Below are 115,343 nucleotides of genomic sequence, written 5' to 3' on the forward strand. Positions count from 1 at the left end.
GCCAACCTCATGGCCTACGCCGAGCAGCGCCACGGCTTCCCGGACTGCTCGGCGTTCCTGCTGGTCAAGGTCTCCACCGGCATCGGCGCCGGCGTGGTGGTGGACGGCGAGATGTACCGGGGGTTCGACGGTGCGGCCGGTGACATCGGCCACATACGGCTCAGCGACCATCCCCGGGCGCTCTGCCGCTGCGGCTCCTACGGCTGCCTGGCCGCCGTGGCCAGCGGCCGGGCCATCGCCGAGCAGCTGACGGCGGCCGGCATCCCGACGACCTCGGGCTCCGGCGTCCGCGACCAGCTCACCATCGGCCAGCCGGACGCGGTGCGCCTGGCGCGCGAGGCGGGCCGCCTGGTCGGCGGCGTGCTGGCGACGGTGGTCACCCTGCTCAACCCGGGCGTGCTGATGGTCGCCGGGGACCTGGCGGGCCCCTCGTTCCTCACCGGGGTGCGGGAACTCCTCTACCAGCGGGCGATGCCCAGGACGACGGCCTATCTCCAGGTGGTCACCTCCCGGCTCGGCGAGCGCGCCGGCCTGACGGGCGCGGCGGCCATGGTCGTCGAGTCCCTCTATGCGCCGGACCGCGCGGACCAGCGGCTCAACGAACTCGACTGAGCGCGGGGTTGGTTGGGGATCTTGTCCCTGTTTGCTGGCGATTGCGCGGCCTGTGCGCGTGATGCCCGCCACGTCTGATGACTCAGACGCTCAGATGAGCGGAAAACGGGGTAACCTCCCGCTGTCAGGGCAGACACCCACCCGCGCCGCGTCTCCCGCGCGGCACGGGAACGTCGTGGCCCGCCGCCACATCTCAACCCTCACCGGCGGCGGGCTGGGACGGACGACGGGCCACGTTCCCCCGTGCTTCTTCTGCTGTCTGGTCTCGGTCGGTCAGTAGGCGCTGTCGACGTTTTCCATGGAGCCGTAGCGGTCGGCGGCGTAGTTGCAGGCGGCGGTGATGTTGGCGACGGGGTCGTAGATGTTCTTACTGGTGCCGTCGACGTGGTACTGCTCGAAGGTGGGGTCGATGACCTGGAGGAGTCCCTTGGAGGGGATGTCCTGTTCGGCGTTGGTGTCCCAGAGGTTGATGGTCAGGGGGTCGCCGGCGGACTCGCGCATCAGGTTGCGGTGGATGGAGTCGTAGGTGCCGGGGATGCCCTCCTTCTCCATGATCTTGAGGGCTTCCTTGATCCAGCCGTCGATCTGTTCGCTGGAGGCGGGTTCGGGCTTGGGCTGCTCGTTCTGCGGGATGACGACCAGCGAGCCGTCCTGGTGGTACTTCTCGCCCCGGCCGGTGTCGGCGTCGAAGCCGTCCGCGTGGCCGTCGATGACGCCCTCGGCGGGCTTGCCGTCCTCCGCGGCCTGGTTCTCGTCCTCGGGCTGGGTCTTCTCGGCGGGCTTGCCGCCCTCCTCGGCGTCGCCATCCCGCTCAGCGTCGGCGTCGGCGCCGTTGTCGGCGTTGTCGTCGGCGTTCTCGTCGTTGGTGTCGTTGTCAGCCGTGGTGGGCTTGCCGAGGAGGCCGTCGGGGCCGTGGGGGGTGTAGGCGGCGGGGGCGGTGGTCTGGTCGGCGGTGGCGGTGGTGATGCCGGCCTGGGTGGTGTCGTCGGCGGTGGCGGTGGTGGCGAAGGGGAGCGTCAGGGCCGTGGCGCCGACGGTCACGATGCCGGCCATCACGACCGGACGGGTCATGGTCCGGAAGGTGCCGTGGGTGCTGGCGGTCATGAAGGCGTCCTCTTTCGTGAAAGGGGGCGGGGGTGCGGGTCGCTGGTGGGCGGCCGACACCCAACATGCACCGCCGACCACCCCCATGGCAAAGCCCTGACCTGCGAAAACACCCCCACACCCCGGGACCTTCGACCCACCCCACACCCCGCCACGACACCACCCCCACACCCCCCGCCCGTCCACGACCCGGCCTCGTAGAGGACCAACGACCTGTGCCGGCCCTCACACCCGAAGGACCCCCAACCCACCCCACAGCCACCCAACCACCACGCGGCGTCGCGTTCTCAGCTATCTCTCAGCTGACTCTCCGGGTTCTCCCACCTCCATGGCGTTCCCTTCTCCCCATGGCAACGATGGATTCACCCCGCGCTCTGCACGCGTTCAACCGGTACGAGCTGAAGTACCTGGTGCCGGCCGCCGGGGTCGAGGAGATCCGCCGCGAGGTCGCCGCCCGGATGCGGCCCGATGGCAACGGCGGCCCCGGTGTCAACGGCGGGCCCGGCGGCTACGGCGTGTGGAGCCTCTACTACGACACGACCGGCCTCCGCTTCTACTGGGAGAAGATCGAGGGCCTGCGGTTCCGGCGCAAGCTGCGCATCCGCCGCTACGGCGAGCTGGGCCCCGCCCCCGACGACGCCCAGGTCTCGGTGGAGATCAAACAGCGGGTGAACCGCGTCACCCAGAAGCGGCGGGTGCTGCTGCCCTACCGCCTGGCCAGGGACCTCTGCGACGGGCGGCGGCGGATCGCCCACCCCGAGGCCGACCAGCCGTTCGTCGACGAGGTGCTGGAGCTGGTCCAGCGCCTCGACCTGCGGCCGACCGCCATCACCGGCTACCGCCGCGAGCCCTTCGTGGGCGTCGACTCGGACCTGGGGCTGCGGGTCACCTTCGACCATCGGGTGCGGGGCCGCGACCGGGACCTCGACCTGCGGGCCGAGGCCGAGAACCGCGCCATCATCAGCCCGCACCTGGTGGTGATGGAGGTCAAGGCCAACGAGCGGGTGCCCTACTGGATCACCGACCTCGCCGCCCGCCACGGGCTCCAGGTGCGGCGGATCTCCAAGTACTGCCAGAGCGTCGAGGCGTTCGGCCGGGCCCCGCGCTCCGTCTTCCACGTGCCGGAGACCGACGACGCGGCCCCCGGGTCCCCGGCCGTCGAACGACAGCCCGCCTGAGCCCCGGCAACCCTCCCACCCCCGGGCAACCCTCCCACCCCTTCTTCTCGCTGACAGGAACACCCATGGAACTCGACTTCGGGATCACCGACCTGTCCGGCACGTTCAGCGTCCTGGACGTGACGGTCGCCCTCTCCCTCGCCCTGGTGACCAGCCTGGTCGTCGCCTGGACCTACCGGGCCACCCACCGCAACATCTCCTACAGCCAGTCCTACGTCCACACGCTGATCATCCTCGGGATGCTGATCGCGTTGATCATGCTGGTGGTCGGCTCCAACATCGCGCGTGCCTTCGCGCTGGTCGGCGCCCTCTCCGTGGTGCGCTTCCGCAACGCGATCAAGGAGACCAGGGACGTCGGCTTCATCTTCCTGGTGATGGCGCTCGGCATGGCCTGCGGCACCCGCTTCTACGCGCTGGCCGGGATCGCCACCGTGCTGATCTGCCTGGTGATCCTGCTGCTGCACCGGTTCAACTGGTTCGCGCTCCAGGTGCAGCGGCAGCTGGTCAAGGTGCAGGTGCCGGCGGACGGTTACGACCACGGCCCGGCCGTCGAGGACGTGCTGCTGCGCCACACCGACGAGCACGAGCTGATCAGCACCGAGTCGGTGCGCGGCGGGGCGCTGCTGGAGCTGGCCTACACGGCGCGGCTGAAGAGCGGCGTCACGCCGGGCCAACTGGTCGGCGCCCTGCGGGAGTCGACCGCAGGACAGAAGGCGGCGGTGCTGACCGGCTACGACCAGACGGACCTGTGATGGGCCGGCGGCGTTCCCCCTCCGGCGCGGCCCCGGGCCGCCGCCGGCTCCGGCACCGGCTGCCGATGCGGCTGCGGCGGCACTGGCGGGTGCTCGCCGCCCTGGGCGCGGCGGTGCTGGTGCTGACGCTGGCGCTGGGCGGGCTGCGGATTCGGCCCTATGTCAGCTCGGAGCTGGTCGCGGCGGAGACGGTCACCCAGAACATCGAGGGCGAGGGCGACCTCTTCGACGGCGGGGAACACAGCATCGAGGTCACCTTCAACGAGGACGAGTATGCCGACATGCTGCGCGTCTTTCGGGAGGAGGGCGAGAAGCAGTACATCAGGGCCGATGTGGTGATCGACGGCACCGTGGTGAACGACGTGGCGCTCCGGCTCAAGGGCAACTCCACGCTGATGGGCCTCCGTTCGGACCAGGCGGCCGGCGGTGGAGCCGACGGCGGCGCCGGTGAGGACGCCGCTCCCGAGGGCCGGGGCGGCGGGATCGGCGGCGTGGCGCTCTCCGACGAGGAGCCGGAAAAGCTGCCCTGGCTGATCAGCTTCGATGAGTTCCAGAGCGGTCGCGCCTACCAGGGCCACACCGAGATCGCGTTGCGCCCGGGAACGACCACCTCTGCGACGGCGCTCAACGAGGCGCTGGCCCTGGCGCTGACGGCGGAGGACGGGCAGGTCACCCAGGACTTCGCGTTCGCCTCGGTCGCCGTCAACGGCGGCGAGGCCGCGCCCCGGCTGCTGCTGGAGTCCCCGGACGAGCCCTGGGCGGCGGAGTTGGGCGACGGCGTGCTCTACAAGGCGCGCGCCGGCGGCTCGTTCGACTACCTCGGGGACGACCCGACCGCCTACGAGGAGTCGTTCCGCCAGGTCAACGCGGCCGGCGGCCAGGACCTGACGCCGGTGACCCGGCTGCTGCGGTTCGTCGATGAGGCGGACGACGAGGAGTTCGCGGCACGGCTCGACGCGTACCTCGACGTGGAGTCCTTCGCCCGCTATCTCGCGACCCAGGCGTTGCTCTCCAACGGTGACGGGATGGACGGTCCCGGCAACAACTACTACCTGTGGTACGACACGGAGGCGGAGCGGTTCACCGTGCTCTCCTGGGACCTCAACCTCGCCTTCGGCGGCATGGGGGGCGCCGGCTTGGGCGGCGGCGCGGGTGGTGGCCCGGGTGGCGGCGCGGGCGGCGAGCGGCCCGAAGACGGCGAGCTGCCGGAGGGCGGGCAGGCGCCCGAGGACGGCGAACGGCCCGAACTCCCGGACGGCGGCGCCCCGTTCCCCGAAGGGCAGCTCCCCGAGGGGCAGGCTCCCGAAGTCGAGGTTCCCGAAGGGGAGGTCCCGGACGGCGGGCGTTCGTCCCTCGGCAGCGGCGCGTTGAAGGAGCGGTTCCTGGCCGACGACGCGTTCCTGGAGCTGTACGAGCGGGCCTACGCCGAGCTGTACCAGGAGCTGATCGCCGACGGCACCGCGACGGACCTCCTGGACTCGGTCGTGGCACGGGCCGAGGACGCCGGCGACTCGGACGCGGCCGAGGCGGGGGAGCAACTCGCCGAACGCCTCGACGCCGTGACGGCCGAGGCGCCGGAGGACACCGGCCTCAGCCCAGGGGCAGCACCACGGTGAACACCGCGCCGCGCCCCGGCGTCGAGTCGACCGACAGCGTCCCCTCGTGCGCCTCGACGAACCGGGCGCTGATGGCCAGCCCGAGCCCCGCCCCGCCGCCGCCCGTTCCCGCCCCGCCGCCGCCCGTTCCTGGGGCGGCGGCGCCCGTTCCTGGGGCGGCCCGGGCGGGGCCGGCCCGGTAGAACCGGTCGAAGAGCCGGGGCAGTTCCTCGCGCGGGATGCCCCTGCCCTCGTCCCGCACTGTGATCACGGCGACCTCGGAGACCCCGGCCGGCAGCGTTCCGACCGCGCCGGGGCCCCGGGGCGGCGGGCGGTCGGCGCGGGTGACCGCCACCCGCACGGGGGTGCCGGGCGGGGTGTGGAGGAGCGCGTTGCCGACCAGGTTGTCCAGCACCTGGCGCAGCCGCTCCGCGTCGGCGACGGCGAACACCGGCTCGGCGACGTGGAGTTCGATCGGGCGGTCGGGGGAGCGGACCCGGGCGGCCGCCACCACCCGTTCGGCGATCTCCCCCAACTCCACGTCGGACGGCGCCAGATGTGGCGTCTCGTCGAAGCGGGACAGGATCAGCAGGCTGTCCACCATGGCGCCCATCCGCTGCGCCTCCTCCTCGATCAGCGACATCCAGCGCTCGGTCCGCGCGTCCGCCGCGACCACGCCCCGCTCCCGGCCCTGCCGGTGGAGCGCGGCGAACCCGGCGATCGACGACAGGGGCGTGCGCAGCTCGTGCGAGGCGTCGGCGACGAAGCGGCGGGTGGTCTCGGCGGAGCGGTCCCGCTCGTGGAGCGCCCGGGCGAGTTCGCCGAGCATCGTGTTGAGCGCGGCGCCCAGCCGGCCGGTCTCCGTCGCCGGGTCCTGGGCCGGCACCCGGCGTTCCCAGTCGCCGCCGGCGATGGCCTGGGCCGTCCGTTCGATCTCCCGCAGCGGGCGCAGCTGGAGCCGCACCGTGGCGACCGCGCCGGCGCCGATGGCCAGCAGCAGCGTCAGCCCGACCACCGTCTCGATGATCACCAGCCGGTCCAGGGTGTTCTCCACGTCGCTCAGCGACTGGGCCACCACGCGCAACCCGCCGTCGCCGCTCTCCGAGGTCAACACCCGCCAGGAGCCGTCCCCTTCGGTGCTCGGCGCGGTGAACGGGCGGCCCACCAACGACCGCAGCTCGGCGGGGTCGCGGTCGGCGAGGTCGGGCAGCGCGTCGTCCGAGGTGGTCCTGCCGACCACGCGGCGCACCTCGCCGTCCGCGTCGAGTTCGAAGGTCCGCAGGTCGGTGGGGAACGGCGGGGGCGACTCCTCGCCCGGCGGCGGGGGCATGTCCTCGCCCTCGGTGCGCCAGAGGCGGACCAGCCGGTCGTCCACCTCCTCGATCAGCGAACGGCGCAGCAGCACGGTGCCGGCCGTGCCGAAGGCCAGCAGGCACAGGGAGGTCAGGCAGAGCAGGGTGGCGGTCAGCCGGGCGCCGAGGCTGCGCGGCCAGGGGCGGAACCGGCGCGGCCTCGCACCGGGAGGGGTGCTCACCGTCGTTCCTCCTCGGCCAGCCGCAGGCTGTAGCCGACGCCCCGCACGGTCTGGATCAGCGTCGGGCCCGCCGCGTCGACCTTGCGGCGCAGATAGCTCACATAGGTCTCCACGATCCGGGTGTCGTCGGCCTGGCCGCTCCACACCCGGTCCAGGATCTGCGCCTTGCTCACCACCCGGCCGGCGTTGAGCAGCAGATAGCGCAGCAGGGCGAACTCCGTGGGCGACAGCCGCACCGGCCGGCCGGCGCGCCGCACCTGGTGCGCGTCCTCGTCCAGCTCCAGGTCGGCGTAGCGCAGCGGCTCGCTCCGCGCCGTCCCGTCGCCGGCCTGGCCGGCCCGGCCCGAGCGGCTTGAGCGGCGCAGGATGGCGCGCAGCCGGAAGACGACCTCCTCCAGGCTGAACGGCTTGGTCACATAGTCGTCGGCGCCGGCCCTGAACCCGGCCAGCCGGTCCTGCACGGTGTCGCGCGCGGTGAGGAACAGCACGGGCAGCTCCGGCACGACGCCGCGCAGGTCGCCCACCAGCTCAAGGCCGCTGCGGCCGGGCAGCGTCACATCCACCACCGCGATGTCCGGCGTGAACGCGTCGGCGGCCACCAGCGCCGCCGACGCCTCGGGCGCGCCCCGGGTGGCGAAGCCGCTCAACTCCAGCGAGGCGGTGAGGAGTTCGAGGATGTTGGGCTCGTCCTCGACGATCAGAACCCGGGCCGGCTCGCCGGTCGTCGCGTGTTGCCGCATGGACCGATCCTGGCGCACCGCGCGCGGCGACGCACGCACCGCAGGGACCGGGGGCGGTTCATCCGCCGGGGCGCGGGCTCGGGCACACGCCGCACGCACACGTGGGCGCTGCCGGCCCGGTGTGTCACCGGGCACCGGGCCGGCAGCGGGTCTCTGCGGGAATTCCCGTCACGGGGAATCCGGTTGTGGTTCGTAACGTCGAAGCGGTCGAGTAATTCCCTTCCCGGGCGGGGAAGTTCTCACCCGGATGGGCGGAGGAATGCGGAAGCCGGCCGTTATCTGCTACCAGCGGTACCAGCGACCTCGGCGGCCGCCTGCCGTGGCCGGGCGGATCAGGAATCCGAGCACCCAGATCACCAGCACGACGACGGCGATCCACCACAGTGCCTTGACCACGAATCCCAGACCGAACAGCAGCAGGGCCAGAAGCAGAATGAGCAATACCATGCCCATGGTTACCAACCTCCTGAGCTTCGTATGCCCCACCCGCCCCGGGGCACTCCCCCGAATTTCCGAGAAGTTCGGAGGAGCCCCCGGCGCCGGCCCGTTCAGCCCCTGACTCGGGCCCTGACTCAGCCCTTGACGCAGACGACCTGCCGCAGCTGGGCCACGACCTCCACCAGGTCGCCCTGCCGTTCGATGACCTGCTCGATCGGCTTGTACGCGGCGGGAATCTCGTCGACCACCCCGGAGTCCTTGCGGCACTCCACGCCCCGCGTCTGCTCGACGAGGTCCTCGGCGGTGAACCGCCGCTTCGCCGCCGCCCGGCTCATCCGCCGCCCGGCGCCGTGCGACGCGGACTGGAACGAGTCCGCGTTCCCCAGGCCGCGGACGATGTAGGAACGGGTGCCCATGGAGCCAGGTACGATCCCGTACTCCCCGGCCCCCGCGCGGATCGCGCCCTTGCGGGTGACCAGCAGGTCCATACCGTCGTACCGCTCCTCCGCCACATAGTTGTGGTGGCAGGAGATCTCCCGCTCGAACCGGGGCCCGGCCTTGCGGAACTCCTTCCGCACCACGTCCTTCAGCAGCGCCATCATCAGGGCCCTGTTGTGCCGCGCGTACTCCTGCGCCCAGAACAGGTCGTGCCGGTAGGCCGCCATCTGCGGGGTGTCGGCGACGAACACCGCCAGGTCGCGGTCGATCAGCCCCTTGTTGTGCGGGAGGCCCTGCGCGACGCCGATGTGGTGGTCGGCCAGCTCCTTGCCGATGTTCCGCGAGCCGGAGTGCAGCATCAACCAGACCGCGCCCTCGGTGTCGAGGCAGACCTCGACGAAGTGGTTGCCCGAGCCCAGCGAGCCCAACTGCCGCCCCGCGCGGTCCCTTCGGAACGACACGGCGTCGGCCACCCCGTCGAAGCGCGACCAGAAGTCGTCCCAGGCCGCGCGGGTTCCCGCGCCGAAATCGTGCAGCCGCGTGGGGTCGACCGGCTCGTCGTGCATCCCGCGCCCTACGGGGATCGCCTGCTCGATCCGCGAACGCAGCCGCGACAGGTCGCCCGGCAGGTCGTTGGCGGTGAGCGAGGTGCGCACCGCCGACATGCCGCAGCCGATGTCCACGCCGACCGCCGCCGGGCAGACCGCGCCCTCCATGGCGATCACCGAGCCGACGGTGGCCCCCTTGCCGTAGTGCACGTCCGGCATCACGGCCAGCCCGCGCACCCAGGGCAGGGTGGTGACATTGCGCAGCTGCCGCATCGCGCTGTCCTCGACCTCCGCCGGGTCCGCCCACATGCGGATCGGTACCCGGACACCGGACAGTTCCGTGTACGCCATGGCTCCCCCTTGTTCCCTACGGTCAACCGCCGTGCGTCAACGGTCAGTTGACGGGCGGTCGCGACGCTCGTCGGCCGCTCGGTCACCAATGGTGACGCCTGGGCCCGGGCCACGCACAACCAGTTTTCCGGGGCGCGGGGCGGGAGGGGGCGCGCGGGGGGAGGTCACGCGTGCTTCCCCCGAAAGGATGAAGGAGGAACGTTCGGCTGCCACCCGTGGCAAGAGGAAGGCACAATGCAACGTCGATTCACGGGACGCCACGCTCCCCAGACCCACCGCATACATGCGCGCTCCGCCTTCTCCTCCCTGCTCCTCGAAAAACTTCTCCCTCCCACTCCTCGCAAAGGTGATATCCCGGATGCCTGACCTCGAAATTCCCCCGCTCGACCTGGAACGCGGCGTCCGGATGAGCTGGTCGGAGTACCAGGCGGACTTCGCTGAGGTCGATGCGCGCGTGCGCGGCCATGACTCCTGGAAGTTGGAGCGCGCACAACACTTCGAGGAATCCACCAGCTCCCGCCAGGCGTTGAAGGACGGCGACTGGGAAAGGGCGCTGAGCCTGCTGGACGAGGGCCGCGGGAAACTCGCCCAGTACGCGGAGGAGGACCGGCGGAAGGGTTCCTTCTTCCATCGGGTGCGCATCGTCGAGGAACCCCTGACGCCCTATCTGCAATGGGAGTTGCATTCGCTGCGCATCTCCGTCGAGTACGGCGAACGTGTGCGTGTGGTGCCGGGCGCCCTGGTGCGGCAGTGGGAGGCGGCCGGGCCGCTGCCGGAGGTGGTGGTGCTCGGCGGGTTGGCGCTCTACCGGGTGAACTACACGCCCGAGGGCGTGCCGGCGGGCGGCGTCCGGCTCGACGATCCCGAACTGGTCGCGGCCTGGGAGGCGTTCATCGCCACGCTGTATGAGCGCGGCGAGGATCTGGCGGACTATTTCGACCGGGCGGTGGCGCCCCTGCCGCCGCCCGCGCTGCCCGGGGGGCGGGACCATCAACCGGCCTGAGGACACCCAACCGGCCGAGCCCGGTGCGAACGCCCGCCCCGGCGAGAACGCCCGCCCCGGCGAGCCCGTCGCCGCGTCCGAGGCGCTGCACCGGTTTCTGGGCGCCCTCGGGGTGCGGCCCGAGGGCGTGCCGGCCGACCAGGACGCCGCCGCCGCGCTCTACCGCTCGTTGCTGGCCGACCGGCGGATGCTGATCCTGCTGGACAACGCGGCCACCGTCGCCCAGGTGCGGCCGCTGCTGCCCGGGACGGCGAGCTGCCTGACGTTGATCACCAGCCGAAGTCGCCTGCCCGGCCTGGCGATTCGGGACGGCGCCCGGCGGATCACGCTGGGCACCCTGCCCGAGGAGGAGGCCGTGGCGCTGCTGCGCGCGGTGACCGCCGAACACCGGCCGGGGGACACGCCGGAGGAGCTGGCGGAGTTGGCGCGGCTGTGCGCCGGGCTGCCGTTGGCGCTGCGGATCGCGGCCGAGCGCGCGGTCGGCCGACCGCACCTGGCGCTGCGGGAGTTGATCGCCGAGCTGCGGGACCAGTCCGCGCTCTGGGAGGCGTTGAGCACCGGGGACGACGAGGAGGCGGAGGCGGTGCGGACCGTCTTCGCCTGGTCCTACCGGGCGCTGCCGGAGGCGGCGGCGCGGCTGTTCCGGCTGCTGGGGCTGCACCCGGGCGCGGACGTCGGGCTGGGTGCGGCGGCGGCGCTGGCCGGGCTGGCCAGGGCGCGCACCCGCCAGCTGCTCGATGTGCTGGTCGGCGCCCACCTGTTGGAGCAGACGGCGCCCGACCGTTACGCCTTCCACGACCTGTTGCGCGCCTACGCCAGCGACCAGGCCCGGCGCGAGGAGCCGGCGGAGGGGCAACGGGCGGCGCTGCGCCGGCTGGTGGACTGGTATCTGGGCCTGGCCGTCGCCGCCGCCCGGTGGCTGAGCCCGACGGAGGAGTGGGCCGCGCCCGAGCCGGCGGAGGCGGCCGTGGCGACGGCCCTCGCCGAGAGCGGCTTCGCCGACTACGACGCGGCGACGGACTTCGTGGAGCGCGAGTTCCCGAACCTGGTCGCCACCGTTCCGCTCACCGCCCGCCTCGAACGGCCGGACCTGGGCTGGCGGTTGGCGGCCGTGCTCTGGGACGCCCAGCCGCCGTCGACCGGCACCCTGCTGTGGCCGCCGGCCGGCCGGGCCGGCCTCGAACTGGCCCGGGCCGCGCGGGCCAGGGACGGGCAGGCGATGCTGCTGACCGACCTCGGGATGGCGCACGTCGGGCAGAACGAGCTGGCCGAGGCCGTCGCCCGCTACCGGGAGGCGCTGGCGCTGTGGCGGGACCTCGGGGACCGCGCCGGCATCGCGGACGTGCAGAGCCTGTTGGGCCTGGTGCACCTGCGGCGCCGCGAGCTTCGCGAGGCGGCGGCCAGCTTCGACGAGGCGCACGCCGTCTTCCGCGCGGTGGGTCCGCCGCACCGGGCGGCCACGGTGCTCGCCAACGTCGCCACCGTCCGACTGCGGGCGGGCGAGCTGCCGGCGGCGCGCGAGGCGGCCGAGCGCGCCCTGCGCGAGCACCGCGCGCTGGGCGACCGCCGGGGCGAGGGCAACGCGTTGCACGTGTTGAGCGAGGCGCTGCGCGAGCAGGGCGAGACGGCGGCGGCGCTGGACGCCGCGCGGTGGGCGGTGGGGATCGCGCTCGACCTGCGCGACCTGCGGCCTGAGGGCTACTGGCTGTTGACGCTCGGCGCGGCCCAACTGGCCGCCGGCGAGCCGGCGGAGGCCCTGGTCTCCTACCAGCGGTCGGCGGCGCTGCACCGGCGGTACGGTGACCGGGGCCGGGAGGCGTTGGCCTGGCAGGGCGCGGGTGAGGTGTACCGGCGGCTGGGCGACGGGTGGCACGCGGCGCTGGCGCTCGCCGCGCTGGCCGACGCGCTGGCCGGAACGGACGCGGCGGCGGCCCGGGAGCGGCGCGCGGAGGCGCTGCGGCTGATGGGCGAAGCGCACGACGCCCGCGCCCAGGCCCTCCGGGAGCGCCTGCGCCGCCCCGGCGGATGAACCGCCGGAGGCGGACAGCTCGGCAACGTCCCCGCACACGCGGGGAGCAGCCACAGGCGAGACGGGGGACGTTTTATGGGCGGGGAACATCCCCGCACGCGCGGGGAGCAGTCTTGGAGATTCCCTCGTGCCTCTCGTGCCTCGGGAACATCCCCGCACGCGCGGGGAGCAGCTCCGGTGCCGAGGTGCGCGGCGGGCGCACCCGGGAACATCCCCGCACGCGCGGGGAGCAGCCTGTCTCCTGGCCTCGGCCCACGCTGATCCTGGGAACATCCCCGCACGCGCGGGGAGCAGCGGTGGCTCACCATCGCCGCCGGCCTGAAGGAGGGAACATCCCCGCACGCGCGGGGAGCAGGTGGGCGCAGGACGTCCGCACTGCGGCGGCAGAGGGAACATCCCCGCACGCGCGGGGAGCAGTCCAGCGGCGCGTAGCTCTCGCTGGTGCGCTCGGGAACATCCCCGCACGCGCGGGGAGCAGGGTTGGGCTGCCGACGGCGCGGGCGACCCAACGGGAACATCCCCGCACGCGCGGGGAGCAGACTGTGCCCCGCCGCCGCCCCGGCGCGGGGCCGGGAACATCCCCGCACGCGCGGGGAGCAGAACCCGCCGGAGAAGATCCACAGCCTTAGGGCGGGAACATCCCCGCACGCGCGGGGAGCAGGGCGCGGGCGTTCCGCACATGGCGGCCCGTGGCGGGAACATCCCCGCACGCGCGGGGAGCAGACGATCGGGTGGAGCTGCTGACGCCGGATGCTGGGAACATCCCCGCACGCGCGGGGAGCAGCGAACTCGACGCTGGGACGTTGCGGCGTCACCGGGGAACATCCCCGCACGCGCGGGGAGCAGCCCCGCCGCGTACGTCATCCGGTACGTCAACCAGGGAACATCCCCGCACGCGCGGGGAGCAGGCAGCGGAGATGCGTCCACGGAGCCAGACCTGAGGAACATCCCCGCACGCGCGGGGAGCAGAAGACCGTGGGGCGGCACTCGTTGTACCGCTCGGGAACATCCCCGCACGCGCGGGGAGCAGAGTTCGTGACCTGCGGGTTTATCGGCGGGCGGACCGGATTTTACTTACTTTACCTTGAACCCCCATAAGGGGTAGACCGGGTGTTTCTCCGCCATACCTCGTCAAACCTCTCACCTCCCGAAGCGGCGGCGTTTAGCGGCCTTGCTCCACCCCTGCCGGGGCGGTTGTGGCCCAGCTTGAGGTGTGCCGGGCGTATCCGGTGACCGCTCCGGGCGGTGGATGAGGGTCAGGCCCTCGTGGTCCTTTGGGTGCCACGCGTGGTCGTGGGTTCTGAAGCTGAAGCCCTGCTCGTTGTCGGCCTGGTACGCAAGGAGCGCCCTGCCCTTGCCCGAGTAGGTGCGCACTTCCTCCCAGAGGATGTCCCGAATGCGCGCGTTGGGCGCGCCCAGGAAGACGCCGGGGGAGATCTCCAGCAACCAGCGGGTGAGGAAACCACGTAGCCCGGCAGGGCAGTTCGCGAGGATGATGACCGTCACCAGATCGGTCCGTCCGCGTCGATCATGGCGTTTCCGTGGTTTCGGCCGGCTGGGACAGCCGATCCGTCGTCCGTCTGGAGGCGCACCTCGTCTCGTTCGGCATCCGAACCGGCGTCGTCGTACCGCAGCAGCGTCTGGATGTCGGAGACGCAACGGTCCAGCAGTCCGGTCCTGTTGATGCGCTCGCGCAGCGCTCGCCGGGTGCGCGAGGCCACGTCCTCGTCCCCCTCGGCGGCGGCGTCGAAGGCGGCCGGGATGCCCACCTCGGTCTTGTAGAGATCGGCGATGTCGTAGACGAACGAACGCTCGTGGCCGGAGTGGACGAAGCCCAACGCCGGCGAACACCCCAACGCCGCGACCACAGCATGGGCGACCCCGTACATGCACTGGGCGGCTGCTGTGATGCCCTGGTTCGGGGCGTCGGCGGCGAGGAAGTCGTCGGGCCGGTACTCCCGGCGGCGCCAGGGCACGCCGGTTCGGGCGGACTCCCGGCGGTAGCAATCCCGGACCCGGCGTCCCTCCATGCTCAACAGGTCCTGTCTGCTGCGCCCTGAGGTGTCCTCGCCGGGAAAGCGCATCCGGTACATCTCGCGGGCGACCTCCAGGCGGGTGCGGCGGTTGGACCAAGCCGTGGCCTGGGCTTCGGCGAGCCCGGACGAGCGGGACAGTCCGCGACCGCCCGCGTAGAAGCGCACCCCGTGCTCACCGACCCAGACCACTCCGGCCCCGCTCTCGCCCAGGACGGACATGGCCTGGTGGGTGACCCGGGTGCCGGGGCCCAACAGCAGCACGCCGATCGTGGCGGACGGGATGTGGGTGACCCCGTCCGCGTCGGTCGCGGTGATCGCGTTGTCGTCGCGGTGAACGGTGCAGCGCTCCAGGTAGAGGAACGACATCCGGTCGCCGATCCGGCCCAGTTCGCGGGGTGTCGATGCGCCCCGACGGCTGACGGTGCTCATCCGCGTTCCACCGGTGCCAGGGTGATCAGGCCGCAGCCGTACGCCTTGGCCTTGCCGAGCCCGTGCGTGAGCGTCCTGCGAAACTTCGCGAGGTCGGTGATCCGCAGCCGGCCGTCGAAGGTGACGCGGGTAAAGCGTACTTCCGTCCCGCGTTGGCGCTCGTCGGACCGGTGGAACCGGAGGGGCTGGTGGTCGCGAACGATCAACTCCAGCCCGTCGTCGTGCTCGTTGGCCCGGCGTTCCGGCGGGCGTCGAACGATGTCGAAGCCGGCGCGTTCCCGCTGCTTCATGAGCCATCCCGTCTGGTGACGCGCGGTGCGATGGGCCGTGCGCTTCGTCGGGATGTCCGCGCTGTCCTCGGGGCGACGGATGTGGTGCACGGGATTCGCGGTGAGGCGGAAGCCCCAGATGTCGCCCTCCCGCAGGTCATTCAGGAACTCCCCGTAGAGGAACGTTGACCAGCCGGGTGCCTCCAGGGTCGGCCAGCCGGCCTGTTCCTTCAGATGGGTCAGGTCGGGGCGTTCCGGGCTGACGATGTACAGCTTGGTGTCGGCCGGATGCTCGCTGTCCACGCGCCAAAGGACGCGGGGCCCCTGCCCGTCCCGGGGCTGGGGGTCAGGGAAGGCCATGTTCACGGCGCCGTGCATCTGGTGTGGTGAGGCGAGGAGCCGGCGGGCCCCGGGACGCCCGGTGTTGAGGCGGAAACGGGTCAGGTACATCAGTCGTTCCTCGGCGAGGCGGAGCCGGGGGCCAGCGGGGTGAGCCCGGCCACGGGGTCGTGGTGCGGCGAGCGCGACGGCGTGGGGTCGGCGGGTGTTGGAACGAGTTCGGTGCGCACTCCGCGCGGACCGTATCTGCGGTGGCGCGGATCGAAGCTCAGCGGTATGTCACGGACCGAGTGGTCGGGGGTCTCACCCGCCGGGCAGTCCACCCACAGGTCAAGTTCCTCGCGCGGCTCCGAACCGGCGTCCCACCGGGCGGTGTTCGCCAGCCGATCCCTGTACCACTGCGCGGCCTGCCAGGGAGCTTCGCGCAGGGCGTCCTCCAACGCGGCGTCCACCGGCGGGCCCATGGCGATCGGGCGGGACGGCGGGCAGGACCGCCGCCCGAGGAAGGGCAGGAAACCCGGCTCCTCCAGGGCGGACTGCAGCGAGAGCAGCAGCTCCCGGTCGCCCTCGACGCCCGCCACGAACACCGCGTCCGACAGGTAGAAGCGGACCGAAACCGGCATCGCCTTGCCGGAGTCGGCGTGGTGCGCGGTGTGGAAGTCCCGCACGCGGGTCCCCGGTTGGTCGACCCGCACGCCGAAGCGCAGGGCGACCAGGTCGGAGATGTCGGCCGTGCGGGGGCGGCTTTGCGCCGCCGCGAGCAGGCCGATGACGCCGCTCTTCGTCGGTGCCCTCTCCGTGCCGCGCCGGGCGAACCGCGAGGAGGAGCCCCATGCCTGGAGTGGACCGGCGAGCCGCAGCAGCAGCACGCTCATGCGTTCGCTCCGAGTCGCCCCGCCACGTGGTTGCTGACCTCGGCCACCAGGTCGGCGAGGCCCACCTCCGTCACGTCGGTCAACTCGGCCAGCGCCTGGGTTTCGGCCCCGACGCGCAGCAGCCAGGCGGGCTCGTCCCTGGGCAGGCCGTAGGCGCCCTCGACGCTGCGGATGTGGTCCGCCAGCCGCACGCAACTCTCCTTCAGATAGCCCCCGTCCGGAGTGGCCGGCACCGGCTGCTCGAACGCCCCGACAAAGCTGATCGGCCGCCGCCCGCGCACCTTGACGAGCACGGCGGCCGGCAGGGTCTGGTGACCGAAGGAGTTGATCTTGCCGCTCGGCAGGGAGGTGACGAACGCCTCGACGAAGGCGGCGGCGGCACGGGCGGCGGGAGGGCCGTCGTCGCCGCTCAGCTCGCCGCCCAGGTTGCGGTGCAGGGCGTCCACATCGACGGCCGCATAGCGGTAGAGCGTGGCGGAGTTGAAGTCGATGGTGCCGATCATCCCGGCGCCGCTCTCCCTCTTGTCGCCCTCCTCCTTCTCGCCCCTCTTCTTGTTGAGGTCATCGATCGCCGTGTAGTAGTCGGACTCCACTTCCGCGCCGTGCACGCTGAGCGCGTGGGCGACCTGGGTGGCGGCGTCCACATTGAGGTCGGCGGAGTCGGCGACCATCCGGCCGAAGAGCGCGATGTCCACCGAGTGCCGCGTGTTGACCGCCTGCCGGGCCCTGGCCTTGTTCTCCCTGGTCTTGAGGAACCGCTTGAGTGCGTCCAGGTCGCCGTCCGGCGCCCCTTCGAGCGCTAGTTCCGCGAGCGCGTCGAGCTGCCGGCGGCTCAGGAACACCAGATAGGACGACTCGGGCGGAGCCTGCTCCTCTTCGGGCTCCGCGTCCTCCTTCTTCGCCTTCCGCTTGGGCACAGCGAGCGTGAGGCCGGTGGCCGTTTGCAGCGTCTCGGTGGCCAGCGCGACAGCTGCCTCGCGGTTGAGCGTGGCGGCGCGGTCCGCGATGCGCTCGGCCAGGGCTTCGGCGACCTTCCTGGTGCGCACCCCCAACTCCGAGGCGGGCAGCAGTTCTTCGAAGGCTTCGCGGGTGGCGCGCTTCCATGCCTGGCTGGACACCCGCGCCCGGCGCACGCCCCCGTAGGTCGCCGACTTCGGGGTGCCGGTGTCGTCCCGATTGAGGTTGCTGGGCGGCACGGTCTGAAGGATGTGAATGTCGATGATGGTGCGGGCCATGATGCGATCTGTCCGTTTCGTTCTGAAGAGGTGGATGGGCGGTGGCGGCTGCCGGCGACTACCCGCTGATGTCGAGGGGGACTTCGGGCTCGACCTCGGCCGCCTCGGCCCGCTGTCGTCCCTCACTGCGGTACGCGTGGTGGAACTCCCTGCCCCACCAGCGGCACACCTCCGCCCGCTGGTGCGGGTACTGCCAGCGCCACAGCTGATGGGCCAGCCGCCCGTAGTCGAGGGGAACGCGCTCGGCGCGCATCAGCAGCACCAGATCCCTGAGCCGGACGGTCAACGACTCGAACGACGTGGCGGTACCGACGCGCACAAAGCGCTTACGCACCGGGTCGCTCAGCCTCTCCTCGGCGGAAGCGTCCGGTCCGCCACGCGAACGGCCCAACTCCCGCACCGCACGTCCGAGGGTCCAGGACGCTTGGTGCATCGCGTCGTCCCGGATGGACTGCTGGTGCAACGCCCACAGCGTGACCGCGAGATGGACGGCCTCCTCCTCCCGTGCCCACTCCTTCTCGTCGCTGAGCAGCCTCCGACCGGCGCTCTCTCGATCAGGCGCGCCGGCGAGGCGGAGGTCCGCCAGCAGCGGGTTCAGCGCTGCGGCCTTCTCGGCCGCCGTGATGCCCTCCGCGATGGCGCCGGCCTCCGGGTCGGGGTCCAGAGGGGTCGCCTCGGACCCCTCCGGCTCCGGGGACGAGCCGACGAGGTCCTTTTCGCGCAGTTCGGCCAGCTGCTCCAGGGCACCACAGCCCCAAAGGGCTGGCGAGGAGTGGACCGAATGGCCAACACCGCGCCGAAGCCGGGCCAGCGTCGCGACGGCGCTGGGGTCATCGTTCCGGTAGCGGCCCTGAAGGGGCAGGATATAGCGGACCGTTGCCAACGTCGGTCGGCTGGCGCGGCGTTCGGGCGGCCGCGCCACGTTCGGGGCGGGGGAGGGAGCCGTCATCTGAGAGACCTCTTCTCGTCTCCGTTGTCATGTGGTGGTCGAAGGGGGTGGCCAACGCTCGGCCCTCAGCCTTGCTCGTCACCCCGAGGAAGGGCCTGGGTCAGTCGCCGACGGAAGTGCACCTCGGCCCAGGCGGCGTTCACCCAGATCCGGCCGACGCCCGGCACATCGGCCTCCCGGCCCTCCAGCGCCGCGCGTCCGGTCGAGTTCAGCGACTCGCGGGCCAGCCGCTGGAGTTGGGCTCGCGCCGTGCCCCGCCACCGCTGTCGGTAGTCGGTCAGATCCATTGCCTCGCCCAGGCCCGCGAGCCAGCGCCGGTAGGGGCCGTCCAGGGCGCCGAAACCACGGTCGCGAGCGGACTCCTCGGCGGGCACCGGATCGGAGCCCGCCGCCCGCGCCAGGTTCGCCGCCAGGTGCCCGAGGGCCCGAACCGCCCGATCCGCCTCGGCCACCGCGTCGATGGCCTGTCCGCTGTAGGCCCTGTCCGCTTGGTGCAGCACGAGCACCGGCAGCACCAGATGGTCGTCCACGACCTCGTCGATCACCGACTGCTGCGTCCCGTACACCGCGCCCACCGTCCGCACGCGGAACACCCCCTTGCTGCTCACCTCGCCGTTGGTGGTCAGCAGGGACAGCCACTTCACGATCCCCGACGGCAGGCGTTCGTCCGGCTCGCCCTTCTGCCCGGTGGTGGCGACGCCCTCGACGGAGGGCAACATGCTCTCCAGGCCACGCCACGCCGCCCGGTCTGGATCGTGCTGGCGCGGCATATAGACCAACGGGCGCCGCTGCTTCTTCTCCTGGGGCCTGCTGCGACGCCACCCGGTCATGGGCTCCAGGGTCCAGGGAGCCTCCACCTTCAGCGGGTCGCCGTAGCCCAGGACAACACCCGTCACCGCGTCGCCCTCCCAGTGCAGCCGCACCCGCCGGGACTGCCAGGTGTACAGGTCGCGCAACCCGCCGGGACGGCGGGGCCCGCCGGACGGCCCCGTGAACTCCCCGGGACCGTAAGGAGGATGGCGCCAGGCCGGCAGGTCCTCGCCCGCATGGCCGACCGGCTTGACGATGTCCTCGTCGAGGGCGATCAGGTTGAGCAGCAGCGTCTGGCGGAGCGTGGCCCCCTCCGCCACCACCCCGCCGAGACCGCCCACCGAGCCGACGCCCAGCGGGTAGACCTTCCCCGCCTTCGCCCGCTCGTCGCCCCGCATCCCGGACTTGATGCCTGACACGTCGAAGGCGTGGGCGTGCACCAGCCAGCGCGCCGCCTCCGCGAAGGTCAGCCGCTCCACCCCGGGCTGTCGCATCGAGAAGAATGGCTCGCCGGCGGGCACGTCGGCCACGATCCGGTTGAGCGAGGACACCTCGCCCTTGGCCGTCTCCAGCCCCGCGACCTGGAAGAAGGGCCGCTCGGGATGGAGCAGGTCGAAGGCTTCCCGGTGCTCGTCGAGATACCCGGGCACGGCGGCGAACGGGTCCCGCGCCTGCCACAGCTCTTCCCAGTCCTCCACCGTGGCCGGGCCGTTCAGCGCGTCGTAGAGGATCGCGAGCAGCAGCCGCAGCAGCGCGATGTCCTGGGTGGCCAGCTCTCCCACCAACCGGCGTGCCTCATCGGCGCGCGCGAACACCTCGCGCAGCGACACCTCCCGCACCAGGCCGTCCTGGCCCAGTACTGGCAACCAGGGCTCGCTGGTGAGGTCGAAGGTCTCCGGTCCGTCCTCGTCCACGCCGCTCACCCCGCTCCGCGCCTCGACACCGGGCCCTTCGACACCGGGCTCCTCGACCGCGCTCCCATCGCGGCCCCCCACCTGCGCACGTTCTCTCTCCCTCACCTCGTGCCTCGCCCCCTCTCCCGAACGGGCGGCGGCAGCTGGGGCGTTCGCCGGCAGAACCCGCAAACCGTCCCGCTCGCTGTACCGCAGGAGGAACCCTGCCAGACGGGTCTGACAATCCTCGTCCAGAACGAGAATCAGCTCCCCGGCCAGCCACGGACACTCCTTCACCTGCCAGGCGGGAACGACGAACCGCTCCAGCTCCTCGATGGTGCGGTCGATCACCCAGGGTTGGGTGAACTGCCACGGCAGGGTGAGCGCACTCGCCGCCACCGCCTCCGCCGCCCGTCGGTCCGGGGGAAAGTCGCGCGGCAACTCCAGTCCCCCGCGCCCCGGGTCCAACCAGGGAACGGTGGTCAGCCGACCGTCCCCGCGGCGCTGGACGACCAGCACCTCCAGGCTCTCCTCGCTGTCTCTGACCTGCGCGCGGCCCCTCGGGGTGTCGTCCGCGTCCCCCACGCCCGCGTCCAGCCAGCCGAACACCGGCCGCCCCGCCCGCCGCACCGGCCCCAGCAGAAACGCCTCGGCCCGCTCCCGTTTCTGGCTCAACAGCCTGTCGTGCCGTTCCCTGGCCGAACGCACCGACTCCTCCCATCCGGCCGGGATCTCGAACGAATCGGCATAGGCGGCCTGCACCAACGGGCTGATGTCGTCAGGCAGTCGGATCGGCTCGCCATCGAGATGGGGCGTGAGCGCGGCGAGCGAACGCAGCAGTGGATACAGCTGGTACACACCGACCGAGCCACTGATCGGCGTGGGTGGGGTCGCACGCCAGTTGCTGACCCCCGTCACGAGACAACGGGGGCGCGCGAGCCGGGTCGGGCGCTGGCGCGGGTGTCGATGCAACCGTCCCATGCGCTGCAACATCAGGTCGACCGGGGCGAGATCTGTCACCAGCAGGTCGAAGTCCACATCAAGGGACTGCTCGACGACCTGGCTAGCGACCACGATGTGCGGTCCCGCCGGCCGTTCCCCGTCCCGCCCGAACATTTTTCGCAACCGCGCGTCCCTGCTGGCCCGGTCCGCCGCGAGGAACCGCGAGTGCGCGACGGTCACCGCCTCGTCGCCGAACTCGGCCGTCAGGGCGTCGGCGGCCTCCAGTACGCGATCCACCGTGTTTCGCACCACGAGCGCGCAGCCGCCCTGGTCCAGCTCGCGCCTCAACCTTCCGACGAGTGCCGGCAGGTCGTCGTCCAGACGTTCCAGGGATACCGCGACCTCCCGCCCGGCGGCGGCCGGCGGCTCGGCGACCACCGCCGTGGTCCCGGGCGCGACGGCGGTGAGCAGCGGATAGGAATCCCCCGAACCGGCATCCGTCGTCGCCGTGTTGACGGTCCTGGCATAGGCGGCTGCCAGTTCCTGCCGCCGGTTGGCCGGCAACGTCGCGGAGAGCAGCACCACGGGTACCCGGTAGGCGGCGAGCCACTCCAGGACGCGATCCAGATACCTGTTCATATAGGCGTCGTAGGCGTGCACCTCGTCGATCACCACGACCTTGCCGGCGACCGCGAGATGCCGCAGCGCGAGATGCCGACTCTTCAGGCCGGCGAACAGCACCTGGTCGATGGTGCCGACGGCGAACGACGCGAGCAGGGACTTCTTGCGCCCCCGCAACCACTGGTGTGCGTGCAGCCCGGCGGGTTCCCGCCGCACATCCCCGCGCACCCCGACCCGTTGACTCTCGCCGTCCAACTCGACCGCACGAACAGCCCCTTGGCGGCCGTCGCGCAGCATCCCCGCCCACAGCTCGTTCAACGCCGCCTTGCCATGGGCCAGTACGAGGGAACGCGGCCCGTCCTGCGGCAACCGCTCCAGCCAGTCGATGAGTCGGGGGAACATCGCGTCGCTGGTGGCCCTGGTCGGCAGTGCCACCAGCAGACCCCCGGCCCCCGTGCGGGCCGCCAACACCTCTGCCGCAGCGAAAGCCGCCTCGGTCTTGCCCTCGCCCATCGGCGCCTCGATCACCAGCAGGCCCGGCTCTGCCATCTCCCGCGCCAGCCGCACGGCCTCCGCCTGAACCGGCCTGATCCGCGAGCCGCCGGGCAGATCGAACCGCTCCGCGAACAGCGTGGCCGCCGGCAGCCTCGGCTCCTCGGGCGTCCAGGGCCCCGGCAGGTCAAGTCCCTCCCAGGCCGCCCTCAACCGCCGCGCCTCCCCAACGGGCCCCGCCGGCTGCCAGGACCGCGGATCATAGGGAAACAGCTCCGCCGAGCTGGCGATCCAGTCGGAGACAATCACGATCGCGGTCAGGACCACCTGCGCCGGCTGCGGAAGCCGCACGGCCCGCCAGCCCGCGAAGCGCTCGCCGACATCGGCCAGTTGGGCACACGCCTCGATCAACTCGTACTGAACGGCCCGCCATCGCTGCTCGGCCGCGCCCTCGTGCCGCAGGAGACGCGGCCTGAGTTGCAGCGCGTGTATCTGCTGGTGCTCCGGCGGCGTTCCGTGGTGTCCGCCCGCGACGACGGCGAACTGCCCCGACGCGCGGGGGCCCCAGCCGTGGCGCTCCTGGAACCACTCCTGGAGCAGCAGTTGGCCGGCGAGCCCGTGCGGAGCGAGCCGGCGGTCCGCGCCGTACCGGCGCGCGGTCTCCATGTCGAGACCGGCGTCGCGCATCGTGTTCGCCAGGCTGTCCACCTGACAGGCGAAGGCCGGGGTGGCCTTCCCGACGTCGTGGGACGCGGCGAGGAAGACCACCAACCGCCGTGCGTCGTCCTCGCCTTGGGGCAACGCCTCGGCCACGAGCCGCCGCACGTTGTGCGGCACCCAGGCGTCCCACAGCTTCCCGGCCACGGCCCCGCTGTCCGCCATGTGCCGCCACAGCGGCAACCAGTCGTCCGTCGCCCGGTCATGCTTCGCCCAGACGACCCGGGCGGCGGGGGAGAGGGGGGGAAACGAGTGTATGGACATCGTGGTTCGTCCTGGGATCAGTGACAGCCCGGCGCGTACGCGCCGGGCCGCACCAGATTAGTGGGCGGCGCAGGGACGACGCGCCGCCACAGTCAGGCGAGCCTCAGCCGCCGCCAGGGCCGGATCACCGCCACGACAACGACCACGACCCACCCCAGGCGCTCGAGGGCGGACGCCGCCGCCGCGCATGCCGTGGCGGCCACGATGACGGCGTAGCGCGCCGACGGTGGGGGTTGCGACGGCCCCGAGGACTGCGGTTCTGGGGGTGACGTGGGCATGTAAACCTCCTGGGGCGGGACGGGGATAGCCGATCGCGAGCGGCGCGGCCTGAGTCAGGTGCGCGGCTGGGGAACTCGATCCGGGGAACATGCTGACACACGATCAACTGCCATGCAAAAAAGCTAGTTGAGAGATCGCTATAACAAACGGTGCTCCACTATTGGCTGTTGTCCAATATCAGGAGGATCCCCGCTGTTGGCTACACGTCATACCGAGTTCTCGGGGTAGCGAGAAGCGGAGCCCATCCCCACGGACGTGGGGAACATGTGACATAAGGGGCACCACTGGGGACATCCCCGCGCGCGGGGAGCAGAAGGCCCGGCCGGGGTCGAGATCTAGGTAGCCGGGAACATCCCCGCACGCGCGGGGAGCAGAGTTCGTGACCTGCGGGTTTATTGGCGGGCGGAGCGGATTTTACTCACTTTACCTCGCACGCCTGCCACCACCACCTCACCGACGGTCGTGTGGTCAACCCCGCCCGGGCGGGGCTCAGTTGTACTGCCACTCGTCCCGGCCGTAGTCGATGATCACCGGCTCCATCAGGGTGTTGGCGCGGATGTCGGTGGGGCGTTGGCGGTCCGGGGGGAAGACGGCGGAGGCGGCGAGGACTTCGGGGGAGAGGTAGCGCAACGGGGGGACGGCCGGGGAGAGTTCCAGCGGTGGGGGCGTGTCGCCCGGGGAGGCCAGGACATAGCCCCAGTTGCCGAAGCTCGGCACGTCCACCTGGTAGGGCGTGGTCGCCAGGCCGGCCTCGGCGATGCTGGTCTGGATGGACCAGAAGCTGTTGGGCGCGAAGAACGGCGACCCGCTCTGGACGACGACCCGGGCGTCGGGCGCGAGGACGCGGGTGAGCATGGAGTAGAACTCCACCGAGTACAGCTTCGCCGTCGCCGTGTCCTCCGGGTCGGGGAAGTCGATCAGCACCGCGTCCCACGAACCCTCGGCGTCGCGCAGCCAGTTGAACGCGTCGTCGTGGACGACCTGCACGCGCGGGTCGTCGAACGCGCCGCCGTTCAGCTCGCGCAGCGGCCCGAAGCCGGTGCCGAGGTCGGTCATCGCCGGGTCCATCTCCACGAGGGTGACGTCCTCGACGTCCGGGTAGCGCAGGATCTCCCGCAGCGCCAGCCCGTCGCCGCCACCCAGCACCAGCACCCGCCGGTGCGTCCCGGCGAGCGCCGGGTGGGTCAGGGCCTCGTGGTAGCGGTACTCGTCGACGGACGAGAACTGGAGGTCCCCGTTGAGGAAGAGCCGCAGGTCGCGGCCGCCGGTGAAGGCGAACGAGCGGGTGACCACGATCTCCTGGTACGGCGTCCGCTCGGCCAGCAGGATCGGGTCCCGGTAGAGCCGCTGCCGCGCGGTCACCTCGATGTCCTCGGCGAAGACATACGCCCCGCCGAGCAGCGCCAGGATCACCGCCATCGTGGCGAGCAGCCCGGCGCGGACGAAGCGCCGCGTCTGGCGGCGGAAGATCCACAGCACCACGGCCATGCCGACGGTCGCGTTGACGGCCCCGACCACCAGCGCGCCCCTGAGCTGGCCGAACGTCGGCAGCAGCAGCAACGGGAAGCACAGCCCGCCGACCAGCGCGCCCAGGTAGTCGACGGCGAACATGTCGGCGACCGCGCCGCCCGCCTCCTGGCGGCGGATGCGCTGGAGCATCGTCATCAGCAGCGGGATCTCCGCGCCGATCAGCACGCCGACGACGAACGCCACCACCGTCATCGCCTCGGTGTAGATCCCGACCCAGGCGAACAGCACATAGAGCAGCAGCACCGAGAGGCCGCCGACCAGCGCCAACAGCCCCTCGACCAGGGCGAAGGCGCCGACGGCGCGGGCCCGCAGCGGCTTGGCCGCCAGCGAGCCCACGCCCATGGCGAAGACCATCACGGACAGCACGAGTGAGGTCTGGAAGACGGTGTTCCCGATGAGGTAGCCGCCGAGGGCGACCAGGGCCAGTTCGTAGACCAGGCCGCAGGCGGCACAGAGGAAGACCGTGAGGAGCAGCAGGAACCGCGCCAGCCGAGGGCGCGGGATCACGAGAGCGCCGCGCCGACCATCAGTGCGGTGCCGAGGTAGGTGGCGCCGTGCACCCAGGCGGCCGGGTGGGCCTGCCCGTCCCGGTCCTCGAACGCGACCGCGCCCATCGGCCCCGGAGCCAGCCAGCCGATCAGCACGAACACCAGGATCATCAGGACGACGCCGGCGAGGCCGTAGACGCCGGTGCTGACCAGGCCCCAGCCGAGCCCCTCCTCGGACTCGCTGGTGCCGACCGCCCGCATCACCACCCAGCCGACGCCCAGCATCTGGCTGCCGAGGACGATCGCGGCGCCCCGGTTGCGTTCCTTCCACACGACGCGGTCCAGCCGCCCCGGCGTGACGAGGTCGAGGGCGAGGAACGCCACGGCCATCACGGCGAAGCCGACGAGGCCATAGAGGAGAGCCTCGCCGGCGGACTCGAATATGTCCCCCATGGTCTACCTTCCTTCTCTGGGTTCTCTGGGTTCTCTGGGTTGTGCGAGTTGTCTAGGTTCGAATGCGTTGAACCGGGTGAACGGGGTGACGCGGCGGGTCACTTGCCGGAACCGGGGCCGCCGCCACGGAAGTTGTCGCTCTGCGAGGACGACCACCGGTGCCCGACGTGGTTGTGCCAGCGCTGGACGCCCCTGCGGTAGTCCTCTATCTCGATCCGGCTGCCCTGGGGCGAGTTGGGGCTGATGGCGACGATGTCGTCGTCGTACTTCAGGAAGATCTGGTCCTCGCTCGTGATCCGGTCCTCGGCCGACGACTGGTCGTCGATCTCGTCGGCCACGAGGCTCGGCCTGTCCTGCGCGTCGAGATAGACGTTGGAGCCGCTGCCGCGCTGGTAGGTGTCGGCGATCCAGCCGCGCGGCGCGTCGTCCGAGCCGCCGCCGGAGCAGCCGGTCAGCAGGGTGACGGCGGCGGCGAGCGCCAGCGCCGTCGCGCGGCGGAAGGGATGGCGGGACCTCACGGGACCTCCAGGCGGGTTGTGGTCTCCACGATCTGTCCGGCCTGCGGGTAGACGTGCCAGGTCAGCCAGGTGATCACCGGCCCGGAGCGCCGGACGAGCAGCGCCGTCAGGGCGTCGGGCGAGCCGGGGAAGACGCCGTGGAGCGCGGCCGGCTCGCCCGCGAGGCGGTGACGCAGGGCGGCGGCGCGTTCGGTCAGTTCGTCGGGTGCGCAGCGTCGGACGGTGGAGTCGAAGGCGTACTCCCAGCCGTCGATGCGGCGGCGCACGGTGTGCGGCGGGCCCTCGCCCGGCTCTGCCGGCAGGCAGGCCAGGGTCTCGCTGACCGGCCCGGCCAGCACCTGGTGCGAGGCGCCCAGCAGGCGCAACTGGACGGTGACGCCGCCCAGTTCGGTCTCGGTCACGGCCAGCGCCCGGCGACGCGGGCCGGCCAGCGTGAAGCGCAGCTGGTCGGCGCTGGTGTCGCGGTAGGGCGTGGCCAGGCGTATGCCTCCGGTCACGCCCCGCCCCCAGGATGACCCTCCGGGCCGCTCCCCGGGTAGATCGTGAGGGTGCCGCGCGGCACCCGTTCGCCGAGGGAGACCTCCCAGCGGCCCCGGCCCTGCGCGCCGAGGAACCGTTCGAAGGCGAGGCCACGGCCGCCGGGCCCGTCGAAGTCGGCGTACTCGACGCGGCCGGTCGCGCCGAGCCCCGTGGTGCCCTCGGAGCGGTAGTTCGCCGTGCCGTGCTCGGAGCGGTGGTAGGTGATCCCGTCCACCGTCAACGTCTTCTGGTTCGGGAGGAGTTCGGCCTCGCCCCGGTACTCGGACCAGAGCATCACCTCAAGGTCCGGGTCCTCCTCGACGGAGATCCAGCGGTGGCCGCTCTCGGCGTCCGCGCCGCCGTCGTCGACGTTCATCGGGTCGACGAAGTGCTCCGACCAGCTGAAGCCGCCCTCGGTCAGCCGCAGCGAGCCGCGCACGAAGAGGCGCTCGCCGAGGTACTCGACCATGTCGCCGGCCTTCAACGTCCTGGGGTCGCCCCCGGTCTCGCCGTCGGCGGCGAACGGGTCGCGGGGCGCCCGGGGCGCGGTGGCCCGGGGTTTGGCGCGGGAGCGCGCCACGAAGGCGGCCACGACCGCCGCGAGCGCGACGAGTCCGACGAAGGCCAGTACCAAGCCCATGACTTCTTCCCCCGTTGTGCGAATCCGGGCGCTCCCTAGGGGCGCTCGGCGCAGAGTATGGCACGAGAACGGAGCAGTATCGCACGGCGGGGCGCGGCCGTGTCCAATCCGTGCCTCGACGGCGGGACGGGGGTGGAACTCCGGGCCGGGCGGCGCGGGTTGGCCGGCCCTCAGGCCCGTGGGGCCGGCCGCCGCTCGGGGAGTCGTCGACGGGTCGGGTGCGAAGAAGGGGACTTCCGCCCGACACGGCCAACGACTGGTCAGCGGCGCTGGTCAGGCGCCGACTCCCCCCGACCCGAGCGGGGCCGGATGGCCAAGAGTGACGGCAGGACGCGTGGAGGACCAGCCGCTTCGACGTAGGCTAAAACCGCCGGGTAGTCACGAACCGCCGTGCGCCCGGGCCGCGTTGGCCACCAGCCGGCGGTCCCGGGGAGCGCGGCCTGGCGCCACGGGAGGCTTGGCCGATGCGGCTGAGGGTGCGTTTCACGGGGGACGATCTGGGGCGGGTCAGGTTGGCCGCGCAGGCCGATCCGGTGTGGGAGACGGTGCTGAGCGTGCACCGGCTGCGGGACGGCCAGGGGGAGGTCGTCCACGGGCCCTGGCGGCGGTCGTTGCGCGCCTCGCGCGCGCTGCCGGAGAGCCTGCGCACGCTGATCCCGCGCCGGGGCTACTTCCCCGACTTCCTCAACCCGGCGGAGTCCGCCTGGGGTTGGCGGGCGGCGCTGGAGGCGGTGCGGGCCACGCCCCGGCGGCGGCTGGCCGCCGAGCTGGGGCGGCTCCCCGAAGGCCCGGGCCGCGCGAGGTGGTTACGCGGGCTGGCCGACGGCGAGCCAGCCGCGTTGGAACGGCTCACCGACGACCTGGAGCGCTACCACCGCGTCGCGGTCGGCGGGCACCCGGTGTGGTCGGCGGTGCGCACCGCCGTGGACGCCGATCTGGCGGCGCGGGCCCGGCAGTTGACGCTCGGCGGGGTGGACGCGCTGCTGTCCGGGCTGCGCCCGGCGCTGCGCTGGGACCCGCCGGTGCTGGAGGCGGACTACCCGGTGGACCGCGAGGTGGAGCTGGGCGGGCGGGGGCTGCTGCTGATTCCGTCGTACTTCTGCTGGCGGGCGCCGGTGATGCTGGCGGACGCGGCGCTGCCGCCGGTGCTGGTCTATCCGGTGGCGCACGGCCCGGTGGTCTCCGCCGACCGGGCGGCGCTGGGCCGGCTGCTCGGCACGACGCGGGCCCGGGTGCTGGCCTGCGCGGCGGAGAACGGGGCGACGACGGGGGAGTTGGCCCGGCGGGTCGGGATCTCGTTGGGCTCGGCGTCCCAACACGCGCGGGTGCTGCGGGAGTCGGGGCTGGTGCACTCGGTGCGCCGGGGCAACGAGGTGCTGCACACGCTCACCCCGGCCGGCCGCACCCTGCTGCCGGCGCCCCAGGCCCCGGCGGCCCCGACCACGCCGTCCGGCGGCCGGGGCGACCGGTCGCGGTGAGACCCGCGACGCCCCGAGCGGCGGGCCGGGATCAGGCGTCCCTGGCGCGCAGCACCGCGTACCCGGCGGTCAGCCCGGCCGCCGCCCATCCCGCCAGGGTCAGCACGGCGACCGGCCAGGTGTAGGGCTCCGCCGGGTGCGTCACCAGCACGGTCAGGGCCTCGTTCGGGAGGTGGTCGGCCAGGCCGTTGATCGCCTCGTTGTCGAACAGGGGCAGCACGGCGGACAGCACCTGGAGGATCGCCAGCGTCGAGACGATCGTGGCGGCCGCGTTGCGCAGCGCGGTGCCCAGCCCGAGGACCAGCAGGGAGAGCAGGGCCATGCCCAGCGCCGCTCCCGTGGCCGCGTTCCGGAACTCCGCCCCCGTGAAGGTGCCGAACTCCTCCGCCGACAGCTCCGCGACCGGGGTGCCGAGGACGACGAACACGGCCCCGGCCACGGCCGAGACGCCGGCGACGGTCAGCGCCTTCGCGGCGAGCAGCCGGCCCCGCACGGGGACGCTCTGGAGGCTGGTGACGATGGAGCCCGTGGCGTACTCGCCGCAGATCGCCAGCGCGGCGATCACCACGACGGCGACCTGCGAGACCAGCAGCGTCTGCGCCGCGATCTCCGGTGCCGGCGTGGCCGTGTCATGGCCGTTGCGGCCGCTGGCCAGCGCCGAGGCGCCCAGGAGCCAGCTGCCGCCGAGGCTGACGAGCACCGCGCAGCCAAGAATCCATCGCGTGCTGCGGACGCTCGCCAGCTTGGTCCACTCGAAGGCCGTCGCGCCGGCCCACGCGGCCCACGCGGCCCACGCGGCGCGCGCGGCGCGCGACGGCGGCGATGTCGTGGAGGGCGCGCGGGTGGTGGAGAGGTGCGTCATCGTTCTTCCGATCAGGAGTGGGGGTGGTGCGCCATGACCGGCGCACCCTGCGCGCCCTGTGCGTCGGCGCGGAATTCGACGGAATCGGCGGTGAGCCGCCGATAGACGTCCTCAAGTGATTCGCCGGAGAAGGTGAGTTCGTCGAGCTGGATCTCGTTCTCGCGGGCGATCGCGCCGATTTCCTCGATGCGTTCTCCGGTCACCCGCAACCGGTCTCCGACCGCGTCCACCGAAAGCCCGGCCTCGCTCAGCACGCGGCTCAACAGCGCGGGCGACGGGGTGCGCAACTCGGCGCGTCGGCTCACATTGAGCAGTTCGGTCAACGGCCGGTCCGCGAGGAGGCGGCCCCGGCTGAGAATCACGAGATGGTCGGCCGTTGCGGCCATTTCGCTCAGCAGATGGCTGGAGACGAACACCGTGCGCCCCTCGGCGGCCAGGGACCGCATCAGGGTGCGAATCCAGGTGACGCCCTCCGGGTCCAGCCCGTTGACCGGCTCGTCGAGGATCAGCACGGGCGGATCGCCCAGCAGCGCGGTCGCGATGCCAAGGCGTTGCCGCATCCCCAGGGAGAAGGTGCCGATGCGCGCGCCGGCGACCTCCGACAGGCCGACGGCGGCGAGCACCTCGCCGACCCGGCGGCGGCCCATTCCGTTGCTTCGGGCCATGCCCAGCAGATGCGACCTGGCGGGCTGGCCTGGATGCCCGGCGCGCGCCTCCAGCAGGGCGCCCACCGTGCGCAGCTGACAACGGAGTTGGTGGTAGGGACGTCCGTCGATCAGCGCGGCGCCCGAGGTCGCGCGGTCGAGGCCGAGCAGTATCCGCATGGTGGTGGATTTCCCCGCCCCGTTGGGTCCGAGAAAGCCGGTCACCCGCCCCGGCCCGATCTCCGTGGAAAGGCCGTCCACGGCCCGTTTGGCGCCATAGGTCTTGGTGACGGAGTCAAAGGTGATCACGGGATTCCTCCGGTGTCGGGGAGAACCACCGTAGGAATCGGCCGAGGCGGCCGGCACCGGCGAAGGTGCGGAATGCGTTCCGACGAACGTCAGGTCTGTTCGCGGGTCAGTCCGGCCTGGTAGCCGATCAGGGCGGCCTGCACCCGGTTGTTGACGCCGAGGGTCTGGAGAATTCCGCTGACATAGCCCTTGACGGTGCCCTCGGTGAGATGGAGGGCGGCCGCGATCTCCACGTTGGAGCGGCCCTGGCTCAGCAGCCTGAGGACGTCGGTCTCGCGGGCGCTGAGCGCGGCGACGCGCGGGTCGTGCCGGTGCGCGGAGATGTCGCGCAACGAGTCGACGAGGTGGTGCGCCACGCGCGGCGCGATCACCGCGCCCCCGTCGGTGACGGCGTCCACGCCGGCGATGAGTTCGGCCGGCGCCGTGGCCTTGAGGAGAAAGCCGTTGGCCCCGGCGGCGAGGCACCGGTGCAGGTTCTCGCCGGTGCCGAACGTCGTCAGGACGAGAACGCGGACGTCCGCGCCGATCCGCCGGATCTCCTCGGTGACGGCGATCCCGTCGCCGCGCGGCATCTCGATGTCGAGCAGCAGCACGTCGATCTGGTGGAGCCGGACGAGTTCGATCGCCTCGTGCCCGTCGCTCGCCTCGGCGACGACCTCGATGTGCGGTGCCGATGCGAGGATGGCGCGCACCCCGGCCCGCACCAGGGGTTCGTCGTCGGCGACGGCGACGCGGGTGGGCCGCGCGGTCATGGGACGAGCGCCTTGCGGACCAACGTGCCGTCGGCGAAGCACAGTTGCATGTAGTCGTCTCCGATGTCGAACCAGGTGTCGGCGGCGCGGTAGTACTCGCACGCGGCGCCGGCCGGCGCCGGGCGCGGCGTGAAGGTCGGCGGCAGCTCGTCGAGATGCGAGGGCGGCAGCAGGGGCCGCGTCTCGTCCCCGGTCATGCCGACCTCCAACTCCCCGAACTCCTCGGAGGACAGCCCGACCTGCTCCACCGTGACCGCGTTCACCGCCAGCAGCACCCCGAGTGCCACGCCCACGGCGGCCAGTGGAAAGACGGCGGACCGCCAACGCCGCCGCCCGTCACGCGGCGACGAACCCCCGCCCGCCGACCCGGGCGCGCCGCCCGGTAGCGGCACGGTCACCACGACGTCGAACGCGCCCGCCTCCCGCGTCACGGCGACCTCGCCACCGAGCGCGCGGGCCCGATCCCGGAGGCCGGACAGGCCGGACCCGGAGCCGGGAACTCCCGCGCGGCGGGCGGAGGTTCCGTTGCGCGCGTGGAGGGTGACCTCCCGCCCCGAGGCGCGGATGTCCAGCGTCAGCACCTGGTCCGGGGCGTGCTTCGCGGCGTTCGCCAGGAGTTCCTGCGTCATGCGGTACACCGCGCGGCGCAGCGCGACCGGCCAGCCGGCCGGGTCCACCGCGAGGTGCGCCTCGACGCGCGCCCCGCTGTCCCGGTGCCGCGCCACCAGGGCGGTCAGCGCGTCGGGGGCGGTCTCGCCGACCGCCGGATCGTCCTCGCGGAGCACCCGCAGAATGCCGTGCAGCGCGTCCACGGCGTCGACGGCCGCCGCGCGGGTGCGGGCGAACTGCTCGCGCTGCTCCGCCGTGTTGTGCGGATTCACCTCGCCGGCGCCCGCCGTGAGCGCGAGCACGCTCAGCTCGTAGCCCAGCGCGTCGTGCATGTCGGCGGCCAGCCGGGCGCGTTCCTCGTGGCGCACGGCCGTGGCGACCAGGCGTTGCTCGTGTTCGAGTTGTGCGGCGCGCGCCCAGCCGGCGTCGCGGAGGTCCGCGCGCAGCCGGGCGTCGGAACCGATCCACCAGGGAAGCACCATGGTCGCGACCAGCGTCAGAAACGCCACGATCGGATCGTTGGCGGTCGCGTCCAGCAGCCATCCCGCCGTCAGCGCGGCGGTCGCGCCGGCCGCGAGCAGCGGCGCCGCCCGGCCCGCCGGGCGGGCACGCCCGCTGAGGTAGGCGGCGAGGGGCGCGGCCACATACGGCCAGAGGCCCTGCCCGGTCGCCACCGCGAGGAGCACGGCGGCGGTGACGCAGGCGAGCCCGACGGGCGGCCGCCTCCGCCATCCGAGCCCGGCGGCGAGGGCCGCCGCCGTGCCGAGCGTCGCCAGCGGAGTGGCCGCGATCCGCTCGCCGGCGATCGCCAGGGGCACCACGAGCGTCGCGCCGAGGGCGACGGGCGTGCTGACGCGGCGATCGAAGAGGTCCACGGCGGTCATCCTCGCAGGCCCGGCCGGCGCGGACACCTGACGAAAGTCAGGCGGCCGGGCCGGCCGCACGCTCGGCGGCGTCGAGCGCGGGCATCAGCGGGGCCAGCGCGGCGCGGAGTTGGTCGGGCAGCGAGCCGGAGGGCACGACGAGTCCCCCGGCGCTCTCCCCGTTCCCGGCCGGGCTCAGCCAGCCCTCCAGCGCGATGCGCACCGCCGCCGCCACGCTCGCCGCGAGCACGCGGGCGGTGCCCGCCTCGGCGTCCCCCAGGCGTTCGGCGATCGCCGCCGTCAACGGGGGTTCGATGCCGGCGGTGGCGTCGAGGAACGCGTCGCGCAGCGTGGCGCGGGTGGTGATCAGGAGCAGCGCCTCGCGTTCCCGCTCGCCGGGGTTCGTGTACTGCTCGACCACCGCGTCGACGACCGCCTCGGCCAGCGGCACCCCGGCGGTCCCGGCCGCGACCGCCGCCGCGATCCGCGCCTCCCGGTCCCCGGTCACGGCGGAGACGATCGCCTGCTCGCGGCTGGCGAAGTAGTTGTTGTAGGTGCGCGGCGCGACCCCGGCCGCCCTGGCGATGTCCTCCACGCGCACCCGGTCGGGCCCGCGCTCCACGGCCAGGCGCAGCGCCGCCTCCCGCAGCGCCTCCCGCGTGGCCCGCTTCTTACGCTCCCGCAGCCCCGGTGGTGGTGTCGTCACGGCGTCAGCGTGCCACACGAGGCTGCGCGCCCGCAAAGTTACATCTGGCCCAAACTTGCGTGCGCGCATTTTTCCTGTCAGTCTCGGCTCGCCAGCGACCGCGACCGACAGACGAGGACGGCACCATGCGCGCCAGGGGAATGACCTACGACACCGGATTCGTCGTGCACGGCCGGACATCCCGCGAGGACCTCGACCCGGCCGTGGTGCGGCGCGAACTCGCCATCATCCGGGACGACCTGCACTGCGACGCGGTCCAGATCATCGGCGGCGACCCGGACCGGATGGAACGGGCCGCCGGCGCCGCCGTCGAACTCGGCCTGGAGGTCTGGTTCTCGCCGTACCCGCTGGAGCTGGACCCGCCGCGAATCCTCGCGCTGCTGGCCGACTGTGCCGAGCGGGCCGAACGGCTCCGGCGGCGGGGGGCCACCGTCGTGTTCGTCACCGGCGTGGAGCTGAGCGTGATGAACCACGGGTTCCTGCCCGGCGACAGCCCCGAGGAGCGGGTCGGGCGGCTGATGGGCCAACCCGAGCGGCGGGCCGACGCGCTGCGCGAACTCGGCGCCCGCGTCAACGCGTTCCTCGGCGAGGCCGTCGCCACCGTCCGCGCGCGCTTCCGGGGCAGGATCACCTATGCGGCCATCCAGTTCGAGCAGGTCGACTGGACCCCCTTCGACTTCGTGACGTTCGAGCTGATCCGCTCCGCCGAGGTCGCCGACCGGTTCCGCGAGGCGGTGCGCACCCTGGCCCGGGGCCCGAAGCCGCTGGCCATCACCGGGTTCGGCACCGCCGCCTACCGGGGCGCCGGCGATCGGGGCGGGCGGGTGCTGGAGGTGGTCGAGTACGACCCCGAGACCCGGGTCCCCGTGCGGCTGAACGGCGTCTACGAGCGCGACGAGGCCGGGCAGGCCGCGTATCTGGACGAACTGCTGGAGATCTTCGAAACCGAGGGCGTGGACAGCGCGTTCGTCTACCTGTTCGCCCTGCCCGGCTACCCGCACCGCCCGGACGGCGACCCCAGGGACGACCTGGACCGGGCCGGTCTTGGCATCGTCAAGCTCCTCGAAGGCCGCCGGGGAACGACCTACCCCGACCTGGCCTGGGAACCCAAGGCCGCCTTCACCGCCGTCGCGCGGCGCTACGCGAGGTGACGGGCGACCCCCGGCCCCCCAGCCAGTCTCCTGCGGTCCTGCGTTGCGCCCGCACCCGGCCGGTCGTGCGCCACGCGGGCCAGGCGTCGTAGCCCGCGCCCGAGCCTCAACCACACTGCGAGGTCTCGTCGTTCACCCGCCGCACCGGTCACCGGCCCGCACCCGCCACCCCGCAGGGGTGCACCGGCTCCGCCCCCGGGTGCCAGGGCCCAAGGGTCAACCCGCCCCGGGCAGGGGATAGTGGATGCCCGTCAGCTCCTCCGACGCCCGCCACAGCCGCAGCGCCACCGCGTCGTTGAGGGTCCAGGGCGCGCGGGGCGTGCGCCCCGGGCGGCCGCGCAGCGCGCCGGGCCCGGTGAACGAGTCCGGCGCGACGCCCGGCGCCGTCGCCGCGTAGAGCGTCGGCATCGCGCCGGCCTCCGGCCGGGCGGCCAGCAGCCGGTTGCCCAGCCGGGCGACGCGCTCCTTGACGGCGTTCCGCTCCAGCCTGGCCGCCTGGAGCTGGAGCCCGGTGTCGGCGTAGCCGGGGTGAACGGCGGCGGCCAGCAGGTCGGTGCCGGCGGCGCGGCGCGCCAGTTCGTGGGTGAAGAGCAGGTTCGCCGTCTTGGAACGCCCGTAGGCCAGCCAACGCCGGTAGCAGCGCTCGGCGTTGAGGTCGTTGATGTCGACGTTGCCGATGAGGTGCAGCAGGCTGGAGACGGTGACCACCCGTGCGCCGCCGGCGTTGCGCAGCGCCCCGCACAGCAGCCCGGTGAGGGCGAAGTGGCCCAGGTGGTTGACGCCGAACTGGCTCTCGAAGCCGTCCGCCGTGGTGGACCGGGGCACGGCCATCAACCCCGCGTTGTTGACCAGCAGATGGAGCGGCGCCTCGCCCCAGTCGCCGGCGAACGCGCGGACCGAGGCGAGGTCGCCGAGGTCGAGGAGGCGCAGCTCGGCGCGCGCCTCCGGCACCTCCTCCAGCAGCCGGGTCAGCGCGGACTGGCCGCGCCGCTGGCTGCGGCAGGCGAGCACCACCCGGGCGCCGCGCCGGGCCAGTTCACGGGCGGTGACATAGCCGAGCCCGCCGTTGGCGCCGGTGACCACCGAGGTGCGGCCCTTGAGATCGGGGATGTCCCGTGCGGTCCAACGCATGGCCCCAAGGGTAGGCCGCGCCCCGGTGGCGTGCGAGCGTTCGTCACTCCTCGTGACGCCCGGGGCGGGTGGGCCCCCGGGGACGCCCGACCGGCCGGCTCACCGCCCCGGCGCCGGCGCCGGCGCCGGCTCGACAGTGACCGGGCACCTCATCCGACGGTCGTGGCCGAGTCGGCGCTCCGGCCCGGTGAGGGTCAGCGGCAGGGCGTGCCGCAGGTCCCCGACCGAGGCGCCGAGCCGCAGCTCCAGCGCGCCCGGCTCCACGATCCGCCGCCCCGGCGCCACGGTGTAGCCGGCGAGGTCGGCGGGGAAGGTGAGCCCGACCCGCGCCGAAGCGCCGGCGGCCAGCGGGACCCTGGCGTAGCCGACGAGCCGGTTCACGGGCCGGGCGGTCCTGGCCACCGGGTCGTGGAGGTAGAGCTGCACCACCTCGGTGCCGTCCCGTTCCCCGGTGTTGGTGACGGTCACCGACACCGTCACCTCGCCGTCCGTGCTCGCGGTCTCGGCGGAGAGCGCGGCGTCGTTCCAGGCGAACGTGGTGTAGCCGAGGCCGTGGCCGAACGGGAAGAGCGGCGTCGGGTCGATGTTGCTGGCCTCGCCGGCCTGGCCGAGCGGCGGCGCCAGGTAACTCCACGGCTGCCCACCGGCGTTCCTCGGCACCCCGACCGGCAGCCGCCCGGCCGGGTTGATCCGTCCGGACAGCACGCCCGCGACGGCGCCCGCGCCCTCCTCGCCGGGGAAGAACGCCTGCACGGCGCCGGCGAGCCGGTCCGCCCAGCGGCCCAGCGCATAGGGCCGGCCGGTCAGCGACACCAGCACCACCGGCACCCCGGTGGCGAGCAGCTCGTCGAGGAACGCCCCCTGCTCGTCGGGGAGTTCGAGGTCGGCGGCGTCGCAGCCCTCGCCCGAGGTGCCGCGCCCGAAGAGCCCGGAGCGGTCCCCGACCACGGCGACGCACACGTCCGCGCCGGCCGCCTCGGCGGGCGTCGCGGCGCGGGTGACGCGCCCGCCCGGCAGCTCGGCGGCCAGCGCCTCGAAGAGGGTGGGCACCTCGACGCCCAGCGGCAACTCCGGGTGGCTGACGCCGACATGGCGCGGAAAGGTGTAGCAGCCCAGCAGCGGCGCCACGTCGTCGGCCAGCGGGCCGGCGACCGCGATCCGCGCCGCGCCGGCCAGCGGCAGCGCGCCGTCCCGGTTGGCGAGCAACACCACCGACTCCTCGGCGAGTTGGCGGGCGACGGCGCGCATCGCCGGCGGGTCGAGGTCGACCCGCCCGCCGTCGCTGAGCGCGGCCGGCTCGGGGCTGTAGTCGGCGTCGAGCAGGCCGAGTTCGGCCTTCTGGGCCAGCACCCGCAGCACCGAGCGGTCCACCAGCTCCTCGGGGACCTCGCCGGACCGCACCCGTTCCGCCAGCGGCGGGCCGTAGCAGCGTTGCGCGGGCAGTTCGACGTCCACGCCGGCGGCCAGCGCGACGGCCGCCGCCTCGCCCGGCGAGCCGGCGACGCCGTGGTTGACCTCAAGGAAGGAGATCCCGAAGTAGTCCGAGACCACCGTCCCCTCGAACCCCCAGTCCTCGCGCAGGAGTCGGATCAGCAGGTCGGCGTCGGCGGTGGCCGGCACGCCGTCCACATCGTTGTAGGCGGCCATCACGGAACGGGCCCCGCCCTCGCGCAGCGCCATCTCGAACGGCGGCAGCAGCACGTCGGCCAGCTCGCGCGGCCCCAGCGAGACCGGGGCATGGTTGCGGGCGGCCTGGGAGGCGGAGTAGCCGACGAAGTGCTTGAGGGTGGCCACGATCCCGGCCGACTCCAGGCCCCGCACATAGGCGGTGGCCACCGTCGCCACCAGGTACGGGTCCTCGCCGACGGTCTCCTCGGTGCGGCCCCAACGCGGGTCGCGGGTGACGTCGAGCACCGGGGACAGCCCCTGGTGGATGCCGACCGAACGCATCGAGTCGCCGATCAACCGGGCCGCGCGCTCGACCAGTTCGGGGTGGAAGGTGGCGCCCCAGGCCAGCGGCGTGGGGAAGATCGTCGCCTGCCAGGCGGTGAACCCGGTCAGGCACTCCTCGTGCGCCAGCGCCGGAATCCCGAACCGCCCGGCCGCCACGATCCGCCGCTGGTCCTCGGCCAGCAGCTTCGCCTTCTCGGTCGGGTCCACCGGCAGCGTGCCGAACGGGCGGGTCAGCTGGCCCAGGCCGTGGGGCAGCAGCTCGGCGAGGTCGGGCTGGCCGTTGTTGATCTGGTGCTGGAGCGGCGCGACCTCGGCGTCGTCCTCGCCGCCCACGTCGGAGCCGGGCCAGATGCTGACCAGCTGGGCCAGCTTCTCCTCCAGCGTCAGCTCGGCCAGCAGCGCCTCGGCCCGGGCGAGCGGGGTGCGGGTGGCGTCCTGCCAGGGCTGGTCCATGGAACTCCTCGTCTCGGTGTCCGGGTCGGGGCGTGCCCCCGGCGTCGCGCTCACTTGCCGCCCACCCCCATCAGTCCGTTGATCAGCTGGCGGCGCGCGAACAGGTAGGCCGTGAAGATCGGCACGATGGACAGCACCACGGCGGCCAGCAGCGCCGGGATGTCCACCCGGAACTCGCCCACGAAGTCGTAGAGTCCGAGCGTCAGCACCCGGGTCTCGCGGGACTGGGTGAGGATCAGCGGGAAGAGGAAGCCGTTCCACGCGCTGAGCGCCGAGAAGACGCCCGCCGTGGAGATGCCGGCCCGGGACATCGGGATGACCAGCTGGAAGAGGACCCGCACGGACCTGGCGCCGTCCAGCGCCATCGACTCGTACAGCTCCTCGGAGATGTCCCGCATGGTGCCCACCAGGATCAGCACGCTCACCGGCAGCGAGAACGCGGCGGTGGGCAGGATGATCGCCAACAGCGTGTCGTAGAGCGACAGTTCGGTGATGATCAGGTAGATCGGGATGATCACCGCCTGGGAGGGGATCGCCAGGCCCAGCAGGAAGAGCTGGAACGCCCGCTGGCTCAGCCGCGACCTGGTGCGCACGATGCTGTAGCTGACGGTCACCGCCAGGGTGAGCACCAGCGCCGAGCAGGAGGCCGTGACGATCAGGGTGTTGAGCAGATAGCGCGGGAAGTCGCCCTCCAGCACCTGCCGGTAGCTGTCGAACGAGATCGAGTCGGGTAGCGACAGCGGCCCGTTGTCCAGGTACTCCTGGCGGCTCTGGAGCGTCGAGGCCACCAGGATGTACAGCGGCACGATCACGATGACCAGCCAGACGAACGCCCCGATCCCGGCCGGGTAGTTGGCCCTCGGCAGCCGGAACGGGCGCCGGCCGCGCGCGGGTGGCGCGGGCGGGGCGTCCTTCGCCGGCGTGGGGCGGAGATCCGTTTCGGTGCTCACATGCCCTCCCGGGTGCTGCGCATCCTGTTGAACCCGGTCAGCCGCACCAGCAGCAGCGAGGTGCCGGTGGCGACGATCACCAGGGCGGCGGCCACGGCGCTGGCGTAGCCCAGGTCGAACGCGCGGAAGCCGGTCTCGTACATCAGGTAGGGAACGATCGCGGTGGCGTCGCCCGGGCCGCCGCGCGTGAGGATCAGCACGACGTCGAAGTAGGTCAGCGCGCCCACCACCATCAGCACCGTGGAGGTGACGATGGTGTTCCGCAGCTGCGGCAGCGTGACATGGAAGAACTGCCGCACCGTGCCGGCCCCGTCGATGGACGCGGCGTCGTAGAGCGACTGCGGGATCTGCCGGGCGCCGCCCTGGTAGATCAGCATGTGGAACGGGGCGAACTGCCAGCCGGAGACGAAGAGGATCGCCGCGAACGCGCCGGTGCTGGAGCCCAGCAGGTCGGCGTTGTCCAGGTCGAACCAGTCGGCGAAGTCGGCGGCCAGGCCCAGGTTGGGGTCGAAGATGGTGCGCCACAGCAGGGCGAGCGCCACCGAGGAGGCCAGCAGCGGCAGGAAGAAGATGGCCGAGAGCACCGCCCGGTTGCGCTGCCGGCCCGCCGCCCAGACGCCGAGCAGCAGCACGACGGGCGTCTGCGTCAGCCAGCTCAGCGCGGTCAGCAGCAGGCTCAGCCAGATGGCGTTGCGCATCCCGTCGTCGTTCCAGAGCCGGGACCAGTTGTCCAGGCCGGTCCAGCTCGGGTCGCTCAGGCCGTCCCAGTCGGTGAAGGACAGATAGCCGACGATCCCCATCGGGGCGGCGGCGAACAGGAAGAAGAAGAGCACGGCCGGAAGCGCCCAGGCGATGCCTGGGCGCCCGGCGCGCGGGGAGCGAATCGTCTCGCGCTTCACGGATGTGGTCCTAGAGGTTCTGCATCGCTTCGACGAACTGCTCGGCGCTGAGCTGGCCGCTGAACAGCTTCTCGATGTTGTCGATCATCGGCGTCGACTGGTCGGCGGGCAGCGCCTGGTCCCAGGAGAGGGTGAAGCTGGGCGCGTTCCGCACCATCTCGTACTGGAAGCGGGCGTACTCGGGCGTGGGCGCCTCGTCCAGCAGGCTCTCGGCGTCGGCCGTGGTGGGGATGTCGCCGTTGGCGATCAGCGCGCTCGCGTAGTCCTCGGAGGCGTGCAGCTTGAGGAACTCGACGGCGGCGTCCAGCTTGTCGCCCTCGACGTTGGCGTTGACCGACCAGTAGTTGGTCGGGTTGCCGACCAGCGCGGCCGGGTCGCCGGTGCCGCCCTCGATGGCGGGGAAGGTGGCCCAGGCCAGGTCGCTCTCGGCGAACTCCGGCTGGTTGGACAGCTGGTTGGCGAACTCCCAGCTGCCCATGAGGTGCATCGCGGCCTCGCCCTGGGCGAAGAACGTCGAGGCGCCGTCGGTGGTGTAGCTGACGGAGCGGAAGTTGTTGCCGAAGGCGCCGGCCTCCACCAGGTCGGTGGCGTTCTGCGCGGCAGCGAGGACGGCGGGGTCGCCCCAGGCGGCGGAGTCGCCGTTCCTGATCCGGTCGAAGATCTCCGCGCCGCCCTGGCGGTCCAACAGGTACTCCAGCCACATCAGTTCGGTCCACGGGTCGGCGCCGGCCAGCACCGCCGGGGTGATGTCCCGCTCCACGAACGTGTCCACCAGCGAGAACAGGTCGTCGAGCGAGGCGGGCGGCTCGACCCCGGCCTCGTCGAAGAGCGTCTGGTTGTAGAAGAGGATCACCGGCTGCACGCCGCGCATCGGCACGCCGTAGTGGCGGCCGTCGATGGCGCCGGCGTCCAGGATCGACGGGATGAACGCGTCGCCGAACTCCGGGTCGTCGGCGAGGGTGTCGGTGAGGTCGATCAGCATGTCCTCCTCGACGAAGTCGGCGATGCTGCCGCCGCCCCAGTTGAAGAAGATGTCCGGCGCGTTGGGCGATCCCATCGCGGTGCGCATCCGGTCCTGGTAGTTCTCGCCGGGTATCTGCGTGAGGTTGACCTGGATGTCGGAGGTCTCGTTGAACCGCTCGACGAAGTCCTCCTGGATCGTGGTGGAGCCGTCCTGGTAGACCCAGACCTCCAGGCTGTCCGAGCTGCCGCCGGGGCCGTCGCTGCCGCAGGCCGCGAGCGTGGTCGCGGCGACCGTGCAGGCGGCCGACACCGCCAGGACCCGAAGTCGTGGTCTCAGGTTGGGGCTTCGCATCGCACACCTTCCGGAAAATCGCCGATAATTATCGGTGGATGGCGATGCAAGTTACGGGGGTGCTGCCGTTCCGTCAACGGTGCGGACAAACTTCCCCGATGGATTCGGTCAATCGCCGCCGGAACGAGACCTGCGCGGCGGGCGGGGGCGCGTGCGGGTGCGCTCAGCGCGCGGGCGGGTGCGGGTGCGCGCCGGGCGCGGGTGCGTGCGCGCCGGCGCCTTCAGCGGGCGGGCGCGCTCAGCGCGCGGGCGGGGGAGCGGTGGAGGACCGCACCACCAACTCGGTCGCCAACTCCAGGCGCGGCGTGTCGATCTCCTCGCCCCGCGCCTGCCGCAGCACCGTGCGCGCCGCCACCTTGCCCATCTCGGCCAGCGGCTGGCGGACCGTGGTCAACGGCGGCGCGGACCACCGCATTTCCGGAAGATCGTCGAAACCCACGACGCTCACCTCCTGCGGAACGCGCAGCCCGCGCCGCCGCAGCGCCTCCATCGCGCCCATCGCCATCTGGTCGCTCGCGGCGAAGAGCGCCGTCGGCGGGTCCGCCAGCTCCATCAGCCGCTCGCAGCCGGTGAACCCGGACTCGTGGTAGAAGTCGCCCGGCACCGTCAGCTCCTCGTCCACCGGCAGCCCCGCGCCCTCAAGCGCCGCGCGGTAGCCGTCCAACCGGGCGCGGCTGCACAGCAGTCGGGGCGGCCCGGCGATGAAGCCGATCCGCCGGTGGCCCAGCGACAGCAGGTGCTCGGTGGCGGCCAGCCCGCCGGCCCAGTTGGTGGCGCCGACGGTCGGCGCGTCCAGCGGCGGGGCGCCGGCCGGGTCCACGACCACGATCGGCACGCCCAGCCGGTGCAACTCCTTGTGCAGCAGCGGCTCCAGCACGCTGGTCACCATGATCACGCCGTCCGATGCCCGCGCCCGCAGGTTGGTCATCCACTGCCGGGCCGCGCCGGCCCGGTCGTGGATCGCGGAGACCACGGTCCCGACGCCCGAGGCGTGCGCGACCTCCTCGACGCCCCGGATGATCTCCACGGCCCAGGGGCTGTCGAGGTCGTTGAAGACGAGGTCGACCAAAGCGGCCCGGTCGCCGGGCGCGTGGGTGCGCCGCCGGTAGCCGTACTGGCGCAGCAGCTCCTCGACCCGGGCCCGGGTCTCGGGGGCCACGTCGGAACGCCCGTTGACCACGCGCGATACCGTGGGCACGGAGACCCCGGCCTCCCGGGCGATGGCCGTGATGGTGACTTTGCGTTCCGCTGCCATGGGGTACCTCTTCGTTGGTTCTGGTGCTCCGGAAGTTTTTCAACATTATTCCGGAAGGGTTGACGCTCCCCCAAGTGCCCCTTAGAAACGGAGCCGTCAGCCTGCGGGGGCGTGACAACGAAAGGGGCATCGCTATGTCTCCCCTGGTGCGCAGAGCCGCGATCGCCGTTACCGCCGGAGCCTTGCTCTCCGGGGTGGCGTTCGTCAACGCACAGGCCCAGGAAACCACGGGCGCCGCTCCGGCCGCCGAGGCCGAGGCCGTTCCCGACGCCGGGACCGAGGCCGCGACGCTGCAAGAGGCCGCGTCGGCGACCGGCCGCTTCATGGGCACCGCCATCGCGGACGGCCGCCTCAACGACCCCACCTACACCAACATCGCCTCGACGGAGTTCTCCAGCGTCACCGCCGAGAACGTCATGAAGTGGGAGTCCATCCAGCCCAACCGCGACCAGTACAACTTCGCGGGCGCCGACCGGCTGATGGAGTTCGCAGCCGCCAACGGCCAGCAGGTCTGGGGCCACACCCTGGTCTGGCACAGCCAGCTGCCGGGCTGGGTGTCCAACGGCGGCTTCGGAGCGGAGGAGCTGGACGCGATCGTCCAGGACCACATTGGCACTGTCGTCGGCGAGTACGCCGGCGAGATCGCCTACTGGGACGTGGTCAACGAGGTGTTCAACGACGACGGCTCGCTGCGGCAGTCCGTCTTCCTCAACACGCTGGGCGAGGAGTACATCGCCGACGCGTTCCGCTACGCGGAGGCGGCCGACCCCTCGGCCAAGCTGTGCATCAACGACTACAACACCGAGCACACCAACGCCAAGAGCGACGCCATGTACGAGCTGGTCTCGGGCCTGCTCGACCAGGGCGTGCCGATCGACTGCGTCGGGTTCCAGATGCACCTCATCCTGGACCAGTACTCGGCCTCGGACATCCAGTCCAACCTCCAGCGCTTCGCCGACCTCGGCCTTGAGGTCGTCGTCACGGAGTTGGACGTGCGGATGGACCTCCCGGCCGACCAGGCGAAGCTGGAGGCGCAGGCCACCCAGTACGCCGACGTGGTCGGCGCCTGCGTGGCGGTGGACGGCTGCACCGGCGTGACCATCTGGGGCTTCGGCGACGCGGACTCCTGGGTCCCCGGTACGTTCCCCGGGCAGGGCGCGGCGCTGCCGTGGGACGACAACTACCAGCCCAAGCCGGCCTACAACGGCATCCTGGAGGGCTTCGGGGCGACGGCCGACTAGAGCCAGGGCGCGCGCCCGCACCCCGACCCCGTGACCCCGGCGGCATCCCCCATGTGCCGTCGGGGTCACGGGCGTTCAGCCCAGGCGGGAGGGCGGCCGGCCGGGTCGGCGGCGGGGTCGGCGGCGGTGGCGCGCGGCGCGGGCGGCGTCGACGGCCAGCCCGCCGAGGATGACGAGCGAGGAGAGGAGCAGCAGCCCGCCGAGTGCCATCAGCAGGAGGGCGTTCATCTCGTGGTCGTCCCGCTGGCGGGCTACCGCGTCCTGGGGCGTGGAGCCGTCGAGCGCGATGCACTCGGAGACGCGCGGGTCGCAGGAGTTCGGCTCGAACTCGTCCATCAGGTTGATGCCCGTGCTCACCAGCCAGAGCCCGAGGCCGAGGAGGACGGCGGCCAGCAGAATGGCCAGCGGCTGGCCGCGTCCTCGCGTGTGTGCCATGGCGCCGCGCCCCTCTCCCCGGCCGGCTCCCCGGCCGCCGCCGCCACGTTAGCGGCCGGCGGGGGGGGCGTCGCCGTGTTTCACCGGAACGGGGCTCGGTTGGGAGGGGTGAACGGGGTGGGGTGGGTGCGGGGTGGGCGCCGGGGCCCTGGGGGCCCCGGGCGTGCCCGGGCGCTCCCGGGCCTTCGGGTGCGGGCCGGTGGCCGGTGCGGGGCAGCCCGACTGGTCGTTTCGTTGGTTGACGAGACTCTGCGGTGTGGTTGGGGTTCTGGCGCGGGCCACGACGCCGGGCCTAGATGGCGCACGATCGGCCGGGTGCGGGCGTAACGAATGCCGGCAGGAGGCTGGCTGGGAGGGGGGGCGCGGCTTCCGGGAGGTGGAGTTCGTTGCCGAACGGGGGTCAGCTCTGGCGGTGCGTGCCCTCCGGGCGCGGGGACCGCGCCTTGTTCGGGGGCCGGCCGGCGGCTGGGGGCGTGCGTAGCGCGCACCGGCTTCGCCGGCCTGCCCCGGCATGTCGCCCGTCTCGGACGTGGCCGATCGTCGGGCGACTGAAAGGGACGGTGCGGCTTGTGTGTGAAGCGGGCCGTGTGCGGGGTGTCCGGTTAACGACCACGCTGCCGCGCGAACATAGTCTGCCGTCGTGGTAGTCCGCGCGCCGTCGACTTCCGAGGGCGGGCGCGCCGGGGGGTGGGGGACCTTTTTTCTAGGTGCCCGTTTGGAAGTGAACGGATCGTTCAACGACCGGGGCCCGGCCCGCTCTTGCCCGGTCGTCGTCACTCCCGGAGCACACGCCTATGGTGCTACCTCCTGCTGGTGGGGGTGTCCTTGCGGACCTGCGAGGTTCGACAGGGGGGCGCGCTGCCCCTACTCTGCCTGGACATGACAGTCCAACGCGTGCTTTCCGTCCTGGAGCGGCTTCGCGACACCGGGCTGCGGGAGTCCGTCCTCGCGCCCCGCGTCGGGCCGCCGACCGTGGACGAACTCCGGGACCTCACCGACTTCTCCGGCCCCGCCCCGAGTCGTTGAACGATCTGTTCACTTCCAGACGGGCACCTACAGAAAGAGACCCCCACCCCCGGCGCGCCCGCCTTCGGGAGTCGACGGCGCGCTGACTACCAAGACGGCAGACTATGTTCGCGCGGCAGCGTGGTCGTTGACCAAACGCCCCGTCCTGCCGGCGGAGTGGAGTGGCGAGGGCCGTCCCTTTCAGTCGCCCGACGATCGGTCACGTTCGAGACGGGCGACATGCCGGGGCAGGCCGGCGAAGCCGGTGCGCGCTACGCACGCCCCCAGCCGCCAACCGGCCCCCGAACAAGCCGCAGTCCCTGCGCCCGGAGGGCACGCACCGCCATTCCCGACTACCCCTGGCGGCAACGAACTCCACCTCCCGGAAGCCGCGCCCCCCCTCCCAGCCAGCCTCCTGCCGGCATTCGTTACGCTCGCACCCGGCCGAACGTGCGCCATCTAGGCCCGGCGTCGTGGTCCGCGCCAGAACCCCAACCCCCACCCAACGAGCCTCGTCGAGGGACGGCGACCAGTCGGGCTGCCCCGCACCGGCCACCGGCCCGCAGACAAACCCCGCACCCACAAGAGAGACCCCTAGAGTCCGCCAGGTGGGGTCCGGTCGACGGCCCTGACAGTCGCCGTCGACCGAACCCCGGGCCGGTCCGCCGTTCGGCGTGTGCCGCGCGGTGGTGACCGGTCCCTGGGGGTTCCCCGCACGACCCGAGGGGTCGCCCCTCGCCCCCGGACCAAGCCAACCAGCCTGCGGCGGCCGGCACTTGGCGCTGCGCGCCAGGCATGGGGCGCTCCGCGCCAATCTCCCGTTCAGCGCCGCCGCCGGCGGCGGCCGGGGGCCGCGCGGCGCACGGCGGAACGGACCCGGGCGACGACCTCGGAGGGGCCGAGTTCGCCGCGCAGGCTCAGCAGATAGCCCGTGGGGTGCCCGGCGAGGGCCTGCCTGCGCTGGTCGAGCGCGCTGCTGGCCGCCCCGACGAGGCAGCCGGCAGCCACCCCGGCGCCGGTGAGGACGGACGGCACGCGCGCGACCTCGGCCAGCACCCCGAGGGCCGCCGGCGGCGCGAGCGTCTGGAGCGTCAACACGGCCCGCGCCGGCTGGAGGCCGAGCCGGCCGATCTCGTTCTCCATCCGCTCGATCGGCCCCGTGATCTCGCGTTCCACCCGGTTCCGCAGCTTGGCGGCCCGCACCTCCGGGTCGGGCAGTGCGCTGATCTCGACGAGATCGGGGGCCAGTTCGTCGAGGAACGCGCGGAAGTCCAGCAGTTCGGGCAGCAGCCTCCGCCGCGCCTCGATGATCCGGTCCACCGGCACCTCGGCCAGGTCCCTCGGCAGCACGGTCCGCAGCGCGAGCAGCGCGAACACCTGCCCGGCGTCGGCCCCGTCCCCGTCGTCATCCCCGTCCCCGTCGGCGAGGAGCAAGTCCGCCAGGGTCTCGACCGTCCAGCCCGAGGTGACGGCACACATCAACGGCTGGTCGGTGAGCGGGGTCATCGCGTTCTCCCGGGCGACCACGTCCGCGAGCACCGCCAGATAGACGCGGCCCAGGTCCCGGTGCATCGCCAGGTCGCTCACGTCGAGCACCCGGCTGTCCGAGGCGCGGCGCCACTGGTAGCTCCGGGCGAACAGCAGCCCGGCGTCCGCGAGTCGGCGGGCCAGCCGGTAGGACATCTTCGCCGGGTGCACCTTCGCCAACCGGGGGTCCAGCGGCTGGAGTTCGTCATACACCTCGCCCCGTGCCGGCTGGTGCCGCACCGGGGCCAGCGCCTCGATCCCGTAGCGGGGGAGCAGTGCGTCCCGGTGCCGGTCGAGGAAGTCGTAGAACAGCGCGTCGACCTGGTCCTCGGTGCCCGTCAGCCGGTGCTCGAAGTAGACGGGATCGACGCGGCGCAGCACGTCCTCGTCCACCCAGGGTTCCCGGCGTCCGGCGCCCCAGCCGGGGCGCACGTCCACGATGAAGTCGGCCTCCTCGCGCAGCCGTCGCACGGTGTCGGACTCGCGCAGGCCGTAGTAGCCACGGGGGTGGATGCGGCCGAGCTGCGGCCAGTGCAGCGCGGCCGCCTTCACCCAGGCGTCGTCGGGCAGGTTGACATGGGGAAAGTAGAGGGCGGTGTCGCTCACGGGCATCACCCTGCCGCGTCGACACCGCCCGGGGAAGGCCCCGCCCGGGGAAGGCCCCGCCCCGGGAAGACCCCCGAGGCGCCAACCGTCGGCCCGCCGCCCTCGCTTCCCGCTCAGCCCTTGTCGCTCGGCGGGTCCCCGAGGTCGGGAACGGGCAGCCGTTCCCCGCCGCGCAGCGCCGAGGCGTGGGCGACGACGCCCGGCAGGGTGTACCGGGCCGCGACCCACGCGTTGACCGTGGGCAGCGTGCCCGCGTTCACGGCCGTGACGAAGTCGTCGACCAGGAAGTGGTGGCTGCCCTCGTGCCCGTTCGGCTGGTGCGCGAACTCCTTCGGCAGCCGCGAGCGGTCGTGCACCGGCGCGGTGCCGGAGACGAACGCGTCCCGCAGCGCCGGGTCGACATGTGCGAGCGACGGGTCGTCGGCGGCCAACGACGGTGCGGGGCGCAGCAGTTCGCTGATGTCCGTCACGCCCTCCTTGTCCTGCCAGACGCTGAACGTGGCCAGTTGCTCGAAGCTGCCCTCGGTGCCGAAGAAGCGGAACCTGGACTCCCTGATGTGCGAGGGGTAGCCCACCCGGCGGAACTCGTTGATGCGGAACGAGCCCCCGCCGGCCACCTCGAAGAGCGCGGTGGCGTTGGAGATGTCGTTGCCGAACTGGCTGACCTCGCGGTCGAAGACGCCGTCGCCGCGCTCGTCGCGGACCCCGAGCGCGGAGACGCTGACCGCGTGCGTTCCCCACGCGCCGAGCACCCCGCCGACGGAGTGCGTCGGGTAGAGCAGCGGCGGATAGCTGGCGGTGGCCTTCCAGTTGTCGCCGCCGCTGTACTGGTAGGCGGCGTAGAAGCCGAGGTCCATGTCGTGGACGTAGTCGCCCTCGGCGTAGAAGAGGCGGCCGAAGGCGTTCTCGGCGACGCGGTTCCTGGCGTAGACGGTGGCCGGGTTGTAGTGGCTGGTCTCGCCCATCATGTAGGTCAGGCCGGTCTCCCTGACCGCCTCGACGATGGCGCGTATCTCCTCCTCGGAGACGGCCATCGGCACCGCCGAGTAGACGTGCTTGCCGGCGCGCAGCGCGGCCACGGCCAGCGGCCCGTGGGTCCAGCGCTGGGTGAACAGGGCGACGGCGTCGATCCGTTCGTCGGCGAGCATCGCCTCGAACGACGGCACGGTGCCGGCCAGGCCCTGCTCGGCGACGAGGGCCTCGGCCCGTTCCGGCAGCAGGTCGGTCGCGTAGACGGCGCCGACGCCTGGGTGGAGGTGGAACAGCTTGCTGAACGCGCCGGCGAACTGGCCGGCGCCGACGATGCCGACGGAGAAGCCGCCCGGGCGGGCCGGGGGCGTCGAGGGTGCCGTGGGCTGGGGGAGGGGCATGTGCGGGTTCCTCACTCGGCTCCGGGAAGGGGTCGGCGGGCGCCGGCCCAACTCCCTCAGGAACCATCGCGGACAAACGCTTTCCAACAGGTCACGACCCTAGGCAGGTTGCCGGCCGGCGGTCAAAGGGTTGACCGCGATTGACGGCGATCACCTTGGGTGAACGGTCGCACCACCCGCCGTGGGGCCCGTTCCGGCCCGGGCGCCCGGGCCGTGGGCGCGCTCCCACATTGGACATCGTTTACTATCCGGAACTCGCCTGCGCGCCCTGGCATCCCGGTAGATGAGCGGATAGCGTCGCGCAAGTCGCCATCCCCGTACGGATCTTGCACGGATCTTCGCCAGAGCCGGTCACGACTCCCCAGGTACTGACTTTGGTTGATCGCTCAGCGTCATCGCCCAGAGTTGCCGAGCCGGCCGAGGCGGACATCCGCGTCCACCCCCCTCATGCCGTTGGAGCCGCAATGCCACGACGCCGATGGACCGGGCCCCTGCTGCTCGCCGTCTCCCTGACCGTGCTCACCCCGATCGCCGTCACCGCCACCGCCTCCGCCTCCGACGACGGCGGCGCGCCCCCGGCCGCCGAGGCCGCCCGCTCCGCCGGCGCCGCCGCCGGGGACGTCGAGGCCGCCGCCGTTCCGCTGGAGAACCTGACCGCCGACACCACCCAGGTCGCCGCCGGGCTGCGCCGCCCGACGGCGCTGGTCGCGCCGGACGACGGCAGCGGCCGGCTGTTCATCACCGAGAAGCCGGGCACCGTCCGCGCCTACCACCCGGACACCGGCCTGGAGGCCACCCCGCTGCTGGACATCGGCGACCAGGTGGACTTCAGCGCCAACGAGCGCGGCCTGCTGGGCATCGCGGCGCCGCCGGACTTCGCCGACAGCCAGGAGCTGTACCTGGCGTACACCGCCGCCGAGGACGGCGCGGTGACGCTGGCCCGCTACGGGCTGAACGACGACAGCCTGGAGGTGCTGCTCAGCCAGGAGCACCCCGAGTACGACAACCACAACGGCGGTCAGCTCGCCTTCGGCCCCGACGGCTACCTCTACCTGTCGATCGGCGACGGCGGCGGCTCGGGCGACCCGTTCGACACCGGGCAGCGGGTCGACACCCTGCTCGGCAAGATCCTCCGCGTGGACGTCAACTCGGCCTGCGGTGACCTCAACTACTGCGTGCCGGAGGACAACCCGTTCGTCGGCGTCGAGGGCGCGCGCGAGGAGATCTGGGCGTTCGGGCTGCGCAACCCGTGGAAGTTCTCCTTCGACCCGGCCGACGGCTCGCTGTGGATCGGCGACGTCGGGCAGGGCGTGATGGAGGAGGTCAACCACCTGCCGGCCGGCGAGGGCGGCGCCAACTTCGGCTGGTCCTGCCGCGAGGGCGACGACGAGTTCGACCCCGCGCAGTGCGACCCGAATTCCGAGCTGACCGAGCCGATCTTCACCTACCCGCTGACCGGCGGCAACTGCGCCGTGATCGGCGGACAGGTCTACCGGGGCCAGGAGTTCGCCGACCTGGCCGGCGGCACCTATGTGGCCGTCGACTACTGCTCCTCGCGGGTCTTCGGCATCCGGCCCGACGGCAACGGTGGCTACGACACCGCCGAGATCGGCAACGTGGGCCAGAACAGCACCCAGATCACCGCGATCGGCACCACGGTGGAGGGCGAGTTCTACGCCGTCAACGACCTGCCGGGCGGCCTGCACCGGATCACCTTCGAGGAGACCGCGCCGGCCAGCACCTGCCAGGTCGCCGTGACGACCGAGTCCTGGAACAACGGCTACAACGCGGAGATCACCCTCACCAACACCGGCGAGGAGCCGGTCGAGGGCTGGGAGTTGGCGTTCACCCTGGCCGAGGGCCAGCGGTTCGTCTCCGGCTGGGGCGGGGTCTTCTCCGCCACCGGTGACACGGTGGTGGCCCGCAACGACGAGCACAACGCGACCATCGGGGCCGGCGAGAGCCTGACCCTCGGGGTGGTCGCCCGCCACAGCGGCGACGCCACGGCGCCGACGGCGTTCACCCTCAACGAGGGCGCTTGCGCCCTGGGTTGACGCTCCCCCGGTGACACGCGGACGCCCGCCGGCCCGGAGGCCGGCGGGCGTTCGGCGTTGTGGGGGCTTGTGTGTGGGTGGGGGCCGGGCTTCCGCGCGGGGGTGTCCGTCAGGAGGGCAGTTCCCCCCGCCGCACGGCGGCGACGAACGACGCCCAGCCGGCCAACGGGAAGTCGAGGGCCGGCACGTCGGACTGCTTGCTGTCCCGGACCGGAACAACGCCGGCCGACGCGAAGGTCCGCGAAAACTCCACGCACTCGCCTCCCGTGCCCTGGCTGTACGACGACTTGACCCACTCGGCAGCGGCGAAACGGTCGAGAGTGTTCATGACTGCGGCTCCTTAGAGAGCGAAGTGATCAGGGCCAGCGATGCGTCCAGGGGCAAGGCGTTGGCCCGCAGGCGATCATAGTTATCCCGCCCCCAGGCAACGGTCCGCGCCGAGTCGTAGAGCCTGCCTCCACGGGGATCGTCGGAGTACAACACGCTGGGCCTATTGTCGAACATGAGCACGGTGTAGGGCATCAGATAGGGCGCTGCCGCGCCCGCCGAGAAGGGCAGCACCTGGATGTCGATCCTGGGTGAGGAGGCGGCCGCCGCCAGTCGCGCGAGCTGTTCGACCATGACATCGGCTCCACCGACGACGGTACGGAGACACGCCTCGTGGAGGATGACCCAGAGATCCGGAGGCGCCGGCCGTTCGAAGATGGCCTGCCGACTCAGCCGGGCGGCGGTCTTCCCGTCAATGAACGCCTCCTCGTCCCGGTGGAGCGCCGCCGAGTAGACGGCGCGGGCATAGTTCTCCGTCTGGAGGAGGCCGGTCACCAGCGTCGCCGAGAAGTTCAGAATCCGGGATGCCTTCCCCTCCAGATCGAGGTACGGCAGAAACCACGAGGGATGGTCCCCCTCGTCGATGCTCCGCAACTCGTCCACGAAGAGGCCGTTGGTGCCGAACGCGAGGTCGCACCCCTGGGCGAACTTCTGGCTGGGAAGGAGCTTGCCTCCCTCGACCATGCTCACATACCCGACCGAGTATCCCGTCGCCGTGGCGAGGTGACGTTGTGTGAGGTTGCGTCCGAGGCGGACGCGCCTGACCTTCTCGCCATAACGCCGCAGCGGGTTGGTCGGTTGGTCGTCCTCGGGCTGACTGAACTCGGAGGCCCCCGAAGGCCCACGCCCCATCCTGACCTGCCCCTTCGTGATCCGGAGCCGCGACATCGCAGGTAGCGGTGTTAAGAGCACCGATTGAACACCCCACAGCATAGGCGGCGTTGGGATACATCTGTAACCGACTCAGTACCCCTCGCAGCCAATGCGGGGCGGCGGGCGACGAGGTCCGATGTTTCTTCTCTGGTTCAAGGAGGCCGTCACATGATCATGTACCTTCGCCGCGACGAGATCGATCTGGCGTACGACGAGGACGACCCACTGGGTGTCGTCGCGGAGTTGGAGAAGGCCCTTCGTCGCCATGGACTCAAGCTGCCGAGCCTCGGCCTGGATCAGGACTACCTGGACGCCACCGACGGGCGGTCCGTGCTCGTCGAGTTGGGCGCCTGTCGAGGTGACGTTGTTCGGCGGATCACGGACATCCTCAACGGGGCACCCGTGGAGCGGCAGGTTCCCCCGGAGCCCGTGACGGTGGGGTAGCTCTCCGGCCTGCCCGTGTGGCCTGAACGACCGACGCCCGCCGGCCCGGAGGCCGGCGGGCGTTCGGCCTCGTGGGGTGCGGGTGGTGTCGCGTGTGTCCGGTTTGTCTGCGGGCCGGTGGCCGGTGCGGGGCAGCCCGACTGATCGTTTGGTTCGTTGACGAGACTCTGGGGTGGGGTTGGGGCTCTGGCGCGGGCTACGACGCTGGGCCTAGATGGCGCACGATCGGCCGGGTGCGGGCGTAACGAATGCCGGCAGGAGGCTGGCTGGGAGGGGGGGGCGCGGCTTCCGGGAGGTGGGGTTTGTTGCCGCCAAGGGTGGTCGGGAATGGCGGTGCGTGCCCTCCGGGCGCAGGGACTGCGGCTTGTTCGGGGGTCGTTTGGTGGGTGGGGGCGTGCGTGGCGCGCACCGGCTTCGCCGGCCTGCCCCGGCATGTCGCCCGTCTCGGATGTGACCGATCGTCGGGCGGCTGAAAGGGGGACGGCCCGTCGCCTCACCCCTGCTGGCAGGACGGGGCGCCGGTCAACGACCACGCTGCCGCGCGAACATCGCCTGCCGGTCGGGTAGTCCGCACCTTGTCGACTTCCGGGCAGGGGGGTGGGGGTCTCTTTCTGTAGGTGCCCGTCTAGAGTTGAACGATCTGTTCACTTCCAAACGGGCACCTATAAAAAAGGTCCCCCACCCCCCGCGCGCCCGCCCTCGGAAGTCGACGGCCCGCGGACTACCAATACGACAGACTATGTTCGCGCGGCAGCGTGGTCATGAACCGAACACCCCACCCACCGCCCGCCGACCAGAACAACCGCAACCGTCCCCACGAGACGCCCGACGATCCGTCACGTCCGAGACGGGCGACATGCCGGGGCAGGCCGGCGAAGCCGGTGCGCGCCACGCACGCCCCCAGCGGCCAAACGGCCCCCGAACAAGCCGCAGTCCCTGCGCCCGTGGGGCACGGTCGCCATCACCCACCACTCCCGACGGCAACGAACCCCACCTCCCGGAAGCCCCGCCCCCCTCCCAGCCAGCCTCCTGCCAGCATTCGTTACGCCCGCATCCGGCCGATCGTGCGCCATCTAGGCCCGGCGTCGTGGTCCGCGCCAGAACCTTCCACCCCCGTGGGCGCGTCTCGTCGACCAACAGAACGACCAGTCGGGCTGCCCCGCACCGGCCACCGACCCGCAGACAAACCCCGCACCCACCACCCCACCCGCACCCCCACGAGGCCATGGGTAACAAGAAGTTCACGCACGCCTCTTGTGCTGAGCCCCCGGTGACAGTGCAATGTCACCCACTACATTGCACTGTCCACCCGGGCGCCCTCTTCTCGGCGGCGTCGGAGACGGCGGGATCGTCATGAGCAAGTTCCCTTTTCCGCAGGCCGGTTCGGCCGGTTCGGCCGGTTCGGCGTCCGGCCCGGCGTCCGGTGCGGCCGCCGTGCGGGTGGGTGGGCCGGTGGGACGGACGTTGGGGAGTGGGCAGGTGCGGCTGGTCGGCGGGCTGTTGGGCCGCTGGCAGCGGCGCAACGCCGACGCGACCTTGCCGCACGCGCTCGCCGAGTTGACCCGAGCCGGCAACCTGGCGAACTTCCGGCGGCTGACCGCCGACAACCCGGGCCGCTACCGGGGCCGTTACCCGTTCCTCGACACCGACGTCTACAAGACCCTGGAGGGCCTGGTCTCCGAGCTGGCCCGGGGCGCGGCCGGGCCAGAGGCGGAGGCGTTCTGGGCGGAGAGCGTCGCGCTGATCGAGGCGGCGCAGGCGCCGGACGGCTATCTGGGCACCTACTTCCAGGGCCGGGACGCCGCGAAGTCGCCCTGGAGCGACCTGGCCTGGGGCCACGAGCTGTACAACCTCGGCCACCTGATCCAGGCCGCGGTGGCCGCCGCCCGGCAACTCGGCGACGGGCGGCTGCTGGCCGTGGCCCGCCGCTTCGCCGACCTGGCCGTGGAACGCTACGGCCCGGCGGGCGAGCCGCTGTACTGCGGCCACCCCGAGGTGGAGATGGCGCTGGTCGAGCTGTACCGGGAGACCGGCGAGCCGGCCTATCTGACGCAGGCGCGGCTCTTCGTCGCCCGGCGCGGCGCCGGCCGGCTGACGCACGGCATCTTCCCGCCGTCCTACTTCCAGGACGAGGTGCCGCTGCGCGACCTCCCGTCCGTCACCGGCCACGCCGTGCGGATGGTCTATCTGGCGGCCGGCGCCACCGACCTGGTCCTGGAGGGGGAAGCCGAGGCGCCGGTGCCGCTGGCCCAACTGGAGCGGCTCTGGGACGACATGGTCGCCGCCAAGCTGTATCTGACGGGCGGCCTGGGCAGCCGGCACGCGGACGAGGCGATCGGCGACCGCCACGAGCTGCCCGCCGAGCGGGCCTACGCCGAGACCTGCGCCGCTATCGGCACGATGCAGTGGGGCTGGCGGCTGTTCCTGGCCACCGGCCGCGCGGACGTGCTGGACGTGGTGGAACGGGTGTTGTTCAACGCGTTCGCCGTCGGCACCTCGGTGGACGGCCGCGCGTTCTTCTACGACAACCCGCTCCAGCGCCGCCCCGACCACGAGCAGCGCAGCGGCGCCGAGTCGGGCGGCGAGCCGCTGCGCCGGGCCTGGTTCGGCTGCCCGTGCTGCCCGCCCAACATCGTGCGCTGGGTCGCCCAGTTCCAGGACCACCTCGCGGTGGCCTCCGCGTCCACGCTGACCCTCGCGCTCTATGCGGACGCCGAACTCCGCTCCGCGCCGCTGGATGTCACCGCCCGCACCGACTACCCGTGGGAAGGGCGGGTCACGGTCACCGTGGACCGGGCCGCCGAGGGCGACCGCACGCTGGCGCTGCGGGTGCCCGGCTGGGCGCGCGGCGCGACGGCGCACCTCAACGGCGAACGGGTCGGGACGGGCGCCGAGCCCGGCTGGCTGCGGCTGACCCGGGAGTGGGCGGCGGGCGACACGGTGGTGCTCGAACTCCCGCAGCGCGTCCGGGCGGTGCGGGCGCACCCGCACAACGACGCGGCGCGCGGCACCCTCGCCGTGCTGCGCGGCCCGCTCGTCTACTGCGTCGAGCAGCAGGACGCCGGCGCGCCCGTGGACGACCTGCTGCTGACCGCCGCCGACCTGCCCGGCGTCCGGGAGGAACGGGACGAGACGACCTGGGGCCAGCCGGTGGTCACCCTCGCCACCGAGCTGGCCGTGGCGCCGGAGGCCGCGCCGGAGCCGTACCCGGAGGCCGCGCCGGAGCCGGCTCCCGCGACGGCCCCCGCAACGACGAACGGAACGACGAACGGAACGACGAACGCAACGACGAGCGGAACGACGAGCGAGGCGGCTGACGACGAGGCGGCGAGCGACGCGCGGGAGCGCGTGCCGGTGCGCCTGGTGCCCTACTTCCTGTGGGGCAACCGGGAGCCGGGGGCCATGCGCGTGTGGCTGCGGCAGTTCTGACGGCGACCGCTCCGACGACCCGGCCGCTCCGACGGCCCGGCAGGAACGCGACGACGGCCGTAGCGACGGCCGCGCCGAGACGAATCCGGCGGCCGGGCCGTCGATCCCCTGGCTCGAACCCGAGCCGTGGACCCGAGACGAATGAAGGAGCCCCGTGAGAAACCCACTGCGCAACCCCGCGCGCCCATCGGTCCTTGTGAAGGGGGCGGCGCTCGCCGCCACCGCCGCCCTGGCGCTGGTCGCGTGTTCCGGCGGCGGGCCCGACGGGGGCGGCGGCCCCGGCGGCGGGGAGACGTCGTACACCGACACCCCGGCCAGGGGCGGCACCGTCACCCTGCTCCAGAACGCCGACTTCTCCTATCTCGACCCGGCCCGCGGCTTCGACGGCGGCGTCAACAACTTCTACCGGCTGGTCTACCGCACGCTGACCACCTCGGCGCCCGCCGACTCCGACGACCCCTCGGCCGTCGTGCCCGACCTGGCGACCGACCTGGGCACCCCGTCCGAGGACGGGCTGAGCTGGACGTTCACCCTCAAGGACGGGATCGCCTTCGAGGGCGGGCAGCCCATCACCTCGGCGGACGTGAAGTTCGGCATATCGCGCGCCTGGGACCCGGAGTTGGGCATCGGCTCCCCGTGGGCGCGCCAGGTCATCGACGCGCCCGAGGACTACGAGGGCCCCTACCGCTCCGGCCCGCTGGAGACGATCGAGACGCCCGACGAGAAGACGATCGTCTTCCATCTCAAGGAGCCCTTCCCCGAGTTCAGCTCCGTGGTCGCGCAGCCGAACTTCGTCCCGTTCCCCGAGGGCACCGGCGCCGGGGACGAGTTCATCAACGACATCATCGCCTCCGGCCCCTACACCGTGGACTCCTACACCCCGGGCAGCTCCATCGAGCTGGTCCGCAACGAGGCGTGGGACCCGGAGACCGACGACGTGCGGCCGGCGTACCCGGACCGCTGGAACATCGTGATCGGCCTGGACGCCGCCACCATCGACGAGCGGCTGCTCGCCGGGCAGGGCGCGGACGTCAACGCGTTCTCCGGGACGATCCAGCCGGCGACGCTGCCCCGCGTGCAGACCCCGCAACTCCAGGACCGGCTGCTGGAGTTGCCCAGCGTCTGTCTGACCTATCTGGGGATGAACACCACCAAGGAACCGTTCGACGACGTGCGGGTGCGGCAGGCCGTCAACTACGCGGTGGACAAGGCGGCGGTGCGCACCGCCAGCGGCGGCACCCAGCTCGCCGAACTCGCCACCACCATCCTGCCGCCGACCGTCGCCGGCCACCGCGAGTACGACCGGTACCCGAGCGAGGACCACGCCGGTGACATCGAGGCCGCCCGCGAGCTGCTGGCCGAGGCCGGGCTGGCCGACGGCTTCGACATGACGCTGGACATCAGGGCGCAGCCGAAGATGCAGGCGCAGGCCGAGGCGATCCAGCAGGCCCTCGAACGGGTCGGCATCACGGTGGAGTTGAACGTGATCGACACCTCCACGTTCTACGAGACCATCGGCACCACCTCGCTCCAGCACGACGCGGCGATCACCGGCTGGTGCCCGGACTGGGCGTCGTCGGCGTCCACCTTCCTGCCGCCGCTCTTCGACGGCCGCGTCATCACCGATGTCGGCAACTCCAACCTGGCGCAGCTCGACGACGAGGGCGTCAACGCGCGGATCGACGAGATCCGCGCCATGACCGACCTGGCGGCCGCCAACGAGGAGTGGGGCCAACTCGACGAGGAGATCATGGAGTTGGCGCCCATCGTGCCGCTGGCCTTCGAGTCCTCGCTGGCGCTGCCCGGGGAGAACCTGACCGGGCTGCACTCCTCGCCGGGCGCCGCCACCGGCGGCATCGACCTGGTGCTCGTCGGCCTGCGGGACCCCGAGCGGGGCTGAGCGATGACGACGATCCCGACGGACGCCCTGGTCAGGGAGGAGGGTGGCGCGCCGGCCGGCACGGACGGCGCGCCACCGCCCCCGGCCGCGCACGCCTGGCGCGCGCTGCTGGCCGACCGGGGCGCGGTGCTCAGCGGCGCCTACATCCTGCTGGTGGTGCTGATGGCGGTGTTCGCGCCGCTGATCGTGAAGGTCAGCGGCTGGGGCCCGTACGCGTTCGACCAGACGGCGATCGACCCCGACCTGGCGGGGATGCCGATCGGCGGCTGGGGCGGCGCCGGCGGCGAGCACTGGTTCGGCGTGGAGCCGGGCAACGGGCGGGACATCTTCGCCCGGATCGTCTACGGCGCCCGCGCCTCGATGCTGATCGCGGTCGCGGCGACCGCCCTGACCACGCTGCTGGGCGTGGTGTTCGGGCTGCTGGCCGGGTTCTTCGGCGGGCGGGTCGACTGGGTGATCTCGCGGGTCATGGACTTCCTGATGGCCTTTCCCGCGCTGATCTTCATGATCGCGATCCTGTCGGCGCTGCCGGCGGGCAACCGGGCCACGCTGCTGGTGCTGGTGATCTCGGTCTTCGGCTGGCCGTATCTGGCGCGGGTGGTGCGGGGGCAGACGATGTCGCTGGCGCAGCGGGAGTTCGTGGAGGCGGCCCGGGCCTCGGGCGCGAGCCGGACGGCGATCGTCTTCCGGGAGATCCTGCCGAACCTGCGGTCCACCATCATCGTGCTGACGACGCTGGCCGTGCCCGGCTACATCGGAACGGAGGCCGGGCTGTCGTTCCTCGGCGTGGGCGTGGTGCCGCCGACGCCGTCCTGGGGGCAGATGATCGCCTCCTCGGTCAACTGGTACTCGGTGGTGCCGACCTACTTCGCGATCCCGGGCGCGTTCCTCTTCCTGCTGGTGCTGTCGTTCACCGTGCTCGGCGACCGGCTGCGCGCGGTGCTGGACCGGGAGGTGCCGCGCTGATGACGCGTTTCCTGCTGTCCCGGCTGGCCGGCGTCGTGCTCATCCTGCTGCTGGTCTGCCTGTTCACGTTCGGCGTGTTCTTCGTGCTGTCGCCCGACCCGGCGGTGCAGATCTGCGGCAAGAACTGCACGCCGGAGCTGATCGACCGCATCCACACCAACCTGGGCCTGGACAAGCCGCTGCTGACGCAGTTCCTGACGTTCCTCGGCGGGCTGTTCGCCGGCCGCACCTACGGGGTCGGCGAGTCGGCGACGCACTGCGCGGCGCCCTGCCTGGGCTACTCGTTCCAGTCCAGCCAGCCGGTGTTCGAGATGATCACCGACCGGCTGCCGGTCTCGGTGACGGTCGCCGTCGGCGCGGCCGTGCTGTGGCTGCTGGCCGGCGTCGCCGGCGGGCTGGTCGGGGCGCTGAAGCGCGGCAGTTGGTGGGACCGGGGCGCGATGGTGGTCGCGCTGTCCGGGATCTCGATCCCCAACTACGTCTTCGCGCTGGTCCTCCAGTACGTGCTGGTCGTGGAGCTGGAGTGGCTGCCGTTCCCGCAGGCCGTGCCGTTCTCCGAGGACCCGACGCGCTGGTTCCAGAGCTATCTGATGCCGTGGATCGTGCTGGCCTTCGCCTACGCCTCGGTCTACGCCCGGCTGACCCGGGCCAACGTGATCGACACCCTCGGCGAGAACTATGTGCGCACCGCCCGCGCCAAGGGCCTGCCGAGGCATCTGGTGATCCGCCGGCACGCGCTGCGGCCCGCGCTCACGCCGGTGGTGACGATCTTCGGGATGGACTTCGCCGGGCTGCTCGGCGGCGCGTTGATCACCGAGACGGTGTTCGGGCTCAACGGCGTCGGCAAGATGACGGCCGACTCCATCGCGCGCAACGACCAGCCGGTGATCATGGGCGTCACGCTGCTGGCCGCCGCGTTCGTCGTCGTCGGCAACGTGGTCGTGGACCTGGTGTACACGGCCCTGGACCCGAGGGTGCGGGTGAGGGTGTCATGAACGGACGCGACGCGGAGCTGCTGCGGGTCGAGGATCTGACCGTCACCTTCGACGGGCCGCGCGGACCGGTCGACGTGGTGCGGGAGTTGAGCCTGTCCGTCGAACCCGGCGGCTCGCTGGGCATCGTCGGCGAGTCGGGCTCGGGCAAGTCCATGACCTCGCTGGCCGTCATGGGGCTGCTGCCGCCCGGCGCCCGCCGCGCCGGCCGGGTGTGGCTCTCCGGCCGGGAGCTGACCGCGCTGGGGGAGCGGCAGCTGCGCCGGATGCGCGGCGACCGGGTGGCGATGGTCTTCCAGGACCCGCTCTCCTCGCTCAACCCGTACTACACCGTGGGCACCCAGATCGCCGAGGCGTACCGCGCGCACCGGCAGCGCGCCACCCGCCGCGAGGCGCGCCGGGTCGCGATCGAGGCGATGGAACGGGTCCACATCGACGAGGCGGCCCGCCGCGTCGACCACTACCCGCACCAGTTCTCCGGCGGGATGCGGCAGCGGGTGATGATCGCGATGGCCCTGTGCACCGAGCCCGACCTGCTGATCGCCGACGAGCCGACGACCGCGCTCGACGTCACGGTGCAGGCGCAGATCCTGCGGCTGCTGGCCGAGGTGCGGCGCGACACCGGCGCCGGCCTGGTGCTGATCACCCACGACCTGGCGGTGGTCAGCGAGGTCGCCGACGAGGTGCTGGTGATGCGCGCCGGCGCGTGCGTGGAGCGGGCCGACGCGGAACGGCTCTTCTCCGATCCCCAACACCCCTACACCCGGGCCCTGTTGGACGCGGTGCCCCGGCTGGACGACGAGCTGGGCGAGCTGCGCGCCGTCGGCGAGCCCGCCGACGGGAGCGGCGGCCACGAGGCTGGCCACGCGACGGACCGAGGAGACGAAGGATGACCGAGGACGCGCCCCTGCTGAGCGCCCGTGGCCTGGTGCGGGAGTTCACCTCGCGCGGCGGCGGCCCGCTGGCCCGCCGCCGGGTGCTGCGCGCCGTCGACGGCGTCGACCTCGACGTGCGCGCCGGCGAGACCCTGGCGCTGGTCGGCGAGTCCGGCTCCGGCAAGTCGACAACGGCCCGGCTCGCGGCCCGGCTGCTCGACCCCACCGAGGGAACGGTCAGCTACCAGGGCGAGGATGTCACGCGGCTGACCGGCGCCGCGCTGCACCACTTCCGCTCCCAGGTGCAGGTGGTCTTCCAGGACCCGTTCTCCTCGCTCAATCCCCGGCACACCGTCGAGCGCATCGTCACCGCGCCGCTGCGCTACCAGCGGCGCCCGGTCCCCGGCGGCGCCCGGGCGTTCACCCGCGCGCTGATGGAACGCGTCGGGCTCAACCCGGACCACAGCGGCCGCCACCCCGCGCAGTTCTCCGGCGGGCAGGCCCAACGCATCGGCATCGCCCGGGCGTTGGCCGTCGGGCCCCGCATCGTCGTCTGCGACGAGGCGGTCTCGGCGCTGGACGTCTCCGTGCAGGCCCGGGTGATCAACCTGCTGCGGCGGCTCCAACGCGAGGAGGGCCTGGGCTATCTCTTCATCGCCCACGACCTGGCCGTGGTGCGGCAGATCGCCGACCGGGTCGCCGTGCTGCACCACGGGCGGGTGGTGGAGAGCGGCGACCGGGACAGCCTCTTCGCCGCGCCCCGACACGCCTACACCCGCACCCTGTTGGCCGCCGTGCCACGCATCCGCCCCGAGTGGGAGGCCGCGCGCCGGGCGCGGGCCGCCGAACGCGCCGCCGCCACGCCACCCGAGGAGGAGAGCCGATGACCCACCAGACGACCGGAGGGGCCGAACGGGCCGACGAGGGCTACCCGTTGGGCGGCCTGTGGCTGCGCGAGCACCGGGTGACCGTTCCGATGGCGTGGGAGGCGCCCGACGGGCGGGAGCTGACCGTCTTCGCCCGCGAGGTCTGCGACCCCGAACGCCGCGCCGAGGACCTGCCGCTGCTGCTCTACCTCCAGGGCGGGCCCGGCGGCGCGGCGCCGCGCCCGCTGGACCGCTCCGGCTGGCTCGGCGAGGCGATCCGCCACTACCGGGTGGTGCTGCTCGACCAGCGCGGCACCGGCCGCAGCAGCCCCGTGGACGGCGCCGTGCTGACCGCGCTGGGCTCCGCCGAACGCGGCGCCGCGTACCTGGCCCACTTCCGGGCCGACGCCATCGTCGCCGACGCCGAGCACCTGCGCCGCACCGTCTACGGCGGCCGGCGCTGGGCCACCCTGGGCCAGAGCTACGGCGGCTTCCTCACCCTCGCCTATCTCTCCCGCGCGCCCGAGGCGCTGACCGCCTGCTATGTCACCGGCGGGCTGCCGGGACTGCCGCCCGACGCCGCCGAGGTCTACCGCCGCACCTATCCCCGGGTCGCCGCCAAGAACCGCCAGTTCTACGACCGTTACCCGCAGGACGTGGAACGCGCCGCCGCCGTCGCCGACCTGCTCGCCGAGGGCGGCGTCCGGCTGCCCGACGGCGACGAGCTGACCGTGCGCCGCTTCCAGACCCTCGGCCTGGACCTGGGCATGAAGCCCGGCGCCGAGCGGCTGCACTGGCTGCTGGACGAGGCGTTCGCCGCGCCCGGCCGGCTCTCCGACGCCTTCCTCCAGCAGGTGCTGGTCCGCACCTCGGCCGCCGCCAACCCGCTGTTCTGGACCATGCAGGAGACCATCTACGCCGACGACGCCTCCGGCGCCACCGGCTGGGCCGCGCAGCGGGAACGCGCCCGGCACCCACACTTCGACCCCGACGCGCGCCCGCTGTACTTCACCGGCGAGATGGCCTACCCCTGGATGCTGGCGGAGATCAGGGCGCTCCGCCCGTTCCGCCCGGCCGTCGAGGCGCTGGCCGCGCGCGCCGACTTCGGCCCGCTCTACGACCTTCAGCGGCTGGCCGCCAACGAGGTGCCGGTGGCCGCCGCCGTCTACTTCGACGACATGTATGTGGACGCGCACCTCCAACTCGCCACCGCCGAGCGGCTCGGCAACACCCGGGTGTGGGTCACCAACGAGTACGAGCACGACGGGATCGGCGACGGACGGGTGCTGGCCCGGCTGCGGGAGTCCGTCAGGGACCGGGGAGGAGAGCTGCGGTGAACGGTTCGGAGGGCGCGGCGCGCCCGCCCACGGAAGGGTCCCCGCCCACCAACGGGGCACGCTGGTACCGGGGATGGCGCGCACCGCCCGGCCCGGCCCGTTCCGCCGCGCCCACGACCGGACCGTCCCGCCCGAACGTCGAGGCCGGCGCCGTCGAGGAGTGGACGCGCCACCCCGCCACCCCGCAGCCCGCCGCTCCCTAGACGACCCCGACGCCCCCCAACTCCCGTTCCACCCAACCCGATCGGAGATCGATGAGTACCACCGCTTCGCGGCCGGCATGGCATGGCGTCCACGTCGCCACGGCCCTGCCGTTCACCGAGACCCGCGAGGTCAACCACGACGCCTACGCCGACCACGTCCGGTTCCTCGCCGAGAACGGCTGCGACGGGGTGTGCCCCAACGGCTCGCTCGGCGAGTACCAGACGCTCACCGACGCCGAGCGCGCCGCCGTCGTCGAGACCGCCGTCGCGGCGGCGCCGGCCGGCTTCGGCGTGATGCCGGGGGTCGCGGCCTACGGCGCGCTGGAGGCGGCCCGCTGGGCCGAGCAGGCGGCGGCGGCCGGCGCCAGCAGCGTGCTGCTGCTGCCGCCCAACGCCTACCGGGCCGGGCCCGAGACCGTCGTGGAGCACTACCGGGAGGTCGCCGCCGTCGGCCTGCCCGTCGTCGCCTACAACAACCCGCTCGACACCAAGGTCGACCTCACGCCCGAGCTGCTGGCCCGGCTCGCCGACGAGGAACTCATCGTCGCCGTCAAGGAGTTCTCCGGCGACGTGCGGCGCGCCTACCAGATCGCCGAGCTGGCGCCCGACCTCGACCTGCTGATCGGCGCCGACGACGTGCTGCTGGAGCTGGGCCTGGCCGGCGCCGTCGGCTGGATCGCCGGCTACCCCAACGCGCTCCCCACCGCCACCGTCGAGCTGTACCGGCTGGCGACCTCGAAGGACCCGGCCGACCTGGCCCGCGCGCTGCCCCTCTACCGGGAGCTGCACCCGCTGCTGCGCTGGGACTCGAAGACGGAGTTCGTGCAGGCCATCAAGTTGTCGATGGACGTCGTCGGCCGGCCGGGCGGCGCCTGCCGCCCGCCGCGCTCCCCGCTGCCGCCCGAGGTCGCCGCCCGCGTGGTCGCCGACACGGAGGCGGTGCTGGCGAAGGGGCACCGGTGAGGAGCACCCGCGTCGTGCACGCCGTCGACTCCCACACCGAGGGGATGCCGACGCGCGTGGTCACCGGCGGCGTCGGGGTCCTCCCCGGCGCCACCATGGCGGAGCGGCGCGCCTGGTTCGTCGAACACCGCGACGAGCTGCGGGAGTTCCTGGTCAACGAGCCGCGCGGGCACGGCGCGATGAGCGGCGCGATCCTCCAGCCGCCGACCCGGCCCGACGCCGACATGGGCGTGCTGTTCATCGAGGTCAGCGGCGTGCTGCCGATGTGCGGGCACGGCACCATCGGGGTGGCGACGGTGCTGGTGGAGACCGGCATGGTGCCGGTCGTCGAGCCCGTCACCACCGTCCGGCTGGACACCCCGGCCGGCCTGGTGGTCGCCGAGGTCGCGGTCGCCGACGGCGCCGCCCGCTCGGTGACGCTGCGCAACGTGCCGTCGTTCGCGGTCGGGCTGGACCGCACGGTGCGGGTGCCCGGCCACGGGGAGGTCCGCTACGACCTGGCGTTCGGCGGCAACTTCTACGCCGTCGTCCGCCTCGCCGAGCTGGGCCTCCCCTTCGAACGGGCGGCCGGCGGGCGGATGTTGGCGGCCGCGCTGGCCCTGATGGACGCCATCAACGAGACCGATCCGCCCGTCCACCCGGAGCGGCCCGACATCGCCGGCTGCCACCATGTCTATCTGGAGGCGCCCGGCTCCACCGCGCGCCACTCCCGGCACGCGATGGCCATCCACCCCGGCTGGTTCGACCGTTCCCCCTGCGGGACCGGCACCAGCGCCCGGATGGCCCAGCTGCACGCCCGTGAACTGCTGCCGCTGGACACCGACTTCGTCAACGAGTCCTTCATCGGCACCCGCTTCACGGGCCGGCTGGTCGAGCGCACCGAGGTCGCCGGGCGCCCCGCCGTGGTGCCCACGATCACCGGCCGGGCGTGGATCACGGCGACCGCGCAGTACCTCCTCGACCCGGAGGACCCGTTCCCCCGGGGGTTCGTGATGTAGGCGCGGCGGCGAGGGCGGCCGGCGGGCGCCGGGCGCCACCGGGCAGCATGGTTGCCCCGCACAACGGCGTGCGGGGCCGCCTCGCGCGGCACCGGGGAGGGCAGCACAAGTGACGGCTTCGGAGGGGAACATGGACACAGCGCCGATCGCGGGGTTGGGCCCGTTGAACAAGCGGGAACGGCTGCGCGAGATGGTGGCCGACGCGCTCCGGGCGGCGGTGATCTCGGGCGAGATGCGGCCGGGCGCGGTCTACTCGGCGCCCACGCTCAGCCAGATGTTCGGCATCTCGGCCACCCCGGTGCGGGAGGCCATGCTCGACCTGGTGCGGGAGGGCATGGTGGAGGCCCTGCCCAACAAGGGCTACCGGGTGCGGATCGTCCCCGAGGAGGAGCTGGACGAGGTCACCCACGTCCGGCTGCTGCTGGAGCCGCCGACCGTCCGGGACGTGGTGCCGCTGGTGCCGGAGGCGGACTTCCCCCGGCTGCGGGAGCTGGCCGACGCCATCGTGACGGCCGTGCGCGAGGACGACCTGGTGGCCTACATCCACGCCGACCGGGTCTTCCACCTCGCGCTGCTCGACTACGCCGGCAACAGCCAACTCACCACGATCGTCGCCGAGTTGCGGCTACGGACCCGGCTGCTCGGGCTGACCCCGCTGCTGGAGTCCGGACAGTTGGAGTCCTCCGCCCTCGAACACCACGAGCTGCTGGACCGGATCGAGGCGCGGGACGCGGAGGGCGCCCGTTCGCTGATGGAGCGGCACATCGGCCATGTCCGGGGCAAGTGGGCGCGCGGCACACCCGAGGACGGCGGCTCGTGACCGGGCCGCCCCTCGTGGCCGGGGGGCCGTCGTGACCGGGGAGAACCTGACCGCCGACGTGGCGGTCGTCGGCGCGGGCGCCGTGGGCGCCGCCACCGCCTACTTCGCCGCCCGGGCCGGGCTGCGCGTGGTGGTGCTGGACCGGGGCGCCCTCGGCGGCGGCACGTCCAGCGCCGGCGAGGGCAACGTCCTGGTCTCCGACAAGGACACCGGGCCCGAGCTGGAGCTGGCCCGCCACTCCCAGCGGGTGTGGCGCGAGGACCTCCACGAGCACGGCCAGCACTGGGAGTTCGAGTCCAAGGGCGGCGTGGTCGTCGCCTCGGGCGCCGCCTCCCTGGCGGCGCTGCGCGACCTCACCGCGCGGCAACGGGCCGCCGGCGTCCAGGCGGTGGACGTCGGCCCCGACGAACTGGCCGCCCTCGAATCGGAGTTGCGGCCCGGGCTGGCCGGCGGCGCGCACTACCCCGAGGACGCCCAGGTGCAGCCCGTTCTGCTGGTGGCCCACCTGCTGCGGCTGGCCAGCGCCGCCGGCGCGCGGGTGCTGCCGCACGAGCCGGTCACCGCGTTCCAGCGCGCCGGGGAACGGGTCACCGGGGTGGTCACCCCGCGCCGCACGGTCGCCGCGCCCGCCGTGGTCAACGCCGCCGGCACCTGGGCCGGCGAGGTCGCCGCGCTGGCGGGCATCCGGCTGCCGGTGCTGCCCCGGCGCGGCTTCGTGCTGGTCACCGAGCCGCTGCCGCCGACGATCCAACACAAGGTGTATGCCGCCGAGTACGTGGGCGACGTCGGCAGCTCCGACGCCGCGCTCCAGTCCTCGCCGGTGATCGAGGGCACCCCGGCCGGCACCGTGCTGATCGGCTCCACCCGGGAGCGCGTCGGCTTCGACCGGCGCACCTCCCGCGCCGCGCTCGCCGCGCTCGCGCGGGGGGCGCTCGGGCTCTTCCCCGCGCTGGAGGGCGTGCGCGCGATCCGCGCCTACCACGGCTTTCGGCCCTACTGCCCCGACCACCTGCCCGTGATCGGCCCCGACCCGCGCGCGCCCGGGCTCTGGCACGCCTGCGGGCACGAGGGCGCCGGCATCGGACTCTCCGCCGGCACCGGCCAGTTGCTGGCCCAGGCCCTGACCGGCCGACCGACCGCGCTCGGCCTCGCGCCGTTCGCGCCCGAACGAGAGGGGCTGGCGGCATGAACGGTGCCGGGGAAGGGCAACGGGCGGAACGCCCGCTCACCATCCACTTCGAGGGCCGCCCGCTGCCGGCGCGCGCCGGGCAGACGGTGGGCGGCGCGCTGCTCGCCGCCGGCGTCGTCAGCTGGCGCACCACGCGCGGCGGGGGCCGGCCGCGCGGCCTGTTCTGCGGGATCGGGCTCTGCTTCGACTGCCTGATCAGCGTGGACGGCGGGCCGCCCCGGCGGGCCTGCGTCGAGCCGGTGACGGACGGGATGCGCCTGACGCCGGCGGGCGGTGTCGTCGGCGCGGCCGTCGGCGCCGACGGCGCGGGCGGGGGTGCTGGCGCGGGCGGGGGTGGCGCCGCTGGTGATGGTGACGAAGTCGAGGGAGAGTCCGATGACCAGCCGGCCTGAACGCCCGCCGGGCGCCGACCCGTTGACCGGCGGTGGTCCGCCCTCCGCCGGCGACCCGCCCACCGCCCGTCGGCCGTTCGACGTGGCCGTGGTGGGTGCCGGGCCGGCCGGGTTGGCCGCCGCCGTGACGGCCGCCGCCGGCGGGCGGAGCGTGCTGCTGCTCGACGCGGGGGAGCGGCCCGGCGGCCAGTTCTGGCGCCACCCGGCGCCCGGCGCCGGCGGCGCCGACGCCCCGGACGAGGCGCGCGGCCACCACGACTGGGCGCGCTTCGCCGCGCTGCGGCGCGCCCTGCGCCGGCACGCCGCCGAAGGGCGGCTCGCCTACCGGCCCGGGCGGCAGGTGTGGCTGCTCACCCGCGAGGAGAACGCCTTCCGCATCGAGTCAACGCCCGCCCACGGCACGGCCGTTACCGATGCCGACGCCGACGCCGACGACCGGGTGGCCCTGGCCCGTTCCCTGGTGCTCTGCCCCGGCGGCGCCGACCGTCAACTCCCGGTGCCCGGCTGGACGTTGCCCGGGGTGCTCGCCGCCGGCGGGGCGCAGGCGCTCTGGAAGGGGCAACGCACCCTCGCCGGCCGCCGCGCGGTCGTTGCCGGCACCGGACCGTTCCTGCTGCCCGTCGCCACCGGGCTGGCCGAGGCCGGCGCCCGGGTGGTCGGCGTCTGGGAGGCGGGCTCTCCGCTGGGCTGGGCGCGGCACCTGCCGGCGGTCGCCCGGGTGCCGGGCAAGGCGGCCGAGGGCGCGCGGTATGCCGCCGCGTTGGCCCGGCACCGGGTGCCCTACGCGACACGCACCGTCGTCGTCGAGGTGCTGGGCGAGGACCGGGTGCGCGCGGTGCGCCGCGCCCGCCTCGACGCCGACGGGCGGCTCACGCCGGGCGACGAGGTGGTGCCCGTCGACTTGGTGGCGCTCGGCTGGGGCTTCACGCCCTCGCTCGAACTCCCCCTCCAACTCGGCGCCGCCACCCGGCTGGACGTCGACGGCTCCCTGGTGGTGGCCGTCGACGAGGAGCAGCGTACCGACGTTCCCGGGCTGTGGGTCGCCGGCGAGGCCACCGGCGTCGGCGGCGCCGCGCTCGGCGTCGCCGAGGGCACTCTCGCCGGGCTGTCCGCCGCCGGCCGCCCCACGGCGTCCCGCGCCGGGCGCCGGCTGCGCGCCCGCGTCGCGGCGCACCGCGCGTTCGCCCGCGCGATGCACCTGGCGCATCCGGTGCCGGCCGGTTGGAGCGGCTGGCTGCGGGACGACACCGTCGTCTGCCGCTGCGAGGAGGTGGACGTGGCGACGGTCCGCGCCGCCCACGACAACCTCGCGGCCGACGACGCCCGCACCGTCAAGATGCTCACCCGCGCCGGGATGGGCTGGTGCCAGGGCCGGGTGTGCGGCTTCGCCACCGCCCTGCTGGCGGCCCGGCACGCCGGCCGTGCCCCCGCCGCCCCAGACCTCCACGCCACCGCAACCCGCCCCCTGGCGTTCCCCGTTCCCCTCGCCGAACTGGCCGAGCCGGCCGAACTGGCCGAAGTGGGCGAGCCGGCCGAAGTGGGCGAGCCGGCCGAAGTGGGCGAGCCGGCCGAAGTGGGCGAGCCGGCCGAAGTGGCCCAGGACCGTGCGCCGTTGGCGGGGGAGGAGGACGGCGGGCCGGGGTGACGGCCCAGCTGGGCTACCGGCCGGGCTGGCCGAGGCGGGGATCGGGCAGCTCGGGGACCACCCGGACGGCCTCCTCCATCACCCGGCTGTCCGAGATGCGGTGCGAGCGGAGTTCGGCGGCGCCGGTGCCGGCGGGGACGGCGACGACGACCAGATGGCGGCCGGTTCGACGCTCGTCCAGCAGCGCGATGTCCAACTTCGAGAGATAGGCACCGGGTTCGGGCCGCGAGTGATAGGTGACGATCGGCTCTTCGCCGTTTCTCTCCATGCTCTGGAAGGCCCGCAGAGCCTCCAGGTGGTCGAACTCCCAGTGCGTCGTCGGCGTCGGTGAACCGTTCCTGATGGGAATCAGCCGCTCGGGACGGTCCGATCCGATCGGGCCAGCGACCATGCCGCACGCCTGGTGCGGACGGGCCCGCCGGGCCAGTTCGACGATCCGCTCACACATGTCCCGGCCGATGGTCAGCCCCGCGCCGGCGGGCCCGCCGCCGAACCCGGCCGGCGGCTGCGGGATCACCACGTCCGGCGCGGCCCAGGCCCGGTTGCGTCCGAGCGCCAGCCGGCGCGCGGTGTTGCGGAACGCGCCCTGCGGCTCCGGCCGCCCCTTCGCGCGCAGCGCGCGGGCCGCGTGGTGGAACACGTCCTCCACGCTCAGCAGTTCGGGCCCCCCGGGGATGCCCCCGGACAGCAGCGCGACGATCTCCCCGGTGAACGCGGTGTGCGGCTCGTCCGGCGGCGCGGCGGCCACCCGGTTCTCGTGGGCGGCCGCCAGCACGGCCGTGCCCTCGGCGGCGGTCACGGCGCCGATCCCCTCGCCGGCCATGCTGTTCAACGCCCGTCCGCTGAAGCAGCAGTCCAGCACGACGACCCGCCGCTGCGGACCGCTCGGCAGGGCACGGCGGACCCACGCGTAGGGCAGTGTCGTCGCGTGCACCCGCTCCGGGTCGGTGCCCCACCAACTCAGGTGCAGCGCCCCGTCGTAGGCGTCGAGCAGTCCGTGGCCCGCGAAGTAGAGGAGCAACGTGTCGCTCGCCTCCCGCGCCGCCGCCGACACGGCCCGGTCCATCGCGTCCGGCGTGACCCGCCCGCCCAGGACCACGCAGTGCTCCTCGCGCAGGCCGAGCAGATCGGGCGCGGTGAACAGGTCCCGCAGCGCGGCCAGGTTGGTGGCGACGCCGGGTAACGGTGGCAGCTCCCGGTAGTCGCTGACGCCGATCAGCACCGCGCGGGTGCCCGCCGGGTCGGGCAGTCCGCTCGTTCCCTCTCGGGTGTCCCCCGACATCTCCCGCTCCCCACTCGCCTCGCTCCGCCGAGACCATCGTCTCCGTAGTCGGGAAGCGGCGGAAGACGGGGTGGTTGTGGGTGGTGGTGATTGGTGGGTGCGGGGTTTGTCTGCGGGCCGGTGGCCGGTGCGGGGCAGCCCGACTGGTCGCCGTCTCTCGACGAGGCTCGTTGGGTGGGGGTTGGGGTTCTGGCGCGGGCCACGACGCCGGGCCTAGATGGCGGACGATCGGCCGGGTGCGGGGGTAACGAATGCCGGCAAGGGGCTGGCTGGGAGGGGGGGCGCGGCTTCCGGGAGGTGGGGTTCGTTGCCGAACGGGGGTCAGCTCTGGCGACCGTGCCTTTCGGGCGCGGGGACCGCGCCTTTCGGGAGGGACGGTTGGCCGCTGGGGGCGTGCGTAGCGCGCACCGGCTTCGCCGGCCTGCCCCGGCATGTCGCCCGTCCCGGACGTGACCGATCGTCGGACGTCTCACGGGGACGGTTGCGGTTGTTCTGGTTAGCCGGTGGTGGGTGGGGTGTTCGGTTAATGACCACGCTGCCGCGCGAACATCGCCTGCCGTCTTGGTAGTCAGCGGGCCGTCGACTCCCGAGGGCGGGCGGGCCGGGGGGTGGGGGACCTTTTTTCTAGGTGCCCGTTTGGAAGTGAACAGATCGTTCAACTCTAGACGGGCACCTACAGAAAGAGGTCCCCACCCCCTGCCCGGAAGTCGACAAGGCGCGGACTACCCCACCGGCAGGCGATGTTCGCGCGGCAGCGTAGTCGTTGACCAAACGCCGCGTCCGGCCAGCAGGGGTGAGGCGGCGGGCCGCCCCCCTTCAGTCGTCCGACGATCGGTCACATCCGAGACGGGCGACATGCCGGGGCAGGCCGGCGAAGCCGGTGCGCGCCACGCACGCCCCCACCCACCAACCGACCCTCGAACAAGCCGCAGTCCCCGCGCCCGGAGGGCACGCACCGCCAGAGTTAACCCCCGTTCGACAACAAACCCCACCTCCCGGAAGCCGCGCCCCCCTCCCAGCCAGCCTCCTGCCGGTATTCGTTACGCCCGCACCCGGCCGATCGTGCGCCATCTAGGCCAGGCGTCGTGGTCCGCGCCAGAGCCCCAACCACACCCCAGAGTCTCGTCGACCAACAAACGACCAGTCGGGCTGCCCCGCACCGGCCACCGGCCCGCAGACAAACCCCGCACCCACCCACCACCCGCACCACCCAACCCCCGCACCCCCCCACCCCCGCACCGTTCACCCCGCGGATTGGGCGGCGTCCCGGCCGGGGAGAAGCCGCGCGAGAGCGTCCGGGGCGACGAGCGGAGATCGGGTGGCAACAACGCGTGTCCACGGGCGTCCTTCCGAACCTGGCGAAGCAGGCAGGTGACCGCCGGTGGTGGGGCCGCTGCGAGACCCGGCGGGGAGCGACACCGGCCGGGACCTCGCCCGGGCGATCCGGGAGACGTCGCGACGGCTGGTCGTGCTCGACAACGCGCCGGGCGGAACCCCGATCGCGGGCCCGGCCGTTGGGGCGTTCCGCGCGGTCCGCCGGCGGCTGGTCGAGGCCGGCGCCGGCGGAAGCGGCGGGCGGGATGTGTGGGCGGCTGCCGCCGAGTTGGCGGAGATCGCCGGGTGGGCGCTCTTCGACGCGGCGCGCTTCCGCGTAGCCCAGCGGTTCAACCAGGAGGCGCTGCGCCTCGCCCGCCTCGCCGGGGACGCCTCGATGGAACTCCTGGTCCTCCAGAACACCGGGCTGGTCGCGGGGTGGAGCGGCCGGGGCGGGGACGAACTGGGCATCGCCGAGGCCGCGTTGGCGCGGCGGCGGCTCACGCCCCGCGTGGAGAGCATGTTCCGGGCCCGGCAGGCGCAGGGCCTCGCGGTGGCCGGGGCCGACTGGGAGGTCGCGAAGGCGTTCCGCCGCGCGCACGACCTGCTCGGCGAGAGCGAGCCGGCCCACACCCCCGCCTGGGCCTGGTGGGTCACCCACGCCGAGATCGACCGGCAGCACGGGCGGGTGCTGCACGACGCCGGGCGCTGGGCCGAGGCGATCCCCGTGCTGCGCGGGGCCCTCGGGGACGGCCCGGAGAACGAGGTCGGGTACCGGGGCGTGGTCACCGTCCGGCTGCTCGACTGCTACCTCCGGGTGGGCGCCTGGGCCGAGGCGGAGCAGACGGCCGCCGAACTGCTCGTCGCAGCGCCCGAGATGACCTCCGCCGTCATCCGGCGGCTGCTGCGCGACGCCGCCGCGCGCGGCGGCCGGCACCCCGGCGTTCCCGGCGACCTGCGCGACGCGCTGCGGGCGCTCCGGGCCACGGCGTCGCCGCCGGCCGGCGGTGTCGGACCCTTCGGTTAGGCTGGCCGCGCCGGCGGGTGGGGCTGCCCGCCGGGGAGGGCTGACGTGGAAGCGACAGGAAGCCGAACGGGCCGCGCGCCGGCGGCTGAGGGGGTCCGCAGGGCCAGCATCCGGCAGGTCGCCGAGGTGGCCGGCGTCTCGATGTCCACCGTGAGCAACGTGCTCAACAACCCCGACCGCGTGGCCACCGAGACCCGGCGCCGGGTCGAGGACGCCATGGACCGCGTCGGCTATGTGCGCAACGGCGCCGCCCGCCAGCTGCGGGGCGCGCCCAGCCGCGTCGTCGGCTGCGTGCTGCTCGACACCGCCAACCCCTACTACGCCGCGCTGGCACGCGGCGTCGAGGACCGGCTGGCCGAGGCCGGCTGCGTCCTCGTCCAGTGCAGCACGGACGTCCGCGCCGACCGCGAGGCGCAGTGGCTGCGCCTGCTCCAGGAGCAGAACGTGCGCGGCGTGCTGGTCAGCCCCGTGAGCGCCCGCGTCGACCACCTGACCGCGCTCCGCGCACACGGCACGCCCGTGGTGCTGCTGGACCGGGCCGGCGCGAACGCCGAGCTGTGCGCCGCCGTCGTGGACAACGTCGCCGGCGGCGAGTTGGCCGCCCGCCACCTGCTGGACCTGGGGCACCGCCGGCTGGCGTATGCCCGCGCCGCCACCCCCGTGCCGAGCGTCACCGCCCGGGCGGAGGGCATCGGCCGCGCGCTGCGCGCCGCCCGGCTCGACCCGGCCGAGGCGCTGGTCGAGGTCCGGGTCACGGGCGCCTCGACGGACGAGGTGGCGCGCGAGGTGGTGGCCGGCCTCCTCGGCCACCGGCCGCGCCCCACCGGCGTCGTCTGCTTCAACGACGCCACCGCGCTGGCGCTGCTGCGCGGGCTGCGGCAGCGCGGCATCGCGGTGCCCGGGGAGATCTCGGTGGTCGGCTACGACGACCTGGACTTCGCCGCCGAGCTGTCGCCGAGCCTCACCACCGTGCGCCAGCCCACCTACCAGCTCGGCCACGCCGCCGCCGACCTGCTGCTCTCCGAGTACCACCCGCACCACCGGCACCAACGGCTGGTCTTCGCCCCGGAGTTGATGGTCCGCGACTCCACCGGCGCCCCGGCCGGCTGACCGCGCGCCGGCCGCCCGAGGACATGGGGCCCTCGCCGGCCGGAGCCGCCGGCCCCGGCCTCGCCGGCGGGGCCGGGCCTCAGCCGCCCGGCGTGACCAGGCCCGTCTCGTAGGCGACGACCACCGCCTGGGCGCGGCTGTCCAGATGCAGCTTGCTCATCGTCCGGTTGAGGTGCGTCTTCACCGTGGCCGTGCTGATGTAGAGCCGGTCGGCGATCTCGGCGTTGGACAGGCCGAGCCCGGTCAGCCGCAGCACCTCGCGCTCCCGCGAGGTCAACGCCTCCAGGTCCGGTGCCGGTTGGGCGCCCGGCGGCGCGGCGCCGGCGGCCTCGGGCGTGCGGGCGAAGGCCGCGACCAGCCGGCGGGTCACGCTGGGCGCGAAGAGCGAGTCGCCGCCGCCGACCGCCGTGACGGCGGCTAACAGCCGCTCGGGCCCCGAGTCCTTGAGCAGGAAGCCGGAGGCGCCGGCGCGCAGCGCGCCATAGACGTACTCGTCGAGGTCGAAGGTGGTCAACACCAGGATTCTGGGCGGGGGTTCGCGGTCGTCGGCGTCGGCCAGGATGCGTTCGGTGGCCTGGATGCCGTTGGTGCCGGGCATCCGGATGTCCATCAGCACGATGTCGGGGCGGGTCTCCGCGGCGACCCGGACGGCCTCCTCGCCGTCGCTCGCCTCGCCGACGACCTCGATGCCGGGGGCCGCGTCGAGCACGCCCCGCAGCCCCGCGCGGATCAGGAACTGGTCGTCGACGATCAACACCCTGGTCATGCCCCGGGGTCGCCCTCCCCTCCACGGGCCGCCGCCGAGGTGGGAAGCACCAGCCGCACGGCGAACCCTCCGTCGCCTCGTGGACCGATGCTGATGGTCCCGCCGTAGAGCTTGGCGCGCTCGCGCATTCCGATCAACCCGTGGCCACCGCCCGGCAGGACTCTGTCCTGATTCACCCCCTTCCCGTCGTCGATGACGCTGACCGCCACATGCCGTGGCCGGTACCGGAGTTCGACGGTGGCGGCGGCGCCCGGCGCGTGCTTGATGACGTTGGTCAACGCCTCCTGCACCACGCGGTAGGCGCACAGGTCGACGCCGGGCGCCAGCGGGCGCGGCGGCCCTTCGACGAGCAGCCGCACGGACAGGCCGCCGGCGCGCAGCCGTTCCACCAGGTCGTCGAGGCGGGCCAGGCCCGGCATCGGCGCGACCGAGGCGCCGCCGTCGGAGTCGCCCTCGCCCTCGCCGGCGTCGTCCCGCAGCACGCTGAGCATCCGCCGCAGCTCGTCCAGCGCCTCGCGGCTGGTGTCGGCGATGGTGGTCAGCGCGGCGCGGGCGGTGGGCGGGTCGGAGTCGAAGACGAAGCTGGCCAGGCCGGTCTGCACGGAGACCACCGACATGTGGTGGGCGACGATGTCGTGCAACTCCCGGGCGATCCGCCGGCGTTCGTCGGTGACGGCGCGGCGGGCCCGTTCGGCCTGCTCGGCCGTCAGCCGGCGGGCCAGCTCGGCGGAGCGGCGGGCCAGCGTGCCGAACCACACCATCACCGCGCCGAAGAGCAGCGCCTGCGCTACCACCGTCGGCATGGACTGCGACTCGCTGACCACGCCGCCGTAGACCCACAGGGTGGCCAGCACGGCCGCGCAGCCGACGGCGACGCGCGCCGGCCGCGCCGAGGCGACGGTGTAGAGCGCGAGCAGCGGGCCGAAGGTGCAGACCACGGGCCAGAAGCCGAGGCTGACATACCAGAACGCGGCGATCTGCGTCGCGGTGAACACCGTCACCGGCGCCCGGTTGCGCAGCGCGACCGGCGCCTGGGCGAGCACCGCCAACACCAGGCCCCAGGCGCTCGGTTCCGGCCATCCCTCGGACTCGGAGTCGCCGGCCAGCAGCAGGGCCACGCCGGCCATCGCGACGGCTATGAGCGTGTCCACGGCATACGCGGCGCGGGAGGGGCCCGGGCGGCGCCGCCCCTCCGGGGCGAGGGTGTCTTGCTCGCGCACCTCCGCAGCGTAACGCCGGGTCGCCGGGCCCGAGTCAACCCAGCGCGGTACCGCGGAAGTCGCAGGAACCGCGCGGCTGCCGCGCCCGGGGGACGGGACTTTTCCACCCGTCGCCGGATGCCGGGGGCCGCTCGCGCTCCGTACGTTCTTGTCCCAGCGGAAGCTCCCGACGGGGGCCGACGCGAGGGGGCACGGGATCGGAGGGCTCAACGGGGGGCCCGGCCCGTGCGCACCGTGGCCGGCGCGGGACGCCGGCCACGCGTCGAAAGGGGACAGAACATGCGGAAGAACACCGTGCTCAGGCCGTTGGTCGGCGTCGCCGCCGCGCTGGGGATCGCCGCCGGAGGGCTGGCGGGCGCGAGCGCCAGCGTCGCGGCTGACCCTGCGGCGACCAGCGTCGCCACGGCGAGCGGCGCGGACGTCTCGGTGCTCGCGGTCAACAACCTCGGCCTGAGCAGCGGTCAGGCCAGGGACTGGCAGTGCTACCTCAACAACCTGGGCTACAACGCGGGTGCGGGAGACGGCCAGTTGGGCCCGCAGAGCTGGAAGGCGGCCCAGCGGATGTTCAACGACCTGGGGCACGACGCGGGTGATGTCGACGGGATCGTCGGACCGCAGACGATCAAGGCGCTCCAGCGGTACCTGAACGTCGAGGGCGGCTACGGCCTCGCCGTCGACGGGATCGCCGGTCCGCAGACCCGAGCCGCGTTCGCGCACCACGTCGACTCCATCTTCACCACCTACGGCTGCTGACCCCGGGCCGTCCTCCTCGACAAGGAGGGGGGAGGAGGAAGGCCCCCGACCGCCCCGCCGCACGGCGCCGCGTGCTCGACGCGCCGTGCGGCGGGGCGCTGTGCTGTGCCGTGCGGCGGCGTCGCGCCGTCGCGCCGCTGGAGCGTTGCTCGACCGCCACTCGAGTGGGTCTCGGGGCGGCGTCGGCCGGCGGCCGGGCCCCTCGGGGCCGAGCCTCGACGCGGGCCGGCCGCGCCGCGTTGAGCTGCGACGATGCGGGCCGCGCCGGGACGGGCCCCGCCGCTCGGGCCGCCAGGGGCGGGGGTTGTGCGCGTTCCGTGATCATTGCGCCGGGGGTGGGGGCCCCTCCTAGTCTTGGCGTCTTGGGCAACCAGACCGATCAGAGGGGGAGTTCGAGCCATGGCCACGCTACCGGTGGTACCGGCCGTCGACTCGCGGGCCGGCCGCCGACGCCGTTACGCCCTCGGGTACGCCGTCCTCATGTACGCCGTCACGCTGGTGTACTTCGCGCAGTCCGTCTCCGCCGGGCAGTTCCTGTCCGGCGGCTACGACGCGCTGAGCTGGCACCGTTACGCGGCGACCGGCACCGATGTGGTGCTGTTCTTCACCCTGCTCGCCGCCGGGCTGCTGCGCTGGCACGGCAGGGGCCGGCTGTGGCCGTTCCTCGCCACGCTCGGCCTGCTGGTGGCGAACCAGGTGCAGAACGCGGCGGGCGCGGCCCGGCTGGTGTCGCTGCACATTCCGCTGGGCGTGGCCATGCTGACGGCGGCCGTCGTCATCTGCCTGCGGGTGCGCCGGGCCGGCGAACCCCGGGACGGGTCCGGCGAGCCCCGGGAATCTCTCGAACGGGGAGCCGCCTCGTGAGCCGGCTCTCGCGCCGTTCGCTGCTTCTGGGCGCCGGGGCCGGCGCGCTGGCGGTCGGCGGGGGCGCCCTGTTGGGCTTCCGCTTCACCGGCACCGACTCCACCGGCACCCTGCTGCGCAGCCGCATCGACCTGCCGCCGCCGTTCCAACGACCGTTGACCCAGCCGCCGGTGCTCGCCCCGGTGGAGTCGACGGGCGGCAGCGACATCTACGAGATCACCCAACGGGAGGCCACCGCCGAGTTCTTCGAGGGCGTCCAGACCCCGATCTGGGGCTACGAGGGCATCTTCCCCGGCCCGACCATCGTCTCGCCGCGCGGCCGGACGACGGTGGTGCGGCACCGCAACGAGCTGCCCGTGCCGGCCGTCGTGCATCTGCACGGCGGGCGGGTCGCGCCCGAGCACGACGGCTATCCGACGGACCTGATCCTGCCGGCCGACGGTTCGCTCGACGACCACCACGGCACCGGCCACGGCGGGCACGCCGGGGACGTCAGCCAGGGCGTCCGGGGCTACGAGTACCCGATCGACCAGCGGGCGGCGACGCTCTGGTACCACGACCACCGGATGGACTTCACCGCGCCCGCCGTCTGGCGCGGCCTGGCCGGGCTGCACCTCGTCACCGACGAGGAGGAGCGCGCGCTGCCGCTGCCGGACGGCGACCGGGACCTGGCGCTGGTCATCATGGACCGCGCCTTCGACGAGGACGGCGCGCTGCGCTACCCGAGCCGCGACCCGGAGCTGTTGGAGACGCCGGGCGTGACCGCCCCCTACGAGGCGGGCGTGCTCGGCGACGTGATCCTGGTCAACGGCACGCCGTGGCCGTACCAGGAGGTGGACGCGGTGCGCTACCGGCTGCGGCTGCTCAACGGCTGCAACGCGCGCCGGCTGCGGCTGCGGCTCGACCCGGCGCCGGACGGCGTCGCCGAGCCGCTGGTGCAGATCGCCTCGGACGGCGGGCTGTTGGAGCGGCCCAGGCCGCACCCGCACATCGACCTGGCCTCGGCCGAGCGGCAGGAGGTCGTCGTCGACTTCTCCGGGTACCGGCCGGGCCAGACGGTGCGGCTGGTCAACGACTTCGGCTCGGGTACCACGGCCGACGTCCTGGAGTTCCGGGTGGTGCGGGAGGCGCGGGACGAGAGCGAGGTCCCGGAGCGGCTCTCCGAGATCGAGCGGCTGGACCCGGCGGACGCGGTGCGCGAGCGGGACATGGTCTTCCAGTCCAACGCCGTGGACGGGCAGCACGGTTGGACGATCAACGGTGACCCGTTCTCCGTGGACCGGGTGCACGCCGCGCCCGCCCTGGGCGACATCGAGATCTGGAACCTGTACACCGACTTCCACCACCCGATCCATCTGCACCTGGTGCACTTCCAGGTGCTCAAGCGGGGCTCCAAGGAGCCGGGCCGGTTCGACGGCGGCTGGAAGGACACCCTGGACCTGGGCCCGGCCGAACAGGCCCGCATCATCACCCGGTTCGACGGCTACCGGGGCAAGTACGTCTTCCACTGCCACAACCTGGAGCACGAGGACATGATGATGATGGGAAACTTCGAGGTGCGCTGAAGTGCGCTGAGGTGACCTGAGGTGACCTGATCCCGTTTCGTCGCCCGAACCCCCCGTCCCCGGCGGGGGGTTCGGCGTGTGGCGGGCGGCCCGTTTCCCCCTCGTTCGAGCGGTTCTCCAGGCCGGTTCATGACGCCGGTCGTACGGTCGGCGCGCCCGCCCCCGGTGGGCAGCGATGCCCGGACCGTCGAAGGAGGGCCATGCCCCGCCGTCTGTTCACCTCGGAGTCCGTGACCGAGGGTCACCCGGACAAGATCGCCGACCAGATCAGCGATGCCGTGCTCGACGCCCTGCTGCGGCAGGACCCCGCCTCCCGCGTCGCGGTGGAGACGCTGATCACGACCGGCCTGGTCCATGTGGCCGGCGAGGTCACCACCAGCGCGTACGCGGACATCGCGACGCTGGTGCGGAACACGATCCTGGAGATCGGCTACGACTCCTCGAAGAAGGGCTTTGACGGCGCGTCCTGCGGCGTCGAGGTGTCGATCGGCGCCCAGTCGCCCGATATCGCGCAGGGCGTCGACACCGCCTACGAGTCCCGCGTCGAGGGCGACGAGGACGAGCTGGACCGGCAGGGCGCCGGCGACCAGGGCCTGATGTTCGGCTACGCCTGCGACGAGACGCCCGAACTGATGCCGCTGCCCATCCGGTTGGCGCACCGGCTCTCCGCCCGGCTGTCCCGGGTGCGGCGCGACGGGACCGTTCCCTATCTGCGGCCGGACGGGAAGACGCAGGTCACCATCGAGTACGACGGGGACCGCGCGGTGCGGCTCGACACCGTGGTGGTGTCCAGCCAGCACGCGGCCGACGTGGACCTGGAGACGCTGCTGACCCCGGACATCCGCGAGCACGTGGTGGAGCCCGAGCTGGCGGCGCTGGGGACGGACGGCATCAAGCTGGACACCGAGGGCTACCGGCTGCTGGTCAACCCGACCGGCCGGTTCGAGATCGGCGGCCCGATGGGCGACGCCGGGCTGACCGGGCGGAAGATCATCATCGACACCTACGGCGGGATGGCCCGGCACGGCGGTGGCGCGTTCTCCGGCAAGGACCCGTCCAAGGTGGACCGTTCGGCCGCCTACGCGATGCGCTGGGTGGCGAAGAACGTGGTGGCCGCCGGGCTCGCCACCCGCTGCGAGGTGCAGGTCGCCTACGCCATCGGCAAGGCCGAGCCGGTCGGCCTCTTCGTCGAGACCTTCGGCACCGCCACCGTGGAGCCGGACCGGATCGAACGCGCCATCACCGAGGTCTTCGACCTCCGCCCGGCCGCCATCATCCGCGACCTGGACCTGCTGCGGCCCATCTACGCGCAGACGGCCCGCTTCGGCCACTTCGGCCGCGAGCTGCCGGACTTCACCTGGGAACGCACCGACCGGGCGGACGCGCTGCGCGCCGCCGCCGGCGCGTGAGGGGAGCCGCCGCCATGCGTGTCGCCGTCACCGGCTCCATCGCCACCGACCACCTGATGACGTTCCCCGGCCGCTTCGCCGAACAGCTCCTGGACGGCAACCTGGAACAGGTCTCGCTGTCCTTCCTCGCCGACGAGTTGGAGGTGCGGCGCGGCGGCGTCGCCGCCAACATCGCCGTCGGGCTCAGCCGGCTCGGCCAGCGCCCGCTGCTGGTGGCGGCCGCCGGCCGGGACTTTGCCGAGTACGCCGAGTGGCTGCGCGCCCAGGCCGTCGACACCGGCGCCGTCCGGGTCAGCACCGAACGCCACACCGCGCGCTTCGTGTGCACCACCGACGCCGACCAGAACCAGATCGCCACGTTCTACGCCGGCGCCATGGCCGAGGCCCGCCACATCGACCTGGCCGCCGAGCTGGTCCGGGCCGGCGACATCGCGCTGGTGATGGTCGGGCCCGACGACCCGGCGGCCATGCTGCGGCACACCGACGCCTGCCGCGCCAGCGGCACCGACTTCGCCGCCGACCCCTCCCAGCAGCTCGCGCGGCTCGGCCCCGAGGAGGCGCGGCGGCTCGTCGAGGGCGCCCGCTTCCTGTTCACCAACGCCTACGAGTCGGCGCTGCTGGCCGAGCGCACCGGCTGGTCGCGCGCCGAACTCCTCGACCGGGTGGGCTGTTGGCTGATCACCCAGGGCGCGGACGGCGTCGTCATCGCCCGCGCCGGCGAGCCCGACGTGGCCGTGCCGGCCGTCGCGCCGGAGCGGATCGCCGACCCGACCGGCGCCGGCGACGGGTTCCGCGCCGGCTTCCTCAGCGGCACCGCCCGGGGCCTGCCCCTCGCGCACGCCGCGCGCCTGGGCTGCGCCGTGGCGGCGGTGGTCCTCGAAACCGTCGGCACGCAGGAGTACAAGCTCTCCGCCGCCGACCTGTGGATGCGGATCGAAAGCGCCTACGGGCCGGCGACGGCCGCCGCCATCATCAACGACCTGGAGTTGCCTTGACCAGCACGCAAGCCCCACCGCACCCCGAAGCCCGGCCGGCGGCCGAGGCCATCACCGCCTGCCGCGCCTGCGGCAACGCCACCCTGCTGCCCGTGCTCGACCTCGGCGAGCAGGCCCTCACCGGAACGTTCCCCCGCACCCGCGAGCAGAAGGTGCCGGCCGTTCCGCTGGAGCTGGTGCGCTGCGCGCCCGACGGCTGCGGCCTGGTGCAGCTGCGGCACACCACCGACACCGGCCTGATGTACGGCGGCGACTACGGATACCGCTCCGGGCTGGGCGAGTTCATGATCAACCACCTGGCCGGCAAGGTGTCCCTGCTGACCGGGCTGGTCGACCTGGGCCCCGACGACATCGTGCTGGACATCGGCTCCAACGACGCCACCCTGCTGCGCGCCTACCCGGCGGACGGGCCCACGCTGGTCGGCATCGACCCGACCGGCGAGACGTTCCGCGAGTACTACCCGGACCATGTGACGCTGATCCCCGAGTACTTCTCCCGCGCCGCCTTCGCCGGCCACTTCGGGGAGCGCCGCGCCAAGGTCGTCACCTCCATCGCCATGTTCTACGACCTGCCGCGCCCGCTGGACTTCATGCGCGACGTGCACGACGTCCTCGACGACGACGGCCTGTGGCTGATGGAGCAGAGCTATATGCCGGCGATGCTGGAGGCCACCGCCTACGACGTGGTCTGCCACGAGCACCTGGAGTACTACGGGCTGCGGCAGATCCAGTGGATGGCGGAACGGGTCGGACTGGTCGTGGTCCGCGCCGAGTTGAACCCGGTCTACGGCGGCAGCCTGTGCGTCGTGCTGGCCAGGAAGGGCACCCGGCACCGGATCGACGAGGCCGGCGTCGCCCGCATCCTGGAGAGCGAGCGGGCCCTCGACACCATGGAGCCCTTCGACGCCTTCGCCCGCCGCGCCGTCCGGTACCGGGACGGGCTGCGGGAGTTCCTCGACACCTCCCGCGAACGCGGCCTGCTGACCCTCGGCTACGGCGCGTCCACCAAGGGCAACGTCATCCTCCAGTGGTGCGGCATCACCGAACGCGACCTGCCGTGCATCGGGGAGGTCAACAAGGACAAGGACGGCTGCTTCACGCCCGGCACCGGCATCCCCATCGTCAGCGAGGCCGAGGCCAAGTCCCGCAAGCCCGACCAGCTGCTGGTGCTGCCGTGGATCTACCGCGACGGCTTCGTCGAACGGGAACGCGCCTACCGGGAGGGCGGCGGCCAACTGGTCTTCCCGCTGCCCGAGTTGTCGGTGGTCTGAGCCGGTCCCGCCGGCCGCCCCTCGGGCACAATGAAGGGATGGTGACCGGGATCGTGATCAGCGTCCTCGGGCCGCTGCGCGTGGAGACCGGGGACGGCCCCCGGCCCGTGCGCGGCGCCCGGCTCGGCACCCTGACGGCGGTCCTGGCCCTCGCCGGCGGCCGGGAGGTGCCCCGCGCCGAGCTGATGGACGCCGTGTGGGACGAGCACCTGCCAGCGGCCCCCGACAACGCGCTCCAGGCGCTCGTCGCCCGGCTGCGCCGGGCCCTGCCGCCGGGCACCGTCCACTCCAGCCCCACCGGCTACCGGCTCGCGGTGCGGGCCGAGGACGTCGACGCACTGCGCTTCGAGTCCCTGGTCCGCGCCGCCAGCGGCTCCGCCCGCCGTGACGGCGCCGGCTCCGCCGCGCGCCAGGTGCCGCCGCTGCGGGAGGCGTTGGCGCTGTGGCGCGGCCCGGCGCTCGACGGGCTCGCGCCCACCAGGGCGGTGCGCGCGCACGCCGTGCGCCTGGAGGAACTCCGGCGCCGCGCGCGGGAGGACCGCGTCGACGCCGACCTCGCGGCCGGCGAGGGCGCCGCGCTGGTCGCCGAACTCTCCGCCCTCGTCTCCGAGGACCCGCTGCGGGAACGCCCCCGCGCCCAGCTGATGCGCGCGCTCCAGGCCGCCGGCCGCCGCGCCGAGGCCCTCGCCGTCTACGAGGAGGGCCGCGCCCGGCTCGCCGAGGCCCTCGGCATCGACCCCTCAGACGAGCTGCGCCGCACCCATCTGGCGGTGCTGCGCGGCGAGGGCGCCCCGCCCCCCGGCCCGCGCGCGGCCCGCCCCGAGCCGGCGACGCCCCTGACCGCCGCCCCGTTGACCGAACTCACCGGCCGGGACGCCGAGTTGGCCACCGTCGCCGAACTCCTCGACCGCTCCCGGCTGGTCACCGTCACCGGACCAGGCGGCGTCGGGAAGACCCGGGTGGCGACCGAGGCCGCCCGGCGCGCCGCCCGCGCCGGCGGCCGGGACGTCCGCCTCGTCGAACTGGCCTCCGTCAGCGAACCGGCCGCCGTGCCCTGGGCCGTGCTCGACGCCACCGGCGCCGGCGAGAGCGGGCTGCTGTCCGCGCCCGGCTTCCAGACCGCGCACCCCGGCGCCGTGCTGCGCCGGCTCGCGGCCGTGCTCGCCGAGTCCCCGACGCTGCTGGTCCTCGACAACTGCGAACACCTCACCGAGGCCGTCGCCGAGACCGTCGGCGCGCTGCTGGCCCGCTGCCCCGACCTGCGCGTGCTGGCCACCAGCCGCGCCCCGCTCGGCGTCCCCGGCGAACGGCTGCTGCCGCTGGCCGGGTTGGCGCTCCCCGCCTCGCCGGCCGACGCGGCATCGTCGCCCGCCGTGCGGCTCTTCGTCGACCGGGCCACGGCCGTGCGGCCCGGCTTCACCCTCGACCACCACACGGCGGGCCCGGTCGTCGCGATCTGCCGCGCCCTCGACGGGCTGCCGCTCGCCCTGGAACTCGCCGCCGCCCGCACCCTCTCCCTCTCCGTCGCCGAGATCAGCGACCGGCTCGACGACCGCTTCCAGCTCCTCGACGGCGGCGCCGGCACCGCCGGCGGCCGGCGGCGCACCCTGACCGCCGTCATGGACTGGAGCTGGGAGCTGCTGGACGACGCCGAACGCACCCTTGCCCGCCGGCTCGCCGTCTTCGCGGGACGCGCCGAACTCTCCCTGGTGGAACGGGTCTGCGCCGCGCCGCCGCTGTACCGGACGCGGATCGCGCCGCTGCTGTCCGGGCTGGTCGCCAAGTCCCTCGTGCAGTCGGACGAGGTGGCCGGCCGCACCGGCTACCGGATGCCGGAGACCGTCCGCCTCTACGCGGCGGGCCGGCTCGCCGCCGAGGGCCCCGACGAGGACGCCGCGACCCGGCTGCGGCACGCCCGCATCCTGCTGGAGATCGCCGAGGCCACCGAGCCGGAGCTGCGCCGGGCCGGCCAGATCGAGGGACTCGCCACGCTGCGCGGCCTGTTGGCCGACTTCCACGCCGCGCTCCACTGGTCGGTGCGGTCCGGCCCGCCCGAGCTGCCGATGCGGCTGGTCGCCGCCCTCGAATGGTTCTGGCTGCTCAGCGGCCGCCGGGAGGAGGGCGCCGAGTGGACCCGCCGCGCGCTGGCCCTGCCGGCCGCCGGCAGCCCGAAGGAACGCGCCATCGTCTGCGCCATCGGCGGCCTCCAACTCGGCGCGCTGCTCGGCGAGGAGGAGGGGCTGCGCCATCTCTTCGAGGCGCTGTCCCTGATCAGGGACCTGCCCGACGCCGACCACCCGGCGCTGGTCGCCGCCTCCATCCTCGGCTCGCTGGCCGCCGGATCGCCGGAGGCCGTCGCCGGCACGCTGCGCTCCGTCGAGGACCACCCCGACCCCTGGGTCGGCTCCTTCGCGCGGATGCTGGGCGCCAGGATGCTGGCCAACGCCGGCCAGCCACAGGCCGCCCGCGCCGAACTGCGGGCCGCGCTCGACGGGTTCCGCACCGTCGGCGAACGGCTCGGGCTGACGTTCACCCTCTCCGTGCTCGCCGAGCTGGAGAGCGACCGGGGCGACCACGTGGGCGCCATCAGCGCGTGGGAGGAGGCGCTGCGCGCCGTCGCCGAACTCGGCGTGGCCGAGGACCAGCCCATGCTGCTGGTGCGGCTCGCCGTCGAACACGCCCGCACCGGGCGCGACGCCGAGGCCGAGGCCGGGCTCGCGCGGGCCGCCGAGCAGGCGGCGCGGCTCGGCCTGGGCGAGGTGACGGGCGTCGCGTGGCACGCGCTGGGCGACCTGCGCCGCGCGCGGGGCCGCGCGGCGGAGGCGCGGACGCTGCTGGACCGGGCGCTGGCGCAGGTCATGGCGCACGGCCGGGGCATCGGCTACCGGCCGGCGGTCCTCGTCAGCCAGGGGCATCTCGCGGTCGCCGAGGGCCGCCTGGCGGCGGCGGCCGAAGCGTGCGCCGACGCGTGGGAGTTGGCGGGGCGGGTTGACGACGCGCCGCTGACGGCGCGGGTGTTGGTGCTGGCCGCCGAGATCGCCGTGGCCGGCGGCCGCGCCGAGCCGGGCGCGGTGCTGCTGCGCACCGCCGCCGCCGTGGGCGGGCAGCCGCTGGACGCGCAGCCGGATGCGCGGCGCGTCGCGGACGCCGTGCGGCGGGCGTTGGGTGAGGCCGCGTACGCGGTGGTCCGGCCGGTCGGGCCGGGCGAGGTGGGTGCGTTGGTCTCCGACGTCGCCGGGTCGGCGGGGGCTGGGTCGGCGGGCGGTGGGTCGGCGGGGGCTGGTGCGGTGGGTGGCGGGGTGCCTCGGCCGGTGGTCAGGGAGGGGTGAACGGGGCGCCGGGGCCCTGGGGCCCCGGGCGCTCCCGGGCCTTCGGGTGCGGGCCGGTGGCCGGTGCGGGGCAGCCCGACTGGTCGTTTCGTTGGTCGACGAGACCCTGCGGTGTGGTTGAGGCTCTGGCGCGGACCACGACGCCGGGCCTAGATGGCACACGACCAGCCGGGTGCGGGCGTAACGAATGCCGGCAGGAGGCTGGCTGGGAGGGGGGGCGGGGCTTCCGGGAGGTGGGGTTTGTTGCCGAACGGGGGTCAGCTCTGGCGACCGTGCCTTTCGGGCGCGGGGACCGCGGCTTGTTCGGGGGCCGGCCGGCGGCTGGGGGCGTGCGTGGCGCGCACCGGCTTCGCCGGCCTGCCCCGGCATGTCGTCCGTCTCGGATGTGGCCGATCGTCGGGCGTCTCGCGGGGGCGGTGACGGTTGTCGTTCGGGGGCGTGGTGGGTGGGGTGTTCGGTTCATGACCACGCTGCCGCGCGAACATAGTCTGCCGTCTTGGTAGTCCGCGCGCTGTCGACTTCCGGGCAGGGGGTGGGGGACTCTTTTTCTAGGTGCCCGTCTGGAAGTGAACAGATTGTTCAACGACCCGCCTGGCCGACCGGGACGCCTCGTTCGGATCTCTCGGGGAGCCGCGCACCGCGAAGATCCGAACGAGACGGCGTGCGAGGTCAGCCGGCCGCCGCCAACGCGACCAGTTCCGGTACCAGTTCGGCCGGCGAGGGCTGGGCCTGGATCTCCTCGGCCAGGGCCGTCGCGGCCTGCTTCGGCCTCGGGTCGGAGAGCAGGTCGGCCAGCGCCGCGCCCAACTCGCCCTGGCGGCCGGTGCGCAGCGCCGCGTCCAGGTCCAACACGGCCCCCGCGTCGCACGCTTCGAGCCGTTCGCCCACCGCCAGCCACGACGGGTTGGGCTGGGCGAGGATCAGTTGCGGAACGCCGAACGCCAGGCCCGTCAGGGCCGTTCCCGCGCCGCCGTGGTGCACCATCCCGTCGCAGCCGCCCAGGAACAGGTCAAGCGGCACCGCGCCCGGCGCCCGCACCGAGGGCGGCAGCGGCCCGGCGCCGGCGGGCACCGCCGTGACCACCGTCTCGGTGTCGCTGAGCGCGGCCAGTTCACCGGTGAGCGTCTCCCACACGTCGGGGTCGTTCAACAGCTTGGTCTCGCCGCCGAAGGACACGCACACCCGCCGCCCGGTCGGCGGCTTGGCGGCCCAGTCCGGCGGCGTGCCGGCGCCGTTGAACGGGATGAAGCGCACCGGCGTCGCCGGCGCGGCCTCCGGGCACTGCAACGACGGCGGGCACGGGTCCAGCGTCAACGCCGGCCTCGCCGGCCCGTTCTCGGCGCCGCGCCGCACCGCGATGTCGGTGAGCGTGTCGATCGCCAGCGGGATCGACCGGGAGCTGATCCGGTCGGGGCCCCAGCGGTGCACCACGGCCGGCACGCCCAGCACGCCGGCGACGATCAGCCCGCTGAACTCGATCGGGTCGGTGATCACCAGCTGCGGCCCGAACGCCCGTGCCACGGTGAGGTGTTCGTCCACGATGCCGTCGACCCGCTGCCGCCAGCGTTCGCGCAGCACCGACCAGTCCGGCTCGGCGCCCGGCAGGCCCGACGGCGCGGCGGAACGCTTCACCCTCGGCCCCGGCGGCTCGCTCACCCGCACCCCGGAGATTCCGGCGGCGGCGGCCCGTTCCACGACGGCGTCGCCGCCGGCGACCAACACCTCGTGTCCGGCGGCCCGCAGCGCCCAGGCGACGGGCACCATCGCCATCAGATGGCTCGGCACCAGTGCGGTGATCAGCACCCTCATCGTTCGGCTCCTTCGTGGTGGTGGGTGGTCTGCTTACTTCGGCGCGGAGTGCCCCCGGCGGTTTCCGGTGTTCCGATGGGGAACGCCGGGCGGCGCCCCGGTGGTTGCGGTTCCCGGCGCGGGGCTCCGGTGGTACCTGGTGCGCGGTGCGGAATGCGGAGCGGTGGTCCGCTCGCCGTGGCGGCGCTTTCGGACGTCCGGGGTCGCCGGTGGCCGCTGCGCGGCCCTGGTAGCTCCGTACCTGGTGTCGAACGCGCAGCGGTGGACCCGGAGTTGCGGCAGCCGCCGGGTGGTGTCCCGGTGCCTCGGTGTTCCGCATGGTGCATGGTGCCTCCGGTCTTCTCGTGCCTGGCGCCTCGCGCGTTCCGCCCGCCGATGTCTCCTCCACCTCCGACGCCCTCCGGCCCGGGTGGCCGCCCAGAGACGCCGGTCACACCCGCCCGGCCTCCCCAAACACCGCCGCCCCGCCGCGCTCCGCAAGGCCCTCGGCGCCGAGCGCCCTTGGGCCTCCACCTGCCCGCCGCCAGGCGCCTTTCGCCCGCCGGCGCGCGCAGTGCTCCCGCGCTCCGCACCGCCTCGGCCCCAGCGCCCTCCGGTCCGCCGCCGGGCACCTCCGCCCGCGGCCGGGCACCTGCGCCTGCCGCCAGGCGACTTCACTCGCCGGCTCGCGCAGCGCCCCGCGCCGAGCGCTCCCCGAGGGCCGCGCGCCCAGCGCCACGCCAGCGCGCGCAGCGCGCCGTGCGCCCGCGCCCGCCCGCCGCCAGGCGCCTTCCACCCGCCCCCGCGCGCAGCGCGCTCGGCGCTCCCGAGGCCGCGCGCCAGCGACTACCTCTCGCGGTGGTAGGCCCGCAGGGCAAGCGGCGCGAAGATGGCCAGCAGCACCAGCGACGCGATCAGCGTCTTGGTCACCGGCGCCGCGATCGGGCCGCTGACGAGGAGCCCACGGATGGCGTCGGCCAGCATGGAGACCGGGTTGAGGTTGACGACGGCCTGGAGCCAGCCCGGCATGGTGTCCGTCCGCACGAACACGCTGCTGAGGAACGTCAGCGGCAGCATCAGGCCGAACGCCAGCGCCTGCACGTTCTCCGGGTTCGACGCCAACAGCCCGGCGTAGACGGCCGCCCAGGACAGGCAGAACGAGAAGACCAGCAGCAGCAGGAACATCGGCAGCAGCCGCGTCCAGCTGGTCTCGATGCGGAAGCTCAGCAGCATCCCGAACGCCAGCAGCAGCACCACCGACCACACCAGCATCACGTAGTCGGCGACGATCCGGCCGATCAGCGGCGCGGTGCGGGAGATCGGCAGGCTGCGGAAGCGGTCGAAGATGCCGCTGGTCACGTCCCCGTTCATCGCGATCGCGGTGCGCGCCGTGACCAGCACCGCGCTCTGCACGATCAGCCCGGGCACCACGAACTGGAGATACGTGTGGCGGTCGCCGTCCATCTGCCCGGACAGCACGAACGCGAACAGGAAGACGAAGATGACCGGTTGGATGCCGACCTCGACCAGCTGCTCCGGGCTGTGCTTGATCTGCACCAGCTGCCGCCACGCCACCGTCGCGCTCTGGCGCAGGGTGGCGACCGGGCCCCGCTGCCGGCGGGTGGTGGTGCCCGGCGGGGTGCTCGTTGATTCCGCTACGGCCGTCATACCTCTGCTCCCGTCACTGTCAGCTGCTTGAAGACCTCGTCGAGGCTCGGTTCCCTGACGGAGAGTTCGGCGACCTCGATGCCGGCCTCGTCGAGTCGGCGGACCACCGCCGGCAGCACCGTCGCGTCGTGCACCCGGGTCTTGACGGCGCGGCCCTCCACCGTCCGTTCCCCGGCGACGTCGGCGACGACGTCGGCGACCCGGTCCAACTGCTCGTGGTGCACGGGGCGCACCTCCAGCGTCGGGCGGCCGAACTCACGCTTCAGGGTCTGCGGAGTGCCTTGAGCGACGACGGAGCCGTGGTCGATGACGACGATGTCGTCGGCCAACTGGTCGGCCTCCTCCAGGTACTGCGTCGTCAGCAGCACGGTCGAGCCGCGCCGCACCTGGTCGCGGATGATCTCCCACAGCTGGTCACGGGCGTTGGGGTCCAGGCCGGTCGTCGGCTCGTCGAGGAAGATGACCTGCGGCTCGGCGACCAGGCAGGCCGCGAGGTCGAGTCGGCGGCGCATCCCGCCCGAGTAGGTCTTGGCGGAACGGTCGGCGGCGTCGGCCAGGCCGAACCGCTCCAGCAGGTCGGCGGCGACCGCGCGGGACCTGGCCCGGGTGAAGCCGAGCAGCCGCGCCAGGAAGATCAGGTTCTCGGTGCCGGTCAGATGCTCGTCCACGGCGGCGTACTGGCCGGTCAGGCCGATGATCTCGCGCACCCGCTCCGGGTCCTTCGCCACGTCGTGCCCCATGACCAGGGCGCGTCCGGCGTCCGGGCGCAGCAGGGTGGTGAGGATGCGGACGGCGGTGGTCTTGCCGGCGCCGTTGGGGCCCAGCAGGCCGAGCACGGTGCCCGCCGGTACCTGAAGGTCGACTGAGGTGAGCGCCTTGGTCTCACCGAACTGTTTCGCCAGGCCCTCGGCCTGGATGGCGGATGTCACAGGTGTGCCTTCCCTCTCGCTCCCGCTGTTGTCCCGGACCGGACTGCCCGTGATCGAGGGGCGTCGCCCGGAGCCTAGGAACCGGCACGTGCACAGCGCTGACAGGACGCTGATACGCGTGAGCCCCGAGTGTGGAGGGCTGCCCTGGACCGCCGTTCCAGCCCCGCTTGAGCCCCGGCGGCGAAGCTCTCCGTTGACCGGGCGCCGGCCGGGCGCCGCCGTGCGGGCGAGATGAGGAAGCAATGCGCGTGTTGTTCACGACCTGGGCGGCGCCGGGCCATCTGTTCCCGATGATCCCCCTCGCCTGGGCCTTCCAGTCCGCCGGGCACGAGGTGCGGTTCGCCGGCCCGCCGTCCTGCCGGGACGCCGTCGTCCAGGCCGGGTTGACCGCCGTGACCGTGGGCGACCAGCAGGCGATCGCCGCGCTGCCCCGGCCGCCCGAACTCGCCGCCTGGGGCCGCCCCGCGCGCTGGCCGCACGGCTGGTCGGCCAACCTGGACCTGCTCGACGCCGACCAGCGCGCCGTGATCCGCGCCCTGTATCTGAAGCAGTGCGCGCTGGCCGGCGAACTCCTGCCCGACCTGGTGGAGTTCGGCCGCTGGTGGGGCCCCGACCTGATCGTGCACGACGTGTTGGCGCAGGCCGGGCCGGTGTTGGGCGCGGTGTTGGGCGTGCCGGCCGTCGGCCACGGCTGGGAGATCGGCTCGACGCTGCACACGCCGACGGGCGACGGGCACGCGGCGCCGCTGCCGGAGTTCGAGCGGCTCTTCGAGCGGTGGAACGTGCCGGTGACGCCGCCGCGGCGCTGGGTGGACATCTGCCCGCCGGCGCTGCGCCCGCCGGACGGGCGGCCGGTGGCGCGGCTCGACATGCGGTGCGTGCCCTACAACGGCTCGGGCGAGCAGCCGTCCTGGCTGCCGCGCGCTGCGGGCTCCCGGCCCCGGATTCTGGTCACCGCCGGGGTGGCCGGGGCCCGTTACCGCGACCCGAGCGGCCCGGACGTGCCGGGGCTGACCCTGGCGTCGCTGGCCGGGACGGGCAGCGAGCTGGTGCTGGCGCCGGCCGGGCCGGTCGACGAGGAGGCGCTGCCGCCGGGCACGCGGGTGGCGCGCGGGGTGCCGTTCCGGATGCTGCTGCCGACGTGCGACCTGGTGATCCACCACGGCGGCGCCGGCACGGCCGTGACCTCGGCGCTGCTGGGTGTGCCGCAACTGGTGGTGCCGCCGTCGCCGATCTGCGCGGAGATCGGGCACGGGGTGGCGGGCGCCGGCGCGGGTGTGATGCTGGACCGACTGGACGACGCCGAGCTGCTGTTGAAGACCGCCACCGCGATGCTGGCGGCGCCCGAGCCGTACCGGGCGGCCGCCGCGCGGGTCGCGGCCGGCGCCGAGGCGCTGCCCTCGCCGGCGGAGGTCGTGGCGGAGCTGGCCGAAGCGGGGCCGACCGGGGCGGAGCTTTCCCGGTGAGCGAGGACCCGGCCGGCGGGGCGCGGCAGGGTGAACGTCCCCTGCGCGCCGTGGTGTTGGGCGGCAGCGGGTTCCTGGGCCGGCAGGTCTGCGCCGGCCTCGCGGCCCGGGGCGCCGCCGTGCTCTCCGTCGCCCGCCGGGACGCCGCCGGCTTCCCCTCCGTCCGCCTCGACGTGCCGGCCGAGGGGCCGGACGCGCTGGCCGAGGTGCTCGCCGCGCACCGCGCCACCGTCGTCGTCAACGCGGCCGGCGCCGTCTGGAACTACGACGGCGCGGCGCTGGAGCGCGCCAACGTGACGCTGGTGGAACGCCTCCGCGACGCCGTGGTCAAGGCGCCCGGCCGGCCCCGCGTCGTCCAGCTCGGCACCGTCTTCGAGTACGCGCTGCCCGACGACGGGCGCCGCCTCACCGAGTCGGCGCCGCTCGAACCGACCACCGCCTACGGCGCCAGCAAGCTGCGCGGCGCCGAACTCCTGCTGGCCGCCGACCGCGACGGGCTGCTCGACGCCGTGGTGCTGCGCGCCACCACCTGCCTCGGCCCCGGGCTGCCCGCCTCCAGCCTGCTGGGCCGGGTCGCCGCCGAGCTGCGCGCCGCCGAGGCGCGGGGCGAGCCGGCGACGGTCCGGCTCTCCCCGCTGACCGCCCGCCGCGACGTCGTGGACAGCCGGGATCTCGCCGCCGCCGTCGCGGCGGCGGCCACCGCACCCGTCACCGGACGGGCCGTCAACATCGGCAGCGGCCACGCCGTCGGCGTGCGCCGGCTGGTCGAACTGCTCGTCTCCGTCAGCGGGGTGCCCGCGACGGTGGTCGAGGAGAGCCCCGCCACCGGGCGCAGCGCCGGAGTCGACTGGCTCGCCGTGCACACCGGGCTGGCCGAGCGGCTGCTGGGCTGGCGCCCTGGGCACGACATGGCCGCCACGGTCCGGGCCGTGTGGGGCGGGACCACCACCAACGTCGAGGAAGGGCCTGACTGAGCCGATGGACACACGCAGCCAACTGCTGGAACTGACCCGCACATTCCACAAGGAGCAGAACGAGGAGCCCTTCGTGCCGGGGCAGACGCCGATCCTGCCGTCCGGCGCCGTGCTGGACGACGAGGACCGGGTCGCCTTCGTGGAGGCGGCGCTGGACCTGCGGATCGCCGCAGGGGCGCGGGCCAGGAAGTTCGAGAGCCGCTTCGCGAAGGCGATGCGGCAGCGCAAGGCGCACCTGACCAACTCGGGGTCTTCGGCGAACCTGTTGGCGCTGAGCGCGCTGACCTCGCACCAGCTGGAGGACGCCGCCCTCAAGCCGGGCGACGAGGTGATCACCGTCGCCACCGGCTTTCCCACCACCGTCAACCCGGTGCTCCAGAACGGCCTGGTGCCGGTCTTCGTGGACATCGAGCTGGGCACCTACAACACCACGCCGGAGCGGATCGAGCGCGCCATCGGGCCCCGCACCAAGGCGATCATGATCGCGCACGCGCTGGGCAACCCGTTCCAGGTCGCCGAGGTGGCCGAACTCGCCGCCCAGCACGAGCTGTTCCTCGTCGAGGACAACTGCGACGCGGTCGGCTCCTACTACCAGGGCAAGCTGACCGGCACCTACGGCGACCTGTCGACGGTCAGCTTCTACCCGGCGCACCACATCACCATGGGCGAGGGCGGCTGCGTGCTGACCGGCGACCTGCGGCTGGCGCGGATCGTGGAGTCGCTGCGCGACTGGGGCCGGGACTGCTGGTGCGAGCCGGGGGAGGACAACCGCTGCCTGAAGCGGTTCGACTACACCTTCGGCACGCTGCCGCCCGGCTACGACCACAAGTACGTGTTCTCGCACGTGGGTTACAACCTGAAGGCGACCGATGTGCAGGCCGCCCTCGGGCTGAGCCAGCTGCGGCACCTGGACGAGTTCGGCGCGGCCAGGCGGCGCAACTGGACCCGGCTGCGGGAGGGGCTGCGGGACGTCCCGGGGCTGCTGCTGCCGGAGGCGACGGAGGGCAGCGACCCCAGCTGGTTCGGCTTTGTCATCACGGTGGCGCCCGACGCGTCGTTCACGCGGGGGGAGCTGGTGACGTTCCTGGAGGAGCGGAAGATCCGCACCCGCCGGCTGTTCGCCGGCAACCTCACCCGCCACCCCGCCTACCAGGGCCGCGACTTCCGGATCGCGGAGGAGCTGGTGAACAGCGACGTCACCACCGAGTCCACGTTCTGGATCGGCGTCTACCCGGGCATCACCGACGAGATGACGGACTACATGGTGGCCTCGGTGCGGGAGTTCGTCGCCAGGGCCTAGCCGGCACGGTCGCGCACGGCGAAGGGGGCGGGGCCCGCGCGGACCCGCCCCTTGCCGGCGGCCCGCCTGGGTAGGCTCCCGACCATGAGCGTCAGCGAGGAAGCCTACGAGGTGCGCTACGGGTTCGACCGCCGGACGCTGGCCGTGCTGGCCGTCTCGGCGCTGTTCACCGTGTTCCTGCTCGTTCCCGGGACCGGCATGTCCCTCGGGCTGCGGGTCGCCGGACTGGTGCTGTTCGCCGGCGGCGGGCTGCTCATGGCGGCCGGGGCGCTGACCAGGAGGACGGCGCTGCGCGTCGACGCGACGGGCGTTCTCCTGGGCGGAAGCCCGGTCCGGTACCAGGCCACCACCGCGCAGGTGCCGTGGCAGGACATCCGGAACGTGACGCTGTGGCGGCAGCGGGTGCCGAACGGCCGCCCGCTGCTGTGGATCGGCGTGACCCGCCGCGAGGGCGCGCCGCCGCTGCCCGGCCCGGGGCAGGGCCCGGTCGGCCGGGCCGTGGCCGGCGCCCTCGTGCCCGTGCCGCACGACCTGCTGATGGCTTCCCGCCAGGTCAACGGCTGGCGCCTCGACCGGGACCAACTCGCCGCCGCCCTCGCCCGCTTCGCCCCGGGCGTGGAGCTGGTCGACCTCCCCTGAGGGCGGGGGACGGGCGGCGCGCGCTCCTCACCACAGTCCGGGGGCGTCTCCGGTCGGCCGTCGGTGCCCCGGGAGGCCGGGGGCCACGGCGGCGTCGCGGAGCGTGTCCCAGCCGGCGTGGTGGGCGGCCAGGGTGAGGAGCAGCTGTGCGGTGGCGTAGGCGTCGAACGCGGCGCGGTGACGTCGGGCGGGTGCGTGGGTGAGGTCGATGCCGGTGTGGGCGATGAGCGCGTCGAGGGTGTGGCGGGGTGCGTCGGGGTGGGTGGCGCGGGCGAGGCGGAGGGTGTCGATGACACCGGCCGGCCGCCAGTCGGGGAGGTGGCGGGCGAGCACCCGGTAGTCGACGTGCGCGTGGTGGGCGCAGATCCATGCCTCGCCGAGCAGGCCGTGCACCTGCGGCGCGACCGTTTCCCAGCGGGGCTGGTCGGCGAGCTGCTGGTTGGTGATGCCGTGGACGCGGGCGGCGAACGGCGTGACGGGGCGCGGCGGTTGGATGAGCCAGTGTCGTGCGGTGGTCGTGTCCGGTCGGCCGGTGCGGATGGGCAGCGCGGCGACCTCGACGAGGTCGGGCGGGTTGGCGCCGTTGCCCTCGACATCCACGACGAACAGCGGTGGCCAGGTGGTGACGTCGTTCATGTCGTCCCGTCCCGGGCGGGCGCCGGCCAGCCGACGTCGGCGCGGCCGTGGCACTAGTGGCCGTGGGCGTGTTGGAGGTGGTGACGCGGTGGTTCGTCCAAGCCTTCCACGACGGTGGCCCGGACAGCCGTTGGGCATTCCAGCGCCGGGGACCGGCGGGGCGCCCTGCGGTCTCTCGGAGACGAATCGCTGGCGAAGGCGGCCGTTTCGGTCCCACGCTCGCACTAGGGTGTTGGGCCGCTCACCCGACGGGCGATGACGAAGGGACCACCACCCCATGCCCACCGCCTCCCCCGAGCCCGAGACCGGCACGCCCCTCGTGGAGATCCTCGCCGACGCCTACGGTCTGGCTGTCGTGCGCCTGGCACGGCTCGACGGCCAGGCCACCGTCAACTACCGCGCTACCACGGCCGATGACCGGGTGGTGTTCGTCAAGCACTACCAGCCCGGTGCCGACCTGGCGGCCGAGGAGGAGGCCGTCGCCCAGACGGACCGCGCCGGCCGACACGGGGTGCCGGTCGCCGCCGTTCTCCCGTCCACCAGCGGCGAGGCCATCACCCGCCGCGCCGGTACGGCGCTTTCGGTCTGGCGGTGGATGCCCGGCCACACCGTGGAGAACGGCTTCACCCTCGCCCAACAGGCCGCCGCCGGAACGATGCTCGGCCGCATCCACGTCGCCTTCGCCGACCACCCCGCCAGCTCCCGTCCCTCCGCCAGGGCCGACCACTTCCGCACCCCGGACCTGGCCGAGCGCGAGGCGACCATCGACCATCTCCTGTCCGTGATCGGCGACCTCGCGGAGCCCGACGCGTTCGACCGGGAGGCCGCCCACACCCTGCGTGAACGCCGCGACCAGCTCCGCCGCCTCCGCGACCTCGGCCTGCCCACGCTCCACACCCAGGTCCTGCACGGCGACTACAGCCCGAAGAACATCCTCTTCGACGGTGACACCATCAACGCCGTCGTGGACTTCGGCCCGGCCGCGCCCTTCCTGACGGCGTGGGAACTGGGCCGCATCGCGTTCGACCCCCGTCGCGTCGTCCGCGACGGCGACTGGATCGTCGCGGGCACCACCCTGGTCGCGGCCTACCGCGACGCCAACCCCCGTCTCCCCGCCACCGACCTCGCCGCCTGTGCCCGTGTCGCCCTCACGCAACTCCTCGTCAGTCTTTACGGAGTTGAGGAGCACTACCTCAGGCCCGGCCTGCTCCAGGACGACCTCGATGCCTTCTGGCTGCTGCGGCACCGGGCGGCCAGCACCATCCTCGACCACCTCGACGAGGCCGAGGACGCGCTGGCCCAGATCGCCGGCACCCGGCTCTACCACCCGTGGACGGAGAACGGCTCGCCCGTGAGGTAGTAGGTGATGCCGAGCGCGTTGTAGGGGGCGAACTCCGCGTCGAGGTCTACGACGGTGCAGCGTTCGAGTTCGACGATGAGTTGGGGGGGCGAGGAACCAGTCGGTGGCGCGGTGGCCGTAGGGGAGGTACTAGTCGACGTGGGCGGTGAGGCGGGCGGTGCCTGGGGTGGGGATGGGTCGGCGGGAGCGGACCCCGACCGGGTGGGTCAGGTGCGGGCAGTGGCGGGTGGCGAGGGCGGCGCAGCGTAGGCAGACCGGGGGCTTGGTCACCTTCGTTCCCTCGTAGCGGTCCGAGCCGTCGTCGTTCATCAGGAAGAGCCAGCCGTCGCGGTGGTGGCTCGCGCGCTCGCCGCACACCTGGCACAACCGCTCGGCCTGCGCCCGGCGTTGGCGTGCCGAGTGCATGGAGGGGGAAGTCCGGGCGGCCCTGGCTGAGGGTGTTCTGAGCCTGCGCGGCGAACTCGGCCCCTCCGAGGTGGTCGCCCGGGTCCGTTCCGCCGTGCGCCGCGCGGCTCCCGGCCGCCGCCGGCGGCGGCGCTGAACGGGAGATTGGCGCGGAGTGCCCCATGCCTGGCGCGCAGCGCCAAGTGCCGGCCGCCGCAGGCTGGTTGGCTTGGTCCGGGGGTGAGGGGCGACCCCTCGGGTCGTGCGGGGAACCCCCAGGGGCCGGTCACCACCGCGCGGCACACGCCGAACGGCGGACCCCACCTTCGGGCCTGGGGTTTCTCTTGTGGGTGCGGGGTTTGTCTGCGGGCCGGTGGCCGGTGCGGGGCAGCCCGTTGCTCCGTTGGTTCGTTGACGAGGCTCGTTGCGGGGGTTGGGGTTGTGGCGCGGGCCACGACGCCGGGCCTAGATGGCGCACGATCGGCCGGGTGCGGGCGTAACGAATACCGGCAGGAGGCTGGCTGGGAAGGGGGGGCGCGGCTTCCGGGAGGTGGAGTTCGTTGCCGAACGGGGGTCAGCTCTGGCGGTGCGTGCCCTCCGGGCGCGGGGACCGCGTCTTGTTCGGGGGTCGGCCGGCGGCTGGGGGCGTGCGTGGCGCGCACCGGCTTCGCCGGCCTGCCCCGGCATGTCGCCCGTCTCGGATGTGACCGATCGTCGGGCGACTGAAAGGGACGGCCCTCACCGCTCCATTCCTGCTGGCATGACAAGGCGGCGGTCAATGACCACGCTGCCGCGCGAACATCGCCTGCCGTCCTGGTAGTCCGCGCGCCGTCGACTCCCGAAGGCGGGCGCGCCGGGGGTAGGGGTCTCTTTCTGTAGGTGCCCGTCTGGAAGTGAACAGATCGTTCAACGACTCGGGGCGGGGCCACCTAGTCGGCAGGCATCACGGTGAAGAACGTTCCGCCGGGTGTGGTCGGGGAGTTGGGGACCGTGCCGGTTACGGTGGCGCCGGGTGGGAGCGTCGGCGGGGCCTCCGGGGCCTGGGCCTCGGCACCGGTAAGGATGACCGTTCCGGAGAGCAGCACCCCCGCACCGAGGCCGACGGCGGTGCGTCGGGCGACCCGGACGGCGAGCGGGGCGGGGCCGGAGAAGTCGGTGAGGTCCCGGAGTTCGTCCACGGTCGGCGGCCCGACGCGGGGCGCGAGGACGGACTCCCGCAGCCCGGTGTCGCGAAGCCGCTCCAGGACGGAAAGCACGCGTTGGACTGTCATGTCCAGGCAGAGTAGGGGCAGCGCGCCCCCCTGTCGAACCTCGCAGGTCCGCAAGGACACCCCCGCCAGCAGGAGGTAGCACCATAGGCGTGTGCTCCGGGAGTGACGACGACCGGGCAAGAGCGGGCCGGGCCTCGGTCGTTGAACGATCTGTTCACTTCCAAACGGGCACCTAGAAAAAAGGTCCCCCACCCCCCGGCGCGCCCGCCCTCGGGAGTCGACGGCGCGCGGACTACCACGACGGCAGACTATGTTCGCGCGGCAGCGTGGTCGTTAACCGGACACCCCGCACACGGCCCGCTTCACACACAAGCCGCACCGTCCCTTTCAGTCGCCCGACGATCGGCCACGTCCGAGACGGGCGACATGCCGGGGCAGGCCGGCGAAGCCGGTGCGCGCCACGCACGCCCCCAGCCGCCGGTCGGCCCTCGAACAAGCCGCAGTCCCCGCGCCCGGAAGGCACGCACCGCCATTCCCGACCACCCCTGGCGGCAACGAACCCCACCTCCCGGAAGCCGCGCCCCCCTTCCCAGCCAGCCTCCTGCCGGTATTCGTTACGCCCGCACCCGGCCGGTCGTGTGCCATCTAGGCCCGGCGTCGTGGCCCGCGCCAGAACCCCAACCACACCGCAGAGTCTCGTCAACCAACAGAACGACCAGTCGGGCTGCCCCGCACCGGCCACCGGCCCGCACCCGAAGGCCCGGGAGCGCCCGGGCACGCCCGGGGCCCCCAGGGCCCCGGCGCCCCCGGCGCCCCACGCGGCCGGCCCGGCCAAGGCCCGGCCGGCCCCGGCCTCAGTCCTCGCCGAGCGCGTGCTTCGCCCACCCGTCCGCATTGACGTCCGGTTGCAGCGCCCCGTGCCCCGCCATGCAGTGCAGGTCGCGCCACGCCCGCTGCACCGGGCTCGACTCGGCCTGCCCCCGGGAGCCGCTCATCCGCAGCAGCCCGGTGACCGCGTCCAGCAGCAGGTCGACGGCCGTCGAGTAGTCACGCGTCGCGCGCAACGTCAACTCCGGTCCCAGCGGCGCCTCGTCGGCCTCGCCGGCCGCCCGCTCGACCAGCAGCCGCGCCGCGTCCAGGTTGGCGGCGGACGAGGCCAGCGCCAGCCGGACGCCCGGCCGGCTGACGGTGCGGGCGCCGGTGATCTCCCTGCGGTCCACCGTCCACCGCGTCCAGCCCTCCAGGGCCTCGGCGGCCGCGCCGATCCCGGGCGCCACGAAGAACAGCCCGTTGATCAGCTTCAACGGCACCCGGTGGGTGCGCGGCGCGGCCGGGCCGTGGTCGCCGGTGAGCACCGAGCGGTGCTCCAGGCTGCGGTGGTCCGGCACGAAGACGTCGTCAACGCGCAGGCTGTTGCTGCCCGTTCCGCGCAGCCCGACGTTGCGCCAGGTGTCGAGCACCGTGTAGTCGGAGCGGGGCAGCACGAAGTGCCGCAGCGCCGGCGGCCCTTCCGGGCCCGGCACCAGTCCGCCGACCATCGTCCACTCGGCGTGGTCCACGCCGCTGGCGATGTGCCACACGCCGTCCACCCGCCAACCCCCGGACACCTGGCGGACGGTGCCGGTCGGGGCGAGTGAGCCGGCCAGTGGAACGTCGGGCCCGTCGCCCCAGATTTCCGCCTGGCCCTCCTCCGGCAGGTGCGAACACATCCGCCCGACGGCGGTGAGCACGCCCGCGCACCAGGCCGCCGACATGCAGCCCCGGCCCACCGCGACCAGCGCGCCCGTCAGGTCGCGGATCGCGCCGGGCGCGTCGGCCGAGCCGCCCCAGCGGGGCGACACCATGTGCCGGGCGAACCCGGCCTCCACCAGCCCGGCCGCGACCGGTGGCGAGAGCCTGCGTTCCTCCTCGGCGGCGAGCGCGCCGGCCGCCGCCAACTCGGCCACCTTGGCGGCGGCCTCCGTCAGGGGGGTGTCGAGCCGGTCGGCGGGGCGCCCGGCGTCGGTCGTGGCTGCTTCTGTCGTGGACATGGGAGTCCGCCTCTCTCTGTTGCACGGGTGGTCGGGCTGGTGGTGGGCCCTCCGGTCGGTGCCCGGGGTGACCCCGACGGCCGCCGAGCGACGGCCGTCGGGCGACGGCCGCCGGGGGACGGCCGCGCGCGGCGGCGGCAGGTCACCCTCGGCCGCGCGCGGTCACGGGGTCGCGCCGCCGGAGGCATACGCCGCGCGCCGGACGTCCCTGACCAGCTCCGCCTGGCGCACGGCGCCGGTCCGCTCCGGCTCCGGGTCGCCCTCGCCCGCGACCAGCGCGGCGAAGTGCGCGGCCACGTTGGCGAACTGGTCGTCCGCCGGCAGCGCGCGCTCCTCCACGGTGTTGCCGGCGGCCGCGCTGTGCCGCTCCAGGCGCAGCAGCGGCCGGTGGTCGGGCGGCGGGGTGAACGCCCGGTCGAGCACGATCCGGCCCTCGCTGCCCCACACCTCGTAGACGCAGCGGTAGAAGTGCCGGAAACCGAAGGACAGTTGGGCCGTCCGCCCGTCCGGGTCGTGCAGCAGCGCCGCGCCCTGCACGTCGACGCCGGTGTCCTGGTCGGTGGTGAGCACCGCGCCCGAGACCGTCAGCGCGTCGCCCAGCAGCAGCCGGGCGACGCGCAGCGGGTAGACGCCGCAGTCGAGCAGCGCGCCGCCGCCCAGGTCGGGCCGGTAGCGGAAGTCGTCGGCAGGCAGCGGCGGGAAGCCGAACGTGGCGGCCACGCCCCGCACCTCGCCGACCGCGCCCTCGTCGATGAGCGCCCGCACCGCGTCGTGTTGGGAGTGCCGCAGGAACATGAAGCTCTCCATCAGCACCAGCTTGTGCCGCTCGGCGAGCGCCGCCAGGTCCTGCGCCTCGCCCAGCGAGGTCACCATCGGCTTCTCCACCAGGGCGTGGAGCCCCGCGGCCAGGGCGCGCGCGGTCCACGGGGCGTGCAGCGCGGGCGGCAGCGCGACATAGACGGCGGTGATGTCGTCGCGGACCAGCAGCCGTTCGTAGCCGTGCACGGGCTCGGCCCCGAACCGCTCGGCCACCTCGCGCGCCCGCTCGGCGTCGCGGCTGGCCACGGCCGTGATCTCCACGCCGGGCACGCGCGCCATCGCCGGCAGCATCCGCCGCACGGCGATGCCCCCGCAGCCCAGCACCCCGACCCGCAGCGGCGGCGTCTCGCTCATAGTGTTCCTCTTCCGTTCCGTGCTTCTCGTGCGGCGCCCGGGGACTTCCCGGCCGGACGACCTTCGGTGGGACGACTCCCGGCGGCGCCGCTCACCACAGGCTGTGCAGGCAGGCGATGAGGCTGCGGGCCTGGACGTTGAGGTAGCGGCTGTGCCGCAGCAGCCGGCCGACCTGGTGCAGCGTCAGCCACCGGTAGTCCTCCGACTCCGCCACGGGAACGTCGTCCTCCGCGTCGATGACGGTGTAGCGGGACCTGGCCCACTGGAAACGCCCGCCCTCCTCGGACTGCACGGCGTCGAACCGCACCCGGTCGCCCGGGACCCGCTCCACGTAGTCGAGGAAGCGCGGCCGCGCCTCCTTCGGCCACTCCAGGTAGTTGTCCGGCGTGCACTGCACGGTGGGCGCCAGCTCCACGCCGTGCGGGTGGCCGCCCTCCGGCCTGGCGTGCAGCAGGACGTGCAGCACGCCGCCGATGTTCCGCACCAGCAGCGCCGTGAGGCCCATCCCGTGCGGCGCGAGCAGCGGCTGCGTCCAGCTGCCGACCTCGCGGCTGCCGGCCGTCACCCGGGCGCCCACGACGGAGAAGTAGCGGCCCTCCTCGTGGCTGATGGCCTCCGGGGTGCGCACCCAGCCCTTCACCTCGTTCAACGGGACGGGCCTGGCGTTGACCTCGTGCCGCACGGTGGCGTCGGTGAACCAGCTCAGCACCTCGCCCATCGTGTGCCGGGAGCCCTCGCCCGGGTCCATCGAGCGGCGCAGCGCGGCGCGGAACGTGCTGTGCGCGCCGGTCGGCGGCGCCCCGGTGGGGCGGGCGAACGGCAGGCAGGCCAGCACCGTCCTGGCGTCCATGTTGACGGTGTCGTCCAGCCGCAGCAGCTCCTGGATCTCGCCGATCGTCAGCCACCGGTAGTCGTCGTGCTCGGGCACGTCCTCGGTGGTCTCGACGACGATGTTGCGGTTGCGCTTGCCGAGGAACCACGAGCCCTGCTCGGACTGGAGGGAGTCGACCAGCACCCGGGCCCGCTGCGGGTCGGTGAAGTACTCCAGGTGCCGCACGCCCGAACCCCGGTGCACCCGGCGCTGGTTGGAGCGGGTGGCCTGCACGGTGGGGGAGAGCTGCACGACGTTGGCGTTGCCCGGCTCCATCTTGGCCTGCATGAGAACGTGCAGCAGCCCGTCGATCTCCTTGACGAGGAAGCCGAGGACCCCGATCTCCGGCTGGTGGATGATCGGCTGGTCCCACTGCCGCACCCAGCCCTCGCCGGTGGACACCCGGAGCCCGCCGATGGTGAAGAACCGGCCGCTGCGGTGCCCGAGATCGCCGGTCTCCGGGTCGAACGCCCAGTCGTCGAGCCGGTCGAACGGCACCCGCGCCACCTCGAAGGTGTAGGCGCGGCGCCGGTCGGCCAGCCAGGCCAGGGCCCCGCCGGCGGTCGCCCCGTTGGGGCGGGCCGAGGCCGACTCGGTGAACCGGGCCGGCAGGGCGGGGCCGTTGGCCGCGAGAGGAAGGTCGGTGATCACGCCGCACCCTTCGTGGGGTCGTTGAGCAGCGGGTTGCTGGGTGACGGGGCGTTGAGCAGCGCGCGCAGCGCCTTCTTGTCGGGCTTGCCGACCGGGGTGTGCGGCAGCTCGGCCAGCACCTCGAACCGTTCGGGGATCTTGAACGCGGCCAGGCCGCGCGCGGTCAGCTCCGCGCCCACCTCGGCCAGCGTCAGCGTCCGGCCCTCGTGCAGCCGCACGAACAGGCAGACCCGCTCGCCCACTTCGGGGTCGGGCGCCGCGACGGCCGCCACCTCGGCGACCTGCGGCATCTCCTGGACCAGGGTCTCGATCTCGCCGGCGGCGATCTTCTCGCCGCCCCGGTTGATCAGGTCCTTGACCCGGTCGCACACCACGACGTGGCCGCCCTCGGTGATCCGCACCAGGTCGCCGGTGCGGTACCAGCCGTCGGCCGTGTAGGAGCGGGCGTTGACCTCGGGCGCGCGGAAGTAGCCGCGCGGGGTGTAGGGGCCGCGGGTCAGCATCTCGCCGATGCCGCCCGGTGCCACCGGCTGCCCGTCGGGGCCCTCGACGCGCAGCTCGTCGTGCGGGCTGATCGGGGAGCCCTGCGTGGTGTGGGCGATCTCGTCGGGCGCGTCGGGCGCGGTGTAGCAGATCAGGCCCTCCGCCATGCCGTACACCTGCTGGAGCCGGCAGCCCAGCGCCGGCCCGATGCTGGCGGCCAGCTCGTGCGACAACACCGAGCCGCCGACGTGCACATGGCGCAGGCTGGACAGGTCGCGGCCGCAGTCGGCGGCCGCCCGTGACCAGCTGAGCGCGACGGCCGGCACCGCCGAGGTGGTGGTGACGCGTTCCCGCTCGATCGCGGCGAACACCGCGTCGGGGCGCGGCGAGGGCAGCATCACCACGGTGCCGCCGGCCCACAGGGTGCCGAGGATGCCGGGGCTGGCCAGCGGGAAGTTGTGGCCGGCGGGCAGCACCGTCAGGTAGACGGTGTCCTCGGTGATGGCGCAGGCGGCGGCCGAGGTGCGGATGTTGTAGGAGTAGTCGTCGTGGGTGCGGCCGATGACCTTCGGCAGCCCGGTGGTGCCGCCGGACAGCAGGAAGAGGGCTATCTCGTCGGCCTCCGGGGCCCGTTCGTCGAGCCGTTTGCGGCGCGCCTCGACGTCCTCGTCCGTTCCGGCCAGCGCCCGCAGGTCCAGCGAGTCGGCGCGCACCTCCTCGCCGGCGACCAGCACCAGCGGCCGTCCCGGCAGCTCGGCGGCCAGCTCGGTGGCCACCTCGTGCGCCAGCGTCTGGTGGTCGAAGTCCTTCCAACGGTCCGGCACCACCAGCGCCTTGGCGTCCACGTGCCGGGCGATCGAGGTCAGCTCGTAGGCGCGGTGCGGCGGCAGCATCATCACCGGCGCCACCCCGAGCCGGAAGCAGGCCAGGGTGGTGACGACGAACTCCCAGCCGTTGGGCAGCTGGACGAGGATGTTGTCGCCGTCGGCCAGGCCGCGCTCGGCGAGGCTCTCCGCCAACGCGTCGGCCCGGGCAGCCAACTCCCGGTAGCTGAGGCGGTGTTCACCGTCGACGAGGGCGGTGCGGTCGCCCCTCCCGTCCGCCCACTCCCAGAGCCAGGCGCCCAGCGGCCGGCCCTGCCAGCAGCCCGCCTCCCGGTAACGGCGGGCCGTCTCGGCCGGCCAGGGGACAAACCCTGCACGCTTCATCGGGCATCTCCTTCGTGGATACCCCCGGCGTCCGGCCGGGGGAGGGAACGAAGCTCCTGTGGAGCGGAGCGGGGCGGCAACGGGCGGCGGGCCGGCGGGCGGCGGCGCGGCGGCGGCCCCGAGGCCACCGCCGCGATCCCCCGCCCGTGGGCGGGGGAGAACGTCAAGGCGCGCTCCTCTCCTCGACCGGGGCGGGCCGGTCCGCCGTCAGACGCTGGGTGAGCAGCCCCGCGACGGCGTGCACGGTCGGGTGGTCCCAGAAGAGCGTGGCGGGCAGCGGCATTCCGAACCGCCGCTCCAACGCCCGCCGGATGCGGACCGTCATCACCGAGTCCAGGCCCATCTCGGTGAGCGTGCGGTGCGCGTCCACCTCGGCGGCCGGCAGCCGGGTCTCCTCCGACACCTGCTCGGCGATCTCCGGCACGAGCCGCTCCCGCAGCTCGTCGCCGTCCAACCCGGCCCAGGCCGCCGCCGGATCGGCCGCCGCCTCGGCCGGCGTGTCCGGCACGAGTTCCGACAGCAGCACGGGCCGCCGCTGCCCCGGCTCGGGCGGCAGGGTGCGCAGCACCGCCGCGTAGCCGAGGCCGTGCCGCTCGGCCAGCTCCCAGCAGGCGAACGCCTCGGCCGCCGTGATGTCGGCGGTGCCCCGGGCGGCCAGCTCGGCGTCGATGATCTCCGAGGAGGTCGACATGCCGAGCCCGCGCCACGAGGTCCACGCCAGGCTCAGCGCGCCCTCGTCGCCGGCGGCCCGCCGCAGCGCGGCCAGCCCGTCGAGGAACGCGTTGCTCGCCGCATAGCTCGACTGCCCCGGCAGGCCCAGGAGTTGACCGCAGGACGAGAACAGCGTGAAGAAGTCCACGCTGCCCGGCGGGAACAGCTCGTGCAGCACCAGCGCGCCCTCCGCCTTGGGCCGCAGCACGGCCCGCAGCGAGTCCTCGTCGAGGGTGCGCAGCGGCCGGTCGTCGAGGACGCCCGCCGCGTGCACCACGCCCCGGATCGGCGGCAGGCCCAGCGCGGTCGGGGAGAGCAGCTTCCGCGCGGCGTCGGCGTCGGTGACGTCCAGCGCCAGCGGCACCACGGTCGCCCCGAGCCGTTCCAACGACAGCACGGCCTCGACCCGTTCGCGCACCGCAGGGTCGGCGACCGCGTCCCACTGGTCGCGGGGCGGCAGCCCGCTCCGGCCGGCGAGGACCAGCCGGCGGGCGCCCCGGGAGGCGAGCCAGCGGGCCACCTCAAGGCCCAACGAGCCGAGGCCGCCGGTGATCAGATAGGTGCCGTCCGGGCGGCAGGCCATCGGCGGGCGGCCCGGCGTCTCCTCCGGCGGCAGCAGCCGGGGCACCTCCACCACGCCCTCGCGCAACGACAGCAGCTCCTCGCCGTGCGCGGTGCCCAACAGGTCGACGAGCGCCTGGAGTTCACGCGGCGAGTCGCCGATGTCGACCAGGCCGCCCCACAGTTCGGGGTGCTCGCCGGCGATGATCCGGCCCAGGCCCCACAGCGGGGCGTGGCCCAGCGCGGCGGCCTCCGAGCCCTCCCGGACGCCCCGGGTGACGCACCACACCTGGGCCCGGTCGTCGGCCGGCGCGCCGGCCACCCGCTGCGCGGTGCGGGCCAGCATCCAACTGGCGCGCACCGCCGCCCTGGTGGGCGCCTCGCCGGGCCTGGTGGGCGCCGGCAGCACCACGAGGGCGTGGTCGCCAGACAGTTCGGCGGCGAGCAGGTCCGCCGGGTCCTCGATGACGCGGTGCGGCACGGACTCGGACACCAGCCGGCGGCTCAGCTTCCGCGCCAGCTCCCGGTCGTCACCGACCAGCACCATCGTGCGGTGCGGCGCCGGCTGCGTCGGGCCCTGCGGGCGCCACGCCATCCGGTGCGTCAGCCGGTGCGGCCCGGCCGCCGTCTGGATGTCGCCCTCCAGCAGCCCGTAGCGCAGCCCGGCGAGCCGGCCGACCAGGCGGCCGTTCTCGTCGGCGATCTCCACCTCGACGGTGTCCTCGCTGCTGCGGCGCACCGTCACCCGCGCCACGGCCGGCGCGGGCCCGCGCAGCGCGACCCGGCCGATCGCCGCCGGCATCCGCAGCCTCGGCGGCCCGTCGAAGACGACGGAGGCCGTGGACAGCGCGGCGTCCAGCACCGGCGCCCAGGTGCTCGGCGCCTCCCCGGTCTCCGGGTCGGCGACGCAGCGGGCCACCAACGTGCCGGGCCCGGTGCTCAGTTCGGTGATCTCCCACGGGAAGCCCATGGCGGCGACGCCGAGTTCGGCGAGCCGCTCCACCACATGGCCGACCGGCAGCGCCTCGGGCGCCTCGACGGCGGTCGGCTCGCCCAGCGGCTCCGCCGGCCGGCCGGCCGCCGTGGTGTGGGTGGTGAACCCCCGGTCGTCGTCGGGCGATTCCAGCAGCCGGGAGGTGATCCGCAGCGTGCCGTCCTGCGCGACGATCTGCACCTCGCGCGGCGGCGACACCGCCACCGGCACCCGCAGCGCGACGTCCACCAGCTCCGCCGGGCCCTCCTCGGGCGAGGCGGCGGCCAGCGTGGTCAGCAGCACGGCGGCGGGGATGATCTCCACGCCGCGCACCGGGTGGCTGCCCGGGTAGGGCCGGGTGTCCCGGTCGAGGCCGGTGCGCCACACCTGGACGGGGGTGGCGCCGGCCACCGTGGTGCGCCCGCCGAGCAGGGTGTGGCTGGCCGGGTCGTGGAACTGCCCGGTGCCGGCCGGCGCCGGCGGCTCGGGCAGCCAGTACGGCCGGTGCTGCCAGACGGTCCCGGGCAGTTCGGCGGGGGAGGTCGCCGGCCAGAGCGCGGACCAGTCGATGTCGGCACCGTTGCAGTACAGCTGCCCGAGGTTGGCGAGCAGCGTCTCGCGGCCCGGCTTGTTGCGACGCTGCGTGTGGGCGGTGGCGGCGTCCGTCACCTCCAGGTGGTCCAGGACCTCGCCGATCGAGTGCTCGACGACGGGGTGCGGGGAGATCTCCAGGAACAGCCGGTACCCGTCCTCGACGGCCGCCGTGACGGCCTCCGAGAACCGCACCCGGTCGCCCAGGTTGCTCGCCCAGTAGCCGGCGTCGCGCGGCGCGCCGGAGCGCGGGTCGGGCAACGCCGTGCTGTAGAGCGGGAGTTCCGCCGGGCTCGGCGTCAGGTCGGCGACGGCGGCGGCCAGGTCGGCCAGCAGCGGGTCCATGTGCGGGCTGTGGAACGCCACGTCCGAGTCGACGCGGCGCACCGCGATGCCCTCCGCGCGCCAGGCGGCGCCGACCTCCTCGACCGCCTCGATGTCGCCGGAGATCACGGTGGAGCCCGGCGAGGCGCTGATGGCGGCCACCACGTCGCGCCGCCCGACCAGCCGCCGTTCCGCCTCCTCGGCGCCCAACCGCACCATGGCCATCGCGCCCTGGCCGGCGGCCCGGCGCAGCAGCAGCGAACGCCGGCACACCAGCCGCGCGCCCTGCTCCAGCGTGAACACGCCGGCCGTGACGGCGGCTGCGATCTCGCCGACGGAGTGCCCGATGACGGCGGCCGGGCGCACGCCCTTGGACCGCCACAGCGCGGCCAGCCCGGTCTGCACGGCGAAGATCAACGGCTGGATCACGTCCACCGGCTGCGGCGCGTCGTCCAGCAGCACCGCGCGCGGCGAGATGCCCATCTCCTCGGTGAAGACCGGCTCCAGCAGGTCGATGACCCGCGCGAACTCCGGCTCGTTCGCCAGCAGGTCGCGGCCCATGCCGGTCCACTGCGAGCCGTGCCCGGAGAACACCCACACCAGCCCGCCGGCCGGCAGCCGCGCGCCCTGCACCGTCCCCGAGGAACGGCCGGTCTCCGCGAACTCCCGCAGGCGCCTGGCGAGTTGCGTGCGGTCGGCGGCGACCACGGCCGCCCGGTGCGGCAGCGCCGAGCGGCGCAGCGCCAGCGTGTGGCCGAGCCGGGCGGTGCCGGGCGCCTCCCGTTCCTCCAGCGCGTCGGCCAGCCGGCCCGCGTAGCCGCGGACGGCCGCCTCGCTGGCGCCGGAGAGCGGATAGACCGCCAGCTCGGCGTCCCGCTCCGGCTCCGGCTCGGCGTCCGGCGCCTGCTCCAACACCAGGTGCGCGATGGTGCCGCCGTAGCCGTAGCCGGACACCCCGGCGCGGCGCGGCCCCTCGGTTTCCGGCCACGGCGTGGCCTCGGTGACCGGGCGCAGCCCCGAGGTCTCCCACGGGATCGACGGGTGGAGTTCCCCGATGCCCGGCATCGGCGGGATCACGCCGTGCTGGAGCGCCAGCACCGTCTTGATGACGCCGGCGACGCCCGCGCCGGCCTCCAGATGCCCGACGTTGGGCTTCACCGAGCCGATGAGGCACGGCTCCTCCGGGGTCCGGTCGGTCCCGAAGACGGCGGCCATCGCGCCGGCCTCCAGCGGGTCGCCGGCGCGGGTCCCGGTGCCGTGCGCCTCCACGTAGCCGGCGGTCGCCGGGTCCAGCCCGGCGGCGCGCCAGGCGCGGCGCATCAGGTGCTCCTGGGCGACGCCGTTGGGCGCCATGATGCCGCTGGTGCGGCCGTCCTGCTGCACCGCGCCGCCCCGGATCAGGGCCAGCACCCGGTCGCCGTCGCGCCGTGCGTCGGAGAGCCGCTTGAGGACGACGATGCCGCCGCCCTCGCCCCGGCCGTAGCCGTCGCCGGCGGCGCCGAACGACTTGCACCGCCCGTCGGGCGCGGTGGCGCCGGCCGCGTCGAGGACCAGCGACAGACCGGGCGACGCCATCACCAGGATGCCGCCGGCCAGCGCCACCGGGCACTCCCCGGCGCGCAGGCTCTGCACCGCGAGATGGATCGCCACCAGCGAGGACGAGCAGGCCGTGTCGATCGCCATGCTCGGGCCGCGCAGGTCCAGCGCGTAGGAGACGCGGTTGGCGACGCCGCAGTACGCGCCGCCGATGCCCGTCCACGCCTCGATGCGGGGCAGGTCCTCCAGCATCCGGCGGCCGTAGTCGTCGGAGCCGACGCCCATGAAGACGCCGGCGTCGCCGCCGGCCAGGTCCTTCGCGGGGATGCCGGCGTGCTCCAGCGCCTCCCAGGCGAGTTCGAGGACGATCCGCTGCTGCGGGTCCATCAGCTCGGCCTCGCGCGGCGTCACGTCGAAGAAGTCGGCGTCGAAGCCCTCGATGTCGTCGAGGAACGCGCCGTACCGGGTCACCCCGGCCAGCGCGCGGGCCTGCTCGGGGCCCAACGAGGCGTACCACTCCCACCGTTCGGCGGGCACCTCACCTATGGTGTCGCGGCCCTCGCTCAGCAGGTCCCAGAACTCCCGGGGGCTGTTGATGCCCCCCGACAGTCGGCAGGACATGCCGACGACCGCGATCGGCTCGGGGCCGTTGGTCACGTCCACGACGGCACCTCGGTGATCTCGAACATGGCGCCCGCCACCGTCATGCCCGGGCCCAGCCCGTACATCAGGTAGTGGTCGCCCGGCTTCAGCCGGCCGTCGAGCAACAGCTGGTCGAGGGCGACCAGTTGGTCGCTGACGCCCAGGTGCCCGATGTCCCGGCCGATCTCCCAGGTCGTCTTCTCGGCCGGCAGCCCCAGCAGCGGCAGCAGCCGCTTCTCGATGGTGGTGCGGGAGGTGTTCATGTAGCTGAGGTAGGTGACGTCGTCGACGCCGAGCCCCGTCGCGTTGGTCCACCGGTCGTACAGGTCCTGGTGCGCCTTCATCAGCAGCGGGCGCATCAACTCGCCGTGCTCCTGGAGGAAGCGCAGGTTACGCGCGGAGAAGTTCAGCTCCCGTCCGGTGGTCGCGCCCGGCGGGAACAGCGGCTCCCCGGCGCGGTGCATCCCCTCCAGCTCGGGAACGGCGATGCAGTCCACCCACAGCAGCTTCGCGAAGCCCGGCTCCTTGCCGAGCAGCAGCGCGCTGGCGCCGTCGCCGACCAACATGCCGCCGCCGGTGGCCCGCCAGCGGTCGATCAGCGGGGTGCCGAAGTTCTCGCCGCCCAGCAGCAGGGCGTCCGAGACGTCCTCGTTGCCCCGCAGATAGCCGGCGGCCAGCTTCAACGCGCTGAACACGCCCGTGCAGCCGTGCCGCAGCTCGATGGCGAGCGCGTCGCCACCCAGGTGGCGCTGGACGTAGGACTGCGGGCCCCAGCCGTCGGGGCCCTGGTGCCACACGCTGGAGTACACGAGCAGGCCGGCCACCGTCGGGTCGATCCCGGTGCGCTCGAACAGCTGCCGGGCGGCGCGCAGCGCCAGTTCGGGGGCCGGGGTGTCGCCCGCGACCCGCACACCGGTCAACTCGCCGTCGGCGATGTCCTCCGGGTCCAGATGGCCCTCCGCGACGGCCTGTTCGACCGTCACCGGCTCCGGGAGGTGTGCTCCCAGGCCCCGCACATAGACGTCGTCTCCTCGCACTGCACTGCCTCTCTCTTTACGGACTCGTTCGCCCGGCGGGGTGCTTCGCCGGGGGCCCTGCCGGGCGGAACGGGGTAGCCCCCTGCGGGGGCCTGCCGTGGGCGGTTGCCCCTTCCCGGGGCGCCTGGCTGGTCGCTCCTGCGGGTGGGCCGGCGTGGCCCCTGCGGGGCCCGCCATGGGCGGCTGTTCGCGGGACACCCGGCCGGTGCCCCGGGCGGGACGGTCGGTGCGGCGGAACGGTCCGCCGTGCCGTTGTGCTCGGGGATCTGCTCGGCGTTCGGGGAAGCGCTCCCGCAGTGGGGGCTCGCCGTGAGCGGTCCCTCGCGGACACCCGGCCGGTGCTCTCCGGGAGTTGCTGCCCTTGGCCCTGCCGGGGGCTTGCCGTGGGCGGTTGCCCCGTCTCCGGGCACCTGGCTGGTGCCCCGGGCGGGACGGTCCGCCGTGCCGTTGTGCTCGGGGATCTGGTTGGTGTCCCTGGGGGAGTGCTTCCGCTCGGCGGAACCTCCGCTCCCCGCCGGGCGGTTGTTCGCGGGACACCTGGCCGGTGCCCCGGGCGGGACGGTCGGCGGGACCTGCACTTCCCGCCGTTGGTTGTCCGCTGGGTGCGGTCGTCCGTCCGGCGGAACTGCCCTTCCCACAGGGGCGGTTGTCCGCTGGCGCGAAGGTCCGTTGGCCTCCGGCCGGTGCCCATCGAGGGTGCGGCCGTCCGCCCGGCGAGACTGTCGTTCCTGCCGGGCCAGCCGGTCGGCACCCCGCAGGGAGCGTCGCCGTTCGGCGGGACCTGCACTCCCCGCCGTTGGTCGTCCGCTGAGCGCGGCCGTCCGCCCGGCGGAACTGTCGTTCCTGCCAGGCCAGCCGGTCGGCACCCCGCAGGGGAACGTCCGGGCCGCTCCGCGCAGCGGAGACCCGGCCAACGGCCAACGGCCGCCCGGCCGCCCGGCCACCGGCGCGGCCAAGCTCCAGGCGCGCAGCGCCTGGGCGCCGGCTCGCGCCTCCGCCCTGCGCCCAGCGCGCAGCGTCGCGCGCGCCGCACCGGCCCGCAGAGAAACGACCAGACCAGCCACGAACCCTCCCCGAAAGCCCTACTTGTGGCCGACGACCAGCGAGTGGCTGAACCCCAGGTCGTCGTACCGCTCGACGCGGGCGAAGCCCGCATCGCGGACGGCCGTCTCCATGTCGGAGGGCGAGTAGGTCATCCCCTCGCCGGAGGCGAGCGTCAGGAAGTACGGCGAGACCAGGCCGGCGCTCATCGAGCCGGTCCCCGCGTCGTTGGAGACGAAGTTGTAGACCAGGCACGTCCCGCCCGCCGGCAGCGCGTCGTAGCACTTGCGCAGCAGCTCCGTGTTCCGCTCCAGCGACCAGATCTCGAAGATGTGGAAGAAGAGGATGCCGTCGGCGCCCTCCGGCAGCGGGTCGCGGAACAGGTCGCCGGGGTGGAAGTGGAGCCGCTTGCTGAGTTCGGCGTCCTCGCCCCTGCGGGCCGCGATGCGGGTGACGGACTCCTGGTCGAAGACCGTGACCTCCAGGTTCGGGTAACGGCGGGCCAGCTCGATGCTGTTGGTGCCGTCGCCGCCGCCGATGTCGATCACGTGCTTGAGGCCGCTGAAGTCGTAGTTGTCCAGCACCTGGGAGAACGCCTTCTTCGAGGCGTCGCCCATGTTGGCGTAGAAGACCTCCTGGAGCTTCGGGTGGGCGGTGAGCCGCTCGTAGAGGGTGGTGCCGGGGCCCTCGATGTGGCGCAGGCCGACGTTGGTGTTCTGCCGCATGGACTCGGCGAAGTCGACGAGGGAGGCGTTGATGACGTCGGCCTGGATGTCGACCAGCGGCCCCAGGTAGCGGGGGCTGGAGCGCAGCAGCTTGCGCTTGACGACGGCGCTGTTGACGTACGTGCCCTCAAGCCCGGAGTCCGGGTCCGGCTTCTCCAGCAGCCGCAGGGAGGCGAGCCCCAGCAGCAGGACGCGGGCGGGCTGACGTTCGACGCCGATCGCCTCGGCGACCTCGTCAACCGTCATGCCGTCCGCTGCGTCCAACTTCTCGAACAGCTCGAACTCCAGCGCCGTGCGCAGGAGTTCGAAGGCGGTGGTGCCGTGGACGAGGATGCGCACATAGTCGGCCTCGGAGATGGTGATGCTGCCACTGGCCATGGCTGTCCCTTCCTGCTGGGGGAAGGCGAGCGGGCGCTCGCGCCCACAGACGGTGGCAGTGGGCTCTAGCGCACGCCTCGACCCCCGCTCGAATCGGAGCGGAAGGGCGTTTGCTCGACACACGGCGCACAGCCGCACCACGGGCCTCAACTCGGGTTCAAGGTCGACTCAAGCCGTGCCTCGAATACTCCGGGACCGCGGACATGCACCATCCGATCCAGCGATAGCAGTCCAGTCGGCCTCGGAATGACGGGGGATGAACGCATGACCCGAACATCAGTGATAACCGGCATAGGAGTGATCGCTCCGGGAGGTGTCGGCGTCAAGGCGTTCTGGGACCTCCTCACCTCCGGCAGAACCGCGACCCGCACCATCACCCACTTCGACGCCTCGCCGTTCCGCTCCACCGTGGGCGCCGAGTGCGACTTCGACGCGCGTGCCGAGGGGCTGACGGAGGAGGAGGTCGAACGGCTCGACCGGGCGACCCAGTTCGCCCTCGCCGCCGGCCGCCAGGCGCTCGGGGACGCCGGCCTGGTCCCGGGCGAGGCCGAGCCGCCGCGCACCGGGGTCTCCCTGGGCAGCGCCGTCGGCTGCACCACCAGCCTGGAGCGCGAGTACGTCACCACCAGCCACAACGGCACCGAGTGGCACGTCGACCCCGAACGCGCCGTCCCGCACCTCTACGACTACTACGTCCCCAGCTCGATGGCCGCCGAGGTGGCCTGGTCGGTCGACGCCCAGGGCCCGGTCACCGTCGTCTCGACGGGCTGTACCTCGGGGCTCGACGCGGTCGGGCACGCGGCTCGGCTGATCGAGGACGGCAGCGCCGACGTCATGATCACCGGCGGCACCGACGCCCCGATCTCCCCGATCACCCTCGCCTGCTTCGACGCCATCCGCGCCACCACCCCGCGCAACGACGAACCCACCACCGCCTCCCGGCCGTTCGACGCCACCCGCAACGGCTTCGTGCTGGGCGAGGGCTGCGCGATCTTCGTCCTGGAGGAGCGCGAGCGCGCCCTGGCCAGGGGCGCCCACATCTACGCCACCGTCGACGGCTTCGCCTCCCGCTGCAACGCCTTCCACATGACCGGGCTGCGCCCCGACGGCGCCGAGATGGCCGACGCCATCTCGACCGCCCTGGGCCGCGCCAGGCTCGCCCCGGAGCGGGTGGACTACGTCAACGCCCACGGCTCCGGCACCAAGCAGAACGACCGCCACGAGACCGCCGCGTTCAAGAAGGCCCTCGGGCAGCACGCCTACGCCACCCCGGTCAGCTCCATCAAGTCCATGGTGGGGCACTCGCTGGGCGCCATCGGCTCCATCGAGATCGCCGCCTGCGCGCTGGCGATCGAGCACGGCGTGGTGCCGCCGACGGCCAATCTGCACGAGCGCGATCCGGAGTGCGACCTGGACTATGTGCCGTTGACCGCCCGGGAGGCGGACATCGGCACGGTGCTCAGCGTCGGCAGCGGGTTCGGCGGCTTCCAGAGCGCGATGGTGCTCTCCAAGCCGGTCGGGAGCGGCCGATGAGCGCCGTCCTGATCACCGGTTTCGGCATCGTCGCGCCCAACGGGCTCGGCACCGAGGACTACTGGAAGGCCGTTCTCGCCGGGGAGTCCGGCATCGGCCGGATCACCCGCTTCGAGCCCGACCGCTACCCGGCGACCCTCGCCGGCGAGGTCGACTTCGACCCGGCCGGGCACCTGCCCAGCCGGCTGATCCCGCAGACCGACCACTC

At 73.5% G+C, this 115,343-nt stretch carries 90 protein-coding genes and 1 CRISPR repeat array (2 of these 91 cut by a window edge); of the genes, 41 read left to right on the plus strand and 49 right to left on the minus strand.

All coding sequences use genetic code 11. The features are described 5' to 3' along the window. Positions 1–612, plus strand: the 3' portion of a protein-coding gene (locus FH609_RS06035; protein WP_139666124.1) for an ROK family protein. 585 nt of this gene lie to the left of the window's left edge; only the last 612 of its 1,197 coding nucleotides appear in the window; its start codon lies off the left edge, out of view; it ends in the stop codon at positions 610–612. A gap of 273 nt (positions 613–885) precedes the next feature. Here the strand turns inward: FH609_RS06035 and FH609_RS06040 are convergent, their stop codons facing one another. Next, positions 886–1,716, minus strand: a complete 831-nt coding sequence (locus FH609_RS06040) for a transglycosylase SLT domain-containing protein (protein WP_139666125.1) — start codon at positions 1,714–1,716, stop codon at positions 886–888. Positions 1,717–2,063: 347 nt separating this feature from the next. On the opposite strand from FH609_RS06040, the gene FH609_RS06045 reads away from it, so the two are divergent. The 3 genes from FH609_RS06045 (at position 2,064) to FH609_RS06055 (ending at position 5,262) form a co-directional block, all read left to right on the plus strand. Next, positions 2,064–2,894: a polyphosphate polymerase domain-containing protein gene (locus tag FH609_RS06045; protein WP_226961436.1), complete on the plus strand. Its 831-nt coding sequence runs from the start codon at positions 2,064–2,066 to the stop codon at positions 2,892–2,894. 65 nt (positions 2,895–2,959) lie between these two features. Further along, positions 2,960–3,646 carry a DUF4956 domain-containing protein gene (locus tag FH609_RS06050; RefSeq protein ID WP_139666127.1) on the plus strand — a complete coding sequence of 229 codons (687 nt, stop codon included), beginning with the start codon at positions 2,960–2,962 and terminating at the stop codon, positions 3,644–3,646. After that, positions 3,646–5,262 (plus strand): CotH kinase family protein, encoded by a 1,617-nt coding sequence (locus FH609_RS06055; protein ID WP_193317784.1) that lies wholly within the window; start codon positions 3,646–3,648, stop codon positions 5,260–5,262. Before FH609_RS06050 ends, FH609_RS06055 begins: the two co-directional genes overlap by 1 nt. Here FH609_RS06055 and FH609_RS06060 read toward each other — a convergent pair. From FH609_RS06060 to FH609_RS06075, 4 genes are all read right to left on the minus strand, one after another. Next, complete coding sequence (locus FH609_RS06060) at positions 5,237–6,775, minus strand: sensor histidine kinase (RefSeq protein WP_139666128.1); 1,539 nt, start codon at positions 6,773–6,775, stop codon at positions 5,237–5,239. The two genes, FH609_RS06055 and FH609_RS06060, sit on opposite strands and share 26 nt — an antisense overlap. Beyond that, the gene (locus FH609_RS06065; RefSeq protein WP_139666129.1) at positions 6,772–7,515 is read right to left on the minus strand and encodes a response regulator transcription factor; all 744 of its coding nucleotides are present in this window, start codon (positions 7,513–7,515) and stop codon (positions 6,772–6,774) included. The genes FH609_RS06060 and FH609_RS06065 overlap by 4 nt, the downstream gene beginning before the upstream one ends. A 282-nt stretch (positions 7,516–7,797) precedes the next feature. Then, entirely contained in the window at positions 7,798–7,962 is a 165-nt protein-coding gene (locus FH609_RS06070) for a hydrophobic protein (protein ID WP_405378829.1), read from the minus strand. A 125-nt stretch (positions 7,963–8,087) separates the two neighbouring features. After that, the gene (locus FH609_RS06075) at positions 8,088–9,290 is read right to left on the minus strand and encodes an RtcB family protein (protein ID WP_139666131.1); all 1,203 of its coding nucleotides are present in this window, start codon (positions 9,288–9,290) and stop codon (positions 8,088–8,090) included. Between the two features lie 358 nt (positions 9,291–9,648). Between FH609_RS06075 and FH609_RS06080 the strand changes: the two genes are divergently transcribed. Both FH609_RS06080 and FH609_RS06085 read left to right on the plus strand, forming a co-directional pair. Then, positions 9,649–10,293, plus strand: a complete 645-nt coding sequence (locus FH609_RS06080) for a DUF6879 family protein (RefSeq protein ID WP_139666132.1) — start codon at positions 9,649–9,651, stop codon at positions 10,291–10,293. A 127-nt stretch (positions 10,294–10,420) separates the two neighbouring features. Beyond that, positions 10,421–12,322, plus strand: a complete 1,902-nt coding sequence (locus tag FH609_RS06085) for a tetratricopeptide repeat protein (protein ID WP_226961437.1) — start codon at positions 10,421–10,423, stop codon at positions 12,320–12,322. Between the two features lie 21 nt (positions 12,323–12,343). After that, positions 12,344–13,352: a CRISPR direct-repeat array (repeat unit 29 nt; unit sequence GGGAACATCCCCGCACGCGCGGGGAGCAG). A 110-nt stretch (positions 13,353–13,462) separates the two neighbouring features. On the opposite strand, the gene cas2e is transcribed toward FH609_RS06085, so the two are convergent. The 12 genes from cas2e to FH609_RS06145 form a co-directional block, all read right to left on the minus strand. After that, complete coding sequence (gene cas2e, locus FH609_RS06090; protein ID WP_139666133.1) at positions 13,463–13,828, minus strand: type I-E CRISPR-associated endoribonuclease Cas2e; 366 nt, start codon at positions 13,826–13,828, stop codon at positions 13,463–13,465. Then, positions 13,825–14,787, minus strand: a complete 963-nt coding sequence (gene cas1e, locus FH609_RS06095) for a type I-E CRISPR-associated endonuclease Cas1e (RefSeq protein WP_139666134.1) — start codon at positions 14,785–14,787, stop codon at positions 13,825–13,827. The genes cas2e and cas1e overlap by 4 nt, the downstream gene beginning before the upstream one ends. Next, positions 14,784–15,506 carry a type I-E CRISPR-associated protein Cas6/Cse3/CasE gene (gene cas6e, locus FH609_RS06100; RefSeq protein ID WP_139666135.1) on the minus strand — a complete coding sequence of 241 codons (723 nt, stop codon included), beginning with the start codon at positions 15,504–15,506 and terminating at the stop codon, positions 14,784–14,786. The genes cas1e and cas6e overlap by 4 nt, the downstream gene beginning before the upstream one ends. Further along, on the minus strand, positions 15,506–16,270 hold the full coding sequence (gene cas5e, locus FH609_RS06105) for a type I-E CRISPR-associated protein Cas5/CasD (protein ID WP_139666136.1): 765 nt from the start codon (positions 16,268–16,270) through the stop codon (positions 15,506–15,508). The genes cas6e and cas5e overlap by 1 nt, the downstream gene beginning before the upstream one ends. Next, positions 16,267–17,505 carry a type I-E CRISPR-associated protein Cas7/Cse4/CasC gene (cas7e, locus tag FH609_RS06110; protein WP_139666137.1) on the minus strand — a complete coding sequence of 413 codons (1,239 nt, stop codon included), beginning with the start codon at positions 17,503–17,505 and terminating at the stop codon, positions 16,267–16,269. Before cas7e ends, cas5e begins: the two co-directional genes overlap by 4 nt. Positions 17,506–17,563: 58 nt before the next feature. Continuing rightward, positions 17,564–18,454, minus strand: a complete 891-nt coding sequence (gene casB / locus FH609_RS06115) for a type I-E CRISPR-associated protein Cse2/CasB (RefSeq protein ID WP_226961438.1) — start codon at positions 18,452–18,454, stop codon at positions 17,564–17,566. A gap of 65 nt (positions 18,455–18,519) precedes the next feature. After that, positions 18,520–23,193, minus strand: coding sequence for a type I-E CRISPR-associated protein Cse1/CasA (casA, locus tag FH609_RS06120; protein ID WP_139666138.1), 4,674 nt, complete (start codon positions 23,191–23,193; stop codon positions 18,520–18,522). Positions 23,194–23,961: 768 nt separating this feature from the next. Next, positions 23,962–25,509 (minus strand): polyamine aminopropyltransferase, encoded by a 1,548-nt coding sequence (locus FH609_RS06125; protein ID WP_139666139.1) that lies wholly within the window; start codon positions 25,507–25,509, stop codon positions 23,962–23,964. Continuing rightward, positions 25,506–25,943 (minus strand): DUF350 domain-containing protein, encoded by a 438-nt coding sequence (locus FH609_RS06130; RefSeq protein WP_139666140.1) that lies wholly within the window; start codon positions 25,941–25,943, stop codon positions 25,506–25,508. Before FH609_RS06130 ends, FH609_RS06125 begins: the two co-directional genes overlap by 4 nt. 98 nt (positions 25,944–26,041) lie before the next feature. Then, positions 26,042–26,461, minus strand: a complete 420-nt coding sequence (locus FH609_RS06135; protein WP_139666141.1) for a DUF4247 domain-containing protein — start codon at positions 26,459–26,461, stop codon at positions 26,042–26,044. Continuing rightward, the gene (locus FH609_RS06140; RefSeq protein WP_139666142.1) at positions 26,458–26,958 is read right to left on the minus strand and encodes a DUF2617 family protein; all 501 of its coding nucleotides are present in this window, start codon (positions 26,956–26,958) and stop codon (positions 26,458–26,460) included. The genes FH609_RS06135 and FH609_RS06140 overlap by 4 nt, the downstream gene beginning before the upstream one ends. Continuing rightward, a complete protein-coding gene (locus tag FH609_RS06145; RefSeq protein WP_139666143.1) occupies positions 26,955–27,620 on the minus strand; it encodes a DUF4178 domain-containing protein in 666 nt (221 codons plus the stop codon). The genes FH609_RS06140 and FH609_RS06145 overlap by 4 nt, the downstream gene beginning before the upstream one ends. A gap of 464 nt (positions 27,621–28,084) precedes the next feature. On the opposite strand from FH609_RS06145, the gene FH609_RS06150 reads away from it, so the two are divergent. Beyond that, positions 28,085–29,098 carry an ArsR/SmtB family transcription factor gene (locus FH609_RS06150; protein ID WP_139666144.1) on the plus strand — a complete coding sequence of 338 codons (1,014 nt, stop codon included), beginning with the start codon at positions 28,085–28,087 and terminating at the stop codon, positions 29,096–29,098. Positions 29,099–29,129: 31 nt separating this feature from the next. On the opposite strand, the gene FH609_RS06155 is transcribed toward FH609_RS06150, so the two are convergent. The 5 genes from FH609_RS06155 to FH609_RS06175 all read right to left on the minus strand — a co-directional run bounded on the left by FH609_RS06155 (position 29,130) and on the right by FH609_RS06175 (position 33,843). Next, the gene (locus tag FH609_RS06155) at positions 29,130–29,960 is read right to left on the minus strand and encodes an ABC transporter (RefSeq protein WP_139666145.1); all 831 of its coding nucleotides are present in this window, start codon (positions 29,958–29,960) and stop codon (positions 29,130–29,132) included. Positions 29,961–29,971: 11 nt separating this feature from the next. Further along, the gene (locus FH609_RS06160) at positions 29,972–30,913 is read right to left on the minus strand and encodes an ABC transporter ATP-binding protein (RefSeq protein WP_139666146.1); all 942 of its coding nucleotides are present in this window, start codon (positions 30,911–30,913) and stop codon (positions 29,972–29,974) included. Positions 30,914–31,002: 89 nt separating this feature from the next. Next, on the minus strand, positions 31,003–31,665 hold the full coding sequence (locus FH609_RS06165; RefSeq protein WP_139666147.1) for a response regulator: 663 nt from the start codon (positions 31,663–31,665) through the stop codon (positions 31,003–31,005). Beyond that, complete coding sequence (locus FH609_RS06170) at positions 31,662–33,149, minus strand: sensor histidine kinase (RefSeq protein WP_193317786.1); 1,488 nt, start codon at positions 33,147–33,149, stop codon at positions 31,662–31,664. The genes FH609_RS06165 and FH609_RS06170 overlap by 4 nt, the downstream gene beginning before the upstream one ends. Before the next feature lie 46 nt (positions 33,150–33,195). Next, positions 33,196–33,843 (minus strand): TetR/AcrR family transcriptional regulator, encoded by a 648-nt coding sequence (locus FH609_RS06175; RefSeq protein ID WP_226961439.1) that lies wholly within the window; start codon positions 33,841–33,843, stop codon positions 33,196–33,198. Positions 33,844–33,983: 140 nt separating this feature from the next. Here FH609_RS06175 and FH609_RS06180 point away from each other — a divergent pair, with 140 nt between their 5' ends. Continuing rightward, on the plus strand, positions 33,984–34,994 hold the full coding sequence (locus FH609_RS06180) for a hypothetical protein (protein ID WP_139666281.1): 1,011 nt from the start codon (positions 33,984–33,986) through the stop codon (positions 34,992–34,994). A 216-nt stretch (positions 34,995–35,210) separates the two neighbouring features. Here FH609_RS06180 and FH609_RS06185 read toward each other — a convergent pair whose 3' ends face one another. From FH609_RS06185 to FH609_RS06210, 6 genes are all read right to left on the minus strand, one after another. Continuing rightward, positions 35,211–36,125, minus strand: a complete 915-nt coding sequence (locus tag FH609_RS06185; protein ID WP_139666150.1) for an oxidoreductase — start codon at positions 36,123–36,125, stop codon at positions 35,211–35,213. Positions 36,126–36,224: 99 nt separating this feature from the next. Further along, on the minus strand, positions 36,225–38,531 hold the full coding sequence (locus tag FH609_RS06190) for a glycoside hydrolase family 3 N-terminal domain-containing protein (RefSeq protein ID WP_139666151.1): 2,307 nt from the start codon (positions 38,529–38,531) through the stop codon (positions 36,225–36,227). A 50-nt stretch (positions 38,532–38,581) separates the two neighbouring features. Then, positions 38,582–39,481, minus strand: a complete 900-nt coding sequence (locus FH609_RS06195) for a carbohydrate ABC transporter permease (RefSeq protein ID WP_139666152.1) — start codon at positions 39,479–39,481, stop codon at positions 38,582–38,584. Then, the gene (locus FH609_RS06200; RefSeq protein WP_139666153.1) at positions 39,478–40,380 is read right to left on the minus strand and encodes a carbohydrate ABC transporter permease; all 903 of its coding nucleotides are present in this window, start codon (positions 40,378–40,380) and stop codon (positions 39,478–39,480) included. Before FH609_RS06200 ends, FH609_RS06195 begins: the two co-directional genes overlap by 4 nt. Positions 40,381–40,390: 10 nt before the next feature. Further along, the gene (locus tag FH609_RS06205) at positions 40,391–41,695 is read right to left on the minus strand and encodes an ABC transporter substrate-binding protein (protein ID WP_139666154.1); all 1,305 of its coding nucleotides are present in this window, start codon (positions 41,693–41,695) and stop codon (positions 40,391–40,393) included. A gap of 238 nt (positions 41,696–41,933) precedes the next feature. Beyond that, on the minus strand, positions 41,934–42,950 hold the full coding sequence (locus tag FH609_RS06210; RefSeq protein ID WP_139666155.1) for a LacI family DNA-binding transcriptional regulator: 1,017 nt from the start codon (positions 42,948–42,950) through the stop codon (positions 41,934–41,936). Between the two features lie 134 nt (positions 42,951–43,084). Between FH609_RS06210 and FH609_RS06215 the strand changes: the two genes are divergently transcribed. Further along, positions 43,085–44,191 (plus strand): endo-1,4-beta-xylanase, encoded by a 1,107-nt coding sequence (locus FH609_RS06215; protein ID WP_139666156.1) that lies wholly within the window; start codon positions 43,085–43,087, stop codon positions 44,189–44,191. A 75-nt stretch (positions 44,192–44,266) separates the two neighbouring features. On the opposite strand, the gene FH609_RS06220 is transcribed toward FH609_RS06215, so the two are convergent. Next, the gene (locus FH609_RS06220) at positions 44,267–44,626 is read right to left on the minus strand and encodes a hypothetical protein (RefSeq protein ID WP_139666157.1); all 360 of its coding nucleotides are present in this window, start codon (positions 44,624–44,626) and stop codon (positions 44,267–44,269) included. 879 nt (positions 44,627–45,505) lie between these two features. On the opposite strand from FH609_RS06220, the gene FH609_RS30935 reads away from it, so the two are divergent. Further along, positions 45,506–45,652, plus strand: coding sequence for a hypothetical protein (locus FH609_RS30935; protein ID WP_193317787.1), 147 nt, complete (start codon positions 45,506–45,508; stop codon positions 45,650–45,652). 801 nt (positions 45,653–46,453) lie between these two features. Here the strand turns inward: FH609_RS30935 and FH609_RS06225 are convergent. Next, a complete protein-coding gene (locus FH609_RS06225; protein WP_139666158.1) occupies positions 46,454–47,764 on the minus strand; it encodes a DUF6236 family protein in 1,311 nt (436 codons plus the stop codon). A 113-nt stretch (positions 47,765–47,877) separates the two neighbouring features. Next, the gene (locus tag FH609_RS06230) at positions 47,878–49,134 is read right to left on the minus strand and encodes a Gfo/Idh/MocA family protein (protein ID WP_139666159.1); all 1,257 of its coding nucleotides are present in this window, start codon (positions 49,132–49,134) and stop codon (positions 47,878–47,880) included. 464 nt (positions 49,135–49,598) lie between these two features. Between FH609_RS06230 and FH609_RS06235 the strand changes: the two genes are divergently transcribed. Continuing rightward, positions 49,599–51,188 (plus strand): PQQ-dependent sugar dehydrogenase, encoded by a 1,590-nt coding sequence (locus FH609_RS06235; protein ID WP_139666160.1) that lies wholly within the window; start codon positions 49,599–49,601, stop codon positions 51,186–51,188. Positions 51,189–51,297: 109 nt separating this feature from the next. Here the strand turns inward: FH609_RS06235 and FH609_RS06240 are convergent, their stop codons facing one another. Both FH609_RS06240 and FH609_RS06245 read right to left on the minus strand, forming a co-directional pair. Further along, entirely contained in the window at positions 51,298–51,516 is a 219-nt protein-coding gene (locus tag FH609_RS06240; protein ID WP_139666161.1) for a DUF397 domain-containing protein, read from the minus strand. After that, positions 51,513–52,403 carry a helix-turn-helix domain-containing protein gene (locus FH609_RS06245; RefSeq protein ID WP_226961440.1) on the minus strand — a complete coding sequence of 297 codons (891 nt, stop codon included), beginning with the start codon at positions 52,401–52,403 and terminating at the stop codon, positions 51,513–51,515. Before FH609_RS06245 ends, FH609_RS06240 begins: the two co-directional genes overlap by 4 nt. A 153-nt stretch (positions 52,404–52,556) precedes the next feature. Here FH609_RS06245 and FH609_RS06250 point away from each other — a divergent pair, with 153 nt between their 5' ends. The 14 genes from FH609_RS06250 to FH609_RS06315 all read left to right on the plus strand — a co-directional run bounded on the left by FH609_RS06250 (position 52,557) and on the right by FH609_RS06315 (position 69,407). Further along, positions 52,557–52,832, plus strand: coding sequence for a hypothetical protein (locus FH609_RS06250; protein ID WP_193317788.1), 276 nt, complete (start codon positions 52,557–52,559; stop codon positions 52,830–52,832). Between the two features lie 1,353 nt (positions 52,833–54,185). Beyond that, the gene (locus FH609_RS06255) at positions 54,186–56,261 is read left to right on the plus strand and encodes a glycoside hydrolase family 127 protein (RefSeq protein ID WP_139666162.1); all 2,076 of its coding nucleotides are present in this window, start codon (positions 54,186–54,188) and stop codon (positions 56,259–56,261) included. Positions 56,262–56,415: 154 nt separating this feature from the next. Further along, a complete protein-coding gene (locus FH609_RS06260; protein ID WP_226961441.1) occupies positions 56,416–58,161 on the plus strand; it encodes an ABC transporter substrate-binding protein in 1,746 nt (581 codons plus the stop codon). Between the two features lie 3 nt (positions 58,162–58,164). Further along, a complete protein-coding gene (locus tag FH609_RS06265; RefSeq protein WP_139666163.1) occupies positions 58,165–59,127 on the plus strand; it encodes an ABC transporter permease in 963 nt (320 codons plus the stop codon). After that, positions 59,127–60,122: an ABC transporter permease gene (locus FH609_RS06270; RefSeq protein ID WP_139666164.1), complete on the plus strand. Its 996-nt coding sequence runs from the start codon at positions 59,127–59,129 to the stop codon at positions 60,120–60,122. The genes FH609_RS06265 and FH609_RS06270 overlap by 1 nt, the downstream gene beginning before the upstream one ends. Further along, positions 60,119–61,012, plus strand: a complete 894-nt coding sequence (locus tag FH609_RS06275; protein ID WP_139666165.1) for an ABC transporter ATP-binding protein — start codon at positions 60,119–60,121, stop codon at positions 61,010–61,012. The genes FH609_RS06270 and FH609_RS06275 overlap by 4 nt, the downstream gene beginning before the upstream one ends. Continuing rightward, a complete protein-coding gene (locus FH609_RS06280; RefSeq protein WP_139666166.1) occupies positions 61,009–61,881 on the plus strand; it encodes an ATP-binding cassette domain-containing protein in 873 nt (290 codons plus the stop codon). Before FH609_RS06275 ends, FH609_RS06280 begins: the two co-directional genes overlap by 4 nt. Beyond that, entirely contained in the window at positions 61,878–63,197 is a 1,320-nt protein-coding gene (locus FH609_RS06285) for an alpha/beta fold hydrolase (protein ID WP_139666167.1), read from the plus strand. The genes FH609_RS06280 and FH609_RS06285 overlap by 4 nt, the downstream gene beginning before the upstream one ends. Positions 63,198–63,451: 254 nt before the next feature. Continuing rightward, positions 63,452–64,363 (plus strand): dihydrodipicolinate synthase family protein, encoded by a 912-nt coding sequence (locus FH609_RS06290; protein WP_139666168.1) that lies wholly within the window; start codon positions 63,452–63,454, stop codon positions 64,361–64,363. Then, on the plus strand, positions 64,360–65,361 hold the full coding sequence (locus tag FH609_RS06295; protein ID WP_139666169.1) for a proline racemase family protein: 1,002 nt from the start codon (positions 64,360–64,362) through the stop codon (positions 65,359–65,361). Before FH609_RS06290 ends, FH609_RS06295 begins: the two co-directional genes overlap by 4 nt. A gap of 130 nt (positions 65,362–65,491) precedes the next feature. Continuing rightward, positions 65,492–66,181 (plus strand): GntR family transcriptional regulator, encoded by a 690-nt coding sequence (locus tag FH609_RS06300; protein WP_139666170.1) that lies wholly within the window; start codon positions 65,492–65,494, stop codon positions 66,179–66,181. Positions 66,182–66,212: 31 nt separating this feature from the next. Further along, entirely contained in the window at positions 66,213–67,370 is a 1,158-nt protein-coding gene (locus tag FH609_RS06305; RefSeq protein WP_226961442.1) for an NAD(P)/FAD-dependent oxidoreductase, read from the plus strand. Next, positions 67,367–67,762 (plus strand): (2Fe-2S)-binding protein, encoded by a 396-nt coding sequence (locus FH609_RS06310; protein WP_139666172.1) that lies wholly within the window; start codon positions 67,367–67,369, stop codon positions 67,760–67,762. The genes FH609_RS06305 and FH609_RS06310 overlap by 4 nt, the downstream gene beginning before the upstream one ends. Beyond that, on the plus strand, positions 67,746–69,407 hold the full coding sequence (locus tag FH609_RS06315) for an NAD(P)/FAD-dependent oxidoreductase (RefSeq protein ID WP_139666173.1): 1,662 nt from the start codon (positions 67,746–67,748) through the stop codon (positions 69,405–69,407). Before FH609_RS06310 ends, FH609_RS06315 begins: the two co-directional genes overlap by 17 nt. A 13-nt stretch (positions 69,408–69,420) precedes the next feature. Here the strand turns inward: FH609_RS06315 and FH609_RS06320 are convergent, their stop codons facing one another. Beyond that, positions 69,421–70,689 carry a caspase, EACC1-associated type gene (locus tag FH609_RS06320; RefSeq protein WP_139666174.1) on the minus strand — a complete coding sequence of 423 codons (1,269 nt, stop codon included), beginning with the start codon at positions 70,687–70,689 and terminating at the stop codon, positions 69,421–69,423. A 1,384-nt stretch (positions 70,690–72,073) separates the two neighbouring features. Between FH609_RS06320 and FH609_RS06325 the strand changes: the two genes are divergently transcribed. Further along, entirely contained in the window at positions 72,074–73,030 is a 957-nt protein-coding gene (locus tag FH609_RS06325) for a tetratricopeptide repeat protein (protein ID WP_139666175.1), read from the plus strand. A gap of 45 nt (positions 73,031–73,075) precedes the next feature. Then, positions 73,076–74,140, plus strand: a complete 1,065-nt coding sequence (locus FH609_RS06330) for a LacI family DNA-binding transcriptional regulator (RefSeq protein ID WP_226961443.1) — start codon at positions 73,076–73,078, stop codon at positions 74,138–74,140. 79 nt (positions 74,141–74,219) lie between these two features. Here FH609_RS06330 and FH609_RS06335 read toward each other — a convergent pair whose 3' ends face one another. Both FH609_RS06335 and FH609_RS06340 read right to left on the minus strand, forming a co-directional pair. After that, positions 74,220–74,906, minus strand: a complete 687-nt coding sequence (locus FH609_RS06335; RefSeq protein ID WP_139666176.1) for a response regulator transcription factor — start codon at positions 74,904–74,906, stop codon at positions 74,220–74,222. Continuing rightward, entirely contained in the window at positions 74,903–76,033 is a 1,131-nt protein-coding gene (locus FH609_RS06340) for a sensor histidine kinase (protein ID WP_139666285.1), read from the minus strand. Before FH609_RS06340 ends, FH609_RS06335 begins: the two co-directional genes overlap by 4 nt. Positions 76,034–76,405: 372 nt before the next feature. Here FH609_RS06340 and FH609_RS06345 point away from each other — a divergent pair, with 372 nt between their 5' ends. The 7 genes from FH609_RS06345 (at position 76,406) to FH609_RS06375 (ending at position 86,312) form a co-directional block, all read left to right on the plus strand. Further along, positions 76,406–76,879, plus strand: coding sequence for a peptidoglycan-binding domain-containing protein (locus FH609_RS06345; RefSeq protein WP_139666177.1), 474 nt, complete (start codon positions 76,406–76,408; stop codon positions 76,877–76,879). Positions 76,880–77,278: 399 nt separating this feature from the next. Then, entirely contained in the window at positions 77,279–77,743 is a 465-nt protein-coding gene (locus tag FH609_RS06350; protein WP_139666178.1) for a hypothetical protein, read from the plus strand. Next, the gene (locus FH609_RS06355) at positions 77,740–79,308 is read left to right on the plus strand and encodes a multicopper oxidase family protein (RefSeq protein ID WP_139666179.1); all 1,569 of its coding nucleotides are present in this window, start codon (positions 77,740–77,742) and stop codon (positions 79,306–79,308) included. Before FH609_RS06350 ends, FH609_RS06355 begins: the two co-directional genes overlap by 4 nt. Before the next feature lie 200 nt (positions 79,309–79,508). Then, positions 79,509–80,717, plus strand: coding sequence for a methionine adenosyltransferase (metK, locus tag FH609_RS06360; protein WP_139666180.1), 1,209 nt, complete (start codon positions 79,509–79,511; stop codon positions 80,715–80,717). Positions 80,718–80,731: 14 nt separating this feature from the next. Further along, positions 80,732–81,712 (plus strand): carbohydrate kinase family protein, encoded by a 981-nt coding sequence (locus FH609_RS06365; RefSeq protein ID WP_139666181.1) that lies wholly within the window; start codon positions 80,732–80,734, stop codon positions 81,710–81,712. Next, positions 81,709–82,983: a class I SAM-dependent methyltransferase gene (locus FH609_RS06370; protein WP_139666182.1), complete on the plus strand. Its 1,275-nt coding sequence runs from the start codon at positions 81,709–81,711 to the stop codon at positions 82,981–82,983. Before FH609_RS06365 ends, FH609_RS06370 begins: the two co-directional genes overlap by 4 nt. A 38-nt stretch (positions 82,984–83,021) precedes the next feature. Beyond that, a complete protein-coding gene (locus FH609_RS06375) occupies positions 83,022–86,312 on the plus strand; it encodes a BTAD domain-containing putative transcriptional regulator (RefSeq protein ID WP_139666183.1) in 3,291 nt (1,096 codons plus the stop codon). Between the two features lie 669 nt (positions 86,313–86,981). On the opposite strand, the gene FH609_RS32085 is transcribed toward FH609_RS06375, so the two are convergent. From FH609_RS32085 to FH609_RS06390, 3 genes are all read right to left on the minus strand, one after another. Beyond that, positions 86,982–88,121, minus strand: a complete 1,140-nt coding sequence (locus FH609_RS32085; RefSeq protein ID WP_139666184.1) for a nucleotide disphospho-sugar-binding domain-containing protein — start codon at positions 88,119–88,121, stop codon at positions 86,982–86,984. 825 nt (positions 88,122–88,946) lie between these two features. Beyond that, entirely contained in the window at positions 88,947–89,768 is an 822-nt protein-coding gene (locus tag FH609_RS06385) for an ABC transporter permease (protein WP_139666185.1), read from the minus strand. Further along, positions 89,765–90,697, minus strand: coding sequence for an ATP-binding cassette domain-containing protein (locus FH609_RS06390; RefSeq protein WP_139666186.1), 933 nt, complete (start codon positions 90,695–90,697; stop codon positions 89,765–89,767). The genes FH609_RS06385 and FH609_RS06390 overlap by 4 nt, the downstream gene beginning before the upstream one ends. 248 nt (positions 90,698–90,945) lie before the next feature. Here FH609_RS06390 and FH609_RS06395 point away from each other — a divergent pair, with 248 nt between their 5' ends. The 4 genes from FH609_RS06395 to FH609_RS06410 all read left to right on the plus strand — a co-directional run bounded on the left by FH609_RS06395 (position 90,946) and on the right by FH609_RS06410 (position 95,076). Further along, on the plus strand, positions 90,946–92,163 hold the full coding sequence (locus tag FH609_RS06395; protein WP_139666187.1) for a nucleotide disphospho-sugar-binding domain-containing protein: 1,218 nt from the start codon (positions 90,946–90,948) through the stop codon (positions 92,161–92,163). Further along, the gene (locus FH609_RS06400; RefSeq protein WP_226961444.1) at positions 92,160–93,137 is read left to right on the plus strand and encodes an NAD-dependent epimerase/dehydratase family protein; all 978 of its coding nucleotides are present in this window, start codon (positions 92,160–92,162) and stop codon (positions 93,135–93,137) included. Before FH609_RS06395 ends, FH609_RS06400 begins: the two co-directional genes overlap by 4 nt. Positions 93,138–93,141: 4 nt before the next feature. Then, positions 93,142–94,437, plus strand: a complete 1,296-nt coding sequence (gene rfbH, locus FH609_RS06405) for a lipopolysaccharide biosynthesis protein RfbH (protein ID WP_139666188.1) — start codon at positions 93,142–93,144, stop codon at positions 94,435–94,437. Positions 94,438–94,521: 84 nt separating this feature from the next. Next, on the plus strand, positions 94,522–95,076 hold the full coding sequence (locus FH609_RS06410) for a hypothetical protein (RefSeq protein ID WP_139666189.1): 555 nt from the start codon (positions 94,522–94,524) through the stop codon (positions 95,074–95,076). A 27-nt stretch (positions 95,077–95,103) separates the two neighbouring features. Here the strand turns inward: FH609_RS06410 and FH609_RS06415 are convergent, their stop codons facing one another. After that, the gene (locus tag FH609_RS06415) at positions 95,104–95,712 is read right to left on the minus strand and encodes a 3'-5' exonuclease (RefSeq protein WP_139666190.1); all 609 of its coding nucleotides are present in this window, start codon (positions 95,710–95,712) and stop codon (positions 95,104–95,106) included. Between the two features lie 277 nt (positions 95,713–95,989). Here FH609_RS06415 and FH609_RS06420 point away from each other — a divergent pair, with 277 nt between their 5' ends. Then, positions 95,990–97,072 carry a phosphotransferase enzyme family protein gene (locus FH609_RS06420; protein ID WP_139666191.1) on the plus strand — a complete coding sequence of 361 codons (1,083 nt, stop codon included), beginning with the start codon at positions 95,990–95,992 and terminating at the stop codon, positions 97,070–97,072. 129 nt (positions 97,073–97,201) lie between these two features. On the opposite strand, the gene FH609_RS06425 is transcribed toward FH609_RS06420, so the two are convergent. From FH609_RS06425 to FH609_RS06470, 9 genes are all read right to left on the minus strand, one after another. Further along, positions 97,202–97,477 (minus strand): hypothetical protein, encoded by a 276-nt coding sequence (locus tag FH609_RS06425; protein ID WP_139666192.1) that lies wholly within the window; start codon positions 97,475–97,477, stop codon positions 97,202–97,204. A 908-nt stretch (positions 97,478–98,385) separates the two neighbouring features. Further along, positions 98,386–98,727 (minus strand): hypothetical protein, encoded by a 342-nt coding sequence (locus tag FH609_RS06430; protein WP_139666193.1) that lies wholly within the window; start codon positions 98,725–98,727, stop codon positions 98,386–98,388. A gap of 794 nt (positions 98,728–99,521) precedes the next feature. Continuing rightward, on the minus strand, positions 99,522–100,697 hold the full coding sequence (locus tag FH609_RS06440; protein ID WP_139666194.1) for an acyl-CoA dehydrogenase family protein: 1,176 nt from the start codon (positions 100,695–100,697) through the stop codon (positions 99,522–99,524). Between the two features lie 162 nt (positions 100,698–100,859). Continuing rightward, positions 100,860–101,870: a Gfo/Idh/MocA family protein gene (locus tag FH609_RS06445; RefSeq protein WP_139666195.1), complete on the minus strand. Its 1,011-nt coding sequence runs from the start codon at positions 101,868–101,870 to the stop codon at positions 100,860–100,862. Positions 101,871–101,961: 91 nt separating this feature from the next. Next, positions 101,962–103,392: an NDP-hexose 2,3-dehydratase family protein gene (locus FH609_RS06450; protein WP_139666196.1), complete on the minus strand. Its 1,431-nt coding sequence runs from the start codon at positions 103,390–103,392 to the stop codon at positions 101,962–101,964. Further along, complete coding sequence (locus tag FH609_RS06455; RefSeq protein ID WP_139666197.1) at positions 103,389–105,083, minus strand: (2,3-dihydroxybenzoyl)adenylate synthase; 1,695 nt, start codon at positions 105,081–105,083, stop codon at positions 103,389–103,391. The genes FH609_RS06450 and FH609_RS06455 overlap by 4 nt, the downstream gene beginning before the upstream one ends. Before the next feature lie 163 nt (positions 105,084–105,246). After that, the gene (locus FH609_RS06460; protein WP_226961445.1) at positions 105,247–110,442 is read right to left on the minus strand and encodes a type I polyketide synthase; all 5,196 of its coding nucleotides are present in this window, start codon (positions 110,440–110,442) and stop codon (positions 105,247–105,249) included. Then, entirely contained in the window at positions 110,433–111,458 is a 1,026-nt protein-coding gene (locus tag FH609_RS06465) for a ketoacyl-ACP synthase III family protein (protein WP_139666198.1), read from the minus strand. The genes FH609_RS06460 and FH609_RS06465 overlap by 10 nt, the downstream gene beginning before the upstream one ends. 1,082 nt (positions 111,459–112,540) lie before the next feature. Next, complete coding sequence (locus tag FH609_RS06470; RefSeq protein ID WP_139666199.1) at positions 112,541–113,602, minus strand: methyltransferase; 1,062 nt, start codon at positions 113,600–113,602, stop codon at positions 112,541–112,543. Positions 113,603–113,866: 264 nt separating this feature from the next. On the opposite strand from FH609_RS06470, the gene FH609_RS06475 reads away from it, so the two are divergent. Both FH609_RS06475 and FH609_RS06480 read left to right on the plus strand, forming a co-directional pair. Next, a complete protein-coding gene (locus FH609_RS06475; RefSeq protein ID WP_139666200.1) occupies positions 113,867–115,135 on the plus strand; it encodes a beta-ketoacyl-[acyl-carrier-protein] synthase family protein in 1,269 nt (422 codons plus the stop codon). Beyond that, positions 115,132–115,343, plus strand: partial view of a ketosynthase chain-length factor gene (locus tag FH609_RS06480; RefSeq protein WP_139666201.1) — the 5' end (the start) only. Its footprint extends 1,009 nt past the window's final position; the window shows 212 of its 1,221 coding nt (coding positions 1–212); its start codon is at positions 115,132–115,134; its stop codon lies off the right edge, out of view. The genes FH609_RS06475 and FH609_RS06480 overlap by 4 nt, the downstream gene beginning before the upstream one ends.

Source organism: Streptomyces sp. 3MP-14, from assembly GCF_006334905.2.
Lineage (GTDB): Bacteria > Actinomycetota > Actinomycetes > Streptomycetales > Streptomycetaceae > Streptomyces > Streptomyces triticirhizae.

Coding starts and splice junctions, on each gene's coding strand:
- FH609_RS06040 (WP_139666125.1), bottom strand. CDS start 1,716: ATGACCGCCAGCACCCACGGCACCTTCCGGACCATGACCCGTCCGGTC.
- FH609_RS06045 (WP_226961436.1), top strand. CDS start 2,064: ATGGCAACGATGGATTCACCCCGCGCTCTGCACGCGTTCAACCGGTAC.
- FH609_RS06050 (WP_139666127.1), top strand. CDS start 2,960: ATGGAACTCGACTTCGGGATCACCGACCTGTCCGGCACGTTCAGCGTC.
- FH609_RS06055 (WP_193317784.1), top strand. CDS start 3,646: ATGGGCCGGCGGCGTTCCCCCTCCGGCGCGGCCCCGGGCCGCCGCCGG.
- FH609_RS06065 (WP_139666129.1), bottom strand. CDS start 7,515: ATGCGGCAACACGCGACGACCGGCGAGCCGGCCCGGGTTCTGATCGTC.
- FH609_RS06070 (WP_405378829.1), bottom strand. CDS start 7,962: ATGGTATTGCTCATTCTGCTTCTGGCCCTGCTGCTGTTCGGTCTGGGA.
- FH609_RS06075 (WP_139666131.1), bottom strand. CDS start 9,290: ATGGCGTACACGGAACTGTCCGGTGTCCGGGTACCGATCCGCATGTGG.
- FH609_RS06080 (WP_139666132.1), top strand. CDS start 9,649: ATGCCTGACCTCGAAATTCCCCCGCTCGACCTGGAACGCGGCGTCCGG.
- cas1e (WP_139666134.1), bottom strand. CDS start 14,787: ATGAGCACCGTCAGCCGTCGGGGCGCATCGACACCCCGCGAACTGGGC.
- cas6e (WP_139666135.1), bottom strand. CDS start 15,506: ATGTACCTGACCCGTTTCCGCCTCAACACCGGGCGTCCCGGGGCCCGC.
- cas5e (WP_139666136.1), bottom strand. CDS start 16,270: ATGAGCGTGCTGCTGCTGCGGCTCGCCGGTCCACTCCAGGCATGGGGC.
- cas7e (WP_139666137.1), bottom strand. CDS start 17,505: ATGGCCCGCACCATCATCGACATTCACATCCTTCAGACCGTGCCGCCC.
- casB (WP_226961438.1), bottom strand. CDS start 18,454: ATGACGGCTCCCTCCCCCGCCCCGAACGTGGCGCGGCCGCCCGAACGC.
- casA (WP_139666138.1), bottom strand. CDS start 23,193: ATGTCCATACACTCGTTTCCCCCCCTCTCCCCCGCCGCCCGGGTCGTC.
- FH609_RS06130 (WP_139666140.1), bottom strand. CDS start 25,943: ATGGGGGACATATTCGAGTCCGCCGGCGAGGCTCTCCTCTATGGCCTC.
- FH609_RS06145 (WP_139666143.1), bottom strand. CDS start 27,620: ATGGGCTTGGTACTGGCCTTCGTCGGACTCGTCGCGCTCGCGGCGGTC.
- FH609_RS06150 (WP_139666144.1), top strand. CDS start 28,085: ATGCGGCTGAGGGTGCGTTTCACGGGGGACGATCTGGGGCGGGTCAGG.
- FH609_RS06155 (WP_139666145.1), bottom strand. CDS start 29,960: ATGACGCACCTCTCCACCACCCGCGCGCCCTCCACGACATCGCCGCCG.
- FH609_RS06165 (WP_139666147.1), bottom strand. CDS start 31,665: ATGACCGCGCGGCCCACCCGCGTCGCCGTCGCCGACGACGAACCCCTG.
- FH609_RS06180 (WP_139666281.1), top strand. CDS start 33,984: ATGACCTACGACACCGGATTCGTCGTGCACGGCCGGACATCCCGCGAG.
- FH609_RS06185 (WP_139666150.1), bottom strand. CDS start 36,125: ATGCGTTGGACCGCACGGGACATCCCCGATCTCAAGGGCCGCACCTCG.
- FH609_RS06190 (WP_139666151.1), bottom strand. CDS start 38,531: ATGGACCAGCCCTGGCAGGACGCCACCCGCACCCCGCTCGCCCGGGCC.
- FH609_RS06205 (WP_139666154.1), bottom strand. CDS start 41,695: ATGCGAAGCCCCAACCTGAGACCACGACTTCGGGTCCTGGCGGTGTCG.
- FH609_RS06210 (WP_139666155.1), bottom strand. CDS start 42,950: ATGGCAGCGGAACGCAAAGTCACCATCACGGCCATCGCCCGGGAGGCC.
- FH609_RS06215 (WP_139666156.1), top strand. CDS start 43,085: ATGTCTCCCCTGGTGCGCAGAGCCGCGATCGCCGTTACCGCCGGAGCC.
- FH609_RS06220 (WP_139666157.1), bottom strand. CDS start 44,626: ATGGCACACACGCGAGGACGCGGCCAGCCGCTGGCCATTCTGCTGGCC.
- FH609_RS30935 (WP_193317787.1), top strand. CDS start 45,506: ATGACAGTCCAACGCGTGCTTTCCGTCCTGGAGCGGCTTCGCGACACC.
- FH609_RS06230 (WP_139666159.1), bottom strand. CDS start 49,134: ATGCCCCTCCCCCAGCCCACGGCACCCTCGACGCCCCCGGCCCGCCCG.
- FH609_RS06235 (WP_139666160.1), top strand. CDS start 49,599: ATGCCACGACGCCGATGGACCGGGCCCCTGCTGCTCGCCGTCTCCCTG.
- FH609_RS06240 (WP_139666161.1), bottom strand. CDS start 51,516: ATGAACACTCTCGACCGTTTCGCCGCTGCCGAGTGGGTCAAGTCGTCG.
- FH609_RS06245 (WP_226961440.1), bottom strand. CDS start 52,403: ATGTCGCGGCTCCGGATCACGAAGGGGCAGGTCAGGATGGGGCGTGGG.
- FH609_RS06250 (WP_193317788.1), top strand. CDS start 52,557: ATGATCATGTACCTTCGCCGCGACGAGATCGATCTGGCGTACGACGAG.
- FH609_RS06255 (WP_139666162.1), top strand. CDS start 54,186: ATGAGCAAGTTCCCTTTTCCGCAGGCCGGTTCGGCCGGTTCGGCCGGT.
- FH609_RS06265 (WP_139666163.1), top strand. CDS start 58,165: ATGACGACGATCCCGACGGACGCCCTGGTCAGGGAGGAGGGTGGCGCG.
- FH609_RS06270 (WP_139666164.1), top strand. CDS start 59,127: ATGACGCGTTTCCTGCTGTCCCGGCTGGCCGGCGTCGTGCTCATCCTG.
- FH609_RS06275 (WP_139666165.1), top strand. CDS start 60,119: ATGAACGGACGCGACGCGGAGCTGCTGCGGGTCGAGGATCTGACCGTC.
- FH609_RS06280 (WP_139666166.1), top strand. CDS start 61,009: ATGACCGAGGACGCGCCCCTGCTGAGCGCCCGTGGCCTGGTGCGGGAG.
- FH609_RS06285 (WP_139666167.1), top strand. CDS start 61,878: ATGACCCACCAGACGACCGGAGGGGCCGAACGGGCCGACGAGGGCTAC.
- FH609_RS06290 (WP_139666168.1), top strand. CDS start 63,452: ATGAGTACCACCGCTTCGCGGCCGGCATGGCATGGCGTCCACGTCGCC.
- FH609_RS06300 (WP_139666170.1), top strand. CDS start 65,492: ATGGACACAGCGCCGATCGCGGGGTTGGGCCCGTTGAACAAGCGGGAA.
- FH609_RS06310 (WP_139666172.1), top strand. CDS start 67,367: ATGAACGGTGCCGGGGAAGGGCAACGGGCGGAACGCCCGCTCACCATC.
- FH609_RS06315 (WP_139666173.1), top strand. CDS start 67,746: ATGACCAGCCGGCCTGAACGCCCGCCGGGCGCCGACCCGTTGACCGGC.
- FH609_RS06320 (WP_139666174.1), bottom strand. CDS start 70,689: ATGTCGGGGGACACCCGAGAGGGAACGAGCGGACTGCCCGACCCGGCG.
- FH609_RS06335 (WP_139666176.1), bottom strand. CDS start 74,906: ATGACCAGGGTGTTGATCGTCGACGACCAGTTCCTGATCCGCGCGGGG.
- FH609_RS06340 (WP_139666285.1), bottom strand. CDS start 76,033: ATGGCCGGCGTGGCCCTGCTGCTGGCCGGCGACTCCGAGTCCGAGGGA.
- FH609_RS06345 (WP_139666177.1), top strand. CDS start 76,406: ATGCGGAAGAACACCGTGCTCAGGCCGTTGGTCGGCGTCGCCGCCGCG.
- FH609_RS06350 (WP_139666178.1), top strand. CDS start 77,279: ATGGCCACGCTACCGGTGGTACCGGCCGTCGACTCGCGGGCCGGCCGC.
- metK (WP_139666180.1), top strand. CDS start 79,509: ATGCCCCGCCGTCTGTTCACCTCGGAGTCCGTGACCGAGGGTCACCCG.
- FH609_RS06365 (WP_139666181.1), top strand. CDS start 80,732: ATGCGTGTCGCCGTCACCGGCTCCATCGCCACCGACCACCTGATGACG.
- FH609_RS06375 (WP_139666183.1), top strand. CDS start 83,022: ATGGTGACCGGGATCGTGATCAGCGTCCTCGGGCCGCTGCGCGTGGAG.
- FH609_RS32085 (WP_139666184.1), bottom strand. CDS start 88,121: ATGAGGGTGCTGATCACCGCACTGGTGCCGAGCCATCTGATGGCGATG.
- FH609_RS06385 (WP_139666185.1), bottom strand. CDS start 89,768: ATGACGGCCGTAGCGGAATCAACGAGCACCCCGCCGGGCACCACCACC.
- rfbH (WP_139666188.1), top strand. CDS start 93,142: ATGGACACACGCAGCCAACTGCTGGAACTGACCCGCACATTCCACAAG.
- FH609_RS06410 (WP_139666189.1), top strand. CDS start 94,522: ATGAGCGTCAGCGAGGAAGCCTACGAGGTGCGCTACGGGTTCGACCGC.
- FH609_RS06415 (WP_139666190.1), bottom strand. CDS start 95,712: ATGAACGACGTCACCACCTGGCCACCGCTGTTCGTCGTGGATGTCGAG.
- FH609_RS06420 (WP_139666191.1), top strand. CDS start 95,990: ATGCCCACCGCCTCCCCCGAGCCCGAGACCGGCACGCCCCTCGTGGAG.
- FH609_RS06425 (WP_139666192.1), bottom strand. CDS start 97,477: ATGCACTCGGCACGCCAACGCCGGGCGCAGGCCGAGCGGTTGTGCCAG.
- FH609_RS06430 (WP_139666193.1), bottom strand. CDS start 98,727: ATGACAGTCCAACGCGTGCTTTCCGTCCTGGAGCGGCTTCGCGACACC.
- FH609_RS06440 (WP_139666194.1), bottom strand. CDS start 100,697: ATGTCCACGACAGAAGCAGCCACGACCGACGCCGGGCGCCCCGCCGAC.
- FH609_RS06445 (WP_139666195.1), bottom strand. CDS start 101,870: ATGAGCGAGACGCCGCCGCTGCGGGTCGGGGTGCTGGGCTGCGGGGGC.
- FH609_RS06455 (WP_139666197.1), bottom strand. CDS start 105,083: ATGAAGCGTGCAGGGTTTGTCCCCTGGCCGGCCGAGACGGCCCGCCGT.
- FH609_RS06470 (WP_139666199.1), bottom strand. CDS start 113,602: ATGGCCAGTGGCAGCATCACCATCTCCGAGGCCGACTATGTGCGCATC.
- FH609_RS06475 (WP_139666200.1), top strand. CDS start 113,867: ATGACCCGAACATCAGTGATAACCGGCATAGGAGTGATCGCTCCGGGA.